The organism is Nonomuraea sp. B5E05 (assembly GCF_039880665.1).
GTDB lineage: Bacteria > Actinomycetota > Actinomycetes > Streptosporangiales > Streptosporangiaceae > Nonomuraea.
This window is the reverse complement of sequence record NZ_JBDPMJ010000006.1, coordinates 283,996-396,833: the sequence shown is the minus strand read 5'-3', so window position 1 is coordinate 396,833 and position 112,838 is coordinate 283,996. Positions and strand designations below refer to the sequence as shown.

General features: G+C 69.3%; 108 protein-coding genes and 2 riboswitches (2 of these 110 only partly in view). Of the genes, 62 read left to right on the top strand and 46 right to left on the bottom strand.

Features of this window, described 5'->3' with window-relative positions:
• A protein-coding gene (locus ABGB01_RS14705) for a helix-turn-helix transcriptional regulator (protein WP_347773826.1) crosses the window boundary here: on the top strand, positions 1-483 show its 3' portion. Its footprint begins 333 nt before the window's first position; only the last 483 of its 816 coding nucleotides appear in the window; its start codon lies beyond the left edge, outside the window; it ends in the stop codon at positions 481-483.
• On the opposite strand, the gene ABGB01_RS14700 is transcribed toward ABGB01_RS14705, so the two are convergent.
• The 3 genes from ABGB01_RS14700 to ABGB01_RS14690 all read right to left on the bottom strand — a co-directional run bounded on the left by ABGB01_RS14700 (position 473) and on the right by ABGB01_RS14690 (position 5,134).
• Positions 473-1,372, bottom strand: coding sequence for an LLM class flavin-dependent oxidoreductase (locus ABGB01_RS14700; protein ID WP_347773825.1), 900 nt, complete (start codon positions 1,370-1,372; stop codon positions 473-475). The genes ABGB01_RS14705 and ABGB01_RS14700 overlap by 11 nt on opposite strands.
• A gap of 135 nt (positions 1,373-1,507) precedes the next feature.
• Positions 1,508-2,677 carry a matE family protein gene (locus ABGB01_RS14695; protein ID WP_347773824.1) on the bottom strand — a complete coding sequence of 390 codons (1,170 nt, stop codon included), beginning with the start codon at positions 2,675-2,677 and terminating at the stop codon, positions 1,508-1,510.
• Between the two features lie 153 nt (positions 2,678-2,830).
• On the bottom strand, positions 2,831-5,134 hold the full coding sequence (locus ABGB01_RS14690) for a LuxR C-terminal-related transcriptional regulator (RefSeq protein ID WP_347773823.1): 2,304 nt from the start codon (positions 5,132-5,134) through the stop codon (positions 2,831-2,833).
• A gap of 417 nt (positions 5,135-5,551) precedes the next feature.
• Between ABGB01_RS14690 and ABGB01_RS14685 the strand changes: the two genes are divergently transcribed.
• Positions 5,552-7,147: a sulfatase gene (locus tag ABGB01_RS14685; protein ID WP_347773822.1), complete on the top strand. Its 1,596-nt coding sequence runs from the start codon at positions 5,552-5,554 to the stop codon at positions 7,145-7,147.
• A 9-nt stretch (positions 7,148-7,156) separates the two neighbouring features.
• Here ABGB01_RS14685 and ABGB01_RS14680 read toward each other — a convergent pair whose 3' ends face one another.
• From ABGB01_RS14680 to ABGB01_RS14630, 11 genes are all read right to left on the bottom strand, one after another.
• On the bottom strand, positions 7,157-7,705 hold the full coding sequence (locus ABGB01_RS14680) for a cysteine dioxygenase family protein (RefSeq protein ID WP_347773821.1): 549 nt from the start codon (positions 7,703-7,705) through the stop codon (positions 7,157-7,159).
• A 53-nt stretch (positions 7,706-7,758) separates the two neighbouring features.
• Positions 7,759-8,934 carry an aminotransferase class I/II-fold pyridoxal phosphate-dependent enzyme gene (locus ABGB01_RS14675; RefSeq protein ID WP_347773820.1) on the bottom strand — a complete coding sequence of 392 codons (1,176 nt, stop codon included), beginning with the start codon at positions 8,932-8,934 and terminating at the stop codon, positions 7,759-7,761.
• A gap of 36 nt (positions 8,935-8,970) precedes the next feature.
• Positions 8,971-10,614 carry a rhodanese-like domain-containing protein gene (locus ABGB01_RS14670; RefSeq protein ID WP_347773819.1) on the bottom strand — a complete coding sequence of 548 codons (1,644 nt, stop codon included), beginning with the start codon at positions 10,612-10,614 and terminating at the stop codon, positions 8,971-8,973.
• A 112-nt stretch (positions 10,615-10,726) separates the two neighbouring features.
• Complete coding sequence (locus ABGB01_RS14665) at positions 10,727-12,103, bottom strand: amidase (RefSeq protein WP_347773818.1); 1,377 nt, start codon at positions 12,101-12,103, stop codon at positions 10,727-10,729.
• Entirely contained in the window at positions 12,104-12,709 is a 606-nt protein-coding gene (locus ABGB01_RS14660; protein ID WP_347773817.1) for an urea carboxylase-associated family protein, read from the bottom strand.
• Positions 12,706-13,740, bottom strand: a complete 1,035-nt coding sequence (locus ABGB01_RS14655) for a M14 family metallopeptidase (protein ID WP_347773816.1) — start codon at positions 13,738-13,740, stop codon at positions 12,706-12,708. The genes ABGB01_RS14660 and ABGB01_RS14655 overlap by 4 nt, the downstream gene beginning before the upstream one ends.
• Complete coding sequence (locus ABGB01_RS14650; RefSeq protein WP_347773815.1) at positions 13,721-14,503, bottom strand: ABC transporter ATP-binding protein; 783 nt, start codon at positions 14,501-14,503, stop codon at positions 13,721-13,723. Before ABGB01_RS14650 ends, ABGB01_RS14655 begins: the two co-directional genes overlap by 20 nt.
• Complete coding sequence (locus ABGB01_RS14645) at positions 14,493-15,272, bottom strand: ATP-binding cassette domain-containing protein (RefSeq protein ID WP_347773836.1); 780 nt, start codon at positions 15,270-15,272, stop codon at positions 14,493-14,495. The genes ABGB01_RS14650 and ABGB01_RS14645 overlap by 11 nt, the downstream gene beginning before the upstream one ends.
• Positions 15,272-16,282: a branched-chain amino acid ABC transporter permease gene (locus ABGB01_RS14640; RefSeq protein WP_347773814.1), complete on the bottom strand. Its 1,011-nt coding sequence runs from the start codon at positions 16,280-16,282 to the stop codon at positions 15,272-15,274. Before ABGB01_RS14640 ends, ABGB01_RS14645 begins: the two co-directional genes overlap by 1 nt.
• Before the next feature lie 44 nt (positions 16,283-16,326).
• A complete protein-coding gene (locus ABGB01_RS14635; RefSeq protein ID WP_347773813.1) occupies positions 16,327-17,202 on the bottom strand; it encodes a branched-chain amino acid ABC transporter permease in 876 nt (291 codons plus the stop codon).
• Positions 17,203-17,241: 39 nt separating this feature from the next.
• Entirely contained in the window at positions 17,242-18,402 is a 1,161-nt protein-coding gene (locus ABGB01_RS14630) for an ABC transporter substrate-binding protein (RefSeq protein ID WP_347773812.1), read from the bottom strand.
• Between the two features lie 230 nt (positions 18,403-18,632).
• On the opposite strand from ABGB01_RS14630, the gene ABGB01_RS14625 reads away from it, so the two are divergent.
• From ABGB01_RS14625 to ABGB01_RS14585, 9 genes are all read left to right on the top strand, one after another.
• The gene (locus tag ABGB01_RS14625; RefSeq protein WP_347773811.1) at positions 18,633-19,742 is read left to right on the top strand and encodes a LacI family DNA-binding transcriptional regulator; all 1,110 of its coding nucleotides are present in this window, start codon (positions 18,633-18,635) and stop codon (positions 19,740-19,742) included.
• A 35-nt stretch (positions 19,743-19,777) separates the two neighbouring features.
• Positions 19,778-20,338: a dihydrofolate reductase family protein gene (locus ABGB01_RS14620; protein ID WP_347773810.1), complete on the top strand. Its 561-nt coding sequence runs from the start codon at positions 19,778-19,780 to the stop codon at positions 20,336-20,338.
• A 103-nt stretch (positions 20,339-20,441) separates the two neighbouring features.
• The gene (locus ABGB01_RS14615) at positions 20,442-21,140 is read left to right on the top strand and encodes a FadR/GntR family transcriptional regulator (protein ID WP_347773809.1); all 699 of its coding nucleotides are present in this window, start codon (positions 20,442-20,444) and stop codon (positions 21,138-21,140) included.
• Positions 21,141-21,182: 42 nt separating this feature from the next.
• Positions 21,183-22,436 carry an ABC transporter substrate-binding protein gene (locus tag ABGB01_RS14610; RefSeq protein ID WP_347773808.1) on the top strand — a complete coding sequence of 418 codons (1,254 nt, stop codon included), beginning with the start codon at positions 21,183-21,185 and terminating at the stop codon, positions 22,434-22,436.
• A 46-nt stretch (positions 22,437-22,482) separates the two neighbouring features.
• A complete protein-coding gene (locus ABGB01_RS14605; protein WP_347773807.1) occupies positions 22,483-23,334 on the top strand; it encodes a sugar ABC transporter permease in 852 nt (283 codons plus the stop codon).
• Positions 23,331-24,140 carry a carbohydrate ABC transporter permease gene (locus ABGB01_RS14600; RefSeq protein WP_347773806.1) on the top strand — a complete coding sequence of 270 codons (810 nt, stop codon included), beginning with the start codon at positions 23,331-23,333 and terminating at the stop codon, positions 24,138-24,140. The genes ABGB01_RS14605 and ABGB01_RS14600 overlap by 4 nt, the downstream gene beginning before the upstream one ends.
• On the top strand, positions 24,140-27,124 hold the full coding sequence (locus tag ABGB01_RS14595) for a glycoside hydrolase family 38 C-terminal domain-containing protein (protein WP_347773805.1): 2,985 nt from the start codon (positions 24,140-24,142) through the stop codon (positions 27,122-27,124). Before ABGB01_RS14600 ends, ABGB01_RS14595 begins: the two co-directional genes overlap by 1 nt.
• Positions 27,121-28,347 (top strand): enolase C-terminal domain-like protein, encoded by a 1,227-nt coding sequence (locus ABGB01_RS14590; protein ID WP_347773804.1) that lies wholly within the window; start codon positions 27,121-27,123, stop codon positions 28,345-28,347. Before ABGB01_RS14595 ends, ABGB01_RS14590 begins: the two co-directional genes overlap by 4 nt.
• Positions 28,348-28,364: 17 nt before the next feature.
• Positions 28,365-29,801: a peptidase S10 gene (locus tag ABGB01_RS14585; protein ID WP_347773803.1), complete on the top strand. Its 1,437-nt coding sequence runs from the start codon at positions 28,365-28,367 to the stop codon at positions 29,799-29,801.
• On the opposite strand, the gene ABGB01_RS14580 is transcribed toward ABGB01_RS14585, so the two are convergent.
• The 6 genes from ABGB01_RS14580 to ABGB01_RS14555 all read right to left on the bottom strand — a co-directional run bounded on the left by ABGB01_RS14580 (position 29,760) and on the right by ABGB01_RS14555 (position 34,571).
• On the bottom strand, positions 29,760-30,593 hold the full coding sequence (locus ABGB01_RS14580) for a hypothetical protein (protein ID WP_347773802.1): 834 nt from the start codon (positions 30,591-30,593) through the stop codon (positions 29,760-29,762). The genes ABGB01_RS14585 and ABGB01_RS14580 overlap by 42 nt on opposite strands.
• Positions 30,594-30,673: 80 nt before the next feature.
• Positions 30,674-31,093, bottom strand: a complete 420-nt coding sequence (locus tag ABGB01_RS14575) for a peptidase inhibitor family I36 protein (RefSeq protein WP_347773801.1) — start codon at positions 31,091-31,093, stop codon at positions 30,674-30,676.
• A 232-nt stretch (positions 31,094-31,325) separates the two neighbouring features.
• Entirely contained in the window at positions 31,326-32,096 is a 771-nt protein-coding gene (locus ABGB01_RS14570) for an SDR family oxidoreductase (protein ID WP_347773800.1), read from the bottom strand.
• Positions 32,093-33,103, bottom strand: a complete 1,011-nt coding sequence (locus ABGB01_RS14565) for a DUF4432 family protein (RefSeq protein ID WP_347773799.1) — start codon at positions 33,101-33,103, stop codon at positions 32,093-32,095. The genes ABGB01_RS14570 and ABGB01_RS14565 overlap by 4 nt, the downstream gene beginning before the upstream one ends.
• Positions 33,100-34,266 carry a DUF4185 domain-containing protein gene (locus ABGB01_RS14560; RefSeq protein WP_347773798.1) on the bottom strand — a complete coding sequence of 389 codons (1,167 nt, stop codon included), beginning with the start codon at positions 34,264-34,266 and terminating at the stop codon, positions 33,100-33,102. Before ABGB01_RS14560 ends, ABGB01_RS14565 begins: the two co-directional genes overlap by 4 nt.
• Before the next feature lie 146 nt (positions 34,267-34,412).
• Complete coding sequence (locus tag ABGB01_RS14555; protein WP_347773797.1) at positions 34,413-34,571, bottom strand: hypothetical protein; 159 nt, start codon at positions 34,569-34,571, stop codon at positions 34,413-34,415.
• Positions 34,572-34,723: 152 nt separating this feature from the next.
• On the opposite strand from ABGB01_RS14555, the gene ABGB01_RS14550 reads away from it, so the two are divergent.
• From ABGB01_RS14550 to ABGB01_RS14535, 4 genes are all read left to right on the top strand, one after another.
• Positions 34,724-36,334: an ATP-binding cassette domain-containing protein gene (locus ABGB01_RS14550; protein ID WP_347773796.1), complete on the top strand. Its 1,611-nt coding sequence runs from the start codon at positions 34,724-34,726 to the stop codon at positions 36,332-36,334.
• A 4-nt stretch (positions 36,335-36,338) separates the two neighbouring features.
• Positions 36,339-37,199 (top strand): hypothetical protein, encoded by an 861-nt coding sequence (locus tag ABGB01_RS14545; protein ID WP_347773795.1) that lies wholly within the window; start codon positions 36,339-36,341, stop codon positions 37,197-37,199.
• Between the two features lie 182 nt (positions 37,200-37,381).
• Positions 37,382-38,842: a sigma-70 family RNA polymerase sigma factor gene (locus tag ABGB01_RS14540; RefSeq protein WP_347773794.1), complete on the top strand. Its 1,461-nt coding sequence runs from the start codon at positions 37,382-37,384 to the stop codon at positions 38,840-38,842.
• A gap of 78 nt (positions 38,843-38,920) precedes the next feature.
• Positions 38,921-40,030, top strand: a complete 1,110-nt coding sequence (locus tag ABGB01_RS14535) for a C40 family peptidase (protein WP_347773793.1) — start codon at positions 38,921-38,923, stop codon at positions 40,028-40,030.
• A 3-nt stretch (positions 40,031-40,033) separates the two neighbouring features.
• Here ABGB01_RS14535 and ABGB01_RS14530 read toward each other — a convergent pair whose 3' ends face one another.
• Positions 40,034-40,531: an inorganic diphosphatase gene (locus tag ABGB01_RS14530; RefSeq protein WP_347773792.1), complete on the bottom strand. Its 498-nt coding sequence runs from the start codon at positions 40,529-40,531 to the stop codon at positions 40,034-40,036.
• 189 nt (positions 40,532-40,720) lie between these two features.
• Here ABGB01_RS14530 and dacB point away from each other — a divergent pair, with 189 nt between their 5' ends.
• From dacB to ABGB01_RS14475, 11 genes are all read left to right on the top strand, one after another.
• Entirely contained in the window at positions 40,721-42,121 is a 1,401-nt protein-coding gene (dacB, locus tag ABGB01_RS14525) for a D-alanyl-D-alanine carboxypeptidase/D-alanyl-D-alanine-endopeptidase (RefSeq protein WP_347773791.1), read from the top strand.
• Between the two features lie 207 nt (positions 42,122-42,328).
• The gene (locus ABGB01_RS14520) at positions 42,329-43,405 is read left to right on the top strand and encodes a zinc-dependent metalloprotease (RefSeq protein WP_347773790.1); all 1,077 of its coding nucleotides are present in this window, start codon (positions 42,329-42,331) and stop codon (positions 43,403-43,405) included.
• A gap of 63 nt (positions 43,406-43,468) precedes the next feature.
• Complete coding sequence (gene tilS / locus ABGB01_RS14515; protein ID WP_347773789.1) at positions 43,469-44,461, top strand: tRNA lysidine(34) synthetase TilS; 993 nt, start codon at positions 43,469-43,471, stop codon at positions 44,459-44,461.
• A 10-nt stretch (positions 44,462-44,471) separates the two neighbouring features.
• Positions 44,472-45,023 (top strand): hypoxanthine phosphoribosyltransferase, encoded by a 552-nt coding sequence (gene hpt / locus ABGB01_RS14510; RefSeq protein ID WP_347623965.1) that lies wholly within the window; start codon positions 44,472-44,474, stop codon positions 45,021-45,023.
• Between the two features lie 247 nt (positions 45,024-45,270).
• A complete protein-coding gene (gene ftsH, locus ABGB01_RS14505; RefSeq protein ID WP_347623964.1) occupies positions 45,271-47,265 on the top strand; it encodes an ATP-dependent zinc metalloprotease FtsH in 1,995 nt (664 codons plus the stop codon).
• Positions 47,262-47,840 carry a GTP cyclohydrolase I FolE gene (gene folE, locus ABGB01_RS14500; protein WP_132597767.1) on the top strand — a complete coding sequence of 193 codons (579 nt, stop codon included), beginning with the start codon at positions 47,262-47,264 and terminating at the stop codon, positions 47,838-47,840. Before ftsH ends, folE begins: the two co-directional genes overlap by 4 nt.
• Before the next feature lie 109 nt (positions 47,841-47,949).
• On the top strand, positions 47,950-48,756 hold the full coding sequence (gene folP, locus ABGB01_RS14495; protein ID WP_347773835.1) for a dihydropteroate synthase: 807 nt from the start codon (positions 47,950-47,952) through the stop codon (positions 48,754-48,756).
• Positions 48,753-49,199, top strand: a complete 447-nt coding sequence (locus tag ABGB01_RS14490; protein ID WP_132332063.1) for a nuclear transport factor 2 family protein — start codon at positions 48,753-48,755, stop codon at positions 49,197-49,199. Before folP ends, ABGB01_RS14490 begins: the two co-directional genes overlap by 4 nt.
• Positions 49,189-49,551, top strand: coding sequence for a dihydroneopterin aldolase (folB, locus tag ABGB01_RS14485; RefSeq protein WP_347773788.1), 363 nt, complete (start codon positions 49,189-49,191; stop codon positions 49,549-49,551). The genes ABGB01_RS14490 and folB overlap by 11 nt, the downstream gene beginning before the upstream one ends.
• The gene (gene folK, locus ABGB01_RS14480) at positions 49,551-50,054 is read left to right on the top strand and encodes a 2-amino-4-hydroxy-6-hydroxymethyldihydropteridine diphosphokinase (protein ID WP_347773787.1); all 504 of its coding nucleotides are present in this window, start codon (positions 49,551-49,553) and stop codon (positions 50,052-50,054) included. Before folB ends, folK begins: the two co-directional genes overlap by 1 nt.
• The gene (locus tag ABGB01_RS14475; protein ID WP_347773786.1) at positions 50,051-50,506 is read left to right on the top strand and encodes a DUF3180 domain-containing protein; all 456 of its coding nucleotides are present in this window, start codon (positions 50,051-50,053) and stop codon (positions 50,504-50,506) included. Before folK ends, ABGB01_RS14475 begins: the two co-directional genes overlap by 4 nt.
• Here ABGB01_RS14475 and ABGB01_RS14470 read toward each other — a convergent pair.
• Genes ABGB01_RS14470 through ABGB01_RS14460 form a run of 3 tightly spaced genes read right to left on the bottom strand, consistent with a single transcriptional unit; the run spans position 50,503 to position 52,953 of the window.
• A complete protein-coding gene (locus ABGB01_RS14470; protein ID WP_347619973.1) occupies positions 50,503-50,688 on the bottom strand; it encodes a hypothetical protein in 186 nt (61 codons plus the stop codon). The genes ABGB01_RS14475 and ABGB01_RS14470 overlap by 4 nt on opposite strands.
• Entirely contained in the window at positions 50,681-51,811 is a 1,131-nt protein-coding gene (locus ABGB01_RS14465; RefSeq protein ID WP_347773785.1) for an acyltransferase, read from the bottom strand. Before ABGB01_RS14465 ends, ABGB01_RS14470 begins: the two co-directional genes overlap by 8 nt.
• Positions 51,808-52,953 (bottom strand): NADH-quinone oxidoreductase subunit D, encoded by a 1,146-nt coding sequence (locus ABGB01_RS14460; protein WP_347773784.1) that lies wholly within the window; start codon positions 52,951-52,953, stop codon positions 51,808-51,810. The genes ABGB01_RS14465 and ABGB01_RS14460 overlap by 4 nt, the downstream gene beginning before the upstream one ends.
• A 124-nt stretch (positions 52,954-53,077) precedes the next feature.
• On the opposite strand from ABGB01_RS14460, the gene ABGB01_RS14455 reads away from it, so the two are divergent.
• Positions 53,078-53,728, top strand: coding sequence for a DoxX family protein (locus tag ABGB01_RS14455; RefSeq protein WP_347773783.1), 651 nt, complete (start codon positions 53,078-53,080; stop codon positions 53,726-53,728).
• A gap of 1 nt (position 53,729) precedes the next feature.
• Here the strand turns inward: ABGB01_RS14455 and ABGB01_RS14450 are convergent, their stop codons facing one another.
• Positions 53,730-55,019 carry an aminotransferase class V-fold PLP-dependent enzyme gene (locus tag ABGB01_RS14450; RefSeq protein ID WP_347773782.1) on the bottom strand — a complete coding sequence of 430 codons (1,290 nt, stop codon included), beginning with the start codon at positions 55,017-55,019 and terminating at the stop codon, positions 53,730-53,732.
• Positions 55,020-55,063: 44 nt separating this feature from the next.
• Positions 55,064-55,179: riboswitch (SAM riboswitch) on the bottom strand.
• A 114-nt stretch (positions 55,180-55,293) separates the two neighbouring features.
• Here ABGB01_RS14450 and ABGB01_RS14445 point away from each other — a divergent pair.
• Positions 55,294-56,079, top strand: a complete 786-nt coding sequence (locus ABGB01_RS14445) for a TerC family protein (protein ID WP_347773781.1) — start codon at positions 55,294-55,296, stop codon at positions 56,077-56,079.
• A complete protein-coding gene (locus ABGB01_RS14440; protein ID WP_347773780.1) occupies positions 56,079-57,272 on the top strand; it encodes a cytochrome P450 in 1,194 nt (397 codons plus the stop codon). The genes ABGB01_RS14445 and ABGB01_RS14440 overlap by 1 nt, the downstream gene beginning before the upstream one ends.
• On the opposite strand, the gene ABGB01_RS14435 is transcribed toward ABGB01_RS14440, so the two are convergent.
• Positions 57,256-58,218: an SAM-dependent methyltransferase gene (locus ABGB01_RS14435; protein ID WP_347773779.1), complete on the bottom strand. Its 963-nt coding sequence runs from the start codon at positions 58,216-58,218 to the stop codon at positions 57,256-57,258. The two genes, ABGB01_RS14440 and ABGB01_RS14435, sit on opposite strands and share 17 nt — an antisense overlap.
• Before the next feature lie 171 nt (positions 58,219-58,389).
• Here ABGB01_RS14435 and ABGB01_RS14430 point away from each other — a divergent pair, with 171 nt between their 5' ends.
• The 7 genes from ABGB01_RS14430 to ABGB01_RS14400 all read left to right on the top strand — a co-directional run bounded on the left by ABGB01_RS14430 (position 58,390) and on the right by ABGB01_RS14400 (position 66,797).
• The gene (locus tag ABGB01_RS14430) at positions 58,390-58,617 is read left to right on the top strand and encodes a chaplin family protein (protein ID WP_132510477.1); all 228 of its coding nucleotides are present in this window, start codon (positions 58,390-58,392) and stop codon (positions 58,615-58,617) included.
• 386 nt (positions 58,618-59,003) lie between these two features.
• The gene (locus ABGB01_RS14425) at positions 59,004-59,894 is read left to right on the top strand and encodes a DUF2520 domain-containing protein (RefSeq protein ID WP_347773778.1); all 891 of its coding nucleotides are present in this window, start codon (positions 59,004-59,006) and stop codon (positions 59,892-59,894) included.
• Positions 59,895-60,195: 301 nt separating this feature from the next.
• Complete coding sequence (gene panC / locus ABGB01_RS14420) at positions 60,196-61,032, top strand: pantoate--beta-alanine ligase (RefSeq protein ID WP_347773777.1); 837 nt, start codon at positions 60,196-60,198, stop codon at positions 61,030-61,032.
• 83 nt (positions 61,033-61,115) lie between these two features.
• Complete coding sequence (locus tag ABGB01_RS14415) at positions 61,116-63,659, top strand: L-aspartate oxidase (RefSeq protein ID WP_347773776.1); 2,544 nt, start codon at positions 61,116-61,118, stop codon at positions 63,657-63,659.
• A 3-nt stretch (positions 63,660-63,662) separates the two neighbouring features.
• On the top strand, positions 63,663-64,445 hold the full coding sequence (locus tag ABGB01_RS14410; RefSeq protein ID WP_132597753.1) for a type III pantothenate kinase: 783 nt from the start codon (positions 63,663-63,665) through the stop codon (positions 64,443-64,445).
• A gap of 49 nt (positions 64,446-64,494) precedes the next feature.
• The gene (lysX, locus tag ABGB01_RS14405; protein ID WP_347773775.1) at positions 64,495-65,976 is read left to right on the top strand and encodes a bifunctional lysylphosphatidylglycerol synthetase/lysine--tRNA ligase LysX; all 1,482 of its coding nucleotides are present in this window, start codon (positions 64,495-64,497) and stop codon (positions 65,974-65,976) included.
• 608 nt (positions 65,977-66,584) lie between these two features.
• Positions 66,585-66,797, top strand: a complete 213-nt coding sequence (locus tag ABGB01_RS14400; RefSeq protein ID WP_347619962.1) for a LuxR C-terminal-related transcriptional regulator — start codon at positions 66,585-66,587, stop codon at positions 66,795-66,797.
• A 50-nt stretch (positions 66,798-66,847) separates the two neighbouring features.
• Here the strand turns inward: ABGB01_RS14400 and ABGB01_RS14395 are convergent, their stop codons facing one another.
• Entirely contained in the window at positions 66,848-67,891 is a 1,044-nt protein-coding gene (locus tag ABGB01_RS14395) for a C40 family peptidase (protein ID WP_347773834.1), read from the bottom strand.
• Between the two features lie 6 nt (positions 67,892-67,897).
• Positions 67,898-68,038, bottom strand: a riboswitch (cyclic di-AMP (ydaO/yuaA leader).
• A 268-nt stretch (positions 68,039-68,306) separates the two neighbouring features.
• Between ABGB01_RS14395 and ABGB01_RS14390 the strand changes: the two genes are divergently transcribed.
• From ABGB01_RS14390 to ABGB01_RS14365, 6 genes are all read left to right on the top strand, one after another.
• Complete coding sequence (locus tag ABGB01_RS14390) at positions 68,307-68,876, top strand: amino-acid N-acetyltransferase (protein WP_347773774.1); 570 nt, start codon at positions 68,307-68,309, stop codon at positions 68,874-68,876.
• 85 nt (positions 68,877-68,961) lie between these two features.
• Positions 68,962-70,473 carry an RDD family protein gene (locus tag ABGB01_RS14385; RefSeq protein ID WP_347773773.1) on the top strand — a complete coding sequence of 504 codons (1,512 nt, stop codon included), beginning with the start codon at positions 68,962-68,964 and terminating at the stop codon, positions 70,471-70,473.
• Between the two features lie 109 nt (positions 70,474-70,582).
• The gene (locus ABGB01_RS14380; RefSeq protein WP_347773772.1) at positions 70,583-71,071 is read left to right on the top strand and encodes an RDD family protein; all 489 of its coding nucleotides are present in this window, start codon (positions 70,583-70,585) and stop codon (positions 71,069-71,071) included.
• Between the two features lie 517 nt (positions 71,072-71,588).
• On the top strand, positions 71,589-71,921 hold the full coding sequence (locus ABGB01_RS14375) for an Lsr2 family protein (RefSeq protein ID WP_132332025.1): 333 nt from the start codon (positions 71,589-71,591) through the stop codon (positions 71,919-71,921).
• A 1,188-nt stretch (positions 71,922-73,109) separates the two neighbouring features.
• Complete coding sequence (locus tag ABGB01_RS14370) at positions 73,110-75,611, top strand: ATP-dependent Clp protease ATP-binding subunit (RefSeq protein ID WP_347619957.1); 2,502 nt, start codon at positions 73,110-73,112, stop codon at positions 75,609-75,611.
• Positions 75,612-76,100: 489 nt separating this feature from the next.
• Positions 76,101-77,042, top strand: coding sequence for a TIM barrel protein (locus tag ABGB01_RS14365; protein WP_347773771.1), 942 nt, complete (start codon positions 76,101-76,103; stop codon positions 77,040-77,042).
• A gap of 45 nt (positions 77,043-77,087) precedes the next feature.
• Here the strand turns inward: ABGB01_RS14365 and ABGB01_RS14360 are convergent, their stop codons facing one another.
• Entirely contained in the window at positions 77,088-77,558 is a 471-nt protein-coding gene (locus ABGB01_RS14360) for a MarR family winged helix-turn-helix transcriptional regulator (RefSeq protein ID WP_347773770.1), read from the bottom strand.
• 60 nt (positions 77,559-77,618) lie between these two features.
• Between ABGB01_RS14360 and ABGB01_RS14355 the strand changes: the two genes are divergently transcribed.
• Both ABGB01_RS14355 and ABGB01_RS14350 read left to right on the top strand, forming a co-directional pair.
• Positions 77,619-77,996 (top strand): cupin, encoded by a 378-nt coding sequence (locus tag ABGB01_RS14355; RefSeq protein ID WP_347619954.1) that lies wholly within the window; start codon positions 77,619-77,621, stop codon positions 77,994-77,996.
• A 14-nt stretch (positions 77,997-78,010) separates the two neighbouring features.
• Positions 78,011-78,427: a cupin gene (locus ABGB01_RS14350; protein ID WP_347773769.1), complete on the top strand. Its 417-nt coding sequence runs from the start codon at positions 78,011-78,013 to the stop codon at positions 78,425-78,427.
• 239 nt (positions 78,428-78,666) lie between these two features.
• Here the strand turns inward: ABGB01_RS14350 and ABGB01_RS14345 are convergent, their stop codons facing one another.
• Positions 78,667-79,542: an A/G-specific adenine glycosylase gene (locus ABGB01_RS14345; protein WP_347773768.1), complete on the bottom strand. Its 876-nt coding sequence runs from the start codon at positions 79,540-79,542 to the stop codon at positions 78,667-78,669.
• A gap of 358 nt (positions 79,543-79,900) precedes the next feature.
• On the opposite strand from ABGB01_RS14345, the gene ABGB01_RS14340 reads away from it, so the two are divergent.
• On the top strand, positions 79,901-80,563 hold the full coding sequence (locus ABGB01_RS14340; RefSeq protein ID WP_347773767.1) for a hypothetical protein: 663 nt from the start codon (positions 79,901-79,903) through the stop codon (positions 80,561-80,563).
• Positions 80,564-80,620: 57 nt separating this feature from the next.
• On the opposite strand, the gene disA is transcribed toward ABGB01_RS14340, so the two are convergent.
• From disA to ABGB01_RS14310, 6 genes are all read right to left on the bottom strand, one after another.
• Positions 80,621-81,694 carry a DNA integrity scanning diadenylate cyclase DisA gene (disA, locus tag ABGB01_RS14335; protein WP_347647990.1) on the bottom strand — a complete coding sequence of 358 codons (1,074 nt, stop codon included), beginning with the start codon at positions 81,692-81,694 and terminating at the stop codon, positions 80,621-80,623.
• A gap of 40 nt (positions 81,695-81,734) precedes the next feature.
• Positions 81,735-83,138: a DNA repair protein RadA gene (gene radA, locus ABGB01_RS14330; protein ID WP_347773766.1), complete on the bottom strand. Its 1,404-nt coding sequence runs from the start codon at positions 83,136-83,138 to the stop codon at positions 81,735-81,737.
• An 81-nt stretch (positions 83,139-83,219) separates the two neighbouring features.
• Positions 83,220-83,525 carry a thioredoxin gene (gene trxA / locus ABGB01_RS14325; RefSeq protein ID WP_347773765.1) on the bottom strand — a complete coding sequence of 102 codons (306 nt, stop codon included), beginning with the start codon at positions 83,523-83,525 and terminating at the stop codon, positions 83,220-83,222.
• Between the two features lie 2 nt (positions 83,526-83,527).
• Positions 83,528-83,896: a MerR family transcriptional regulator gene (locus ABGB01_RS14320; protein ID WP_347619947.1), complete on the bottom strand. Its 369-nt coding sequence runs from the start codon at positions 83,894-83,896 to the stop codon at positions 83,528-83,530.
• A 69-nt stretch (positions 83,897-83,965) separates the two neighbouring features.
• Positions 83,966-85,102 (bottom strand): serine hydrolase domain-containing protein, encoded by a 1,137-nt coding sequence (locus ABGB01_RS14315; RefSeq protein WP_347773764.1) that lies wholly within the window; start codon positions 85,100-85,102, stop codon positions 83,966-83,968.
• Positions 85,103-85,377: 275 nt separating this feature from the next.
• Entirely contained in the window at positions 85,378-86,076 is a 699-nt protein-coding gene (locus ABGB01_RS14310) for a class I SAM-dependent methyltransferase (RefSeq protein ID WP_347773763.1), read from the bottom strand.
• Positions 86,077-86,330: 254 nt separating this feature from the next.
• Between ABGB01_RS14310 and ABGB01_RS14305 the strand changes: the two genes are divergently transcribed.
• The 7 genes from ABGB01_RS14305 (at position 86,331) to ABGB01_RS14275 (ending at position 93,108) form a co-directional block, all read left to right on the top strand.
• Positions 86,331-87,140, top strand: a complete 810-nt coding sequence (locus tag ABGB01_RS14305) for a sugar phosphate isomerase/epimerase (RefSeq protein WP_347773762.1) — start codon at positions 86,331-86,333, stop codon at positions 87,138-87,140.
• Positions 87,137-87,910 (top strand): class I SAM-dependent methyltransferase, encoded by a 774-nt coding sequence (locus tag ABGB01_RS14300; RefSeq protein ID WP_347773761.1) that lies wholly within the window; start codon positions 87,137-87,139, stop codon positions 87,908-87,910. The genes ABGB01_RS14305 and ABGB01_RS14300 overlap by 4 nt, the downstream gene beginning before the upstream one ends.
• The gene (locus ABGB01_RS14295; RefSeq protein WP_347773760.1) at positions 87,907-88,515 is read left to right on the top strand and encodes a TetR family transcriptional regulator; all 609 of its coding nucleotides are present in this window, start codon (positions 87,907-87,909) and stop codon (positions 88,513-88,515) included. Before ABGB01_RS14300 ends, ABGB01_RS14295 begins: the two co-directional genes overlap by 4 nt.
• A gap of 138 nt (positions 88,516-88,653) precedes the next feature.
• Positions 88,654-90,756 carry a (Fe-S)-binding protein gene (locus ABGB01_RS14290; protein WP_347773759.1) on the top strand — a complete coding sequence of 701 codons (2,103 nt, stop codon included), beginning with the start codon at positions 88,654-88,656 and terminating at the stop codon, positions 90,754-90,756.
• A 148-nt stretch (positions 90,757-90,904) separates the two neighbouring features.
• The gene (locus tag ABGB01_RS14285) at positions 90,905-91,714 is read left to right on the top strand and encodes a hypothetical protein (protein WP_347773833.1); all 810 of its coding nucleotides are present in this window, start codon (positions 90,905-90,907) and stop codon (positions 91,712-91,714) included.
• The gene (locus ABGB01_RS14280) at positions 91,711-92,778 is read left to right on the top strand and encodes a glycosyltransferase (RefSeq protein WP_347773758.1); all 1,068 of its coding nucleotides are present in this window, start codon (positions 91,711-91,713) and stop codon (positions 92,776-92,778) included. Before ABGB01_RS14285 ends, ABGB01_RS14280 begins: the two co-directional genes overlap by 4 nt.
• Positions 92,779-92,826: 48 nt before the next feature.
• Positions 92,827-93,108 carry a metal-sensitive transcriptional regulator gene (locus ABGB01_RS14275; RefSeq protein ID WP_132334374.1) on the top strand — a complete coding sequence of 94 codons (282 nt, stop codon included), beginning with the start codon at positions 92,827-92,829 and terminating at the stop codon, positions 93,106-93,108.
• A gap of 158 nt (positions 93,109-93,266) precedes the next feature.
• On the opposite strand, the gene ABGB01_RS14270 is transcribed toward ABGB01_RS14275, so the two are convergent.
• Both ABGB01_RS14270 and ABGB01_RS14265 read right to left on the bottom strand, forming a co-directional pair.
• On the bottom strand, positions 93,267-93,428 hold the full coding sequence (locus tag ABGB01_RS14270) for a hypothetical protein (protein ID WP_165959714.1): 162 nt from the start codon (positions 93,426-93,428) through the stop codon (positions 93,267-93,269).
• A 214-nt stretch (positions 93,429-93,642) separates the two neighbouring features.
• Positions 93,643-94,977, bottom strand: coding sequence for a hypothetical protein (locus tag ABGB01_RS14265; RefSeq protein ID WP_347773757.1), 1,335 nt, complete (start codon positions 94,975-94,977; stop codon positions 93,643-93,645).
• A 75-nt stretch (positions 94,978-95,052) separates the two neighbouring features.
• On the opposite strand from ABGB01_RS14265, the gene ABGB01_RS14260 reads away from it, so the two are divergent.
• Positions 95,053-95,934, top strand: coding sequence for a hypothetical protein (locus ABGB01_RS14260; protein ID WP_347773756.1), 882 nt, complete (start codon positions 95,053-95,055; stop codon positions 95,932-95,934).
• Here ABGB01_RS14260 and ABGB01_RS14255 read toward each other — a convergent pair.
• Positions 95,906-96,427, bottom strand: coding sequence for a gamma carbonic anhydrase family protein (locus tag ABGB01_RS14255; protein ID WP_347619937.1), 522 nt, complete (start codon positions 96,425-96,427; stop codon positions 95,906-95,908). The two genes, ABGB01_RS14260 and ABGB01_RS14255, sit on opposite strands and share 29 nt — an antisense overlap.
• A 150-nt stretch (positions 96,428-96,577) precedes the next feature.
• On the opposite strand from ABGB01_RS14255, the gene ABGB01_RS14250 reads away from it, so the two are divergent.
• Positions 96,578-97,618, top strand: coding sequence for a hypothetical protein (locus ABGB01_RS14250; protein WP_347773755.1), 1,041 nt, complete (start codon positions 96,578-96,580; stop codon positions 97,616-97,618).
• A 178-nt stretch (positions 97,619-97,796) separates the two neighbouring features.
• On the opposite strand, the gene ABGB01_RS14245 is transcribed toward ABGB01_RS14250, so the two are convergent.
• The 3 genes from ABGB01_RS14245 to ABGB01_RS14235 form a co-directional block, all read right to left on the bottom strand.
• A complete protein-coding gene (locus ABGB01_RS14245) occupies positions 97,797-98,039 on the bottom strand; it encodes a hypothetical protein (protein ID WP_347647975.1) in 243 nt (80 codons plus the stop codon).
• 123 nt (positions 98,040-98,162) lie between these two features.
• A complete protein-coding gene (locus ABGB01_RS14240) occupies positions 98,163-98,915 on the bottom strand; it encodes a GntR family transcriptional regulator (RefSeq protein ID WP_347773754.1) in 753 nt (250 codons plus the stop codon).
• Between the two features lie 152 nt (positions 98,916-99,067).
• Positions 99,068-99,610 carry a VanZ family protein gene (locus tag ABGB01_RS14235; protein WP_347773753.1) on the bottom strand — a complete coding sequence of 181 codons (543 nt, stop codon included), beginning with the start codon at positions 99,608-99,610 and terminating at the stop codon, positions 99,068-99,070.
• 101 nt (positions 99,611-99,711) lie between these two features.
• On the opposite strand from ABGB01_RS14235, the gene ABGB01_RS14230 reads away from it, so the two are divergent.
• Genes ABGB01_RS14230 through kynU form a run of 3 tightly spaced genes read left to right on the top strand, consistent with a single transcriptional unit; the run spans position 99,712 to position 103,122 of the window.
• Positions 99,712-101,121, top strand: a complete 1,410-nt coding sequence (locus ABGB01_RS14230; protein WP_347773752.1) for an aldehyde dehydrogenase family protein — start codon at positions 99,712-99,714, stop codon at positions 101,119-101,121.
• Positions 101,114-101,911: a fumarylacetoacetate hydrolase family protein gene (locus ABGB01_RS14225; RefSeq protein WP_347773751.1), complete on the top strand. Its 798-nt coding sequence runs from the start codon at positions 101,114-101,116 to the stop codon at positions 101,909-101,911. The genes ABGB01_RS14230 and ABGB01_RS14225 overlap by 8 nt, the downstream gene beginning before the upstream one ends.
• Complete coding sequence (gene kynU, locus ABGB01_RS14220) at positions 101,908-103,122, top strand: kynureninase (protein WP_347773750.1); 1,215 nt, start codon at positions 101,908-101,910, stop codon at positions 103,120-103,122. The genes ABGB01_RS14225 and kynU overlap by 4 nt, the downstream gene beginning before the upstream one ends.
• Here kynU and ABGB01_RS14215 read toward each other — a convergent pair.
• Positions 103,115-103,489, bottom strand: a complete 375-nt coding sequence (locus ABGB01_RS14215; protein ID WP_347773749.1) for an MmcQ/YjbR family DNA-binding protein — start codon at positions 103,487-103,489, stop codon at positions 103,115-103,117. The two genes, kynU and ABGB01_RS14215, sit on opposite strands and share 8 nt — an antisense overlap.
• Positions 103,486-104,553 (bottom strand): DUF2293 domain-containing protein, encoded by a 1,068-nt coding sequence (locus ABGB01_RS14210; RefSeq protein ID WP_347773748.1) that lies wholly within the window; start codon positions 104,551-104,553, stop codon positions 103,486-103,488. Before ABGB01_RS14210 ends, ABGB01_RS14215 begins: the two co-directional genes overlap by 4 nt.
• Positions 104,554-104,659: 106 nt before the next feature.
• On the opposite strand from ABGB01_RS14210, the gene ABGB01_RS14205 reads away from it, so the two are divergent.
• Complete coding sequence (locus ABGB01_RS14205; RefSeq protein ID WP_347773747.1) at positions 104,660-105,463, top strand: FKBP-type peptidyl-prolyl cis-trans isomerase; 804 nt, start codon at positions 104,660-104,662, stop codon at positions 105,461-105,463.
• Between the two features lie 43 nt (positions 105,464-105,506).
• Here the strand turns inward: ABGB01_RS14205 and ABGB01_RS14200 are convergent, their stop codons facing one another.
• Positions 105,507-106,415 carry a M23 family metallopeptidase gene (locus tag ABGB01_RS14200; RefSeq protein ID WP_347773746.1) on the bottom strand — a complete coding sequence of 303 codons (909 nt, stop codon included), beginning with the start codon at positions 106,413-106,415 and terminating at the stop codon, positions 105,507-105,509.
• Between the two features lie 111 nt (positions 106,416-106,526).
• Here ABGB01_RS14200 and ABGB01_RS14195 point away from each other — a divergent pair, with 111 nt between their 5' ends.
• Positions 106,527-109,226, top strand: coding sequence for a BTAD domain-containing putative transcriptional regulator (locus ABGB01_RS14195; protein ID WP_347773745.1), 2,700 nt, complete (start codon positions 106,527-106,529; stop codon positions 109,224-109,226).
• A gap of 51 nt (positions 109,227-109,277) precedes the next feature.
• Here ABGB01_RS14195 and ABGB01_RS14190 read toward each other — a convergent pair whose 3' ends face one another.
• The gene (locus ABGB01_RS14190; RefSeq protein ID WP_347773744.1) at positions 109,278-110,624 is read right to left on the bottom strand and encodes an NERD domain-containing protein kinase family protein; all 1,347 of its coding nucleotides are present in this window, start codon (positions 110,622-110,624) and stop codon (positions 109,278-109,280) included.
• Positions 110,625-110,685: 61 nt separating this feature from the next.
• On the opposite strand from ABGB01_RS14190, the gene ABGB01_RS14185 reads away from it, so the two are divergent.
• Positions 110,686-111,300 carry a type 1 glutamine amidotransferase family protein gene (locus ABGB01_RS14185; protein WP_347773743.1) on the top strand — a complete coding sequence of 205 codons (615 nt, stop codon included), beginning with the start codon at positions 110,686-110,688 and terminating at the stop codon, positions 111,298-111,300.
• Positions 111,297-111,743: a helix-turn-helix domain-containing protein gene (locus ABGB01_RS14180; RefSeq protein WP_347773742.1), complete on the top strand. Its 447-nt coding sequence runs from the start codon at positions 111,297-111,299 to the stop codon at positions 111,741-111,743. The genes ABGB01_RS14185 and ABGB01_RS14180 overlap by 4 nt, the downstream gene beginning before the upstream one ends.
• A 97-nt stretch (positions 111,744-111,840) precedes the next feature.
• Here ABGB01_RS14180 and ABGB01_RS14175 read toward each other — a convergent pair whose 3' ends face one another.
• Positions 111,841-112,281 (bottom strand): hypothetical protein, encoded by a 441-nt coding sequence (locus ABGB01_RS14175; protein ID WP_347773741.1) that lies wholly within the window; start codon positions 112,279-112,281, stop codon positions 111,841-111,843.
• Between the two features lie 455 nt (positions 112,282-112,736).
• Between ABGB01_RS14175 and ABGB01_RS14170 the strand changes: the two genes are divergently transcribed.
• A protein-coding gene (locus tag ABGB01_RS14170) for a hypothetical protein (protein WP_347773740.1) crosses the window boundary here: on the top strand, positions 112,737-112,838 show its 5' portion. It continues 162 nt past the right edge of the window; the window shows 102 of its 264 coding nt (coding positions 1-102); the start codon lies at positions 112,737-112,739; its stop codon lies beyond the right edge, outside the window.

The following is a 112,838-nucleotide window of genomic DNA, read 5'->3' as shown; positions in this document are numbered from 1 at the left end:
GTCGACCGGCTCTGGGATGTGCTGGCGGGCAACCGCGCCATGTCCGTCCTCATGGAGGGCGTGCCCGAGCACCTGCTGGAGCCGCGGCCGAACGTCTTCCGGCTGACCCTGCACCCAGACGGGCTGGCCTCCCGGCTGGCGAACCTGGGCGAGGTCCGTACGCTCACCCTGCGGCGGCTGCTCCGCCAGGTCGACGCCACCGGTGACGAGACGCTCCGCGCGCTCTACGAGGAGGTGTCCCGCTATCCGGTGACGGCGGAGCCGGAAGGCGCGGAACATCCGCCGAGCCCGATCCAGGTGCCGCTGAGGATCCGCAGCCCGTTCGGCGAGTTGTCGATGTTCAGCACCATGGCCACGTTCGGCGCGCCGGCCGATGTGACGCTGTCGGAGCTGGCCATCGAGCTGTTCTATCCCCTCGACGAGTTCACGGCCAGAACGCTCCGCCTGCTCGCCGAGCCTGCGGCGGGCCCGGCTACCGGTTGACCAGGCCGCGTACCTCCGCCAGCCGGTCCACCTCGGCCCGCCAGTCGTCGCCGGCGACGCCGACGATCGCGTGCCGCGCCCCGGCCTCCCGGTAGGCGGCCAGCCTCTCGGCGGCCTCTTCCGGGTGGCCGGCAAGCGGGAGGTCGATGACCTCCCCGATCGGGCGGCCGTACGCGGAGCTGATGCCCGACGCGATCTCCTCGCGGGACGGCCCGCTGGTCAGGGCACCGGTGGCGCCGATGGCGATCACCGGGGCCGGCCTGCCGTGCTCCGCGGCCAGGGCGGCGAGGCGCTCGGCGCCCTCGGCGACCTGGCGTGGGGAGATCAGGGAGGGAAACCAGCCGTCACCCAGGCGGGCGGCCCGCCGGATGGCCACCCCGGACGCGTTGCCGACCCAGATCGGGGGTGTCGCCGCGGGCGGCGCCAGCTCGACGGGCGGGTTGCCGGGCTGGTCGCGGAGTTCGGTCTTCTGGCCGGACAGCAGGTGGGGGAGGAGTTCCAGTGCCGTGTCGGTACGGGGACCGCGCTCGGCGTACGGGACCCCGGCGGCGGCCCACTGGCCGGGCCCGCCGCCCGAACCGACCCCCAGCACCAGGCGGTCACCGGAGACGTGCTGGAGGGTCGCGATCTGCTTGGCGGCCCAGGCGATGGGACGGAGGGCGGGGACGAGGACGCTGGTGCCGATCCGGACGCGGGTGGTGACGGCGGCCGCGGTGGCCAGGGCGATCGGGGCGTCCAGGGTCGGCCCGCCGTTGGCGAGGTGGTCGCCGTGCCAGACGCCGTCCAGGCCGGCGGCCTCGGCGTGCCGGGCCGCCTCCCGCAGGTCGATGCCGTCCCGCCGCTGCACCGCCACGCTGGGAAGGATGACGCCGATCTCGAAGGTGTTCATCGCCCAAGCGTGCAACCTGAAGCCTGGTTGAGGTCAACCGGGCGCGCGGGCGCTGTGGCGGAGGAAGCCGATCCCCTGGAGGACGATCAGCAGAGCCGAGTTGGCGATCAGCGCCCACCACAGCCCGGCCAGCCCTCACGTCGCGGCCGCCGGCACGGCGGCCATCGTGAGCATCCCGTAGCCGGTCGCCACCGAGCCCAGGCTCCACGACGACCGTTTGAGCCCTGCCAGCCCGAACGCCATGACGGCCTGCGAGCCGTCCACCGCCGCCATGACGACCATGAGCCAGGCCAGCCCCAGCACGGTGGTCCTGACGCCGTCGTCCGAGGTGAACACCGTGACGAGCGGATAGCGGAAGGCGAGCAGGAGACCTCCGCCCGCGGCCACCCCGGTGACGGCCAGCGCGAGGGCCGCCCCGGTGACGCTTCTGACCTCGCGCGCCCCTTGAGCGCGGGCGACCTCGGGAACGGACGCCTGCGCCACCGACAGGGACACGAACATCAGCGGGCCCATCAGGGCGTAGAGGACGGCGTGCGCGGCGGCCTCCCGCGTGCCCGTGCGGACCGCCGCGTACGTGACGACTCCGAGCACCGCGAACTTGATCAGCAGCGTTCCCGACAGGGGAATGCCCACCCGCGCCAGCTTCATGATCTCCGCGGGCCGCGGCCGTCCCGTGCCCACTCTGCCGCCGAGCAGCCGGCGCAGGCGCAGGTTGGACACCGCGAGGGCGGTGGCGCCCGCGACGATCATCGAGCACCCCAGCCCCGGCAGGCCGATCCGGGGGACGAGGATGACGACCAGCACGATCGACACGGCGGCGCCGGCGAGGCTGGCCCAGATCACCTGGCGGCTGTGGCCGAGCGCGATCAGCGCCGCGTTGGCGCCGCCGCCCAGGCCGTACAGCAGCACGTGCACGACCAGCAGGTAGGGGAAGATCCCGAGCTCCGCCAGCACCTCCGGCGGCGCGCCGCCGAGCGAGGCGACGATGGGGACGCAGGCCACGGCTGCGGCGGCGAGCGTGGCGACGCTGAGTGCCGGCCACCGCGCGTCCCGCAGGACGGGGATCGCGCCAGGCGGGTGCTCGCGGTGGGGAGCGACGAACGGCGCCATGCCGCGCAGCGCACCGGTGATCGCGGTGAAGGCGGGGTTGAGCACGGCCGCCGTCACCGCGTACGCGGCCAGCGCGGCGGTCGCGCGCCGCCCGAGCACCGCCGTGGTGACCAGGCCGGCCACCTGGTTGACGGTCATGGACAGGAAGAGCGGGGCCGCCGCCGCGGCGATGGCCCGGTGCTGGAGGAGGGGCATGAAAACAAGATCCCGGGACGCGGAACGGCCCGGGAGAACGTCGCCATTCTACCAGGGGACGCCTGCCCCGCCGGCGCGGATCACGCTCCTCATCCGGCTGCCCGGCGGCGTGCGCGACGAGTGGCCGCGAGGCCGCCCACCGGCATGCTGTCGCTACCGGCGACCTGTGGGGCCCTCGTTACGCGCGGGCGTGTCTCGCTCTTTGGCCCAGAGGGCGATCTGGGTTCGGGAGTTGAAGCCGAGCTTGTTCAGGATGTGCTCGACATGTCCCTCGGCGGTGCGCTGGGCAATCACCAGGGCAGCTGCGATCTCCTTGTTGCTCATCCCCTGCGCGACCAGGCGCGCTATCTCTGCCTCCCTGCGCGTCAGCGGTGACCATGACGCTTCCTCGCCGGGCGGCTCGTTCGCATGGTCGGACTCACCCAAGGCGAAAAAGATCTTCTCGTCGTAGGACAGCCCGGCACCTCGCTTGACGGCCGCTTCGAATGCCGGCTTGCCGAGAGCCTCACGGACACACGACTCGCATTCTTCGTGTCGGCGAAGGAACTGTCTGTACTTGAACGGCACTATATGCACCGTACGCTCGAGGCTCCGCACGATTCCCAGCAGCGTGGCCGCTCGCCGGTGCCGACCCTGATCGGCCGCGATCCAGGCCAGCACCGCGATGTTGAACCTGCTGCCGAGCACGTCGTCGATCGAGTGCTGGAACCGCAGGCTCTCCCGCTCCAGCGCGGTCGCGCGCTCCGCGTCGCCCTGGAGCCAAAGCGGAACGCCGAGCACTGTCATCGCGTACGCCCTGACCCATCTGTCGCCGTGCGCCTCGCATATGGCCACGCACTCCTCGCCGGCGGCGACTGCGGCGGAGATGTCGCCCAGCAGGGCGCGTGCCAGGCAGAGCCGGACCAGCGCCCGAGTCAGGCCCATCGGTTCGCCGGTGGTGCGGTGACGGGCAACCGCCTCCTCGTAATGGGCGACCGCCGACTCACCGTCCCCGCGGTACATGGCGATCGTTCCGCAGTAGAGCGCGGCGTAGGCCAGCACCGCCTCCAGCCCGAGCCGCTCGCCGACTTCCCGGGCCTGCAGGACCATCGACTCGGCGGTGACGAGGTCGGCCTGAGTGTTGGCCAGCCAGGCGTTGACCACCAGGGCCCGGCCTCGAAGCTCGCTCGGCTCGGTGACCGCGGCCAGCCCCTGGTCCAGGCGGTCGCGTCCTTCGCGCAGGTAGTCGCCGGTCTTCCAGTGCTGGACGAGGTCCGTGGCCATGCTCAGGCCGGTTTCTGCCTCCTCCGGCGCGGCGAAGCAGTAATCCAGGGCCTGACGGAGGTTGGCGTGCTCGATCCGCAGCCTGGCGAACCATTCCAGCTGATCCGGGCCGAAGGCCTCGGCGCGCGCCTGTGCCGCCAGGTCGCGGTAGTGGTCGCGGTGCCTGCGCCGCAGTGTGGCCTCCTGGCCGGAGGCGAGCAGTTGCTCGCGGCCGTACTCCCGGATCGTCTCCAGCATCCGGTAGCGCATCCCCGTCGGGCTCTCCTCCCTGACCAGCACCGACTTGTCGACCAGCCCGGTCACCAGGTCGAGGATCTGTTCGCGGGCGATGCCGTCGCCGGAGCACACCGCCTCGGCCGCTTCCAGATCCAGTCCGCCGGTGAACACCGACGCGCGGGCCCAGAGCAGTTGCTCCGGCTCGGTGCACAGGCCGTGGCTCCAGTCGACCAGCGCACGCAACGTCCTCTGCCGGGGCAGCGTCGCCCGCGGCCCGGTGGTGAGCAGCTGGAAGCGGTTCTCCAGCCGGGCCATCAGTTGTTCGGGCGACAGCGCCCTCAGCCGTACGGCCGCCAGCTCGATGGCAAGGGGAAGGCCGTCCAGCCGGCGGCAGATCCCCTCCACCATGGTCCTGTTGTGCTCGGTGACCTCGAAGCCGGGCAGCACAGCCGCGGCCCGCTCGGCGAACAGCTGCACCGCCTCCCCCCGAGTCCAGGCCTGCGACTGCGGATCTTCGGAATCCGGCAAGGACAACGTCGGCACGGCCAGCACGCGTTCGCCGGCGATGCCCAGCGCCTCCCTGCTGGTGGCCAGGATCCGAAGGCCCGGCGCGGACCGCACCAGCGTTGTGGCCAGCACCGCGCACTCCTCCAGCAGGTGCTCGCAGTTGTCCAGGACCACCAGCATCTGCAGGTCCCGCACGTGGTCGACGAGCACCTCCACCGGCGGCAGGGAGGAGCGGTTCTGCACATGCAGAGCGCTGAGCAGGGTCTGGGCGAGCAGCTTCGGATCCTCCAGCGTCGCGAGCTCAACCACCCACACACCGTCACGAAAGGCTCGTTGGAGCTCGGCGGCCACATGGATCGCGAGCCGGGTCTTGCCGACGCCGCCGACGCCGGTGAGGGTCACCACAGGTGCCGTGCTGAACATCCGTTTGGCTTCGGTCACCTCCAGCCGTCGTCCGACGAAACTGGTCACCTGAGCCGGCAGTCGGTCTGGCCTTCGCCGCCTGACACCTTCAGTCGCGCCTGTGTTCATGCGAGCCTCGCGCTGGCCTCGATCTCCAGCAGTCACCATGGCGGGACCGCTACACCCAAGCTACGGGGCCGTCCGACCTGGTGTTACATCGGGTAAGTACACCGCTGCACGGATGCTGAACACCCGCGCGCTTCCGGACACGATGACGGCCGTCGACCGCTTCCATGGCGATCTCCAGCACACCAGGCTGTACGCCATCGGTGCACGGAGCGGGTAAGGAGGGCGAGGATCCGCCGGGACCGTGTCGTACCGCCCTGATTACCGGGAGCTATAGGCGAAACCTATTGATCAGTTGATGAGTCGCACATTAACCTTCGTCGCAACGTCGATCTTCCCAAACTGGTAAAAGAGGCAGTCATGTCCGTGACCGCTGGTATCCGGAGGGCCCTGGCGATGGCGCTGGTCGTCGCCCTCGGGCTCACCATGGTGTCCCAGGCGGGCGCCGGTGCGGTGACCAAGCCCAAACGGCCGAACATCATCTTCTTCCTCGTGGACGACATGTCAGCCGATCTGCTCCAGTACATGGACGCCGTCAGCGGCCTGGCCAAGCAGGGCACGACGTTCACCGACTACTACGTGTCCAACTCGCTCTGCTGCCCGTCGCGGGCCTCCACGTTCACCGGCCAGTTCCCGCACAACACCGGCGTGGAGACGAACAAGGGGTCCGACCGCGGCGGCTATCAGGCGTTCGAGAAGCACGAGAGTCGCACGTACGCCGTCTCGCTGGATCAGGCCGGCTACCGGACGGGCTACCTGGGCAAGTACATCAACGAGTACCCGGTGGGCCCCGACTACAAGGTGCCGGCCGGGTGGGACGAATGGCACGTGGCCGCGGGCGGCGGCTACAACGAGTTCAGGTACGAGCTCACCCGCTACATCAAGGAGGAGACGGCGGGCCCGAAGCCGCTCGACCCCTCCGGCGGCAAATACCTCGTGGACGTGCTCGGGCAGCGGGCGGCCGACTTCATCGTGCGTTCCCGCGAGCACGCTCCAGGCGAGCCGTTCTTCCTCCAGGTCTCGCCGTTCTCGCCGCATTCCAGGGTCGGCTCCAAGCCGGGCGACAAGGAACCCCGCTTCCCGCCGGCGCGTCGTGACCGGCCGAAGACCAAGTGGCCCGCGGGGCAGTTTCCGCACGGCGACTGCGGCGGGCCTGACTGCAACGGCATCGACGTGACCGCGCTGCCCGCCTTCGACGAGGACACCGCCGACAAGCCGTCCTGGGTGCGGCGCGGGAAGATCGGCCCGAAGCTCGTCAAGGAGCTGCGTACGGACTTCCGCGATCGGATCCGCATGGTGCAGTCGGTCGACGACATGGTGGAGCGCGTCATGTCCACCCTGACGGACGAGGAGAAGCGCAACACGTATGTCATCTTCACCAGTGACAACGGCTTCCACCTCGGCCAGCACCGCCTGGTGCGCGGCAAGTCCACCGCCTACGACCATGACGTGCGGGTGCCGCTGCTGGTCAGGCGGCCGGCGGCCGGGCGGCACGGTGACCTCGTGACCGGCGCCATCGCCCAGAACGTGGACCTGTTCGCGACCTTCCTCGACCTGGCGGGTGCCGACCCGGAGGTGCGCGACAGCCGCGACGGCCGCAGCCTGCTGCCCCTCATCCAGGGCCACAAGGTCAAGGGCTGGCGTGACGCGGCGCTGATCGAGCACGTCAAACCGGACCCGAAGGCGCCCGGCGAGCCGGACCCCGACGCCGACAGCCTCAAGGCCGGCAACTCCCAGCCCCCCACCTACACGGCCGTGCGCACCGCGGGCGATCTGTACGTGGAGTACGAGGGCGAGCCGAAGCCCGAGTACTACAACACCGTCACCGACCCCCACCAGGAGAGCAACGACCCGGACAACGCCAGGACTGCCCAGCTTGGCAAGGCCCTCGACGGCCTGGAGGGCTGCGGCAAGCCCGGTTCGGTTGACTGCTGGACGGCCGCTCATCTGAGCTGAAGGGATCTCTCAGCAGTTCATGTATTTCCCGCTCGAGAACTCCCGCATGTCCTGCCCTTCCACGGTCCAGCGCCTGCGGACCAAGCCGGTCAGATCCTTGCCGTACACGTGGATCTCGACGGTCTCGGTGTCGGTCAGGTTGTGCATCGAATGGATGTCGTCGTCGGGAATCAGGACGGAGACGGCGCCGCGGTCGTGCCGGTGGTGTTCGACGGGACGTACGGTGTCGTCGCCGTTCAGCTCGTAGCGCCGTTCCTCGATCCGGTTGGAGATCAGCCCGATGGCTCCCCACGTCTCATGGGTATGAGGAGGAGCGATCTCTCCCGGAGCCCATACGATCGAACTGATCGTGAACGTGGGTGAACGGTGCAGAATGTAACGGCCACGTCCTCCGTGCAGCGCCGACCTCACGGTGAATTCGGCGGGGATGGGGCTCGGCCGGGTGACGAGCTCCGCCAGCAGTTCGCCCACCGTGGTGGCCAGGGCGTCTTCAGGCAGCCGCTCCTTCGCGGTGGTGAGCTCCCGCAGATCATGGATGAACTGGTGCAGAGGCTCCATCGTGTCCTCGTTTCGCGATGTGGTGTTCCGTTGTCGGGCAAGTCCGGTGACGGTCACTTGCGATGACCGGTAAGAGGGGTCGGCATTGCCGCCGTCATGCGGTTGAGCGCTTTTCGCAGGATGCGAGGTGAGGTGGCGAAGTTCAGCCGCGCCCACGAGGTGTAGGGAGTTCCGAAGTCCTGTCCCGCGTGGAGAGCGACATGGGCGGAACGCAACAGGAACTCGTGCGCCGAACTCGCGCCGGCCGGCAACTGGGCGAAGTGCAGCCAGGCGAAGTAGGTGCCTTCGGGCATGTGCGCGCGGACGCTCGGATGGTGCGAGACCCACTGGAAGACCTGCCGGCGGTTGGCCTCGAGCGTCTCCAGCACGTCGCCCAGCCATGCGTCCCCTCCGCTCCAGGCAGCCACCGTCGCTGCCGCGGCGAGTCCTGACACCCGGCCCAGAGTCCTGTCGGGAAACACCTCGAGGAACCGCTGACGCAGAGGTTCGGATCCGAAGTGCATGAGAGCGCATCGGAGACCGCCGATGTTGAAGGCCTTGGTCGCTGACTGCAGGGTTACGGTGGGGGCTTCTGCAACCGTCGCGAACACCGTGTGGCGATGCGGGGCATACACCAGGTCGGCGTGCACCTCATCGGACACCACGACGATCCCGTGTTCGACCGCGATGCCGGACACCCGGCGAAGCTCGGCGTCGGTGAAGACCCGGCCCGTCGGATTGTGAGGATTGCAGAGCAGCATGAGGGTGACGTCGGGGCGGGCGGCCTGCTGTTCGAGCAGATCGAAGTCGATGACGAACCCGTCAGCCTCCTCCGCCAGCGGCACATCGACGACTTTCCGGCCGCTCACCTCGATGCTTCGCATGAAGGGGGGATAGATGGGGCTGAAAATGACAACCCCGTCTCCTGGTTCGCTGAAGGCCATCACCGAGGTCGTCAGGCCCTGCACCAGGTCCGCGAGCACCGCCACCCGGTCGGCGCCGGCCTCCCAGCCGAAGCGATCGCGCATACGAGCCGCGAACGCCTGCGCGACCCCGCGGTGCTCGGCATCAAGCGGGTAGGTGAACTGTCCTGATTGCGCTGCCTCCAGCACGGCGGATCTGACGGCCTCCGCGGGCCGGAAATCCATGTCGGCCAGCCACATCGGCAGCACGTCCGGAGCATAGGCGTGCCACTTCTTGCTGATCTGGGCGCGGAGCTGGATCTCTGGGAGGGCCAGTTCCTCAGCCATGGCCGTCCCCCCATCTGGGAAATCTGCCTGTCACGTTCACGATGAGTGCCTTCCGGCTGACGACTCGGTGGTGGACAGGAGCTCCTCACCGAGGCGTTCCTCCCAATCGAGGTAGCGCACCATGTCCTCGCGGTTGCGCTCGAGCATCTTGGGCCGCCGGGCGACGAGTTCCGCGTCCTCCTTGGCCTCGGCCAGGGACACGTCAGCACCGTCGAGCCCTTCTTCGACCGGGTTGCCGGACGCGATCCATCGGTTGACGCCCCCGTCCAGGACGACGACGTCGTGATAGCCCATGCTCAGCAGCGTCCTGGCCGCGAGCGTGGAACGGAGCTCTCGATCGGAGGCGACGGCCAGGGGCGTGCCGGGAGACACGTACGTCTCGATGCGGCGTTCCAGATCGCCCCGGGGAACCCACACGGAGCCGGGAATGTGGCTCAGGGCGTACTCGCTGCTCCGTCTCACGTCCACCAGCACTCTGCTGCCGGTCAGCAGATCAGCCTGCAGCCGATCCGCAGCGATCGTGCGTATGTCCGGTCCGGGAAGGGAGAGGTCATCGAGGTAGGCATGGGGACTGCCGGCGATGACCGCGCCTCCGCCGCGGGACCACTCCTTGAGGCCGCCGGTGAGCCACGCGACTCGGCGGTATCCGATACGCGACAGCAGTCCTGCCCCGATCCTGGCGCGTGTTTCGTCATTCGAGTAACACACGAGGAGGGCGTCACGGACGCCGATGTGTTCATCCACCGCGTTGGCGAGCTGGCCTGCCGGGCAGGAAAGAGCGTCGGGGACATGGCCCGCGATGTATTCGTCGACCAGGCGTACGTCGATCAGGTAGCGGACGTCGTCGCGCTCTTCGACCTCCGATGCCTCGATGGGGAAGGCCTGGGTGCCGTCGACGAAGTCTTCCGCGAACGCCGCTGCCCGTGCCGGACCGTCCTCGGTGATCGCGGACGCGGTCCAGGGCCTTGCCTCGACGGAGAGTTCACGACCTGACATCACCCAGGCCATCGTTCCGTTGCGCAGCGCGAACACATTGCTGAAGCCGGCCTGCTTCAGCAGGTAGGCGCCGACGATGCTCCGGGTTCGTCCAGCGCAATGGACGACGATGGGGTGGTCCTTTCCCAGCCCGTCGATGCCGGCCTGGTAAAGCGTGGGGACGAGTTCACCGCCTGGAACGTGGAACGCTCCGGGAATGTGGCCCTTGGCGTACTCACTGGCCGTACGGGCGTCGAAGATGAACGTCTCCGTGCGGTCGGCGAGAGCGGCGATCCCATCGGGATCGAGCTGCTCCACCTGGTCGGTGATCGAAAGCTTCTCGCCGAACGTCTTGCCTATGACATTGACACCGTAGACCGGCGCGTTTCCCTCCTTGGACCAGCGGTTCAACCCGCCCTCCAGGACTCTGACGTCTTCATATCCCAGGTCCCGGCAGGTCCGCGCCGCCAGGCCACTTCGATGGCCATCGTTCGAATAGAGGATCAGCGGAACATTCTTCCAGGGAACCAGCTGTCGCAGGCAGATCTCGATGAGGCCACGAGGGAGGGGGCAACTGCCCGGTATCTGGCCGAGCGCATATTCGCCTCGTTCGCGTACGTCCAACAGCGCATGAGCTTTTCCCGCGTCACGCCACCGCTTGATCTCGTCGTACGTGATGAAGGCCGGGCGATCTTCAGAGGTCATGAGGCACCTGTCTTTCACAAGGGAGGAGTTCGAAGGTCATTGTGGGCGTACGCGCCAGAGGGGTTGTACGCCTCTGCAAGGTTGCCCAGGAGGGGAGAGGGCTGCGCGGCGTTCATCTCCCCAGCCCTTCCAACGACGGGCGACGACGATGCCAGTCGGTTGTTCTCTGCAGTGCCCTGGCGATCCTGAGGACGTCCCAATCCCGGCCCGGTGCCGCTGCGATCTGGAGTCCCACCGGCAGGCCGTCGCTCGCCGTTCCGCAGGGAACGGAGATCGCCGGCTGGCCGGTGACGTTGAAGCAGTAGGTGTTCGCCAGCAACGCGGCCTGCATGTCGGCTGCCTGGGCGAGGCCGCACGCTTCAATGCGGGGAGCGGTGATGGGGACCGTCGGACCGATGACGGCGTCGAACCGGCTCTGGCTCCCCAGCATCTTCGCCGCGAGTTCGCTGCGATCGTCCTTGGCCGCGCGGTATCGCCGGACGGACACCGTGAGCCCGGCCTCCAGGCGTGCCCTGACATCGTCCCCATAGTCCTCGCCACGGTCGTGCAGCCAGCGACGATGAACCTGAGCTGCTTCGAACTGAACGATGGTGCCCGTGCTGAGCCGGGCGTCCTCTTCGTGGGGAAGCTCGAAGGGTTCCACCGTCGCGCCCAGCGCTTCGACAGCGTCGAGCGCGCGACGGAAGGCATCGCTGACAGCCGGGGAGGACCGGGACACATGTGACATCACGACGCCCAGGTGTGCTCCGCGCAACGACAGTCGCCAAGGGTCGTCGTGCTCAAGCTCGCCGTGCAGGATCAGACTTCGGAAGACGCGGGCGCAGCCGGCGGCCGTGCGGCTGATCACACCGACGGTGTCGCAGGCGGGACTGAGCGGAAAAACCCCGGCGGCGGGTATCCGGCCCAGGGTCGGCTTGAAGCCTGTGACGCCGGTGAGGGCCGCGGGAACGCGTACGGATCCTCCGGTGTCGGTGCCGAGTGACGCGCCGCAGGAACCGATGGCCACGGACACGGCGCTTCCGCCACTGGATCCGCCACTGATATGGCGGCGGTCCCAGGGATTGCGGGTGGTCTGGGCCTTGTGATTGACGTTGGTGGCGCCGTAGGCGAATTCGTGCATGTTGGTCTTGCCGATGTGCACCGCTCCGGACAGCTCCACGCGGCGCCAGCATTCGGCGTTGTCGGTGGCTTGCTCGTTCAGCCACGACGATCCGGCCGTGGTCCGCAGTCCGGCGACGTCGATGTTGTCCTTGACGCTCACACCGATGCCTGCCAGCGGCCTGAACACGCCTCTTCCGAACTCGTCCGTGACGAGTCGGGAGACGTTGAGCACACGGTCCTCGCTCAGTGACACGAAGGCGCCCAGTGCCGCTTCCCAGCGGTTGATCGCCTCCAGGTAGCCGGCGGCCACCTCACGGGGAGAGATCTCTTTCCTGTAGAGGGCGGTCCTGGTCTCTTCCAGTGTCAGATCGGACGGTGACGTCGACATCTACGTCACCTCGTCGAGAACGGCGGCCGCGATCCCTCGCGGGCTACCACCATTGATCGGCATGATGTCCATGGGACACACGGACAGGAATGCGACGAGATCTCTGTCCGCCCGCAGATCGACATAGGAGCCGGCCGGCGCGGGGGATTCCCGGAACGTTATGTGCCCATCGGGGGCGACGGGAGAGTTCTGAAAGAGGTTGAGCGGGTCAGGCAGCAGCACACCGGGTGTATGTCCTGCCGCGTGCAGAGCCGACCTGAGATTGTCGGCGCAGTTGCGGTGCCCCGGAGCGTTGAGCTGCTGGTAACGCCATCGGTCGCATGGGGGCATGGTCATGTCGTGGATGCCGGGCGACGTGTCGGCGACCATCGTGATCAGCGGAACCCGTCGACAGGTGACGAAGGCACTTCCCACCACTGGCCGGATCGTGCGCAGAGCCGCACGTGAGTGGCTCATGCAAACGTGCTCGGTCCAGTCGTCCGCGGCGAAGAACCACGCGTCGACGACCTGCCCGCCGAGCGAGTTGGTCACACGCAGGGTTTCTCCCGCGGCCACGTGAAGAGTCCCGATCTCGGCCGCTTCGACCTGCTGGCTCTGCCTGCTCATGGCGACGTCCGGGGTGCTGCGGTCAGATCGACGTCGCTCCATTCGGTGGCGACGAATGCCACGCGATCACCGGAGTGCACGACGGGGTCACGTCGGATGCCGATCACCAGCACCGGCGAAGGCATGCTGATCGTTGCCACGATGTCACCGAAGGCGTTGCGGACCTCGCCGAGAGGTTGTCCCGCCGCGGCTACCTCACCGGGCGCGACGAGCGCGTGGAAGAAACCGCCGTCAGTGGTGGTGACGTGTGTACGTCGAGTAGCCCGGCATACGGAGGTCGGCCATTCGAACGGGTTCCCCTTCGCGGTGCCGATTGCCGTGGCGAGGCGGACGAGACCCGCGACGGCCCTGTCCACGGCCTCGCGGTCGAGCCGGCCTCCTGCGCCTGCCTCCAGCATGAAAGCCCGCTTGCCCAGCTCCATCATCTGATAGTCCAGCGCTCCGGCTATGTGACCGGGCAGTTCGCCTGGACCCGAGACGTCCATACGGCAGGCGACCCGTGGATCGAGCAAGGAGATCATGGACAGAAGGTCGTGCTCGTGGGCTTCTCGCGGATGCAACTTGTAGACGGCGTAGTTGCAGGCATCGAGGAAGGGGCCCATGGTGTGGATGTTGACCACAACGTCGGCCAGCGGTGCGAACTCCTCGTAAAGGCGATGGGCGAGCCGCTGCGTGCCGAGGAAGTCGGCCCTTCCGGGGAAGCTCTGATCGAGATCTACGCCGTCGAAGGGGGAATGCTTGCGCCGGTAGTCGAAGGCCAGGGGGTTGGCGACGGGCGTCACAATGACGTTGCCGTAGAGGGGAAGCGACGAGATGGCACGGAAGAACTCCGTTGCGACGATCGCCGCCTGCGACTCGTCACCGTGGACGGCCGCATTGACCCACAGGCAAGGGCCACTGCCTTTTCCGCGGGCAATCATGTAGGGAATGCCGATCGTATTGCCGCTGGCCAATCGGCCGGCCTCGACCAGGCCCCGGCCGGTGTCGCCGACGATCGTACGGCTCAGGTGGTCAGTTACCGTCGTCGTCATGACGTCTCCTGTCGGATTCATGTCCGGGGGCGGGGGCGTCAGGCCTGCCTCCGAGAAAGACGTTCTTCATCTCCGGATCACCGAGGACCTCCTCGGCCGGCCCGTGCCGATGGATACGGCCGTCGACCATGACGACGGCGACGTCCGAGGCCGCGAGACCTTCGATCACGTTCTGCTCCACCATGACGACGGACACGCCGTGGGCGGCGATCTCCTTCAGTTCGTCGAAGATCTGGCACCGCGCCTTGGGGGAGAGCCCGAGCGATGGTTCGTCGATGAGCAGCACTCTGGGGCGCGCCATCATCGCCATGGCGATCTCCAGGAGCTGCTGTTGCCCGCCGCTGAGGTTTCCGGCCGGACGCGTCCGCTGGGCGGCAAGGGCGGGGAACTGGTCCAGCGATTCGGCGACCGCGACCGCACGACTGCCGCGTGGCAGCGTGTAAACCCCCAGCTGCAGATTTTCCTGCACGGTCATGCGCGGGAAGTTGCAGCGTCCCTGAGGGACCAGGCTGATGCCGGCCTGCATGCGGCTCCAGGCGGGCAACGTGGTGATGTCACGATCGCCGATGCGGATGGACCCCTTGCACCACTTGGTCAACCCGTAGATGCCTTTGAGCAGGGACGACTTTCCTGCCCCGTTGGGGCCCACGATCGTCGTGAGGCATCCACTGGCGAACCCGTAGGTCAGATCGTTGACGATGGGCACGCCCGACAGATATCCGGCGGAAAACGCCGAGACGCTCAGATGCCGATCAGCCGGCATGACCGTCCCCCTTTCTTCCGAGGAAGGCTTCGTACACGGCCGGGTCGTCCCAGATGACCGAGGGCGGTCCCGCGGCGAGCTTCCTGCCCGCGTCCAGCACCACGACTTCGGAGCAGCAGGAGGTGATGAACTCGACGTTGTGCTCGATGATGAGAAACGTCTGGCCCTCGTTGTTGGCCTGCAGAACGGCATCGTGGATCAGGTCGATGATCCGGGGATTCACCCCCGCCAACGGTTCGTCGAGCAGGGCGATCCGTGGCTGGGTCACGAGTGCCGCAGCCAGGGCGAGCAGCTTCTTCTGGCCGTAGGACAGAATGCCGGCGGGCGCTGAACGAAGCCGCTCGAGCCCGAACTTGACCAGCCAGGACGTCGCTCGACTCATGTCCGACGAACGCCTACGAGAGCTTCCTGAACGTCCTGTCCTGTTCAGTCCGCGCAGCGAAAGACTCAGATGATCGTCCAAGGTGAGCTGGTCGTACAGTTTCACGGTCTGGAACGTTCGCACCAGGCCGGCCCTGGCGATGACGTGGGGCGCCTTGCCGAAGATGGACTCCCCATCCAGCAGGATCCGTCCGCGGTCGGGTTGCACGAAGCCGGTCACGCAGTCGAGAGCCGTCGACTTACCCGATCCGTTCGGGCCGATGAGGCCGAGTACGCTACCCGTGCTGAGGGTGAAATCGACATCCGACAGTGCCGCAACGCCCATGAACGACTTTCCCAGGCCGGTGACCTGCAGGGCTGGAGGGGCCGTACCCCCGGGGGCGGTCATCACGAGCGGCCACCTTTCATGGCGCGCAGATGTCTGTTCATCGCCCGTGCTCGGAGGAATCCTCCGACACCTTGCGGAACGAAAAGCAGTCCGAGAACCAGCAGTGCGCCGTAAACGATGAGGCGGGCCTCGTCCGCCATGCGCAGCACCTCAGGAAGCACGGCGAAGAGCACGGCACTGTAAGCGACCGGCCAGAAGGTTCCCGCACCTCCGAGGATCACGATGATGAGCATCACCTGCATGAGGTAGAAGTCGAAGATGGACGGGTCGATGGTGGTCAGCCGGAAGGCGTGGAGCGCTCCTGCCAGCCCGGTGACGAACGCGCAGAAGGTGAAGACGGCGAGCTTGTACGTGTTCGTCGCGTAGCCCTGCGCCTTGGCCAGCGGCTCGTTGTCGCGGATGGCGATCATCACGCTGCCCGCGGCCGATTTCACCAGGCGTTGCATGGCCCACAACGCGAGCACGGTGAAGCCGGCCAGCAGGTAGTAGTAGCTTCTCGGCGTGTCCGCCGCCAGCTCGACGGAGCCCAGCGACAATGACGGGGCGGGCAGCCCGAACATGCCTTGCCTTCCGCCGGTCACGCTGGTCCACTCCGCGGCGACGATCGCACAGAGCAAGGTGAAGCTCAGCGTGATGATGGCGAACGCGCCCTCCGACAAGCGCACGGTGACGGCTCCGACAGCCGCGGCGACCAGGGCGGCCACTCCACCGCCGGCGAGAAAGGCCGCGGGTTGCCACAGGTCGGTGTGGGTCACCAGCCAGCTGGTGGCATATCCTCCGATGCCGACGAAGGCGACCTGGGCGAAGGAGAGCATTCCCACGTAGCCGTACAGCAGGTTGAAGGCCGTTCCCAGCACCATGAACGTCAGCGCGAGGTTGGCGACGTCGATGAAGTAGTCGTCGGTCACCACGGCAGGTGCCAGCGCGATGGCGGCGATTGTGGGAAGCAGCGGATCGAGGTGCCGGCCTCCCAGCCATCTGGTCAGATGAGACGAGGGCTTGCCCGACATCGCGTCACCTGTTTCAGCTGGATCATGCACTTTCAGGTCCGCCGTCATACTCGTACCTCTGTCGAGAACAGGCCCTGCGGCCTCACCAACATAATTGCGATCATGAACAGGAAGACACTGACACTTTGGGTCATGGCGGATCCGTAACCTCCGGCGAAGCTCTCGAGCATGCCGACGAGATAGGAGACGATCACTGCACCGGGCACGCTGCCCAGGCCGCCGATGACGACGATGGCGAACACCTTGAAGACGATCGTGATCCCCATTTGCGGGCTCACCGTGAAGACCGGCGTCAACGTCGCACCGGCGATGCCGGCCAGGCCGACACCGAGAGCCATCGCCAGCCGGCCGATCCGCTCCGGAGAGATTCCCACGACCAGCGCCGCCGTGGGGTTCTGGGAGACGCCGCGCATGGCCCGGCCCACCTGCGTCCGGCTGAGCAGCAGGTAGAGCACCCCGAGCGTGACGACCGCCACGACGACGATGAAGGCGCGTCCGATCGGGATGATCACGTCTCCCAGCACGAGGTGACCTTGCGGCCTGCTGTCCTCGGGCAACTGCCGTGGCCCTGCGCCCCAGAGCATGATCGCCCCGTTCTGGATGATCATGGCCAGGCCCAGGGTCAGCAGCATGGTCCTGGAGAATGCTCCGTCGGCAGGAAGGCGGCGGAGCAGACCTTCCTGCATGACGATTCCTATGAGCGCCATGGTCGCCGCGGTGAGCAGGATGCCCACCCAATAGCCGGTGAGCGGGATGAAGAAGTAGGCGGCGAACGCCCCCAGCATGTACAACGCCCCATGGGCGAAGTTCACAACATTGAGAACACCGAAGATGACGGCCAAGCCTGCGGCGAGCAGCGCATAGCTGGACCCCAGCACCACGCCATTGGCGATCAGTTCCCAGGTGTACGTCGCGTCCACGCGATGACCTCCAGTCGTCAGTCTGCCGACGGGGACGGATCAGGTGACGACATCCGACACGATGACGGTCTTGCCATTTCTGATCTGCATGATGAATGCCTTGTCGTGGGCCTGGTGGTTGGCATCGAACTTCAGCGTGCCTCCGGTAAGAGAGGCGAGGTCGGTGCTCACCAGTGCTTTCTGAATGGCCTTCGGTTCGGCGCTCTTCGCTCGGCGAATGGCATCCGCGATCACCATGACGGCGCTGTAGCCCTCGAATGATTCATAGGTGGGCGGGGTTTTGTAGGCGCTCTCATAGGCTTTGGCGAACTTCGCGTTCGCCGGCGTCCGGATCAGAGAACTGTAGGGGTAGACGCTGGACGATCCGGCGAACTGCCCGTCCTTGAGGATTTCGAGGTTCTGGCCCTCGAGTTCGACGCGGCCCGTCACCGGCAGCCCCAGTTTGGCGCTGGCGGCCTGGCGCAGGTACGAAAGATGATCGGCGCCTGTGATGTACAGGGCGACCGACTGAGTGCCGTTGTTGCGATATTTGCTGATCTGCGGTGAGAAGTCAGAGGTCCCCTGGGCCACGAAGTCGACCGCCGTCACCTTGATGCCCTTGTCGGCGAGCGCCTTTTCCAGGGCTGCGGCGCCTGTCCGGCCGTACGTGCTGTCCTCGGCAAGGATGGCCACCTCGCGCGCATCGCCTGCTGTTTGCAGGTATGTGGACAGGGCGACGGCGAGCGTCGCGTCAGAGGGATTGATCCGGAACGTGAAGTCGTTGCCTCCCTTGCCGGCTCCCGTGGTGATGTCGGGCGACGTGGACGTCGAGACCACCAGTGGCACCTGATATCGCTTGGCCAGCGGCATCGCGGCAAGGGTGACCCCGCTGCACAGAGCGCCGATCACTGCGGACACCTGCTGCTGGGTGATGAGTTTGGTGACGGATCCAACGCCATCGGTCGGGTTGCAGGCATTGTCCTGGGCGGCGAGTGCGAGTTTTCGGCTCCCCAGGAGACCACCGTCTTTGTTGACCTGATCGATGGCCAGCTGTACGCCGTTGCGTTCGTTTTCTCCAAGCGCGGCGGCTGATCCTGACAGGGGGGTTGAGAGGCCGATCTTGATGGGGTCGGAGCCTGTGCTCGGATCGTCGGCCGAGTTTGCACAACCCACGGCCGTGAGAGTGAGAGCAACGGCTGCTACGAGTGTTTTGCTACGCATCTTCTGTGCCTCTTAGCTGATCAGACGCTGAGCGCGACGCGTCCGTTTCATGACCTGGCTGGGTGATGCCCGGTCTGGCGTGAAGTAGCCGACTCAAGGGTTGATGCTCGAACATCTACCTACAGTCGACTGCATGTAGCTACAATCGACTGCATGTACGCTGCCTGTCAAGTGCTTCATTTGGATGATTTCCTGCGACTCCACACCTTCACATGGGGAGGCAACAGTCGATGAACGAGCCGTCAGGCCGTGGATCGAAGCCGCCGACGCACAAGCTGATCGCGGAGGTGGCCGGAGTGCATCCTTCGACGGTGTCGAGGATTCTCCGACGGGCACCTGGACCCCGCAGGGCGGATTTCGCAGAGACCGAAGAGCGGGTGCGGGAGGTCGCCAAACGTCTCGGCTATCGCCCCGACCTCACGGCGGCGAGCCTTCGAACCAGACGCAGCATGGTTCTGGGGGTCCTGCTGCCGAAGCTGCACGACGTCGTGCTCGCCACGATTCTCAGCGGTATCGACACCGCGGCCTTCGGCCTCGGCTACCAGACCATCGTCACCAACACCCTGGGCGCGCCGGAACGGCGCCGGGAGCGGGTCGAGATGCTTCTCAGCCGCAGGGTCGACGGCCTGGTGATCGGCGACCCCACCCTCGATGAGAAGATCTACGAAGAGTTGTCCCGATCCAGGACCCTGCATGTCCTGGTCAACCACCGTGCCGAAGGGCACGTCTCGGTGACCGGAAACGACGTGCTGGGAGGACGGTTGGTGGGCGAGCACCTCCTGCAAGCAGGTCATCGCGAGATCGGCATCATCGCCGGGCCGCGTTACCCCACTGCTCTCGATCGGGTCCGAGGATGCGTGGAGGTGTACGAGCGAGCCGGCATCGCCGTCGGCCGAGCGCAGATCGTCCACACGGATTTCGACCCCCAGGGGGGACGGCGAGCTGCGCAGGAGCTGCTCACGTTGCCGCGCCGCCCAACGGCGATCTTCGCGGTCAATGACTCCGCGGCCATAGGGGCGATGGGGGCACTCAGGGACAACGGGCTGGTCGTGGGGCGCGACATGGCACTGGTCGGCTACAACGACATCGCGATCGCGCAGGATCTTCCGATCCCGTTGTCGAGCGTCCACACGCCCTTGCGGGAGATGGGGGAGACAGCGGCACGAGCACTGATCGACATGCTCGAGGGGCGGACGAGTGGGTCGGTCGCACTTCAGCCCCGGTTGGTGGTGCGTGATTCGAGCTCCTCGGTCGCACCTGTCACGGCCCCTGTGACGGCGCCGCGGACCCGCGGCGAGCCAGGCGCGAACGATGGCTGGGCCGCCGCCCCGCTGAAATGAGATGAGTTTCGCCGGCTCCGGAGGTCTCTACAGGCATGCGAAAAGTCATCTACTGCATGATGGTGTCGCTCGACGGCTACGTTGAGGCGCCCGGCGGCGACATCGGCTGGACCGCCCCCGACGACGAGGTGCACGCGTTCTGCAACGACATGGCGCGCGGCATGGGGGGCGCCCTCTACGGCAGGCGCATGTACGAGAACATGTCCGCCTTCTGGCCCACGGCCGACCGGCGTCCGGACGCCCCGCCGGTCGTCACGGACTTCGCGCGGGTCTGGCGGGCCATGCCGAAACACGTCTTCTCCAGGACGCTCACCGAGGTGGGCTGGAACAGCACGCTCATGACCGGCGATCTCGAGGAGGAGGTCACGAGGCTGAAGCGGCAGGACGGCGGCGACCTGGAGGTGGGCGGGGCGACACTGGCGCACAGCCTGGTGCGGCTCGGCCTGGTCGACGAGTTCCAGCTGCTCATGCACCCGGTCGTGCTGGGCCAGGGCCGGCGGTTCTTCCCGGAACTCGCCGCCTCGGTCAGAACCCGCCTGGTCGAGAGCAGGGTGTTCGACTCCGGCGTCGTCTACCTCCGCCACCAGGTGATGTGACCCTTGCAGGCCGGCCTCCGATCCCTTGGGAAGGTGCATCCTTTGCCGTGAGTTTTGCTCGGCGCATAGACGCCGATGGGAATAAGTGATTAGATCACTTGATATGTCCGAGGTAACGCGGCCCACGCTTTCCGACGCTCTCACCGAGCGCATGCTGGAGCTCATCCGCAAGGGCGGGCACCGGCCAGGCGACAGGCTGCCCTCGACCAGGGAGCTCTCCCAGCGTTTCGCCGTCACCACCCCGACGTTGCGCGAGGCGCTGCGCAGGCTCGAGGCCACCGGCGCCATCGAGCTGCGGCACGGCTCCGGCATCTACGTCGGTGCCGCCATCGAGCGGCTGGTCCTGCCCAACCCCAACATGCGTGAGGTGCACGCCGCCCAGCTCGTCGAGCTGCTCGGGGCGCGGATCGTCATCGAGCCGCCGCTGGCCGCGATGGCCGCGCAACACGCGGAGGGCGAGGAGCTGGCCGCGCTCAAGGGCGTGCTCGACAGGGCGGGCAAGCACCTGCGCGGCGACGACGCCGAGCTGCACGAGGCGAACATGTCCTTCCACCGGGCGACCGCGCGGATGGCGGGCAACAGCGTGCTCCACGAGGTCGTCGATTCGCTGCTCCTCGTCCATGGGCCGGAGCAGCGGGAGATCCTGCAGATCTTCGACGACCGGCGGCGTGACTACGACGAGCACCTGGCGATCCTGGAGGCCATCGAGGCGCGCGACGCGGCTCAGGCCGAGGACCGCATGCGGGCCCATCTGGTCGAGGTCAGGACGGTCATAGAGCACAGGTTGCACCCCCCGGGTTGAACCCCCCGGTTGAACCCCCGATGGAAACAAGGAGGCCGGCCCATGTTCCGGTCACGTGTGGTCACGCTCGGCGTGGCGGCGCTCGTCCTGACCGCCTGCGGTGGCAACGGCGCCGACGCGCCGCAGGAGAAGAAGACCGAGCTGACGCTGTACAACGACAAGGGCGCCTGGACGAAGTACTTCGACGAGATGAGTGCTCTGTCCAAGCAGAGCGTCGGCCTGAGCATCAAGCCGACGGGATACACCGACTCGGCCCAGTACCAGGCGTTCATCAAGGCGTCGTTCCGCACCGACGTCAAGCCTGACCTGTTCACCTGGCAGACCGGGGGAATGCTGGAGCAGATCGTCAAGCAGAAGCAGGTGGCCGACACCTCGGCCATCTGGCAGGAGGCGATCAAGAACGGCGACCTGTCGAAAGACCTCATGCCCTACTACACGATCGGCGGCAAGCAGTACTGCGTGCCGATGAACGTCGCCTACTGGGGCATGTTCTACAACAAGAAGATCTTCGACAAGCACGGCCTGAAGCCCCCGGAGACCTGGGACGACCTCATCAAGACCGCCGACACGCTGAAGCAGAACGGCGTGAAGGCCTTCTACCACACCAGCGTGCTGTTCTCGTTCGTCTGGTTCGAGCAGCTCCTGGCCGGCACCGACCCCGACCTGTACGACCGCCTGTCCACCGGCGAGGCGAAGTACACCGACCCGGGCGTCGTCCAGGTCATGGAGAAGTGGAAGCAGCTGATCGACGCCGGCTACTTCATCAACCCGGGCGACAAGACCGACCCCGCCGACGTGCTGAAGAACGGCAAGGCCGCGATGGTGTCGCTCGGCACCTGGTTCAACACCAGCATGACCCAGCGCGACCTCAAGGCCGGCGAGGACTACGACTTCTTCGTCATTCCCAACGTCAACCCCGCACTGCCCAAGACCTCGATGATCTTCGAGAGCGGCCCGCTGTGCTCGCTCACGAAGGCGGCCGACCCCGACGCCAGCACGAAGTACCTCAAGTGGTGGACGACCGCCGAGGCCCAGGAGAAGTGGGCGACGAGCCGTGGTGACGTGAGCGCCAACCCGAAGGTGAAGATCGAGGACAAGGCGCTCGGCGCCGTCACCAAGGACGCGGGCGGCGGGAAATACCGCCTGGTCAACCGCTACTTCGAGGCCACGCCGCCGCCCGTGCTGACGGCCGCGCTCGACGGGTTCAGCAAGTTCGTCACCCAGCCTGGCTCGTACAAGGAGGTCCTGGAGACCATCCAGCAGGCCGCCGACGAGTACTGGAGCACGCACCAGTGAGCGAGGGAGCATCCGGGCGACCGAGCCTGCCTCACGGAGTGAGGCCATGAGCACGCGTGCTCCCTTGCTCGGCCGCTTCAAGCACGGTTACGTCGCGCCGGCCGCTCTCCTGGTCGCGGGGCTGCTCTACGCGCCGTTCGTGTGGACGGCCTACCTGAGCCTGACCCGCTACGACGGCCTTGAGCCGCCGGCGTGGATCGGGCTGCGCAACTTCACCAAGCTGTTCGACGACCCGGCGCTGCTCACCTCGACCCGCAACACGCTGATCTGGGTGGTCGGCACGATGGTGCTGCCGGTCGGCCTCGGGCTGCTGGTGGCGGTGTTGTCGTACGACCTCAAGGGCGGCGCCTGGTACCGCCTGCCGTTCATGTTGCCGTACGCGCTGAGCGGCGCCGGCCTCGCCATGGTGTGGAGCCCGATCCTGTCCCACGGCGGGATCGCCAACCTGATGCTCGGCGTGGACACCGCGTTCCTCCAGGACGCGCCCACCAACACCGTCGCCATGCTGCTGGTCTGGACGTGGCAGCAGCTCGGGGTCAACACGCTGCTGTTCGTGGTGGGCCTGCAGTCGATCCCCAAGGAGCCCATCGAGGCCGCCCGGCTCGACGGCGCCTCGGGGTGGCGGCTGTTCAGGCACGTCATCTGGCCGCTGATGAGGCCGCTGACGGCCGTCGTGGTGGGGCTCGCGCTGGTGGCCGGGCTGAAAACGTTCGACATCGTGTGGGTGCTGACGCAGGGCGGGCCCGGCCGCAACTCGGAAACCCTCGCGGTGACGATGTACAAGGAGACGTTCGTGGCCAGCGACTACGGCTACGGGTCGGCGGTCGCGGTGGTGTTGACCGTGGTCACGGGGCTGGCGTCGTACCTCTATCTCAAGAGGCAGGTGACCGCCACATGATCAGGCGTGCCGTGCTCGTCGTGCTCGGGCTGGTCTGGCTCGGGCCGACGTACCTGCTGCTGGTCAACGCCGCGCGCCCGGCCGGCTCGTACGATCCGGGCAGCGCGTGGGTGCCGTCCGGCGACTTCGCGCTGTTCGAGAACTTCGCGCGGGCGCTCGACAGCGCCGACCTGACCCAGAGCCTGGCCAGTACCGCGCTCTACAGTTTCGTCTCGCCGCTGCTCGGCGTGCTCGTGGGCGCGCTGGCCGGCTACACGATCGTGGTGCTGCGGCTGAGGTACGGGTTCTGGTGGTTCCTGCTGATCTTCGGTGGCACGATCTTCCCCTCGCAGATGTTGCTCGTGCCGCTCTTCGTCGGCTACAGCGACGCCGGCCTGTACGACTCCAGGCTCGGCATGATCCTCATCTACACGGCGATCAACGTGCCGCTGGCCGCGTTCGTGCTGCGCAACTTCTACTCCGGCGTGGCGTTCTCGATCTTCGAGGCCGCGCGGATGGACGGCGCCTCCACGTGGCGGATCTTCTGGCGCATCTACCTGCCGATCTCGGCCAGCGCGCTGACCGCCGTGTTCATCCTCGAGTTCACCTTCATCTGGAACGACCTCATCTTCGGCCTGACCCTGACGCAGACCGAGGAGGTGCGGCCCGTGATGACCGCCATCGCCGGCCTCATGACCGACGTGTACGCCGGGACCCCGGTGCCCGTCGGCCTGGCGGCGGGCCTCGTGGTCTCGTTGCCGACGGTCGTGTTGTTCCTCGCCACCCAGCGCCTCTTCGCCAGGGGCCTGTCTCTAGGGAGTGTTTGATGACGAGCCGGTTGCTCCAGCGGAGCCTGGGCAGTCCCGACTATGACGGGATCAGGCAGGCGCTGCGCGACGACACCTCGACACCGGTGATCAGCGTGCGCGGGCTGGAGGTACGGGTCTCGGTGTTGCCGCTGTTCACCCACGACGGCCGCCAGGCGGTCAGGGTGTCCAGCACCCGGCCGCTGACGCACACGCTGGTGGATGTGGACAGCGGGTCGGGCAGCGACGTGACGCTGCTGGTGCCGGAGGTGGACGCGCCCCGCGAGCTGACGCTGGAGTGCCGCGACGACGCGGGTGTGGTCGGCTCGGCCCGGATCACGGTGACGCCGCAGCGCAAGTGGAGCGTGTTCGTCGTGCACCACTCGCACCTGGACATCGGCTACACCGACCCGCAGGGCACGGTGCTCCGCCACCACCTCGACTACCTGGACGCGGCGCTGCGGCTGGCCGAGGAGACCTCGTCCTGGCCGGACGACGCCAAGTTCCGGTGGAGCGTCGAGTCGTCGATGCCGGCGCTGAAGTGGCTCGACGCGCGGCCGCCCGAGATGGTCGAGGCGTTCGCCGCGCGGGCCCGCGAGGGCGTCATCGAGGTGACGGCGCTGCCGTTCCAGCTGCACACCGAGGCCTGCTCGACCGAGGAGCTGCACCGCCAGCTCCGCTTCACCTCCCAGCTCAAGGACCGGTACGGCTTCGCCACCACGTCCGCGATGCACACCGACGTGCCGGGCGCGGTCGTCGGCCTGGTCGACGCGCTCAGCGCGCACGGCGTGCGCTACCTGGCCGCGGCCCACAACTGGGCCGGCCGTTCGGTGCCCTACCTGCACGGCGGCGACAAGCTGACGAGGCCGTTCCGGTGGCGGGCGCCGAGCGGCAACGAGGTCATCGTGTGGTTCACGGACACGCCGCACGGCATGGCGTACATGGAGGGCAACACGGTCGGGCTGACCGACTCCTTCGAGCTGGCCGACGACCTGCTGCCGCGCTACCTGTCGGCGCTGGCCACGCGGGGCTACCCGTACGGGCCGGGCACGTTCGGGTGGCAGGGGCCGGACGCGCCCAAGGAGCCGTACGAGCTGGACGTGCTGCACCTGCGGGTGCAGGGGGCGCACGCCGACAACGCGGGCCCGTCGATCGTGCCGGCGTCGATCGCCCGCAGGTGGAACGAGCAGTGGGCCTACCCGCGCCTGCGCTCGGCCGCCAACAAGGACTTCTTCGAGCACGTCGAGGAGCGCTACCTCGACCGGCTCTCCGTGCACGAGGGCGACTGGACCGACTGGTGGGCCGACGGGCTCGGCTCGGGCGCGCGCCCGCTCGGCTACGTGCGCAGGGCCCAGTCGGCGCTGCGGGTGGCCGAGACGCTGCACACGCTGGCCGGCGAGGACGCCACCGAGCAGATCGACGCGGCCTACGACAAGGTGGCGCTGTTCAACGAGCACACGTGGGGCGCGGCCAACCCGTGGGAGGACGCCGAGGAAGCGGGCGACTCGGGCGGCCTGCAGTGGACGCGCAAGTCGTCGGGCGCCTACCAGGCCCAGGACGACGCGTCCGACCTGCTGCACGCCGCGACCCGCAGGTTCGCCGCCGCGCTGACGGGGGCCGGAGGGGAGCCGGGGACGGGCGGCGCGCTGGCCGCGTTCGCCGTCTTCAACCCCGGCACGCGGGCGCGCACCGACGTCGTGCGCGCGTTCCTGCCGAGGGACGTCGTGGGCGTGGACGTGCCGATCGCGCTGGTGGACGCGCGGAGCGGGCGGACGCTGCCGCACCACGAGGAGCTGGTCGACCCGGTGGACTGGCCGACCCGGCCGATCGGGCGGCACGTGCACGCGGTCGTCGAGGACATCCCGGGGTACGGCTACGCCCGCCTCGACGTCGTGCCCGGCGAGACCCAGGCCCCCGAGCCGGTCGAGCTGGACCTGGACGGGGTGATCGAGAACGAGTTCTACCGCGTGGCGTACGACGTGCGCGAGGGCTACGTCAGCTCGATCTTCGACAAGCGGGCGGGCCGCGAGCTGGTCAACGGCGAGGCCGCGGCCGGCTTCGGCCAGTACGTCTACGACCAGTACGCCACCGCCCCGCATTTCAACCACATGTCGGGACACGTGGGGGCGCATGACCGCACCCTTCTCGGCGACCGCGCCATCGGCAGGAACGCCGTCATCACCAAGGTCCAGCGCACCGCCGTGGGCGAGAAGCTCGTCGTGGAGCTGCGGGCCAAGGGCGTCGACTGGCTGCGCACCACGATCGAGCTGCACAACGGCGTGCCCAGGGTCGACCTGACCTACCAGCTCGCCAAGCAGGGCACCCCCTCGAAGGAGGCGGTCTTCCTGGCCTTCCCGTTCGCCGCGGGCCAGGCCACGGCCTGGGAGCTGACCGGCGGCGTCGGCGGCCCCGACGTGCCACGGGTGCCGGGCTCGGCCGAGTACATGTTGCCGATCCGGCACTGGATCGCGTTCGAGGACCCCGAACTGACCATCGCCTGGGCCACGCTGGAAGCGCCGCTGGTGCAGCTCGGCACCATCCACATGCCGTACGCGCCGTTCCCGCCGACCCTCGACCAGGAGGACGGCACGGTCTACTCGTGGGCGCTCAACAACATCTGGGACACGAACTTCCCCGCCCAGCAGCAGGGCGAGACCACGTTCCGCTACGCGGTCACCAGCGAGGCCGGAACGGGAGGCAGGCGGCTCGGGGCGGCGGTCGCCTCCGGGCTGACCGAGCCGTTCGTCGGCGCGCTCATCGGCGACGGCCCCGCCGCCACCGAGACGTACGTCTCCGTCGACCACCCCGACGTGCTGGTCACGTCGCTCGGGCGGTCGGGTGACGAGCGCGTGGTGCGGCTCCAGTCGCTGGCCGCCGAGCCGGTCGAGGCGACGGTCACGCTGCCGGGCCTGCGCTCGGCCCGCGGGCTGGACGTGGTGGACGAGTCGGTCAAGGTACGGCTGCCCGCCTGCGGGGTCGCCGTCGTCTGGGGGACGTGCGCGTGAAGATCGTTGACATCAGGGCCACGACGGTCGCGGTCCCGCTCGAAGCGCCGCTGCGGCACAGCAACGGCGCGCACTGGGGGCGGTTCGTCCGCACGATCGTCGAGGTCGAGGCCGACAACGGGCTGATCGGCCTGGGGGAGATGGGCGGCGGAGGCGAGAGCGCGGAGTCGGCCTTCCGCGCGCTCGTGCCGTACCTGAAGGATCATGACCCCTTCCAGCTGGAGGCGCTGCGCTTCAAGATCGCCAACCCGACGGCCTCGCTCTACAACAACAGGACCCAGCTGCTGGCCGCCATCGAGTTCGCCTGCGTCGACCTCATCGGGCAGCACCTCGGCGTGCCCGCCAGCGACCTGCTGGGCGGGCGCGTCCGCGACGCCGTCCCGTTCGCCTCCTACCTGTTCTTCAGGTACGCCGCCGAGGGCCACGCCGAGATCCGCACGCCCGACCAGCTCGTCGCGCACACCGCGGAGCTCAAGGCGGCGCACGGGTTCACCGTGCACAAGCTCAAGGGCGGCGTGTTCCCGCCGGACTACGAGCTGGAGTGTTACCGGGCGCTGGCCGAGGCGTTCCCCGGCGACCGGCTCAGGTACGACCCGAACGCCGTGTTGTCGGTGGCGGAGGGCCTGCGCTTCGGCCGGGCCATCGAAGGGCTCAACAACGACTACCTGGAGGACCCGGTCTGGGGGCTCGAAGGGCTCAGGGCCGTGCGCGAGCAGGTCAGGGTGCCGCTGGCGACCAACACGGTCGTGGTCAACTTCGAGCAGCTCGCCTCCAACGTGCTGCGCAGGGCCGCCGACGTGGTGCTGCTCGACACGACCTTCTGGGGCGGCATCCGGCCGTGCGTGAAGGCGGCAGGGGTGTGCGAGACGTTCCAGATCGGGGTGGCCGTGCACTCGTCGGGCGAGCTCGGCATCCAGCTCGCGACCATGCTCCACCTCGGCGCGGTGCTCCCGAACCTCACCTACTCCGCCGACGCGCACTACCACCAGCTGCGCGACGACGTGATCGAGGGCGGCAAGATGGCGTACTCGGAGGGCGCCATCGCCGTGCCCGACGGCCCGGGGCTGGGCGTGCGGCTCGACAGGGAGCGGGTGGCGGAATACGCCGAGCTCTACCGCGAGATGGGCGGCTACCCGTACGACCGCGACCCCGGCCGGCCCGGCTGGTACGCCACCGTGCCCAACGCGCGCTTCGCCGACCCCACCGTCGCGTCCGTGGAGTAGCACCATAATGATGCGGTATGTCTGAACCCTCGCGGCCCGCCCCGCCCGCCGACAACCTGGTCACCACCTCCCACACCCTGCCGTCGGGGGAACGGTACACCGCCACCGCCGGCACGATCGTGTTGCGCGAGGAGGTCTACACCGACGGCGCCTTCGACGGCCTGCGCCCCAAGGCCGAGATGTTCGTCACCGCGTACACGCTGGACGGCGCCGACCCGCTGACCCGGCCGGTGACGTTCGCCTTCAACGGCGGCCCCGGCTCGTCGAGCGTGTGGCTGCACCTGGGCGTGCTCGGGCCGCGCCGGGTCGTCATGGGGGACGCGGGCGCGCTCCTGCCTCCTCCGTACGGCCTGGCCGACAACGAGGAGAGCCTGCTGGCGGTGAGCGACCTGGTCTTCATCGACCCGGTCTCCACCGGCTACTCGCGGGCGGCCGAGGGGGAGAAGGCGGAGCCGTACCACGGGTTCACCGGCGACCTGGAGTCGGTCGGCGAGCTCATCAGGCTGTGGACGACCAGGAACGCGCGGTGGATGTCGCCGAAGTTCCTGGCGGGCGAGTCGTACGGCACGGTCAGGGCCGCCGGGCTGGCCGAGCACCTGCAGTCGCGTTACGGCATGTACGTCAACGGCGTGATGCTGATCTCGTCGGTGCTCGACTTCATCACCGGCGAGTTCAACGAGGGCAACGACCTGGCCCACGCCCTCTACCTGCCGACCTACGCGGCCATCGCGCACTACCACGGGCTGCACGGCGACAGGCCGCTGGCCGACGTGCTGCGCGAGGCCGAGGAGTTCGCCGAGCGCGACTACCCGTGGGCGCTGGCCCGCGGCAACCGGCTCACTACCGATGAGCGCGCGTCCGCCGTGGCCAGGATCGCCGCGCTGACCGGGCTCAGCGAGGACTACGTCGACCGGGTGAACCTGCGGATCGAGCACATCCGGTTCTTCACCGAGCTGCTGCGCCCGCGCCGCCGCGTCGTCGGCCGCCTCGACGGGCGCTTCACCGGCTGGGACCCCGACGCGGGGCGCGAGCGCTTCTTCGCCGACCCCAGCATCAACGCGATCATGGGGCCGTACAGCGCGGGGCTCAACCACTACCTGCGCACGGAGCTCGGCTACGCCAACGACCTGCCGTACGAGGTGCTCACCTCGCGGGTCTACCCGTGGTCGTTCAAGGAGTTCGAGGGCGCGCACGTCAGCGTCACCGACAAGCTGGCCGCCGCCATGCGCGCCAACCCGCACCTGCGCGTGCACGTGGCCAGCGGCTACCACGACGGCGCGACCCCCTACTACGCCGCCGAGCACGCCCTCGCCCACCTGCCGGTGCCCGCGGAGCTGGCCGCCAACGTCGAGTTCAAGTACTACGAGGCCGGCCACATGATGTACGTCCACGAGCCCAGCAGGCTGCGCCAGTCAGCCGACCTCGCCGCTTTTGTGCTGGGCCAGCAGGCTTGACGCCCGTTTCAGCCGCTGCTTGAGGTTGGCGCGGAGCGCGGCGAACCGCCCGGGATTGTCGGCGATGACTTCCTGCTGCAGTTCGGCGTCGGCTCCGTACCAGGCCAGCACGAGGCCCGACGACCACTTGCACCGGGTGTCGGCGGTCGCCGTCTGCTTCTCCTCCTCGCTGACCTCCGGATCGTCCAGGTTCCAGCGGCTGTCGGCGATGGCCGCCTCCGGCGACGGGTAGGAGTGGCCGGCCTGGCTCATGCACGACTGCCAGCGCCTGACCGCCTCCTTCACCGAGGGGTCCTTGGCCGCCTGCTCCAGCGTGAGCGAGTCCTGCAGCGACAACCACGGCCAGTCCGCCTTGCGTGCCCCCTTGTCCAGGGCCTGCGTCGCGCGGTCCAGGCAGCCGCGGTCGGCGGCGGTGCCGTACAGGCGGTGGCGGACGGGCTTGGGCAGCTTGGCGGCCCACGCGCCGGTCGTGTCGGGAGAGGGCGGCCTGGCCAGGTGGTAGCCGTACTGCTTGGCCGCCTCGATGTCCGAGACACCGTAGCGGCGGGAGTTGCCGGGATCGACCGCGGCGATCGTGTCGGCGTCCTCGGCGGGTGGGGTGACGGTGTCGCCCCGCTCGCGCATGCACTGGACGACGAGATGGTTGTGGGCATTGCCCAGAACGGCCCGTTGCTTGGGAGTGGTCTTGTAGGCGTCGAACGGCAGCACCAGCTGCGTCATCGCGGCGGCGTCCTTGCCGGGCGCCGCAGGCTCGGCGGGCTCGTCGGCGGCACAGGCCGCGGCCGACGCCACCAGCAGCAGCGTGCTCGCGAGGAGCCCCCGGCGACCGGTTTCCGGCGGCCAAGCCCGGAAACCGGCACTCCCGTCATTTCTCAGCGGCACCAGATGTCGATCGCGCTGGTGCGGTTGTTGCCGATGGCGTTGTTCGACAGGTAGCCGTCGTTCGAGTTGTGCGTGAACGTGCTGTGCGCGCCGGTGTAGCCGGGGTGCTGCCACAGGGTGGCGCTGCAACCGACCCGGTTCCTGACCGAGCTGGTCTCGTTGTCCATGCTGTGCCAGGTGTTGCTGAAGTCCCAGTTCAGCCAGTTGTTGTCGGCAAGGTTGGAGTCGTCCTGGACGAAGTCGCGCCAGTGGTCGATCTGGCCGCGGTTGTAGTCGAAGCCCGCGTACAGGCAGACACGACCGCCGTAGCAGGTCGAGCGGGGGCTCGCCACCGCGGTGGCCGCGGGGGCGGCCACGGTGAACATCGCGGCCACGGCGACGATGCCGGCGGCCTTCTTGGATAGCCTCACAGGTCTCTCCTCGATCGGTGAGTCGTTTTCGACCTCGGTAACTTAGCGTGCCGAATCGAACACGAGTCGTGGTGACTCGCCGATCCCGTAAGGGCTGCGCGCCCGTGCAAGGTCGCGTGCCCTGGCCCGCCGACTCACTCGTATCAGTCCTGTGACTTGGCCTTTCGTCGCGTTGACGGAACTGTTGCCGGCTCTGGTGGGCCGGTGGAGGAACCCGTGGTCTCCGCTCGACCTACTCCGGAAGCGCTGCCGGGTTCTGGGCCAGCAGCCCGCCGTCCACGCGGTGCTCGGCCCCGGTGATGAACGACGCGCGCGGGCCCGCCAGGAACGCCACCATCTCCGCCACCTCATCGGGCTTGGCCACGCGGCCCAGCGGGTGGGAGCGGCCCCACTGCGCCACCTGCTCCTCCTGCGACAGCTCGCCGCGCCACAGGTCGGCCGCCCAGCGCAACATCGGCGTGTCGACCGAGCCGGGGCAGACCACGTTCACCCTGATCCCGTCGGCCGCGTGGTCGAGCGCCATGGCCCTGGTCAGGCCGTTGAGCGCGGCCTTGCTCGCGGTGTAGGCGGCCACCTGGGCCTGCGAGGAGAACGCCTGGACCGACGACATGATCACGATCGAGCCGCCGCCGCGGGCCCGCAGCCTCGGCACCGCCGCTTTGCACGCGAGATAGACGCCCTTGAGGTTGATGTCGAGCACCTCGTCCCAGACCTCTTCAGGGGTGTCCTCGACCGTGCCGTAGCGCTGCACGCCCGCGCAGGTCACCACGATGTCGAGCCCGCCGAACCTGGCCACGGCCAGGTCCACGAGGTCGCGCATGGCGCCGGCGCTGCGGACGTCGGCGATCCGGCCGACGACGTGCTCGCTGTCGAGTTCGGCGCTCTGGTCGGTGCCGCAGAAGACCACGGACGCCCCGCCGTCGGCCAGCCGGTCGACCACCGCCCGGCCGATGCCCATCGACCCGCCCGTCACCAGCGCGACTTTCCCGCCGAACTCGCTCATGCCAGCACCTCCGCGCGCAACCGCAGTTCCTTCGTCTCGTGGGGGTTCAGGGTGAGGGCCGTGCCGTTGGCGACGGCGGCGGCCAGGCCGTCGGTGGGCATGCTGGAGAAGGGCTCGAGTCCGACCGTGTAGGCCCGCCCCCACCAGGGGTAGCCGGTGGACGCACCGAGCTCCTGCCACATCCACAGGTACGGCAGGAGCGTCGCATCCCACTCCACCCGCATACCGATATCCCCAGAAATCTCGTACCATCCCTCGTCGAAGCCGGTCAGATACACGATGTCGCTCGGCGCACCGCGCTCCGGCACCACGCTCAGATCCGTCTCGCCGCCCTCGTCCGCCGGCACGACCGGCCACTGCCAGGGCCCGCCCGCCCGGACCCGCCGCCCGCCGGGGCCGATCGCGCTCTCGTGCGGGATCACGGTGACGCCCTCGGGAAGCCTGATCCTGGCGCCCGGTCGCAGGAACGGCAGGCCGTACACGATGTGCTGGCCCCACATGGCGTGCAGCGGGAGGTCCGACTCGTTGGTGGCCCGCCCCTCGATCTCCAGCGCCACCGTGCCCGACCGCAGCCGGAAGACCTTCTCCACCGCGTACGGCAGCCGCCGCGTGCGCACGTGCAACCGCACCGCGACCTCCTCCTCGGAGTCGGCCACGACCTCGCATTCGCACGGCAACCCCGAGACCTCGCCGTGCTGGGCCAGCCGCGCGCCCCGGTATTCGCTCGGCGCGCCGCCGCTGGGGAAGACCTCCTGCCAGCCGCCCTCGTAGTGGTCGACGAACTGGGCGACGTCGTCGGCCGCTCCCTGGAGGTGGTCGCGCGGGTTGCGCAGGCCCTGCGGGGTGAGCCAGACGAAGTCGGTGTCGGTGGGCTTGTGCAGGAACTCGACCACGTCGCCGCCCTTGTCCGGCACGACCGTCACGCGCAGCCGTTCGTTCTCCAGCACGACCGCCCGCAGCCCGTCGATGGTGACGTGCCGCAGGCGGGCCGCCCAGTTACGCCTCACTCGAACGTCACATCCAGGAATCGGGGCCGGTAGATCGACACGTCACGGTAGTGGTCGGTGTTCACGAAGCTGTTGACGTTGTACGAGATCACGAGCCCGTCACCCTCGACGTCGGGATGGGCGTGGGCGTTGTAGGTGAAGACGTCGCCCTTGGTCTCGGGGGTCGTGTAGACGTGCTGCTTGCCGGTGAACGGTCCGGCCGGTGAGCAGGAGGAGTAGGCGACGATGTTCGGGTTGAGCGCCTCGGTGGTGTCATGAGTGATCAGGACATATCCCGATCCGACCTTGCTGACGCTGTACTCGTTCGCCACCCCGCTCATCACCCGCGCCGAGTCGGCCTCGTCGGGTGACCAGGTGCCGTCGGCCCTGAGATATTCCCAGCGGCCCAGCAGGCTCTGCCCCTTGACCCTGGCGACGTGCATGTACTTCGGCGACCCGAGATCCTCCACGCCGTAGACGTAGGTGTATCCGCCGTCCTTCAGGGTCGCCGAAGCCCACGAGACGCCGTGCCCCGAGGGCAGGTCGTGCACGCTGATCGGCTCGTCGAGCCGCCCGGGGGCGAACCTGGCGACGACGTTGCGGTGCCAGCGCCAGTCCCACGCGCCGTCGCCGAACCGCTCGTACTCCTGGTAGGTGACCTCCACGACGCCGCCGGCCAGCGTCGCGTCGCCGGCCCAGAACCAGTGGTCCTCGTCGCGCGGCGGCATCACCGCGGTCGGCTTCTCGGCGGTGCCGTCGTAGATCGTGGACAGCCTGCCGTCGCGCTCGACGGCGAACGTGTTGTTCAGGAAGACGGTCGTGCCGCCCTCCTCGACCACGGGCGGTCGCGAGCCGTCGGCGTTGACCTGGCCGAGGAAGGTGTCGGAGAAGATCCACAGCTCCTTGCCGCCGGGCAGTCTGAGCGAATAGGTGCCGTCGGCGCCCGTCCAGTCGTCCAGGCGGCTGTTGTCGTTGCCGTAGGTGGTGAACAACGTGGTCAGGCGGGCGTTCGTGGTGGCGCCCGCGACGGTCGGGGCGCACTCGGAGGCGGCGGTGGCCGGCTGCTCATGTGGTGCGGCGGAGGGCGCGGGTTTGGGAGGCGCGGCCCAGACCGGCTGCGGCACGGCCGTCAGGCCGGCCAACGCGATGGCGAGGGGTGCGAGGGCAGAGCGGAATCGCGTCATCACTGGTCCTAGGGGAGGAGGCTCCCTACAGTTCTAGTCATTAGATCACTTGCTGTCCAGAGTCCTGCGGGATTCGCCGGAACCTGGACCTCCCGCCACTAGAGTGACGCTGCGTACACCCCCCAGCCGAACGGATGGTGAAGATGTCACCACGCGTGCCGCTCACCCGCAGCGGCCTGCTCAAGATCAGCGCGGGCGTCGCCGCCACGGCCGTGGCGGGCGCCGCGCACGGGCAGCCGCGTCCAGCGGGCGCGCACCGAGGCGGGCAGGTCGCTCGACTTCCGTGAGCCGGAGGGCTTGGCCATCCAGCTCACCTCCGGCGGTCCTCGCCTGTGCCTGGGGCTCGCCTCGGGCGTACCGAAGGCCCGCAAGGCCAGCATCTTCTACCAGACCGAGCTTGTCCGAGCGGCCGGAAAAGGGGATGCTCCCTCACGAACGGGCCCGGTAGCCTGCGCGCATGGGCCACGTCGAAGTAGGACATCTGACATACGTGCTGCCCGACGGGCGGCCCCTGCTCAACGACGTGTCCTTCCGGATCGGCGAAGGCGTGAAGGCGGCGCTGGTCGGGCCCAACGGCGCGGGCAAGACCACGCTCATGCGGCTGATCGCCGGCGACCTCCAGCCGGTCGAGGGCACCGTGGCCGGCTCGGGCGGGCTGGGCGTGATGCGCCAGTTCATCGGCAGCGTGCGCGACGGCAGCGACGTGCGCGCCCTGCTGCTGGGCGTCGCGCCCCCCGCCGTGCGGCAGGCGGCCGAGCGGCTCGACGAGGCCGAGCTGGCGATGATGGAGCGCGACGACGAGAAGACGCAGATGCGTTACGCGCAGGCCATCAGCGACTACACCGACGCCGGCGGCTACGACATCGAGGTGCTCTGGGACACCTGTACGGTGGCCGCGCTCGGCGTGCCGTACGAACGGGTGAAATATCGCGACGTGGCCACCTTGTCGGGCGGCGAGCAGAAGCGGCTGGTCCTGGAGGCGCTGCTGCGCGGCCCCGACCAGACCCTGCTGCTCGACGAGCCCGACAACTACCTCGACGTGCCCGGCAAGGAATGGCTGGAGCAGCAGCTCAAGGAGACGCCGAAGACGGTGTTGCTGGTCAGCCACGACCGCCAGCTGCTGGCCAACGCGGCCGACCGGATCGTCACCGTCGAGTCGGGCGGCATCTGGATCCACGGCGGCGGGTTCGCCACCTACGCCGAGGCGCGCAGGGCCCGCAACGAGCGGCTCGACGAGCTGCGCAGGCGCTGGGACGAAGAGCACGCCAAGCTCAAGGCCCTGGTCACCATGTTGAAGAACAAAGCGCGCTACAACGACGGCATGGCCCCCGCCTACCACGCCGCCCAGACGCGGCTGCGCAAGTTCGAGGAGGCGGGGCCGCCGGAGGTGGCGCCGGGCGAGCAGAACATCAAGATGCGCCTGCGGGGCGGCCGCACGGGCAAGCGGGCGGTCATCTGCGAAGGGCTGGAGCTCAGCGGGCTGATGCGCCCGTTCGACCTGGAGGTCTGGTACGCCGAGCGCGTCGCTGTGCTCGGCTCCAACGGCTCGGGCAAGTCCCACTTCCTGCGCCTGCTGGCGGGCGAGCAGGTCCGCCACGAGGGCGTGGCCAGGCTGGGCGCCCGCGTCGTGCCCGGCCACTTCGCCCAGACGCATGCCCGGCCCGAGCTGCTCGGCCGCACCCCTGTCGACATCGTCATGACCGAGCACGCCCGGCTGAAGAACGAAGCCATGAAGGCACTGGCCCGCTACGAACTGGCGGGCAGGGTCGCGGAGCAGCGCTTCGAATCGCTCTCGGGCGGGCAGCAGGCCCGCCTGCAGATCCTGCTGCTGGAGCTGTCGGGGGCCACGCTGCTGCTGCTGGACGAGCCGACCGACAACCTCGACCTCGCCAGCGCCGAGGCGCTGCAGGCGGGGCTGGAGGCGTTCGACGGCACGGTGCTGGCGGTGACCCACGACCGCTGGTTCGCCGCCGACTTCGACCGCTTCCTGGTCTTCGGCTCCGACGGCACGGTCTACGAGTCGCCCGAGCCGGTCTGGGACGAGTCCAGGGTCGTACGTCCGCGTTAAAGACTTGGTACGGCAGGCGCGTGTCCTCTGCCACCCGTGCCCATGCACGGGTTATCACGGCAAAGTGATCCCGCGTAGCCGAACCGTCAGCCTCCTCGCACTCGGGGCGATCTGCCTCACCGGGTGCGCGAGCGAGGAACAACCCGTACAAGAGCTCAAGCCGCTCGCTCTCAAGGAGCAGGTCTCCAATATCGTCAAATCCGCCGACGGATATGCCGTCAACTGGGCCGGCGTGCTCAGCAACACCAACCCATGGCATTTCGGCGAGCACGTGGTGGCCACGATCGTCGGGCACGACATGAAGGGCGCCGAGGTGGTCAGGATGGACCAGCCGCTCGACGCCGTGCCGCCGGGCGGGTCGCTGGCCTTCACCGGCCAGGCCACCGCCACCGAGAAGCCGGCCAAGGTGACGATCCAGTACCGTCCCGCGCAGTGGCGGCTGGCGGCGCGCATCCCGTCGGCGTTCCGGGAGTTTCCCATCACCCGGACCCAGACATTGCGCCAGAAAGACGGCTCATACCTTATTACCGGGTATGTGGACAATCCTTATCGGACGGCGGCGAGCAGCCTCGTCGTCAACGCGCTGCTGCGCGACAAATCAGGCAAACTTCTGGCCGGCGGCAGCACGTTCGTTGATGACGTGAAAGCGGGCCGCCCGCCGCGCTTCATCCTCACGGTGTCGGGGGTGCCCGCGCGCGCCAAGGTGGCCAAGACCCAGATCGTGGCGCGGACCTGGGGATCGACCGGTCGCCCTTACGAGGATCTGGCGCTCGGCGGCGCCCTGCCGGTGCACACGGTCAAGCCGACGACCGAGCCGTTCGCGGTGGACCGGAGCACCGAGATCGTCTCCAAGTACAAGCAATGATTTTCTGCTGCAAAGCTCGATAAATCAGGTCGCACAGGTCGCACAGGTCGTAGTGGGTGCAAAGGAGGCACAGAGGGCCATCACGAATATTCATCAGGAACCCGAACATGCGGCCCGACAAGCCGAGCCAACGGCGCGGAAATGGTGGAACTACTAGTTACCGATCCATTACCTTCGGTCACATGGATGACCGCGTTCTGGTCGAAGCCCTTCGCGCCCGCGACGCCGACGCCGTGGCCGCTCTCTACGACGCCTATGCGGAGAGCATTTACCGCTACTGCTGGTCCCTCCTCATGAGTGGCGACGGCGCTCAGGTGGCTCTCCGCGACACGCTGATCGCGGCCGAGGCGCACGCGGACGCGCTGGCCGACCCGGGGAGGCTGCGTACCTGGCTGTACGCGCTGGCCCGCGCCGAGTGCCTGCGCCGCAGGGCCTGCGCCCCGCCCGGCCCCGCGCAGGCGCTGGCCGAGGCGCCGCCGCTGGACGACCCGGCCGACGCCGACCTGCGGGTCATGGCGTGGAACGCGGTTCACGGCCTGCCCGTGGCCGACCGCGAGGCGCTGGAGCTGGCCTACCGGCACGAGTTGCCCGCCGCCGACCTCGCCCAGGTCCTCGCGCTCCCGCCGCGCCAGGTGGAGCAGGTCATGGGGCAGGCCCGCGAGCGCCTGGGCGGCGCGCTCACGGCCGAGATCCTGGCCGGGAAGGGCCCGTACGACTGCCCGGCGCGCGCCCGCATCCTCGCCGGCTTCTCCGGCCGGCTGACCCAGGAGATGCGCGAGCACCTGATCAGGCACCTGTCGCACTGCGAGACCTGCGCGCCCCACCGCGCCCGCGAGGTGTCGGTCACCAAGGTCTACGCGCTGCTGCCGACCGTGGCGCTGCCGGAGGCGCTGCGGGTCAGGGTGCTGAGCTGCTTCGGCGACCCGGAGCTGCTGCCCTACCGGCGCTACGTCGCCAGGCGGACGAGTGGCCTGGGAGCCGCCGGGTTTCCCGTTCCCACGGACAAGGGCGCTGGAAGGTGGCCTCAGGCGCTGGCAGGCGCGCTGGCGGCGGTCGCGGCCGTGGTGGCGATAGCGGTGATCTTCCAGCAGATCGGCAGGGACAACGGCGGCCTGTCGGGCGTCGCGACGGCGGCGTTCCCCCCGACGGGCGAGCCGCCCGGCATCAGGCTGCCCTGGCAGGGCGAGCCGAAGAACCAGCCGGTGACCGTGATGCCCATCGTCGACGCCACGACCATGCGCCCGCTCGGCGTCACGGAGTCGCCCGATTTCCCGCCGCCCCTGGTCATCCCCTCGCCCGTGCCCCTGATGCCCTCGCCGACCGGCGCCCCGCCGCCGTCGCCCGCCCCGCGGCCCAGCGGGCAGGGCCGGCCGCCGGGCCTCCCTCCGACGCACGTACGGCCGGTGGAGCCGTCCCTGGCGGAGCCCCCTCCCGTCAGACCCTCGCGGCCGCGGCACACGTTCAGGCCCACCGGCGGGCCGCCCCGGACCTTCACCCCAACCCGCACCCCCATCCCCATCCCGACCATGACGCCGACCCCGACCGTCACGGTGACGCCCACCCCGACCACTACCAAGCCGACGCAAACGGCCACCCCACCGCACACCGAGGAACCTTCGCCAACGCCTACGGAAAGCGGCTGACCTGCGTAAACCCCTGTTACGCACGTGAATTGCCGGGGACTGTGTGCATAGAGTGACCATCTGTTTCCAGGGGGACCTATGCGCGCATTCCGGGCTGGGCTGCTCGCAGGCTGCCTGCTGGTCGGCATGTGCCCGCCGGTCATGGCGGAGCCCGTCCCCTCCTCGCGTGACGTCAAGAAGGCCCGCCAGACCGTACGCGAGCGGTCGAAGCGGCTTGGGGAGAACAGCGCCAAGCTGGCCACCGCCCAGTCACGGCTCGACCGGCTGGCGGCCGAGGTCGAGCGGCTGGTGGAGGCGTACAACGGGGAGCTCGTCCAGCTCAGGCACGCCGAGCAGGCCAACGAGCAGGCCAAGGCGCGCCTCGCGGCGGCCGACGCCGAGGTCGAGCTGGCCCGGCGCGACGTCGCCCTGCTCGCGGCGGAGACCTACGGCGGCGTGGCGATGAGGGAGCCGTTCCTCGGCATCCTCATCGACCGGGGCGAAACAAGCGGCCTGCTGCACCGGGCCGGCGTGCTCGAACACATGAGCAGCGAGCGGGCCGCGATCCTCGCCAGGATGCGCGACGCCCAGGAGGTCGCGACCATCCTGCGCATCGAGGCCGCCAACGCCTACGCCGCCCACAGGGCCGCCACCGAACGCGCCAGACTCGCCAAGATCGCCGCCAAGGAGGCCGTGGCCAGGCAGCTGCGTGAAACGAAGGCGCTGCGGGCCCGCGAGGAGCATCTCCAGCGCAAGGTCGACGCGGCCCGCACCCGCGCCCAGCTGCTGGCCCGCCGCAAGGCCGCGGCCGCGTCGGTCGCCGGACTCGTCTCCCGCGGCTCAGCCCTGGGGAACGTCGCGGCCAACTGGGCGCTCACCCAGCTCGGCAAGCCGTACGTGTGGGCGGCCGACGGCCCCGACACCTACGACTGCTCCGGGCTCACGATGCGCGCCTGGGAGAAGGTCGGCGTGCGGCTCGACCACTGGACCGGCACCCAGTGGACGTCGGGCCCGCACGTGCCGCTCGACCAGCTGCACCGCGGCGACCTGGTGTTCTTCGGCCACATCAGCGACGACCCCGGCACCATCCACCACGTGGGGATCTACGTCGGCCGGGGCCAGATGGTGCACGCGCCGCAGACCGGCGACGTCGTACGGGTCGCCTCGATCTACCGCGGGGACCTGGTGGGCGCCACCAGGCCCCGCTGACGGTCAGTGACCGTGTTGTCCCTCGTCCTTGGCCCGGCGGAAGGAGCGCTCGATCTCGGCCTCCGCCTCGATGCGGCCCACCCAGTTGGCGCCCTCGACCGACTTGCCCGGCTCGAGGTCCTTGTAGACCTCGAAGAAGTGCTGGATCTCCAGCCGGTCGAACTCCGACACGTGATGGATGTCCTGGATGTGGTGCATACGGGGGTCGGTCGAGGGGACGCAGAGGACCTTGTCGTCGCCGCCCTTCTCGTCGGTCATCCTGAACATGCCCACCGCCCGGCACGTGATGTAGCAGCCGGGGAACGTCGGCTCCTGCAGCAGCACCAGCGCGTCCAGCGGGTCGCCGTCCTCACCGAGGGTGTTCTCGATGAAGCCGTAGTCGGCGGGGTACTGCGTGGAGGTGAACAGGAGCCGATCGAGCCTGATCTTCCCGGTTTCGTGGTCCACCTCGTACTTGTTCCGTTGCCCCTTGGGAATCTCTACGACAACGTCGAACTCCACCGCGGTCCTCTCTCATGGGTCGAGAGCACCTCGCCAGGCGTTCGGGAACGCGATCACCCGCCTCCCCGGGGCCCGGTCCGGGCTTCTCTCCCCCGCTCAGCCCCCGGGCACCCCCGGCTGGGCGTTAATGTCTCGTAGGCGAACACTGGAGAGAGGGCGGGCGACGTGGCGCGGCACGACAGGTGGGTGATGCTGACCACCCTCGTCGTGCTCCAGGCTCTGACCATCGTCATCGGCGTTTACGCGATGACCACCGGCTTCAGCCTCAGCGCGTTGACGGGGCAGTCTCCACCGGCCGGGCCGACGAAGTCACCGCAGGAAGAGTCTCCCCCCGCCCCCGTGGTCACCGCGGGACCTGTGCTGGCCCAGCTTCCGGCGAAGCCCGGAGACGGACCTCTCCCGACTAAGAGTACTTTGACGCGGCAGCTCACCCGCGCGCTGGGTGACCGGGCCCTGGGTGACAGGGTCGGCGCCGTCGTGCTCGACGCGGTCACCGGCCAGCAGATCTTCGCCTCCAACGCCGACGCCGCCTTCGTGCCCGCCTCCACGACGAAGATCGCCGTCTGCGCCGCCGCGCTCGCCTCTCTGGGGCCCGACACCCGCCTGTCCACCAAGGTCGTCCAGGGCGCCGAACCCGGCACCGCCATCCTCGTGGGCGGCGGCGACCCGCTGCTCGCCGGCCCTTCCGCCAAGCCCGGCTACCCGAAGCAGGCCTCACTCCGCACGCTGGCCGCCCGCACCGCCGCCACGCTCAAGTCACGAAACATCAAGAAAGTCACCCTCTCGTACGACACATCCCTCTTCGTCGGCTCAACCAAGGCCGACGGCTGGAAGCCGAGCTACATCCCCGACGGCAACGTCGCCACCGTCCACGCCCTCGCCATCGACGAAGGCCGCCGGCACCCCCGCTACAACGCCCCCAGAGTCGACGACCCGCCCCGATACGCCGCCGCGGCCTTCGCCAGGCTCCTCAAGAAGGAGGGCATCGCGGTGTCGAAATCCCTGCGCCAGGCCAAGGCCCCCGCCGGCGCCACCGAGCTCGGCCGGGTCGACTCCGCCCCCGTCTACGCCCTCGTGGAGCACACCCTGACCGAGAGCGACAACGACATGGCCGAGGCGCTGATGAGGCACGTCGCACTCAAGGAAGGACAACAGGCGTCGTTCGAAGGAGGCGCCAAAGGCGTGATCGCCGTACTCCAGCGGCTCGGGGCCGCCCAAGGCGTCGCCGCGCTCTCCGACGGCAGTGGCCTGTCCATCCGCAACCGCATAAGCCCCCACGCCCTGGCCAAGATCATCGCCATGGCCGGCTCCGCGAACCACCCCGACCTGCACGCCATCGCCTCCGGCATGCCGATCGCCGGATTCTCCGGCACCCTCGGCAACGGCCGCCGCTTCACCGCCGCCGACAGCAAGGGCCAGGTCGGCCTCGTACGCGCCAAGACCGGCACCCTCAACAACGTCAACACCCTGGCAGGACTGGCCACCACGAAGGACGGCCGACTGGTCACATTCGCCTTCATGGCCGACCACGTCCCCGTCACCGCCGAACCCGTACTCGACCGCCTCGCCGCCATCGTCGCCCGTAATTAGTTGTGTTGATGGCGCCTATTGATGGCGATCCTGCGGATCGGGGCTCGGTCGCTTGGGTCCGGTGTCTTCCCTCGTCGTTCGGTCGCTGCGCTTCCTCTCTCCTCAGTCCAGACACCGGCGCTCCCTCGCGGGCTTATGGCGATCCTGCGGATCGGGGCTCGGCCGGGACCTTCGCGGGTACGACGAGAAGCACGTACGGTGGACGTTATGCAGGTGATCGACTGGGATCTGGCCGTCACGACCGGCACGCGCCTGGTGCGCCCCGGTCCTCAGGTGAGCCGGGAGGAGGCCAGGCAGGCCGTCGCCGAGCTCCGCACCCTGTCACGTGAGGCCGAGGGCCACGTGCGCGAGTTCACGAAAATTCACACCGACACCGCGCCGCAGCCCGCGACCATCGTCGACCGGCCGGGATGGATCAAGGCCAACGTCGAGGGCTTCCGCGTGGTGCTCGAACCCTTGACCCAGCGCATGAGCGGCGGCGACAACCCGCCACCCGCCATCGTCACGGCCGTGGGCTCCCGCATCACGGGCGTCGAGGTCGGCGCCGTCCTGGCGTTCCTGGCCTCGCGCGTGCTGGGCCAGTACGAGCTCTTCCTCCCACCCGACCCGACCGGCGAGGAGCCGACGGGCCGCCTGACCCTCGTCGCGCCCAACATCGTCCACGCCGAGCGCGAGATGGGCGTCGATCCGCACGACTTCCGCCTCTGGGTCTGCCTCCACGAGGAGACCCACCGCGTGCAGTTCACGGGCGTGCCGTGGTTGCGCGAATACGTACGGTCGCAGATGACCGAGTTCCTGCTCGCGTCCGACCTTGACCTGCCCACCCTGCTCGAACGCCTGCGCAACGCCGCCGACACGGTGGCCGACGTGGTGCGCGGCGGCGAGGGCAACCTCATCGACGCCATCCAGTCGCCCGGCCAGAAGGAGATCCTCGACCGCCTGACGGCCGTGATGACCCTGGTCGAAGGGCACGGCGACTACGTGATGGACGCCGTCGGCCCCTCGGTGGTGCCGTCGGTCGCCGACATCCGCGCCAAGTTCGCCCAGCGCCGCGAGGGCGGCTCCCGCCTCGACCGTACGGTCCGGCGCCTGCTGGGGATCGAGGTCAAGATGAAGCAGTACGCGGAGGGTTCGGCCTTCGTCCGCACCGTGGTCGACCGGGTCGGCATGGACGGCTTCAACAAGATCTGGACCTCGCCCGAGACGCTGCCGACGACACCGGAGATCTCCGACCCCGACGCCTGGGTCGCCCGCGTCACAGGCACCCCTGCCCTCCCCGCCTGACCGACCCACGTCACTCGCCTTCCCGCCGAACGCGCCGCCGGTGGGAGCCGGGAGAATGGCCTCGTGGGGCCACATCCAGCAGTAGCCGACGTGCGCAGGGCCGTGCGCGAAGCGCTGGCCGACGCCGAGGAGGGCACGCTGGTCCTGGCGGCGTGCAGCGGCGGAGCCGACTCCCTTGCCCTGTCGGCCGCCCTGGCGTTCGTGGCCCCCAGGATGGGCCTGCGGGCGGGCGTGTTGTCCGTGGACCACCGGCTCCAGCCGGGCTCGGCCGACCGCGCCGAGGCGGTGGCGGGGCTGGCCAGGGGGATGGGGCTCGATCCGGTGGAGGTGCTCACGGTGACGGTGGGCACGGCGGGCGGCCCCGAGGCGGCGGCCAGGGAGGCGCGATACGCCGCGCTGTCCGAGGCGGCCGACCGGCTTCAGGCGCCGGCGGTCCTGCTCGGCCACACGAGGGACGACCAGGCGGAGACGGTCCTGCTCGGCCTGGCGAGGGGGAGCGGCCTGCGTTCGCTGTCCGGCATGGCGGCCAGGAGCGGCCGCTGGCTCCGCCCGTTCCTCCACCTCCCGCGGGCGACCACGGTCGCCGCCTGCAAGGCGCTGCGCCTGTCGCCGTGGGACGACCCGCACAACGTGGATCCCCGCTACACGAGGGTCCGCGTCAGGAGGCACGTGCTGCCGGTGCTGGAGAAGGAGCTCGGCCCGGGGGTCGCGGAGGCGCTCGCGAGGACCGCGGGGATGGCGCGCGAGGACGCTGACGCCCTGGACCAGTGGGCGGAGTCGGCGTACCGAAATTGCGCTCTAAGCGATATCGGAGAGTCGGTCACGCTGTCCACGGCGGAGTTGGAGAAGCTGCCCGACGCCGTCAGGCGGAGGGTGCTGCGCCGTGCGGCCATCGCGGCGGGAGCACCGCCGGGAGCCCTGTCGGCCGCCCACGTGCTGGCCGTGGACCGGCTGGTCACGCGCTGGCACGGGCAGAAGGCGGTGGACCTGCCCGGGGGTCGGTCGGCCGTGCGGCGGTATGGCACCCTGATACTCGCCATCAGTCCCATCCCGTAAGGAACCACAGGTGGACGCTGCCGACATGGGCAATGACCTGGAGAAGGTCCTCATCTCCGAGGACGACCTCCAGGCCAGGATCAAAGAGCTCGCCGGCCGGATCGACGACGACTATGCGGGCAAGGAAGTCCTGCTCGTGGGCGTGCTCAAAGGCGCGGTCATGGTGATGGCCGACCTGGCGAGGGCTCTGCACGTGCCCGTGCAGATGGACTGGATGGCGGTGTCGTCCTACGGCGCCGGCACCAGGTCGTCCGGCGTCGTACGCGTGCTGAAAGACCTCGACACCGACATCCTCGACCGCCATGTGCTGATCGTCGAGGACATCATCGACTCCGGTCTGACCTTGCACTGGCTGCTGGAAAACCTGAAATCGCGCAATCCGGCCTCGCTGGAGATCTGCGCCGCGCTGCGCAAACCCGACGCGGTGAAGGTGCCTATCGAGGTGAAATACGTTGGTTTCGACATTCCCAGCGAGTTCGTCATCGGTTACGGGCTCGACTACGCGGAGCGATACCGCAATCTGCCGTTCATCGGCACGCTCGCTCCGCACGTTTACACCTAGCAATCCGGCAGTGTTCCCGGCGGGCCGGGAACACTGCGCAACGTGACGTACGTTGATAGGGCAAGACCGGTGTAGCGGGCGGGTCCCTCCGTGCGCTGTGCCGGTGTACCTTCGGACTTCTGGAGGGTGACCCCGTGTCGCCCTTCGGGTAGTCAGAAGTCGCGGTGTCGGATGCCGCGGCCCCGGGGCGACCCGGGTTCAAGGCCATGGTCAGGAAGGGACGGGCCCGCAAGGGGTTCCGCATCGGATGGATCTCAAGCGATTTACACGTGGGCCACTGCTGTGGATCCTGGGCATCGTCGTGCTGCTCCTGCTCGTCACCCAGCTCTGGAGCGGTGGCGGCAATTACAAGCCGGCCGACACGTCCTTGGTTCTCCAGCAGATTCGCGCCGGAAACGTCAGCAACGCCAAGATCATCGATAAGGACAACCGGATCGAGGTGACGCTGACCAACCCCGTGGTGGTGAAGGCCGGCGACGCCCCGACGAAGCTGATCCAGTCGGACTGGGTCACCGGTTACGGCAGCAAGTTGACCGACGAGCTCCAGGCTCAGGTCGACGCGGGCAAGACCAAGAGCTTCGCCACCGAGGTGCCGCAGGAAAACTTCCTGGTGAGCCTTCTGGTGAGCTTCCTGCCGATCGTCATCATCGTGCTGATCTTCCTGTTCATCATGAACCAGATGCAGGGCGGCGGCTCCCGGGTGATGAACTTCGGCAAGTCGAAGGCCAAGCTGATCACCAAAGACACCCCCAAGACGACCTTCTCCGACGTCGCAGGCGCTGACGAGGCCATCGAGGAGCTCCAGGAGATCAAGGAGTTCCTGCAGGCCCCGGCCAAGTTCCAGGCGATCGGCGCCAAGATCCCCAAAGGCGTGCTGCTCTACGGCCCGCCCGGCACCGGTAAGACGCTGCTGGCCCGCGCGGTCGCGGGCGAGGCGGGCGTGCCGTTCTACTCCATCTCGGGTTCCGACTTCGTCGAGATGTTCGTCGGTGTCGGCGCCTCGCGTGTGCGTGACCTGTTCGAGCAGGCCAAGGCCAACGCCCCGGCGATCATCTTCATCGACGAGATCGACGCGGTCGGCCGCCACCGAGGCGCCGGCCTGGGCGGCGGTCACGACGAGCGCGAGCAGACGCTCAACCAGCTGCTCGTCGAGATGGACGGCTTCGACGTCAAGGGCGGCGTGATCCTCATCGCGGCCACCAACCGGCCCGACATCCTCGACCCGGCGCTGCTGCGTCCCGGCCGTTTCGACCGGCAGGTCACCGTCGACCGGCCCGACCTCGAGGGCCGCAAGGGCATCCTCAAGGTGCACGGGCGGGGCAAGCCGTTCTCCCCCGACGTCGACCTCGACGTCATCGCGCGCCGCACCCCCGGGTTCACCGGCGCCGACCTGGCCAACGTGATCAACGAGGCGGCCCTGCTCACCGCGCGGGCCGACCAGAAGCTGATCACGATGGAGCTCCTCGAGGAGTCGATCGACCGCGTCATGGCAGGGCCCGAGCGCAAGACGCGGGTCATGTCCGACAAGGAAAAGAAGATGATCGCCTACCACGAGGGCGGTCATGCGCTGGTGGCGCACGCGTTGCCCAATTCCGACCCGGTGCACAAGATCACGATCTTGTCCCGCGGCCGCGCGCTCGGCTACACGATGACGCTGCCGATGGAGGACAAGTTCCTGGCCACCAGGTCGGAGATGATGGACCAGCTCGCGATGTTGCTCGGCGGCCGCGCGGCGGAGGAGCTCGTGTTCCACGAGCCCACCACCGGCGCCTCCAACGACATCGAGAAGGCCACGGCCGTCGCCCGCCGCATGGTGACCGAATACGGCATGAGCGAGCAGCTCGGCGCCCGCAAGTTCGGCAGCGGCCAGGCCGAGGTCTTCCTCGGGCGCGAGATGGGTCACGAGCGCGACTATTCCGAGAAGATCGCCTCCACGATCGACGAGGAGGTCCGCCGGATGATCGAGACGGCGCACGACCAGGCCTGGGACATCCTGGTCGAATACCGCGACGTGCTCGACAACCTCGTGCTCGAGCTCATGGAGAAGGAGACCCTCTCCCGCGAGCAGGTGCTCCAGATCTTCAGCCCGGTGGTCATCAGGGAGCACCGCCCGTCCTACGCGGGCTATGGCAAGCGGCTGCCCTCCGACCGCCCGCCGATCCTGACCCCGAAGGAGCAGTCGGCCAACGGCTCGCTCGGCGCGGGCCACCAGGACGCCCTTCCGTCCGGAGACAGTGCGTGACTCAGCACGACATCGACCAGGGGCGGATCGAGAAGGCCGTTCGTGAGATCCTCTACGCCATCGGCGAAGATCCCGACCGCGACGGCCTGCTCGACACGCCCGCCCGGGTCGCTCGCGCCATGGCCGAGCAATATTCCGGGCTCGGCCAGACGCCTGAAGACGTGCTGACCAAGGTTTTCGACGTCGACCACGACGAGATGGTGCTCGTCAGGGACATCGAGGTCTACTCGACCTGCGAGCACCACCTGGTCCCGTTCCACGGGGTGGCCCACGTGGGCTACATCCCCAACCAGCGCGGCGAGGTGACGGGCCTGTCCAAGCTGGCCCGCCTGGTCGACGTGTTCGCCCGCCGCCCTCAGGTGCAGGAGCGCATGACCTCGCAGATCGCCGACGCGCTCATGCGGGTGCTGGAGCCGCGCGGCGTCATCGTGGTGGTCGAGGCCGAGCATCTGTGCATGACGATGCGGGGGGTGCGCAAGCCCGGCGCCAAGACCGTGACCTCAGCGGTTCGCGGTGACTTCCGCACCAGCGACAAGACCCGATCCGAGGCGATGGCGCTGATCCTGGGCCGCTGACGACTGAACGGGGTACCCACGATGTCATCAGGTGTCCGCAAGCGCCTAGGCTTGGCCCATGACTAGCGTGCCCATGAACGTGCCAGGAGGTGCGGATCGGTGCCTCGTCATGGGCGTGGTCAATGTGACGCCCGATTCGTTCTCCGACGGCGGCCGGTGGTTCAACGAGGACGTCGCGATCCAGCACGGCCTCGACCTGGTCCGTGAGGGCGCCGACATCGTGGATGTGGGCGGCGAGTCCACCCGTCCCGGCGCCGCCAGGGTGTCGCTGCAGGAAGAGCTGGCCCGGGTCGTCCCGGTGATCAGGGCGCTCGACGCGGAGGGCGTGCGGGTCAGCGTCGACACGATGCGAGCGGAGGTCGCGAGGGCCGCGGTCGAGGCGGGCGCGCGGCTCGTCAACGACGTGAGCGGCGGGCTGGCCGACCCCGACATGCCACGCGCGGTCGCCGCGACCGGCGTCCCCTACGTCGTGATGCACTGGCGCGGCCACAGCCACGACATGGACAGCCGCGCCGTCTACACCGACGTGGTCACCGAGGTGCGCGAAGAGCTGAGCAAGCGGGTCGATCTGGTGCTGGCGGAGGGCGTCACGGAGGAGCAGATCGTGATCGACCCAGGGCTCGGCTTCGCGAAGAACGCCGACCACAACTGGGCGCTGCTGGCCGGCATCCCGAATCTCGCCGAACTGGGTTTCCCGCTGCTGGTGGGGGCTTCGCGCAAGCGGTTCCTCGGCCGGCTGCTGGCAGACCCCGACGGCACACCCCGGCCGTTCAGCCGCAGCGACGACGCCACGCTGGCGGTGACCGCGCTGGCCGCCCACGCGGGCGCCTGGTGCGTGCGCGTGCACGAGGTAGGTCCCAATGCCGATGCCGTGCGCGTGGCCGCCGCATGGAAGAGAGCCGGAGCCAACACATGAGCGTCGACACCGCCGCTATCGAGACGGTGAACCAGGAGTTCTACACCGCGATCGAGAACGCCGATCTCGACAAGATGACCGAGATCTGGGCGGAAGACTCCGGTGACGAGCAGGTGAGCTGCGTGCACCCGGGCTGGACCCTGCTGACGGGCCGCTCGGAGGTGTTGCGGTCCTGGGCGTTGATCATGGCCAACACCACCTACATCCAGTTCGTGCTGACCGACGTCAACACGACCGTGCTGGGTGACGTGGCCGTGCTCACCTGCGTCGAGAACATTCTCACCGCCGGCGAGGAGGGTGAGTCCAGCTTCGCCGCGGGCAAGGTGGTGGCCAGCAACGTCTACCTCCGCACCCCGCAGGGGTGGCGGTTGTGGATGCACCACGGCTCGCCGGTGCTCCAGAGCGACGACGACGAGGAGGAGGACGGCGAGCTTGAGCGCTGATCGCATCGCTCTCAAGGGTCTGCGGGCCTGGGGGAGACACGGCGTGCTCGCTGCCGAGCGGGAGCTCGGGCAGGAGTTCGTGATCGACGCGACGCTGTTCCTCGACACCGCTCCGGCGGCGGCCGGCGACGACCTCACCAAGACCGTCCACTACGGCGAGCTGGCCGAGGCCCTCGTCAGGGTCGTGGAGGGGGAGCCGGTCGAGCTGATCGAGACGCTCGCACAGCGGCTGGCCGACGTGTGCCTGTCCAGCGAGCTGGTGCGCAAGGCCGAGGTGAGCGTGCACAAGCCGGCGGCGCCCATCCCGCTGCCGTTCGACGACGTGGTCGTGACGATCGAGCGGAGCCGCTGATGAAGGCCGTCATCGCCCTGGGCAGCAACCTGGGACCTCGCTTCCAGACGTTGCAGGGTGCCGTCGACACCCTGTTCGACGCCCCTGGGCTGGAGTTCGTCCAGGCGTCTCCCGTCTACGAGACCGACCCGGTCGGCGGCCCGTCCGGGCAGCGCCCCTACCTCAACGCGATCGTGGTAGCCGAGACCACGCTGGAGCCGGCGCGGCTGCTGGAGCGGGCGCTCAATGTCGAGGACGCCTTCGGCAGGGTCCGCGAGGAGCGGTGGGGGCCGCGCACGCTCGACGTCGACCTGATCGTGGTGGGCGAGTCCGTCAGCGACGATCCCGAGCTGACGCTGCCGCATCCGCTCGCTCATGAGCGCGCGTTCGTGCTGGTGCCGTGGTTGAAAACCGACCCCGAGGCGGTGCTGCCCGGGCGCGGCCGGGTGGCCGACCTGCTGGAGGGGCTCGACCGGCAGGGCGTACGCCTGCGCGAGGATCTGAAGCTGCAGAGGCCGGATTGAGGCCCACACGCCCCGGCCATCTGGTCGGCATCCTCGTCGTCGTCGCGCTGCTCACCTGGGTGGTGATCCGGCCCGTCTACTCCGACCTGCCGCTCATGCCGTGGACCGCGATCCCCACGGTGACGTTGCTGGCCATCGGCGAGGGCTACACCGCGTGGCTGACCAAGGCCCGGATCGAGCGGAAACCCGGCACGAAGCCGGTGGAGCCGATGGCGGTGGCCCGGCTGGCCGCGCTGGCGAAGGCGTCGGCGTACGCGGGGGCGGTGTTCGGGGGGATCTTCGCCGGGTTCGGGCTGCACACGGTGCAACTCCTCGACCGGGAGACGCCGAGGGGCGAGTTCCTCGTCGCCACGGGGTCGTTGGTGTCGTGCGTCGTGCTCGTCTGCGCCGCCCTCTACCTGGAGCACGCCTGCCGCATCCCCAAGGAGCCCGAGGAGCAGAAGCGCGACTAGTGCTCGCCCGGCAGGTCTTCGGTGCTGCGCCGGGCACCCGCGCGGACCCGGTCGTGCCACATCTCCCGGTGCAGGACACGGAGCGCGCGGCGGATCACGTCGCTCGGCCGCTCACCTTCCCGCAGCGCGGCACGGATGATCCGCTCGTCCTCGGCGGTGGCGTGGAAGCCGATGTCAGCCATGTTCCGAGCCTAGGGAGCGGCTGACGTCCTCGCCCTGCTTTTGGCGCACAGGCGTGCGGCGGCGCCGGCCGAAGAGGTAGATGACCGGGGCGGTGCAGATCAGCGGGCCGATGACGGCGATGGGGCGCTCCAGCCACCATTTCAGGTCGGGCGGCATCTGCGTGCCCATGGTGCCGAACCACCACCACGACAACCCCAGCGCGATGGCCATGCCGGTGGTGTGGAAGAGGAACAGCGGCAGCGAGTAGCGGTTGATGAAGTCGTTCACCCGGCGCCAGCCCGGCCGCACGAGTACGCGCTCCATGGACGGCCGCAGCACCTCCACGAGCCCGATCTGGAAGAGCAGCAGGGCCACGATCACGAACGTGGGCGGCGCCATGTTCGACCACTTGTCGCCGGGCACGCCCACCATCGACCCGGGATAGATGCCCGAGTAGACCAGCCCGAACAGGGCGAACAGCCCGGTCCACAGCAGCCCCTTGTCGTAGCGCCGGGGCAGCGCCACGACCCGGTCGTAGAAGAAGCCGGCCTGGTGCGCGAGCCCCCAGACGATGAGCATGTTGAGCCAGCCCGCCGGGTCGACGCCGTAGCTGAAGCGCACCACGTCGATCACCAGGGCCGCGCCGCCGAGCCAGATCAGGGCGAGCACGTCGTAGCGGCTGTGCAGCCAGAGCGCCACCGGCAGCAGCGCGATCAGCACCAGGTAGACGCCGAGGAACCACAGCGGGCTGAGCACCAGCAGCACGACCCGCCACATCCAGTCGACGTCGAACGCCCACGTGACGGTGGCTCCGATGAGGACCCACACGCCGGACAGGAACAGCGCGGGTAAGGCCAGCGCGCGGATGCGCCGCAGGACGAACGAGCCGATGCCGACGCCCCGGGCCTTGGCCCGGTTCCAGGACAGCAGGTGCACGTGACCGCCGACGTAGAAGAACAGCGGCAGCACCTGCAGCAGCCAGGTGAGGATCCACAGGCCTGAGGTGAAGCCCAGCGGGCTGGTGGGCTCGGGGCCGTGCGGCTTCCATTCGAGAATGGTGAACGCCCAGTGCCACACCACCACGACGATCAGGCTCAGGGCGCGCAGCCAGTCGACGTACTTGTCGCGTTCTTGTGCCGTCACTTGTCGATGTCACCCACGACGAAGAACATCGAGCCGAGGATGGCGACCATGTCGGCCACCAGGTGGCCGGGCAACATCTCGCGCAGCACCTGGACGTTGTTGTAGGAGGCGGAGCGCAGCTTGAGCCGCCACGGCGTCTTGTCGCCCCTGGAGACGAGGTAGTAGCCGTTGATGCCGAGCGGGTTCTCGGTCCACGCGTACGTGTGACCCTCCGGAACCTTGAGCACCTTGGGCAGCCGCTGGTTGATCGGCCCGGGGGGCAGTGCGCGCAGCCGCTCGGCGCAGGTGTCGGCCAGGTCGAGCGAGACCTTGAGCTGCTCGAGCAGGACCTCGAAGCGGGCGTGGCAGTCGCCGGCGCTCCTGGTGACCACCTTGGCGGGCAGCTCGGGATAGGCGAGGTAGGGGTCGTCGCGGCGCAGGTCGAAGTCGACGCCGGAGGCGCGGGCGATGGGGCCGCTGACGCCGTACTGCATGATCTGGTCGTGGGTCAGCACGCCGACGCCCGTGGTGCGGGCCAGGAAGATGTCGTTGTGCAGGATGAGGTTCTCGATGTCGGGCACGCGGCGGCGGGTCTGCTCGACGGCCGCCGACACGCGGTCGAGCCAGCCGAGTGGCAGGTCCTCCTTGAGCCCGCCGACCCGGTTGAACATGTAGTGCATGCGCCCGCCGGAGATCTCCTCCATGACGGCCTGGATGCGCTCGCGCTCGTCGAAGGCGTAGAACAGCGGGGTGATCGCGCCCAGTTCCAGGGGGTAGGAGCCGAGGAACATCAGGTGGTTGAGCACCCGGTTGAGTTCGGCGAGCAGCGTACGCGCCCACACGGCCCGGACCGGCGGCTCCATGCCGAGCAGGCGTTCGGCGGCGAGCACCACGCCCAGCTCGTTGGCGAACCCTGACAGCCAGTCGTGCCGGTTGGCGAGCATGATGATCTGCCGATAGTCGCGGACTTCGAACAACTTCTCCGCGCCGCGGTGCATGTAGCCGATGATCGGCTCGGCGGTGGCGATGCGCTCGCCGTCGAGCGTCAGCCGGAGCCTGAGCACGCCGTGGGTCGACGGGTGCTGCGGGCCGATGTTGAGGATCATGTCCTCGGTGGCCAGTTCTTTCGCGCCCGCACCGATTCCGACCACACGTTCCGTCATACGGCCATGCTGCCACCGTCGTGGGTGTCGATCCAGCGCGGGGCGGACGGTCAAAGCTTGGTATGAAAATGCATCCCGAAGTCGGACATGGGGAGGAATACCTGGAATGGGGGGAGAAATCACCATGAAAAGGGTATTGTTCGACGTCGCGGCCTTGATCGCGCGCGTGGTGGCGGGCGTGATCTTCCTGGCTCATGGATGGCAGAAGTGGCAGGGCGGCCTGGGCGCCACCGCGCAGGGCTTCAGGGAGTCGGGGATCCCGCTGCCCGAGCTGGCCGCCTCCTACGCGACCGTCGTGGAGACCGTCGGCGGCATCTTCCTCATCCTTGGCCTGCTGGTCAGGCCGGTGGCGTTGCTGCTGCTGATCAACATGCTGGGCGCCATCTTCTTCGTGCACTGGGGGCTCACTCCGTTGTCTTCCGACAACGGCTGGGAGCTGCCGGCCGCCCTGGGCACGCTGAGCCTGCTGTTCCTCGTGCTGGGCGGCGGCAGGTTCGGCCTGGACGGCATCGTCCGCACGATGTCGCGTAAGCGTGCCGAACGCCGTGCGGCCGAGGCGGAACTCGCCGCCCACGCGCCCGCCACGGGTGGCACGACCACGACCGGTGCGGGGGGTCCGACGACGCCCGAGCCGGCGCAGCAGGAGCCGCCCCAGGTGCCCCGGCAGTCGAGCGCGCCGAAGGACAGCAAGCTCAGCGACAAGGACATGCGGGACATCGACGCCCTGGTCGGCGACGAGCCGCCACCGCGCCGCGGCGAACCGCCGAAAGGCTGACTCAGCGGGAGGTGAGGTCGCGCAGCGCCTCGATCAGCCGGTCCACGTGCTCCTGGGTGGTGCCGATGCCGATCGAGGCGCGCACCGCTGATGCCGTGCCGTCCTCGCAACCGCCGCCCGCGTGCACGTCCACCAGGTGACGGACGAACGGGTGCGCGCAGAACTTCCCGTCGCGCACCCCGATGCCGTATTCGCCGGACAGCACCTCGGCCACCTCGCGAGCCGGGCGGCCGTCGACGGTGAACGACACGATGCCCACGCGCGGGTGCTCCTCCCCCCACAGGGACAGCTCGCGTACGCCTTCGATCGAGGCGAGACCGGCCCGCAGCCGGGCGATCAGCCGCTCCTCCTCGCGCACCAGCGGGGTCCACCCGGTGGCGGTGAGCGCGTCGCAGGCCGCGGCCAGCGCGATGGCGCCGAGCACGTTCGGCGTGCCCGCCTCGTGCCGCGGCTCCGGGTCGTCGTGCCACTCGACGCCGCCGGCCACCGACCGCACCGCGCCCCCGCCCTTCAGGTACGGCTCCGCCTCGGCAAGCCAGTCACGCCGCCCGATCAGCACGCCGGCCCCGAAGGGCGCATAGAGCTTGTGCCCGGAGAAGGCCACGTAGTCGAGGTCGAGCGCGGTGAGGTTGAGCCGCCGGTGCGGTACGAGCTGCGCGGCGTCCACCAGGATCCTGGCGCCGTGCCGGTGCGCGATGTGGGCCAGCGCGGCGATGGGCCACAACTCGCCGGTGACGTTGGAGGCGGCGGTGACCACGAGCAGCTTGGGCCCGTCGATCGCGGCCAGCGCGTCGTCGGCGGCACGCACGGCCTGGCCGGGGAAGGCGGGCGGCGCCAGCCGTACGGACCGGGGCCAGGGGAGGAGGGAGGCGTGGTGCTCGGTGTCGAAGACCACGGTGGTCGTGCCCTCGGGCAGACAGCGGGCGAGCAGGTTGGTGGCGTCGGTGGTGTTGCGGGTGAAGATCACGGCGTCGTCCGGCCGGGCGCCGGCGAACGCGCTGACGGTGTGGCGGGCCTGCTCGTAGCGGGCGGTGGTGAGCTGGGAGGCGTAGCCCGCGCCGCGGTGCACGCTGGAGTAGGCCGGGAGCGCGGCGGCGACGGCCGCGCTGACCGGCGCGAGACAGGGGGCGCTGGCGGCGTAGTCGAGGTTGGCGTAGCTCAGCAGCCTGCCGCCCTTGACCGGCACCTTGAGGTCGGCGCCGAGCACGGCGGGGACGCGCCGTTCCTCGGTGGTGGCGGGGGCCTCGTCCGCTCGGACGTGGGCGGACGTGAAGATCGTCAGCGTGGACACGGCAATCCTCCTCGGGGTCGTCGGACCCCTGGAGCAGCCAGCGGAGCCCGCGCTTGCCCGCCACACCTCGTGGCGGACCAGGTCTTCACCCGGGGCACCCCGCCGCGGACGCGAGGGTTGCCGGCCAGCTAGCCGGGGCTTGTCGCTGGCACTCATGACCTACGTCAAGGACTATAACCCGTACCCGGGCATGGATCGCAAGCGGGCGAACTTATGGGGCATCCGAGTCGTTGCTACCGGGAGACCCACCGTCACATGCCTTGGAGGTGCGTAAATGCTGGAATGGGTGGCCGACCCGCAAATCTGGATCGGCTTTCTCACCCTTGTCGCCCTGGAGATCGTGCTGGGGATCGACAACATCATTTTCATCTCCATCCTGGCGGGCAAGCTGCCCCCGGAGCAGCGTGACCGGGCCCGCGTGCTCGGCCTGGCCGCGGCGCTGATCAGCCGCCTGCTCCTGCTGCTCGGACTGTCGTGGGTGGTACGCCTGACCGATCCGCTGTTCGCGGTCTTCGGCCACGACATCTCGGGACGCGATCTGATCTTGCTGCTCGGCGGCCTGTTCCTGCTGGCCAAGAGCGTCACGGAGATCGGCCACAGCATGGAGGGGCCGCACGGCAAGGACGGCAAGAAGGCCGCGGCGGCCTCCTTCACGTCCGTGATCGTGCAGATCATGGTGCTCGACGTCGTCTTCTCGCTGGACTCCGTGATCACTGCCGTCGGCATGGTCGACGAGCTCGGCGTGATGGTCGCGGCGGTCGTGGTGGCGGTGCTGGTGATGTTGTTCGCCTCAGGGCCGATCAGCAGGTTCGTCGACCGGCATCCGACCATCAAGATGCTGGCGCTGGCGTTCCTCGTGCTGATCGGGGTGATGCTCGTCGCCGAGGGCCTCGGCCAGCACATCCCCAAGGGCTACATCTACTTCGCGATGGCGTTCTCGGTGATCGTGGAGCTGCTGAACATCCGCATGCGCGGCAGGCACGCCAGGCAGCGGGCGCTGGAGGAGGAGACGGAAGAGACCACTCCCGCGACGGAGGATTCCGCTTCTAAGATGAAATGATGCGCTTTGATCCCTGGAATCCGGATTTCGTGGCTCACCCGTACGGCGTCTACGAAGAGCTGCGGCGCGAGGCTCCGATCAGCTACTTCGAACCGACGAACCAGTGGCTGGTCTCGCGCCACGCGGACGTCAACGCGCTGCTCAGAGACCGCCGCCTGGGCCGGTCCTACCTGCACGTGGCCACGCACGAGCAGTTCGGCAGGCCGCCGGAGCCGGAGTTCCAGGAGCCGTTCTGGAGGGTGATCAGGGCGGGCATGCTCGACGTGGAGCCGCCGGTGCACACGAGGCTGCGCCGGCTGGTCTCCAAGGCGTTCACGCCGCGCATGGTCGAGTCGCTGCGCCCCCGGGTCCGCTCCATCGCCCGGGAGCTGGTGGACACGTACGTCGCCAAGGGCGGCGGCGACCTGATCGCCGAGGTCGCCGAGCCGCTGCCGGTCACCGTGATCGCCGAGATGCTCGGCATCCCCGGCCAGGACCGCCACCTGCTGCGACCGTGGTCGGCCGACATCTGCGGCATGTACGAGCTCAACCCCGCCCCCGATGCCCAGCACACCGCGGTCCGCGCGGCGGAGGAGTTCGCCGGCTACCTCAGGGCCCTGGCCGCCGAGCGCCGGCCGCGCCCCGGCGACGACCTGATCAGCGCGCTCACCCAGATCGCCGAGCTGACCGAGGACGAACTGGTCGGCACGTGTGTCCTGCTGCTCAACGCCGGCCACGAAGCCACCGTGAACGTGACGGGCAACGGCTGGTGGTCGCTGTTCAGAAACCCCGCCGAGCTCGTACGGCTGCGCGAGGACCGCTCGCTGCTGCCCACGGCCGTGGAGGAGCTGATGCGCTGGGACACGCCGCTGCAGATGTTCGAGCGCTGGGTGCTGGAGGACATCGAGGTGCACGGCGTGGAGATCCCGCGTGGCGCGGAGGTGGCGTTGTTGTTCGGGTCGGCCAACCGGGACCAGACGGTGTTCGACGACCCTGACAGGCTCGACGTCGGCCGTGCCGACAACCCGCACATCTCCTTCGGCGCCGGGATCCACTTCTGCCTGGGGGCGCCGCTGGCCAGGATCGAGCTCATGGAGTCGTTCGGGGCGCTCCTGGATCGCGCGGCCACGCTGGAGCTGCGGCGGGAGCCCGAGTGGAAGCCCGGCTACGTCATCCGCGGCCTGCGGTCCCTGGAGCTCACCGCGACTGGCTGAGCCAGCCGAAGCCGCCGAGGCCCGACGGGTCGATCAGCTCGCCCTCCTCGGAGGCTCTGGCCAGGGCGCGCAGGTAGCCACGCGGATCGACGTGGGCCAGGTCGGCGGGCGGCCTGGCTCCGGTGATGCCGAGGGCCTTGAGGGCGTCACGCTGTGTGGACAAGGTTGTGGATATCGCACCGGCCGCACGGCCGGCCTCCGCGCACGCGTCGAGCGCGACATGTGCCGTGATGTCGCAGGTGCCGTCGGGGACGGGGGTCACGACCGCGCCGTCGCGGTATCCGGTCAGGGTGCCACAGGGCGGACGGTTATCCACAGGATGTGCATAATCGATGGCGATCGCTCTGCCTTTGACGAGGCGTGCCAGGACCGACGCCCAGGCTCTGTCACGGGGGCAGCCGATCTCCGCGCGCGCCCCCACCCGGCGCAACGGCCACCATCGTTCGAGCCATTCGAGGTCTGCCGGGCCGGGCGGGCCGCCGAGCCGCTCCTCTCCGGTGCGGACGTCGACCATGAGCAGCCGAGGGCCCTGGGGGGTCTGCTCCACCACGTCGAGCGGGACGTTGTCGAGCCATTCGTTGGCGATGGCCAGCCCGGTGACGGCGGCGGGCAGGTCGGGGCGCCAGCGGATCCGCTCGGGCACGCCCTCGGGCCGGGGGCAGAGGTCGACGGCGGTGATACGCAGCCGGTCGCGCAGGCCGGGCTCCGCGGCGGCCAGAATCTGGGTGACCAGCGTGCCCTCGCCCGCGCCGATGTCGACCAGATCGAGTGCGCCGGGGGTGCCGAGCTCGGCGTCCACCTCGTCGAGCAGCGCCAGCACCGCGTCGGCGAAAGCGGCCGAGGCGCTGACCGAGGTGCGGAAGTGGCCTGAAGGGCGTTCGCGGAGGTAGAAGCCCTCCTCGCCGTAAAGCGCGCGCTCCGTCGCGGCGCGCCATGTGAGCCACATGTCTGGACTATCTCATGACTTTCGCCGGGCACAGTACGTTATGGAAAGACTACTGAGTGTCCTTGGCTTGGGGTACGGTTGACGCATTGTCGCCAAGGGATCACTTTCCGTTCCCTCGGTCGAGCACGTCCTGCGGCCCTCAAGGCGGCCGCGCAATCGAGAGGAGCCCTCATGCTGAAGAAGGCCATGGTCGTCGCCGGAGCCGTCGCGATGTTGTCCCTCGCCGCCCCCGCGCACGCCGACATCACCAGTGGTGCGGGCGGCATCGCCTCGGGCAACCAGCTGCACCTGCCCATCGCCATCCCGGTCAACGTCTGCGGCAACGCGGTGGCCGTCATCGGCGGGGCCCTCGCCGGTTGCAAGGGCGGCGCCTTCGCCCACGTGCCCAGCCACCACTGAGTGAGGCGAGCCCGGGCCGGCGCAGGCCGGCCCGGGTCCGTCCGGGCCGGTCAGTCGGCGGTCGGCCGGCCCGGTGCACCTCCAAGGGGTTCGCATCTTTCGCGGGCGTCGGGTCCAGGGGACTCGGCGCCCGCTGCCATGCGATGGACCCCTCTCCTCATCTCTTCCGACAGGGGGTGCGTTTTTTGTATGCCCTTGTCGCTTTTGTCGTTAACTCAACGCGCGGCAAAGGCACGGTCACATGCTCGGCTCCACGAGGCCGTTACCCTGGTCGGCAACGCCATCACGAAGAAGAGGCCCGCATCAGCGAGCTGCCGTCCCTGGTCGAGACCCGTGAGCGGCAGTGCGCAGCGGCCTTCTCGTTCGCAGTCGACAGGGGTGAGGTCATGGACGCGGGTGATCGCCCGGCACGGCTGACCGTCGGCGTGCTCGGAGCGGGCAAGGTCGGCTCGGCCCTCGGGGCCGCGCTGGCGCAGGCGGGTCATCGGGTGGTGGCCGCCAGCGGGGTGTCCGACAATTCGCAACGGTGGGCCGCCGACCGGCTCGGCGTCACGCCGACCCGGCCCGACGAGGTCGTGGCCGCGGCCCAGCTGATCCTGCTCACCGTGCCGGACGACGCGCTGCCCGACCTGGTCAACGGGCTGGCGTCCACGGGGGCCGACCTGCACGGCAAGCTGCTGGTGCACACCAGCGGGGCGTACGGGCTGTCGGTGCTCGACCCGGCGGCCGAGGCCGGCGCGCTGCCGCTCGCGCTGCACCCGGTGATGACGTTCACCGGCCGCGACGAAGACCTCAACAAGCTCACCGGCATCTCCTACGGCGTGACCGCGCCCGACGTGCTGCGTCCCATCGCCGAGGCCCTGGTGATCGAGATGGGCGGTGAGCCGGTCTGGATCGCCGACGCCGACCGCCCGCTCTACCACGCGGCGCTGGCGGGAGCGGCCAACCACATGGTCACGCTCATCGCCGAGTCGTCCGACCTGCTCGTACGCATCGGCGTCGACCACCCCGGACGGATGCTGGGGCCGCTGCTCGGCGCCGCGCTCGACAACGTGCTGCGGCTCGGCATCGCCGGGCTCACCGGGCCCGTGGTGCGCGGCGACGCCGGCACCGTGCGCAAGCACGTCGACGCGCTGATCCTGGCCGCTCCCGAGGCGGCCGACGCCTACATCGCGCTGGCCAGGCTCACGGCCGACCGGGCGCTCGCCGCGGGGCTGCTCAAACCCGAGGAGGCGGAGCGGCTCCTCGACGCGCTGGGGGGCAATATATGGACTTAACGCGCCACGAGGTGGGGGCATCAAGGGCGACCGAGTCCGCCTCCACGGTGTGGAGGCCATAAGCACGAGGGAGCGCCGTCGCGTGGAGGAGTGGCGGGAGCGTAGCGACCAGAGCGGGGGAAGGTGGCGGCATCAAGGGCGACCGAGTCCGCCTCCACGGTGTGGAGGCCATAAGCACGAGGGAGCGCCGTCGCGTGGAGGAGTGGCGGGAGCGTAGCGACCAGAGCGGGGGAAGGTGGCGGCATCAACGGCGACCGAGTCCGCCTCCACGGAGTGGAGGCCATAAGCACGAAGGGTCATTATGGAGCTGATCGTCGCCAGAAACCGGGAAGACCTGGTCAAGGCGCGTGGTGGTGGCGAGGTGGCCCTGGTGCCGACCATGGGCGCGCTGCACGAGGGGCATAAGGCGCTGATCAGGCAGGCCCGCGCTCGTGCCGATCACGTCGTGGTCAGCATTTTCGTCAATCCTCTGCAATTTTCCCCTGATGAGGATTTTTCGCGTTATCCCCGTACATTCGAGGCGGATCTCGACGCGTGCCGTGCCGAGGGGGTCGACGTCGTCTTCCACCCCGCCGTCGAGGACATGTACGCGCCCGACCGCCAGGTGAGCGTCTCCGCCGGCCGGATGGGCGCGCTCGTCGAGGGCGCGGCCCGGCCCGGTCACTTCGACGGGGTGCTCACCGTGGTGCTCAAGCTGTTCAACGTGGTCCGGCCGGACCGGGCGGTGTTCGGGCAGAAGGACGCCCAGCAACTCGCCCTCATCCGCCGCATGGTCGCCGATCTCGACCTGCCGATCGAGATCCTCGACGTGCCCACCGTGCGCGAGGCCGACGGCCTGGCCCTGTCCAGCCGCAACCGGTTCCTGTCCGACGATGACCGGCGGGTGGCGCTGGCGCTCTCGCGCGCGCTGCGGGCCGGCGCGGCCGAGCTCACGCCGTCCAGGATCCGCGCGGCGGCGCGGGAGGTGCTCGACACGGCGGGGCCCGGCCTTCACGTCGACTACCTGGTCCTCGCCGATCCGGCCACCTTCGCCGAGGTGGACGACTCGTACGAGGGCATGGCCGTGCTCGCGGTGGCCGCCAGGGTCGGGACGACGCGCCTGATCGACAACGTCAGCGTGACGTTGACCCGCGCCTGAGCCCGCGGGCACCCCGGGGCGAGCACATCAGGAGCGAGGGGTTATCGTCATAATGACGAAATCGTCTCAGCGAGGAGACCCCCATGAGTGCACCGGCGATCCCCCTACGTTTGACCGCCCCCGCGCCGGGCTGGACCGTCGAGGCCGACGTGGTCGTCGTGGGCTCGGGCATCGCGGGCCTGACCGCCGCCCTGCGCTACGTCGAGCTGGAGCCGGCGGCCAAGGTCCTGGTCGTGACCAAGGACGTGCTGTCGGCCGGCTCGACCCGCTGGGCCCAGGGCGGCATCGCGGCCGTGCTCGACCCGCTCGACACCCCGGACGAGCACCTGAGCGACACGCTGCTCGCCGGGGTGGGGTTGTGCGACGTGGCGGCCGTGCGCACGCTGGTGACGGAAGGGCCGGACGCGCTGCGGCGGCTCATGGCCCGCGGCGCGCGGTTCGACCGGACCTCCGGCGGCGAGCTCCAGCTCACCAGGGAGGGCGGCCACCGCCGGCGCCGGATCGTGCACGCGGGCGGCGACGCCACCGGCGCGGAGGTGCAGCGGGCGCTCGTCGAGGCGGTCCGCGCGGGATCGATCGAGGTGATCGAGCACGCCCTGGTGCTCGACCTGCTGAAGGACGCCGAGGGCCGGGCCAGGGGCGTGACGCTGCACGTCATGGGCGAGGGCGCGCGCGACGGGGTGGGCGCGGTGCGCGCCAAAGCCGTGGTGCTGGCGACCGGCGGCATGGGCCAGGTCTACGCCGCCACGACCAACCCCGCCGTCTCCACCGGCGACGGGGTGGCGCTGGCGTTGCGGGCCGGGGCCGTGGTGCGCGACCTCGAGTTCGTGCAGTTCCACCCGACCGTCCTCTGGCTCGGCCCCGCATCGACCGGGCAGCAGCCGCTGATCTCCGAGGCGGTCAGGGGCGAGGGCGCGTTCCTGGTCGACCACGAGGGCGAACGGTTCATGCACGGCGAGCACGAACTGGCCGACCTGGCGCCGCGCGACGTCGTGGCCAAGGCGATCATGCGGAGGATACGCGAGACCGGGCGTGAGCACGTCTACCTCGACGGCCGTCACTTCGGCCGCGACACGTGGCAGGCCCGCTTCCCCACGATCTACGCCGTCTGCCGCGAGCACGGCATCGACCCGGCCGCCGAGCTGGTCCCCGTCGCTCCCGCCGCCCACTACGCCAGCGGCGGCGTCCGTACGGACCTGCGCGGGCGCACCTCCATCGAAGGTTTGTACGCGTGCGGTGAGGTGGCCTGCACGGGCGTGCACGGCGCGAACCGGCTCGCCTCCAACTCCCTGCTCGAAGGCCTCGTCTTCGCCGAGCGCATCGCCGAGGACATCCACCGCGTACGCCCCGAGCCGGGGGAGCCGGTGGACGGAGAGGCGGCCTCCGGGCTGGTGGACCCGCGGACGCGCCCCAGGATCCAGGGCCACATGAGCATGGGGGCGAGCGTCCTGCGCAGCCGCGAGTCACTGCTCGTCACGGCTAAGGCGCTGCGGGACGCCCGCTGGACACCCGTCGCGGTGCCCGCGTGCACCGAGTCCTGGGAGGCCACCAACCTGCTCACCGTCGCCACCGTGCTCACCGGCGCGGCGACGGCCAGGCTCGAGACCCGTGGCTCGCACTGGCGCGAGGACCACGGCGCCCGCGACGACGACGGATGGCTGGGTCACCTGGACGTGACCCTGACGGAGGAGGGCCCGCGCATGACGTACACGCCTCATGGGGACGCGAGTTCACGGCGGATCGATGACCGGGAGGACGCGGCGCGGGAGCTGGCCGCGGCCGGGCTCGATCCGGCCGCCGTGGACGCGCTGATCGACCGGGCGCTGGAGGAGGACCTGCGGGAGGAGGGCGACGTGACGAGCCTGGCCACCATCCCGGCCGACCGGCACGCGGTCGCCGACGTGGTGGCCCGCAAGGACGGCATCGTCGCCGGGCTGGCCGTGGCCGAGGCGGTGTTCGTCCGGCTGGGGGCGAACCGCTCGGAGCGCGGGGCCAAGGACGGCGATCGGGTGCGGGCGGGCGACGTGCTGATGACCGTCGAAGGGCCGGTCAGGGCGCTGCTGACGGCCGAGCGCACCGCGCTCAACCTGCTCACGCACCTGTCCGGGGTGGCCACGCTGACCGGCAGGTGGGTCGAGGTGATCAGCGGTACGGCGGCGCGCGTGCGCGACAGCCGCAAGACGCTGCCGGGGCTGCGGGCGCTGGAGAAGTACGCCGTGCGCTGCGGCGGCGGCGTGAACCACCGGATGTCGTTGTCGGACGCCGCCCTGATCAAGGACAACCACGTGGTGGCGGCGGGGGGCGTGGCCGAGGCGTTCAGGGCGGTGCGGGAGCGCTTTCCCGACCTGCCGATCGAGGTGGAGGTCGACCGGCTGGACCAGTTGGAGGCCGTGCTGGACGAGGGCGCCGAGGAGATCCTGCTGGACAACTTCACGATCGAGGACACCGCGAGTGCCGTACAAATCGTGAAAAAGCGGGTGGGAAACAGGGTTGCCCTTGAGGCTAGCGGGGGATTGACCTTGGAATCGGCTCGTGATGTGGCCGACACTGGCGTGGACTACCTTGCGGTGGGAGCGCTTACGCACTCGGCGCCGGCCCTGGACATCGCACTGGATCTGCGGGGGTAATTGATGCTGCTCACGATCGACGTCGGCAACACGCACACGGTGCTGGGGCTGTTCGAGGGCGAGGACGTCATCGAGCACTGGCGGCTGGCCACCGACGCCCGCCGCACCGCCGACGAGATCGCGGTCGTGCTGCAGGGTCTGCTGACGCAGTCGCCGCTGCTCAAAGGGGCCGACATCGACGGCATCGCCATCTGCTCCACCGTGCCGAGCGTGCTCAACGAGATGCGCGAGATGTGCCGCCGCTACTACGGCGACGTGACCGCGGTGATCGTGGAGCCGGGCATCCGCACCGGCGTCCCCGTACGCATGGACAACCCCAAGGAGGTCGGCAGCGACCGCATCGTCAACGCGCTGGCGGCCATCGACCAGTACGGCGGCCCGTGCGTCATCGTCGACTTCGGCACCGCGACCTCGTTCGACGCGGTGTCGGCCAAGGGCGAATACGTCGGCGCGGTCACCGCGCCCGGCATCGAGATCTCGGTCGACGCGCTGGCCGCCGCGGGGGCACAACTGCACAAGGTCGAGCTCGTACGCCCCCGCTCGGTGATCGCGAAGAACACCGTCGAGGCCCTGCAGGCGGGCATCATCTACGGCTTCGCCGGCCAGGTCGACGGCATCGTGGAGCGCATCGCCGCGGAGCTGGCCGACGACCCCGACGAGGTGACGGTCGTGGCCACCGGCGGGCACGCGGGGCTGGTGGTGGGCGAGTCGCGCTCGATCGACGTGCACGAGCCGTGGCTGACCCTCATCGGGCTGCGGCTGATCTATCACCGCAACGTGGCGTGAGACCTGGACGAGTCACTGCGGTTCGCCGGATCCCCTACCCTTTGTTGTTGTGAGCGACGAACTTCCCGAGCAGATGCGCATCCGGAGGGAGAAGCTCGACCGCCTTCGCAGCGAGGGCGTCGACCCTTACCCGGTGCTTTTCCCACGAACGGCCACCAACGCCGAGGTCAGGGAGAAATACCAGGGCCTGGAGCCCGACACCGCCACCGGTGACACGGTCTCGGTCGCGGGCCGCGTCATGCTCAACCGCGTGGGCGGCAAGCTCTGCTTCGCCACGCTCCGCGACGGCGGCGCCGACCTGCAGGTCATGATCTCGCTCGACAAGGTGGGCGAGGAGTCGCTGGCCCGCTGGAAGCACGACGTCGACCTGGGCGACCACGTGGGCGTGACCGGCGAGGTCATCACCTCGCGCAGGGGCGAGCTGTCCGTCCTGGCCGACAGCTGGCAGATCACCAGCAAGTGCCTGCGCCCGCTGCCGGAGAAGCACGTCGGCCTCACCGACCCGGAGGCGCGGGTCCGCCAGCGCTACGTCGACCTGATCGTCAACGACGAGTCGAGGAAGATGGCCAGGGTCCGCAGCGCCACCGTGCGCGCGGTGCGCGACTTCTGGCACGAGGAGGGCTACCTCGAGGTCGAGACGCCGATGTTGCAGCCGATCCACGGCGGCGCCACGGCCCGGCCGTTCAAGACCCACATCAACGCTTACGACATGGAGCTCTATCTCCGCATCGCGATCGAGCTCTATCTCAAGCGGCTCGTGGTCGGCGGCATCGAGAAGGTCTTCGAGATCAACCGCAACTTCCGTAACGAGGGCGCCGACTCGACGCACAACCCCGAGTTCACCATGGTCGAGGCCTACGGCACCTACCTCGACTACAACGGCATCGCCGACCTGACGCAGCGGATGTACCAGAAGGCCGTCGTGGCCGCCCTGGACACCTCGGTGGTGGTGCACGACGGCGTCGAGGTCGACCTGGGCATCCCCGAGTGGCCGCGCGTCACCCTCTACGGCGCGGTGTCCGAGGCCGTCGGCGAGCAGATCACGACCTCGACCTCGCTCGAAGAGCTGCGCAAGATCGCCGACCGGCGAGAGATCCCCTGGGACCCGAAGTGGGGCGCGGGCAAGCTCGTGCAGGAGCTCTTCGAGGCGCTCGTCGAGCACACGATCATCCAGCCCACGTTCGTCATGGACTACCCGCTGGAGACCTCGCCGCTGGCCCGGCAGCACCGCGACGACCCGCTGGTGACGGAGAAGTGGGACCTCATCGGGTTCGGCACCGAGCTGGGCACCGGCTACTCCGAGCTCAACGACCCCATCGAGCAGCGCCGCCGCCTGGTCGAGCAGTCCTTGCTGGCCGCGGGCGGCGACCCGGAGGCCATGCAGCTCGACGAGGACTTCCTGCAGTCGCTCGAATACGCGATGCCACCGACGGGCGGCATGGGCGCCGGCATCGACCGGATGATCATGGCTTTCACCGGTAAGAACATCCGCGAGACCATCCTGTTCCCCCTGGTCAAGCCCACTCACTGAGGCCACGTTGCATCCCGCCGCACCGGTTGCGGCGGGATGCCCCGCGAGCGGGCGAGCCGGGCAGGCGCTCGGTCGTGCCGGGAAAGCGGTGACGGACGATCGGCCGTCCTGCCCCGGGATCAGGGCCGGGCTTGTCAGCATCGGGTCAAGACCGCGGGCGAGTGGCGCGCGGGTGTGCGGAGATTCGTGGGGGACGGCTGGCAGCGCTGGGTCCGCCATGACGGTGCCGCCCGCCCAGGTCCGGAAATAAGGTGACTCCTGGCTTGCCGCGTGCCGCCGCCCGTGGTGAAGAGCGGCTGCGCGTTCCCGCCCGTACGTATGGATCACGCAGTAAATAGCGCTCGGATGGATCAAAAACCGGGACGTCGGCCGGACCGATCGGCGCCGGGTCGGGCCTGACCGAGAGGGCGCGCGGACCGTATGTCGAGCGGCGAAGGCCGCCGGCGGACGAGACTCGGCAACATACGGCGGATCATGTCAATAGTGCTGGTCAAGAGCGGCGATTGTCATGCTTGACGACCTTTCCATGATGCGTTTACCGTCTGCGAGGAGCGGCTGTGGCCTGGCTAAGAGGGGTCCAGGCCTGCTGTTGGGGGGGAGGGCTCCCGATGGAAGTGCTCACTGAAGGCGTTGAGCTGAGCCATGCGGATCTGGCGTTACTGGCGGAACTCGCCAGAGGAGTCACGGTCGATCGGGTGGGCAGGCGACTGGACATCAGCGGCCGCACCGTACGCCGGAGGCTGCGCGGCATCTGCGACCGAATCGGCGTCGCCACCGCGATCGAGGCCGTGGCGTGGGCGGCACGCCGCCAGCTGATCTAGCGGCGCCCGCTCACTGCGCCTTCACGTCGCTCGCCTCTCGGCTCAGAGCTTCAATCGGCGATGCGCACCGCGCCCGCGAACGGCCGCCGTTCGATCGACGCGATCCGCACCACATCACCCGTCCGAGGGGCGTGCACCATCATGCCGCCGCCGAGATAGATGCCCACGTGGTGCAGGTCGCTGTAGAAGAACACCAGGTCGCCTGGACGCATCTCGTCGCGTGAGATGTGCCGCCCGGCCGTCCACTGGTTGCCCGTGTAGTGCGGCAGCGAGATGCCCACCCGCTGGTAGGCCGCCATCACCAGGCCGGAGCAGTCGTAGGAGCCGGGGCCCTCGGCTCCCCAGACGTACGGCTTGAGCTGCTGCGTGAGCGCCCACCGTGCCGCCTGCGCGGCCTTTCCGCTGCCCGCGATCGGCAGATTGACGCGGGTGGCGCGGGTGCCGGGACGGCCGGCCTCGCCCAGCGCCCGCCTGAACAGGTTGCTCTCGACCTTGGCGACCAGCTTGCTGATCTTGTCACGCTTGGTGTCGAGGTCCTTGACGATCTTCTCGACCTCGCTGATGCGCGACCTGGCGCTCGCCCTGGCGCGCTCGGCGGCCTTCCTGGCCTTGGTGAGCTGGTTGAGCTCCTCGCCCTGCCGCTGCTCGATCGCGAACGTGGTCGCGGCGCGGTCGAGGAAGTTGCCGGGGTCCTGGGAGGAGGTGAACGCCAGCGCCCGGCTCAGCCCGCCCGTGATGTAGGCGTTCTGGGCGAGCAGGACGGCCTTGGCGCGCTTGGCCGCCAGATCCGTCTCGCTGGCCGTCAGCGTCTTCTGCGCGGCCTCGGCGGCCTTCTTGGCCGTCTTCAGCTTCTCCCGCTGCCCGTTGTACTGCTCGGTCAGCGTCTCGATCTCGACGTGCATCTTCTCGACCCGCGCGGCGAGGTCTTTGAGCGAGGGCTTGGGGTCGGCGGACGCCGGAACGGTGGGAACCGAGAGCAGCAGCGCGGCGGCTGTGAAACTCGCCACACCGAGACGGCGGCGCAACGGGGCGCGTTCCGGAGGGCGGGCGTGCTTGCCCGCCGACGTCCTCCCACGGTTGAGTGTGCGCTTCACCAACCAGGCTCCTCTCATAGACGCCTACCGGGTTAGCTGACGGGTTCGGGCCGGAGCAGCCCTACCGAAAAACTCGGATTCACCCCGTGATGGCGGTCGCCACCGGCGGGTCCCCGGCTTCCCTGAGGAATTGAGCGTGCTTCCCCGCGCGCGACACGCGGGGATCATCGTCGCTGGACACTAATGCACTCCGGGTTCCTGCTCAACCAGAACTGCCAACTCTGTAGAGGTTTCACAACCGAAGGGTCACAAGGTGATCTCGGTGCCACTCGGGCAGGAGTGACTGTATGTGGCGCTTCCTCCCGAACGACCGCCCGGCGCGACGCCGTGCACGCCCGGCCACGAGATGTAACAGGATGGGCGGAGACATGTGAGTTAGGTCCGAGCCGTAATGACATCTGTACTCTGGAGAGCCATGGAGCAGGTGGCCGAACTGACTGTGCCCGAGACCGCGGTGGTGGTCCGGCGTGCGCGCACGCCTGACGTGCGGGGGGTCAGGCGCCTGGTCGACGCCTATGCGGGCGCGGGCTCGCGGCTCCTGAAAAAGGCCACGGTGACGCTGTACGAAGACGTACAGGAGTTCTGGGTGGCCGAGCGTGGCGGGCAGATCGTCGGCTGTGGCGCGCTCCACGTGCTCTGGGAGGACCTCGCAGAGGTCCGCACGGTGGCCGTCGATCCCGAATGCCGCGGCACGGGAGTCGGCCACCGGATCGTCTCAGCGCTGATCCAGCAAGCCAAAGATCTTGGTCTGCAACGTGTATTCTGTCTTACTTTTGAGGTCGACTTCTTCGCGAGGCACGGTTTTCGCCGCATCCAGGGCACGCCGGTCTCCCCCGAGGTCTACGCCGAGCTGCTGGCCTCGTATGACGAGGGTGTAGCGGAGTTCCTCGACCTGGAACACGTCAAGCCGAACACCCTGGGCAACACCCGCATGCTGCTCCATCTGACGTCGGGTGACGCGGACCTTGACCACATGGAAAGGTGATTGTTGATACCTATGTCGATACGTTGGGCAGCACAGGCATGTGTCCTGACACGTGCCACGCGCGCACTCGAAGCGAGGTGACACGGTGAGCACCGGACAGCCGCCGTACCCACAGGACGAATCCGGCGAGAACGCTGCGCCTCCCCACTACGGCCAGCAGGCTCCGGGCCGCCACCCCGGCGAGCCCGACCCCGACGTCACTGTGGTCGGCTACCGGGCGGACGACGCCTACGGGCAACAGCCCCCCTATGGTCAGCAGCAGGGCTACGGCCAGCAACCCCCATACGGTCAGCAGCAGGGCTACGGCCAGCAGCAGTACGGCCAGCAGCAGGGCTACGGCCAGCAACCCCAATACGGCCAGCAGCCCCAGTCTCAGCCCGACTACGGCCAGCAGCAGTATGGCCAGCAGCAGGGCTACGGCCAGCAACCCCAGCAGGGCCAGCAGTACGACCAGCAGTATGGTCAGCAGCAGGGCTACGGCCAGCAGCCCCAGTCCCAGCCCGACTACGGCCAGCAGCAGGGTTACGGGCAGCAGCAGTCCGGCTACGACCAGCAGTATGGTCAGCAGCAGGGCTACGGCCAGCAGCCCCAGTCCCAGCCCGACTACGGCCAGCAGCAGGGTTACGGGCAGCAGCAGTCCGGCTACGACCAGCAGTACGGTCAGCAGCAGGGCTACGGCCAGCAGCCCCAGTCGGGCCAGCAGTACGACCAGCAACAGGGCTATGGTCAGCAACCCCAGTCGGGCCAGCAGTACGACCAGCAACAGGGCTATGGTCAGCAACCCCAGTCGGGTCAGCAGTACGACCAGCAACAGGGCTATGGTCAGCAACCCCAGTCGGGTCAGCAGTACGACCAGCAGTATGGTCAGCAGCCGCAGTCCCAGCCCGGCTACGGTCAGCAGCAGTACGGCCAGCAGGGCTACGGGCAGCCACAGCAGTCCCAGCCCGGTTACGCCCAGCCCGGCTACGGCCAGCAGTACGGCGACCAGCAGTACGGCCAGCAGGGCTACGGGCAGCAGCCGCAGCAGGCCGGCTACGGTCAGGCTCCCTACGGCCAGCCGGGCTACGGCCCGGTCGGCGTGCAGCCGCCTGGGGCTCCCGCCCCGCTGGCGGAGTGGTGGCAGCGTCTGGTGGCGCGACTCATCGACGGCGTCCTTTTCGGCGTCGTGATGGTCGTGTTGACCATCGTGTTCACGGCGCTGCTCCTGGCCAGCTACGACTCGACCAGCGGCGCCACCTCGGGGATGTTCAGCTCGTTCGCGCTCAACATCGTGCTGGCCATCGTCCTCACCGCCGTCTACGTCGGTTACGACTTCCTCATGCACAAGATGAAGGGCCAGACGGTCGGCAAGATGATCATGGGGATCAAGGTCGTGCCGGTGGGTCAGATGATGCCCCCCGGCGGCCTGCCCGGCGACGCCGCCATCAAGCGGGCCGGCGTGACCTGGGGCGCCTACATCCTCTACTTCCTGCCGTTCGGCACCATGCTGGCGGGCCTCATCTGCGCCCTGAACGGTGCTTCGATGCTCTGGGACAAGCCGCTGCAGCAGACGTTCGCGGACAAGTTCGCGAACACCGTGGTGGTCAAGATCAAGTAATCGGCACAACCACGAAACAGGGGCCGGCTTCCCGCCGGCCTCTGTTTTGTATGTGAGGGTAGGTGCGGAATGTAGGGCTCTCTGCCGTCGATGTCGCGAGGTGAGGGTTATGGCCGGGACGTCGCCGTGGACGGACGCGGTGCCCGCGGAATGGTGGGAACGGCTGGCTGCCCGGCTCATTGAAGCGCTCGTCTTCGGCATCGTTTATTACATTCTGTTCATTGCGCTGTGGGCGGTCTTCCGGACTGTCGGCATGATGGAGGTGTTCGACGGCCGGCTGCCCGGAGTGTTCGCGTGGGCGGCCGCCGGGCTGGGTTATACGGGCTACGACTGGTGGGCGCATTGGCGGCACGGGCGTACGTTCGGCCAGGCGATCATGCGGATCCGCCTGGTGCCGCGGGATGTCCCGGCCCGTGCTCTGCTCAAACGCTCCCTGGTCTATCCGGGACCTGTCATGCTCATGGGCATTCCGGTGGCCAATCTGGTGGCCGGAATGCTGCTGTTCGGTGTCGGTATGCTCATCCTGATCGACAAGCCGCTGGAGCGCGGGCCGCATGACAGGCTGGCTGGAACACGCGTGGTTAAAGATCTTCGCTGAGCCATCCGCACCTGCACGGATGTCTTTTCGCAAAATTTTCCCATGATCCGGTAAGGAGCCTGGAGAGACTGGCATTAGGCTATGGGGCGTCCGGGTTGCCGGATGTTGGTGTCCCTGCGACACGTAGGGCATCTGTGTGCCGCTATGGTCGGGTGCGGGCGGTTGTCGCCTTGCGCACCATGAGGGGCCCGCAGCGCTCCCTCCGGGAGGCGCTCCGCGCGCTTAAAGCGCCCCGAAACCCCGTCAGCCGTGGAGGCGAGGACGAATGGAAGCCCTTACAGACGTATTGTCAGCGCTCATCCCCCCGGTGGTGGTGGGCGGCGCCTTCATCTTTGGCGTCGTGAAGTTGGTCCGGTCGGAGGCCCTTGGCGACCGGCGAAACCGTGAGGATCAGGCCGAGGGCCAGAACTGATCGGCTAGTCAGCCGAATCCCCGTAGCGCTGAATTGTCTCCACGCCTTTCCGGGTATATGTTTGGGCTGGCGAATGAAACAATGCTCCGCGAAAGGATTGCGTAGATGGCCAAGCAGATCCAGGAGATTCTCATCGATGACCTCGATGGGGGCGAGGCCAATGAGACGGTCAGCTTCGCTATTGACGGCTCCTCCTATGAGATTGACCTCAGCGACCTTAACGCGAAGAAGCTGAGGGACGCGCTCACGCCTTTCGTGCAGCATGCGCGCAGGGCCGGTGCCGTCACCACGCGTCGGCGTGGCCGCGGCGGCAACCGCGCGATGAGCCGCGAGAAGAGCTCGGAGATCCGGCAGTGGGCCAAGGCCCACGGCCTGCCCGTCAGCGAGCGAGGCCGCATCGCCTCCACCGTCGTCGAGAAGTACGAGCAGGCTCACTAGGAGAGCCCGCTGTTCGACCATGCGCTTATGCCGTTCGCCTAGGACCCCGGCGACCGCCATAAGCGCATGATCGTGTCCAGGCCGTTTCGAATGGCGGGACGGCCCGGATGATGATCGACTGACCCGTCCATATGCGGGCGTTTTGGTCGCGTGTTCGGTCCGGCTCTCGGCCCCGTTTCCGCGATGAGACGCCCGCATATGTGACGGCGTCGCGCCCGGCGTGTCCGAATGCGCCGCGTGGCCATACCCCATTCAACGTACGCTTCTCGCCGCGAGGCGCCCGGATTGCCCGCGGGCCACGTCATTCGCCTACCGTCACGGACAAGCGTCGCGCTCATGGAACGCGCCATGACGGAAATCCGGGCGCCTAAAGGGCGGCGGCGATCTTCACGCGCTGTAGCCTTAACCGCGATCTCGACTCGCGCTCGGCGCCGGAAACCCCGTATGGCACGGAGGTGTGGGCATCCGCGCAAAACGCCGGCGTGCACGTTGCGTGGCCTCTGGCCATATGCCGCTTCCTGGAGATGCGCGGAGTGCTCATGCTCGGCGGCATAACCCGTAAGCATGAGCACGCCTCGCACAATCCGCTCCCGCGAGCATGTGCGCACAATGCCGGGCCATCACGAAGTGTGGTGGGCGCGCGGAATGCCGCCGGTCCGCGACGGCGAGGATGAGCGCGAATGGCATGCGCGCCGGTGCAGTGTCTCATGATGCGAGATGAGATCGGTAACCGAGCTGACCGGATGACGTATTACTCTGTGTGCGGCGTGAGGTGTGCCCCGTTGTGCTCAGGGCGTAGCACGGGCGGTTGGCCAAGCATTGCGTCGGGACATAGGATGATTGCGTAACAGATACGTACGCGGCATCTGAGATGCGCAGGTGAGTGGCGCCCCGGTCGGCTTCACCCCTGACGTTCGATGGCCGATCGTGGTGGTCCGGATACGGTGCGGCGGCAGAATTCCAGCCGCTTCCGCGAAGCGTCCTAAACATCGTTCGCTTGCGGCGTATCGGGAACACGTCACCCCCGAACGGTAGTTGGATGGAGGGTGAACGCCCTGCTCCCGGGGAACGTGTCTGCTATAGAGCGTGTCAGCGGCAGTGGGCACGGTTCGCCGAGCCAGGGCTAGCATGCGGGATGACGGGACCGGATTTACCGGCCTGACTGACCGCTCTGTGAGGAGCGACGAGATGTTCGAGAGGTTCACCGACCGAGCGAGGCGTGTTGTCGTCCTGGCCCAAGAAGAGGCCAGGATGCTCAACCACAACTACATCGGCACTGAGCACATTCTTCTTGGTTTGATCCACGAAGGTGAGGGCGTAGCCGCCAAGGCTCTGGAGAGCCTCGGCATCAGCCTTGAGGGTGTGCGCCAGCAGGTCGAGGAGATCATCGGCCAGGGCCAGTCGGCTCCGTCGGGGCACATTCCGTTCACCCCGCGGGCCAAGAAGGTCCTCGAGCTGTCGCTCCGTGAGGCTTTGCAACTGGGTCACAACTACATCGGCACCGAGCACATCCTGCTCGGGCTCATCCGTGAGGGTGAAGGTGTGGCCGCCCAGGTGCTGGTCAAGCTTGGAGCTGATCTCAACCGTGTCAGGCAGCAGGTCATCCAGTTGCTCCACGGTTACCAGGGCAAGGAGCCGGCCGCCGCGGGTGGCCCGCAGGAGTCGGCCCCGTCGACCTCCCTGGTGCTCGACCAGTTCGGCCGCAACCTGACCCAGGCGGCCCGCGAGGGCAAGCTGGATCCGGTCATCGGCCGCGAGAAGGAGATCGAGCGGGTCATGCAGGTCCTCTCCAGGAGGACCAAGAACAACCCCGTTCTCATCGGCGAGCCCGGCGTCGGCAAGACCGCCGTCGTCGAAGGCCTGTCGCAGAAGATCGTCAGGGGCGAGGTGCCCGAGACGCTGAAGGACAAGCAGCTCTACACGCTTGACCTCGGCGCCCTGGTCGCCGGCTCCCGCTACCGCGGCGACTTCGAAGAGCGCCTGAAGAAGGTGCTCAAGGAGATCCGCACCCGCGGCGACATCATCCTGTTCATCGACGAGCTGCACACGCTCGTGGGCGCAGGCGCCGCCGAGGGCGCGATCGACGCCGCCAGCATTCTCAAGCCCATGCTGGCCCGCGGCGAGCTGCAGACGATCGGCGCGACGACGCTCGACGAATACCGCAAATACCTCGAGAAGGACGCGGCGCTGGAGCGCCGGTTCCAGCCGATCCAGGTGGCCGAGCCCTCGCTCAGCCACACGATCGAGATCCTCAAGGGTCTGCGCGACCGCTACGAGGCGCACCACCGCGTGTCCATCACCGACGACGCGCTGGTGGCCGCCGCGCAGCTGGCCGACCGCTACATCAGCGACCGCTACCTTCCCGACAAGGCGATCGACCTCATCGACGAGGCCGGCTCCAGGATGCGCATCCGCAGGATGACCGCGCCGCCGGACCTCCGCGAATACGACGAGAAGATCGCCAACGTCCGCCGCGACAAGGAGTCCGCGATCGACGCGCAGGACTTCGAGAAGGCCGCTGCCCTCCGTGACCAGGAGAAGCAGCTCCAGCTCAAGCGCGAGCGGCGGGAGAAGGAGTGGAAGGCCGGCGACATGGATGTCGTGGCCGAGGTCACCCAGGAGCTCATCGCCGAGGTCCTGGCGACCGCCACCGGCATCCCGGTCTTCAAGCTGACCGAGGAGGAGTCCCAGCGCCTGCTCCGCATGGAGGACGAGCTCCACAAGCGGATCATCGGCCAGGACGACGCCATCAAGGGCCTGTCGCGCTCCATCCGGCGCACCCGTGCCGGCCTGAAGGACCCGCGGCGCCCCGGCGGCTCGTTCATCTTCGCCGGCCCCTCGGGCGTCGGTAAGACCGAGCTGTCCAAGGCTCTGGCGGAGTTCCTCTTCGGCGACGAAGACGCTCTGATCAGCCTGGACATGTCGGAGTTCATGGAGAAGCACACCGTCTCCAGGCTCTTCGGCTCGCCTCCCGGCTACGTCGGCTACGAAGAAGGCGGCCAGCTCACCGAGAAGGTGCGGCGCAAGCCGTTCTCCGTGGTCCTGTTCGACGAGATCGAAAAGGCCCACCCCGACATCTTCAACTCGCTGCTGCAGATCCTGGAAGACGGTCGCCTGACCGACGCCCAGGGCCGCGTGGTCGACTTCAAGAACACGGTCATCATCATGACCACCAACCTCGGCACCCGTGACATCTCCAAGGGCATCGGGGTCGGGTTCGCGAAGTCCAACGACGCCGACTCCAACTACGACCGGATGAAGGCCAAGGTGCAGGAAGAGCTCAAGCAGCACTTCCGGCCCGAGTTCCTCAACCGCGTCGACGACATCGTGGTCTTCCACCAGCTGACGCCCAACGAGATCATCAAGATCGTGGATCTGATGCTCAACCAGGTCGACGCCAGGCTGAAGGACCGCGACATGGGGCTCGACGTCTCGCCCGAGGCCAAGCAGCTGCTGGCCGACCGCGGCTACGACCCGGTCATGGGTGCCCGTCCGCTGCGGCGTACGATCCAGCGCGAGCTGGAAGACTCCCTGTCGGAGAAGATCCTTTACGGCGAGCTCCGTCCGGGGCAGGTCGTCAAGGTGACCATCGAAGGCGAGGGCGACGACGCCACGTTCGTCTTCAAGGGCGAGTCCGCCTCCAAGGTGCCCGACTCGGCCGCCGCGATCGCAGCGCCGATCCAGCGCTGACGTCCGGTTCTTTCGAAAGCCCCCGCGTGGAGCGTCATCCACGCGGGGGCTTTCGCGTGCGCGCCCGCCCTCGGCGCTGAGGCGCTGTCTGAGAGCTTGCCGGGGTGCTCCCGGTCATTGCTGCCGTGGTCCGGGTGGTCGCCGCTCAGCGGCATGATGAACCGTCCGGAGTGGCCCCGGCCGGCCCTGCGAATGGTCTCGAGATCGTCAATCCGGCCCGGCGTGACAGACCACGGATCTAGCATGACGTACCCCCGTGAGATCGGCCGGATGCGGTCGTTGCCCGATCGTTCAGGAGTTCGGGTGTTTCACCACGCGAAGTAGTACTACACTGTGTAGAGCTTCGCCTTGGTGATGACTGCTCCCCCGGGAGTAGGACGAAGTCAACTCAGGGCGGACGCGCTCGCCACCCGTCGGCAGGCATGCTCACAGGGTTCGCACGTCCAAGGCGGGCGACGGGAAGACACAACGCAAGCCTGGAGGAAACCGATGCGCCTGCGTCACGATGACGGAACGCTCGTTCACCTCGCCTACAACGCAGGCGTCCACCCCGCTGAGGACCTGGAGAACCTGATCGCCCACCTGACCCGTTACGCCGTGCCCGTGCGCAAGCGGCTGGGGGTCGAGCGGATGGGCATCGGGTTGTGGTTGTCGCCGGCCGTCGCCGACCACCTCACGGCCGACCGCATCGAGCTCGTACGCCTGCGCCGCTCCCTGGAGGAGCGCGGCCTGGAAGTCGTGAGCCTCAACGGCACCGGTGGACGCAACCAGGACGTGCCCGGGCCCGACTGGGCCAAGCCCGAGCGCTACCGCTACACGATGGCGCTGGCCAAGATCCTGGCGTTCCTGCTCCCCGACGACGTACGTTTCGGCAGCATCTCGACGATACCGATCGGGTGGCGCCGCGACTGGCCCGCCGACCTGCACTCCATCGCCACCCGCCGGCTCGAACGGCTGGCGCGCGAGCTGCGCGGCATCTACAGCGTGACCGGCAAGACGATCAGGGTCGGGTTCGAGCCGTGGCCCGGGTGCGTGCTGGAGACGACCGAGCAGGCGCTGGCACGGGTGTGTGGCATCGACTCCGAGCACCTGGGCGTGTGCCTGGACGCCTGCCACCTGGCCGGCGGCGCCGAGGAGGCCGGTGTGGCGCTCAAGGGGCTGGCCGAGGCTGGTGCGCCGGTGGTCAAGCTGGGGCACGTGCACAGCCACACGGGGGAGACGCCGAGCAGCACGGGCGCCGTGCTGCACGACACGCTGACGGCGATGTTGTCGGGGGTGGTCAGCGGGAGCGCGCACATTGAGGTGGAGACGCACAACCTGATGGTGCCCGGGCGGGCCAAGGGGCCTGGGGCGCTGGTGTCGCTGCTCGCCGATGAGCTGGCCTGGGCCCGTACGAATCTCACCAGCCTGGGCCTGCAACTGGCCGCCTAGGGAGCCGCGAGTGCCCGGACCGTCCGGCCTGGCGGGGGCGTTCGGTCAGAGGGAGCCGAACCAGCCGGGGGTGTCCAGGCGCCAGAGGCCGTCCGGGGTGACCTTCCGCAGGTCTGCCTCGAGGGCGTGCAGCCGGTCCTCGCCGAGTTCGTGGGCCCAGCGGGCGCGGAGGTCGTCGAAGATGCGGGCCGAGCGGTCGAGTGCGTCCATCCCGTACGCCGTGAGCCGGGCGATCTTGCGCCGGGTGTCGTGGGAATCCGTGGTGCGTTCGACGTAACCGAGGCGTTCGAGGGTGTCGATGGTCTTGCCCGCGGCCTGTTTGGAGACGCCGAGCATGCGGCCCAGCTCGACGGCGGTGGTGCCGCGCGGGCCGATCGCCTGCATGACGAACCCGTGCATGGGCCGCAGGTCCGGGTGACCTTGGCGGGCCAGTTCGGCGTGCAGCTCGTCGATCAGCATCCTGAAGGCGAGCAGCAGGCGGAGCGGTAGTTCGAAGCCGGGGGCGTCGCTTGACATGATAGACAACCTGATTGACTATATGGACAACGTAGTTGCCTATCTTAGGAGCTTCAGGACGTGACTGTCATTCGTGACGCCGAGGCGCGGCGGTCGGAAACCCCTGGCGGGGTCATGACGACGTTCGCCTCGCCGACGCAGGGAGGGGCTTCGCGGGCCCTGTGGCGGGTGGACGCCGAACCGGGCGCGCGCGGGCCCGTGCATGACTTCGACAGCGAGCAGGTGTGGAGCTGGACGGCCGGAGCGGCCGTCGTCGAACTGGGCGGTGACCGGTTCGAGGTCGCGGCGGGCGACACCGTCGTCATCCCCGCGCACACGGTGAGGCGCGTGCTCGCCGACCCCGGCAGCGGCTACACCGCCGTCGTGACGGCCCCGGCGGGCGCCAGGGCTCTTGCCGAGAACGGAGCCGACTACGGCGTCCCGCCGTGGATCGTTTGAGGAGGGTGATTCCCATGGCCATGGTCCTGTCCACTGAATCCCGCAAGATCGAGACGCCCAACGGCGTCATGACCACACTCGCCTCCCCCTCCCAGGGAGGGGCCGAGCAGGTCGTGTGGCGGGTGGAGGCCCGGCCCGGCATGGTGGGGCCGGTGCACGCGTTCGACGCCGAACTGGTGTGGACGTGGCTCGCCGGCGCGGCCGTCGTCGAGCTCGGAGGCGAGCGGTTCGAGGTCGGCGTGGGGGACACCATGGTGCTGCCCGCCGACGTGAGCAGGCAGATGTTCGCCGACCCCGAGCACGGGTTCGTCTCGATCGTCGCCGCGCCTTCCGGCGCCCACGTCTACAACCCTGACGGCGTGTCGGCCTCGGACGCCTGCGACCTGGCCCCCAAGGGCACGGAACGCACCGTCCCGCCCTGGGCCCGGTAACCCCCGGCGGCGCTACGTCCAGCGGCCGCGCCGCCGCCGTCCGGTCCGCCGTGCCACCACACGGCCGGTGAGCCACCGCGGGGCCGGCGGTGCCGTACGGTGCGTGGTGCCGCCTCCCGTTCCGGGGGGCGCGGTGCCGGTCAGGGCTTGCGGTGTCGCTCAGAGCGAAGGTTGCGGGGAAGCCGGCGGTCAAGGGGGTCGCAGGGTGCGGCTCGAAAGGCCGGTCCCGGGCCGGGCGGTCAGGAGTGGGGGAGGCGGTAGGTGCCGTCGTCGAGGGGTTCGGCGAGGCCGTCGGCGACCAGGCCGTCCAGGGCGCGTTCGCGCTGCACCGCGTCGTCCCACACGGCGTCGAGGGCCGCCTTGGGAACCGGCCCGTGGGCGGCCCTGAGCACGTCGAGGAGGCGGCCGCGGCACTGGCGGTCGGTGCCCGCATACGTCTGGCCCTTACGAGCGGGGCCGGCGTGCGGCGGTTTGCCGGCCAGCCGCCAGGCGCACAGGTGGGTGATCGGGCAGTCGGCGCAGCGCGGGGCGCGGGCCGTGCAGACCAGCGCGCCGAGCTCCATCACCGCCACGCCCCAGCGGGGCGCGTCCAGCTCGGGCAGGAGCGCCTCCGCAAGCCGCCGCTCGGCCGCGGAGGTGGCCGTGGGCGGATATTCCTCGGCACGCACCGCACGCGCGAACACCCTGCGCACGTTGGTGTCGAGCACGGGGTGGCGGCCGCCGTAGGCGAAGCTGGCGACCGCGGCGGCGGTGTATTCGCCGATGCCGGGCAGGGACAGCAGGGTCGCGTGGTCGGACGGCACCTCGCCGCCGTGTTCCTCGGCGACGGCCCTGGCACACGCATGGAGCCGCAGCGCCCTGCGCGGATAGCCGAGCCGGCCCCAATGGCGTACGGCTTCGCCGGGTTGCTCGGCGGCCAGTGCCTTGGGAGTGGGCCAGCGGGCCATCCACTCGCGCCAGACGGGCAGGACGCGGGCGACCGGGGTCTGCTGGAGCATGATCTCGCTGACGAGCACGCCCCACGGCGTCGCGTCGACCGCACGCCAGGGGAGGTCTCGGGCGTTGTCGGCGTACCAGTCGAGAACGGGGGCGTGCAGGAGGTTCGGCTCAACCACGCGGTCAAGCGTATGCCGAGTTCGCAGCCTTCGGCGTGTCGTCACTCTTCGTGGCTGGACAATTACCATGCTGAGCGTTGTGGCTCCTCCGCTCCCTGAAGGGAGAGGCCTCCTGCTGAGCCGCTTCCGCGGCCTGGCGAAGGGCGAGCCCTCACACACTGCTCGAGCGCGCGGCCCGCTCGCTGGTGGGGCGCAACGGAGAAGTGAGCGACCGACCTGCGCACACCCACCTCCGGACTCTCACGACCGGCAAAGCAATGACACAGGAACCGACCAGATCGGAAGGGAGGGAGCGCGGGGTCCTCCACCTGGTGAAGCAGGTGGGGAGCACCGCGCGAACCCGATGGACCCGGATTCGATGCGCGGCGACGGCGGTGACGTCTACTGGCGGCGTCGGATGAGCGTGCTGGTGGCGGTTCTCGTCGTGGTGGCCGTGGTGGCGTGGGCGTGCTCGAGCGGTGGCAGCGGACCGGGCCGTACGTCCAGCGCGCAGTCGTCATCGAGCCCCACGCCCAGCGTGGATCCGCTGCTCGCCGGGCTGCGTACGCTGGCTCTGGGCACGGCCAGCCCGTCGCCGACTCCGACGGCCACCCCCACACCGACTCCCGCCGCCGGGGAGAGGAGGCCCGGCCAGCCCTGCGTCGAGGACGATCTGGTGCTGAGCCTCCAGAGCGGCAAGGAGCAGATCTACGCGGGCGACGCCCGGCCCACCTTCCTGGTCACGCTGGTCAACACCGGACCCGTGATGTGCACGGCCGACGTGGGGCCGCGGGCCATGGAGATCCGCATCACCTCGGGGGCGGACCGGATCTGGTCGAACGCCGACTGCGTCAACGGGCAGGGCACGGAGATCGAGCAGCTCCAGCGGGGGGTGCCTTACGTGCGGTCGCTGGAATGGGACCGCCGCCGCTCCCGTGCCGACTGCCCGGCCACACCGGCGGCCGCGCTGCCGGGGACGTATGTGGCCACCGTGCGCATGGGCAAGCTCCGCAGCAGCAAGGGGGTCTTCCACCTTCGTTAGAAGCCCCGCCGCCGGGAGCGCCGGCCATGCGTCGCTGAGCCTCCCCGGCGCCGGCCGTCAGACGTAGCGTTCGAGAATGGAGGACTCGGCGAGCCGGGACAGGCCCTCGCGTACGCTGCGCGCCCTCGACTCCCCGACGCCGCCCACCGCCTGAAGGTCGTCGATGCTGGCGGCCAGGAGCTTCTGCAACCCGCCGAAGTGGTTGACCAGGCGGTCGACCACGGTGGCCGGCAGGCGGGGCACCTTGGCGAGCAGGCGGAAACCTCTGGGGCTCACCGGGGTTTCGAGCATGTCGGTGCCGTTGTGGCCGAGCACCTGGGCGACCACCGCGAGGTCGAGCAGCTCGTTGCCCGACAGCTTGTCGAGGTCGTGCAGGGCCTCGATCAGGCGGCGCTGGCGGCGGCCGGCGGGAGCCGGGAGATAGTCGCGGATGACCAGCTCGCGCTCGGAGTCGACACCGGCCACGAGCTCGTCGAGCTGCAGGGACAGCAGCCGGCCGTCGGTGCCCAGCTCGACGACGTAGCCCTTGATCTCGTCGGAGATGCGCCGGACCATCTCGAGTCGCTGGGCGACGGCGGCGACGTCGCGGACCGTGACCAGGTCTTCGATCTCCAGGGCCGACAGGGTGCCGGAGACCTCGTCGAGACGGTGTTTGTAACGTTCGAGGGTGGCCAGGGCCTGGTTGGCCTTGGACAGGATGGCCGCCGACTCCTCCAGGACGTAGCGGATGCCGTCGAGGTAAAGGGCGATGATGCGCATCGACTTGCTGATGGCGATGATGGGCAGGCCGGTCTGCCGGGCGACGCGCTGGGCGGTGCGGTGGCGGGTGCCGGACTCGTCGGTGGGGATGGCGGGGTCGGGCACGAGGTGGACGGCGGCACGCACGATCTTGTGGTCGCTCACGACGATGGCGCCGTCCATCTTGGCCAGCTCGCGCAGCCTGGTGGCCGAGAAGTCGACGTCGAGCTCGAACCCGCCGCTGCAGACCTCTTCGACGACCCGGTTGTAGCCGAGCACGATCAGCCCGCCGGTCTGCCCGCGCAGGATCCGCTCCAGGCCGTCGCGCAGCGGAGTGCCTGGGGCCACAGCTGCCAGGGCTTCGCGACGACGGTCGTCAAGACTCCTATCCACCTGACCCCCGTGTCGATCGGTCACGCCCAGCTTAGCCGCGCTATGTGACGTGTGTGAGTGCGTCCCAGACGTTCTCCGCCTGGACGACCTCGAAACCGGGTGCGAACGCCACCGGCCCCACGGGCACCAGAGCACGCTGCCCATTACGCCGGCGGCCGCCCTCTTCGAGGGAGCCGGCGGGCACGAGGGCGCGCTTGAACCCCATCCTGGCCGCCTCGGACAGCCGCCTGCGGACGTCTTTGACCGGACGCAGCTCGCCCGCCAGGCCCACCTCGCCGAGCGCCACGAGGCCGGCCGGCAGCGGCTTGTCTCCTGCGGCGCTGGCGACGGCGAGCATGATCGACAGGTCGACGGCGGGGTCGGCCAGCTTGATGCCCCCCACGGTGGCCGTGAACACGTCGCATCCGCCGAGGCGGGCGTTGAGCCGGCGCTCGAGCACGGCGAGGATCATCTGCACGCGGTAGGTGTCGAGCCCCGACGACGTGCGCCTGGGCTGCTGGGCGTCGGTGCGGGCGACCAGGGCCTGCACCTCGGCGGGCAGCGGGCGGGTGCCCTCGACCGTGACGGTGACGCAGGTGCCGGGCACCGGCTCGCTGCGCCTGGAGACGAACAGGCCGCTCGGGTCGGTGATGCCCTCGATGCCCCGCTCGTGCAGGTCGAAGCAGCCGACCTCGTCGGTGGGGCCGAACCGGTTTTTGATCGCGCGCACCATGCGGAGCCTGGAGTGGCGGTCGCCCTCGAAGTTGAGCACGACGTCGACCAGGTGCTCCAGCGTGCGCGGGCCGGCGATCGAGCCCTCCTTGGTGACGTGGCCGACGAGCACCGTGGCCATGTTGCGCTCCTTGGCCAGGCGCACGAGATTGGCCGCCACCTCGCGGACCTGTGTGACCCCGCCGGGCACGCCCGTGGCCTGCGCGGAGCCGACGGTCTGCACCGAGTCGACCACCAACATGGTGGGCTGGACCTTCTCCACGTGGGCGACCAGCGCCGACAACTCCGTCTCGGCCGCGAGGTAGAGGCGATCCTGGATGGCGCCGATGCGGTCGGCACGCAGGCGCACCTGGGCGGCCGACTCCTCGCCCGTCACATAGAGGACCGTCTCGCGCTCGGCGATGCGGGCCGCGGCCTCCAGCAGGAGCGTGGACTTGCCGATGCCCGGCTCACCGGCCAGCAGCACGACCGCGCCCGGCACCAGGCCGCCACCGAGCACCCGGTCGAGCTCGGCGACGCCGGTCGTGCGGGCCGCCGCCACCTCGGCCTTGACCTGGCCGATCGGCAGGGCGGGCGCGGTGGTGGCGCCGGCCTGGACGACGCTGACGCCGCGGGCGCCCTCTTCGTCGACCGTGCCCCACGCCTGGCACTCGCCGCACCGGCCGACCCATTTCGTGGTGCGCCAGCCGCACTCGGCACAGCGGTATCCGGGTTTCGAGGCAGTCTTGGCCATGCGGAGCAGGCTAGCGGCAGGGGCCGACAATCTTCGAGCCCCGGCGGCGTCCTGCCGCGCGCCCACCACGAAGGGATCGGTTCACGCCAGGCCGAGCTCCGCGACCAGCATGCGCTTCGGCTTGGCGCCCACGATCTGCTTGACCGGCTCGCCGTTCTCGAACAACAACATCGTCGGCACCGCCATCACGCCGTAACGGGCCATGATCTCGGGGTGCGCGTCGGTGTCGAGCTTGCCGATCGTCAGCCCGTGCTCGGCCTCGATCTGCTCCAGTACGGGGCCCACCATCCGGCACGGCCCGCACCATTCGGCCCAGAACTCCACCAGGACCGGCTTGTCGTTCTTGAGCACCTGCTCCTCGTAGTTTTCGGTGGTCAATGTGATCATGTTCAACCCTTCACGAAGCAACCCGGACAGGACTGCGCGAGCTGGGCGGCCACCTCGGCGCGGCGGGCGAGGAGGGCGCGGATCTCCTCGTCGATCTCCTTGAGCTTGCGCTCGTAGACCTCGACCGACTCGGCGCACGAGCCGCCCGTGCTGTGCCCCCGACGCAGGCAGTCGAGGAACGGCCGGGTGTCCTCCAGCGTGAAGCCCACGCTGAGCAGCGCCCTGATCTCGGCGACCAGCCTGACGTCCTCCTCGCCGTAGTCGCGGTAGCCGTTGGCCGCGCGACGGGCGCTGAGCAGGCCGTGCTGCTCGTAGTAGCGGAGCGAGCGCGGGCTCACTCCTGTGCGTTCCGCCAGCTCTCCGATGCGCATACGACCACGGTAAACATTGACACCGACGTCAAGGTCAAGCCCTTAGGCGCAGGTCCGACTCACCGGGGGTCACTTGGCGGGGCACAGGACGGCTTCGGCCGCCTTCTTGATCAGCGGGTCGATCGCGGGATCGCCGTGGTCGGCGCTCAACGTGTTCGACAGGACGAACTGCACGCGGCTGTCGCGCGAGCTGTAGGTCATGGATCTGAAGCCGAACGAGCCGCCCGTCATGACACCGTATCCGTCCTCGCGCTCGCAAACGGGCGGCTCGGGGGCCGGCTGGCCGGGGTCGCGGGGCGGCCGGCCGGCGTTCAGCGCCTCTTTCAGTTCTTTCGACAGGAGCTTCTCGCCCGCACGTGCCCGGGCGAAGGAGCTCAGGTCGTCCGTGGTGGAGATGACGCCTCCGGCGGCCCAGAGGTAGCTCGAGTTGAGCCGGTCGACGTCGACCGGCTTGCCCTGCTCGCCGGGGTGGTAGCCATGCCCGTGCGGGCCTTTGATGAGCCCGGGGAACTTGTCCGGCAGGTAGGTGCGCTCCATGCCGACGGGGTCGAATATGCGCCGCTCGAGTTCGGCGGCCAGGCTGCGCTCCGTGAGCTCCTCGACGATCAGTCCGAGGAGGAAGTAGTTGGTGTTGGAGTAGGAGTAGCTCTGCCCCGGCTCTCCGGTGCGGGGCATCGTCCGGGTCAACCCGATCATCTCCAGCGGAGAGTAGTTCGTGGTGAAGTCGAATGGGTCGAGCACCCCCGGCTCGAAATAGTTGGGGATGCCGGAGGTGTGATGGATCATCTGCTCCACGGTGATCTCATCGGCCCGGTCCACAAGATCTTTTTCGACCATGACGGGCAGCAGGTCGCCGAGCTTGTCGTCCAGGGCCAGCCTGCCCTCCCCGACCAGTTGCATGATGACGATCTGGATCATGGGCTTGGTCTGGGATCCGGCCCGGAAGCGGGCATCGGCCGGGATTCTGCCGCCTTCGCCGTCGAGCAGGCGGGTGCCGGCCGTTCCCGTGTCGACCTTCTCGCCGTCGACGTAGAGCGCTCCGATCGTGCCCAGGATCTCGGGGCTTCTGGCCAGTTCCGAGAGGGCCTTCTGCACGTCGCCCAGATCAGGCTTGGCCGCGTCGGCCTCGGTGGCGTGTGCGGGCGTGCCGAGTGCCAGCATCACGCATGCCAGGCCGGCCAGGCCGGCCTTTCTCGCACGATTCATGGGAGAGTCCTCTCTACGTTGACGTGCTGAGCCAGGAGAGGGCCTCCGCATCAGGCTCACGAAGCTCCCCCGCCTACGACGACCATGACTAGGCCTTGACCGGTTTCCTGGTCGTTTCCGGCCGGATCGAACCGGCTCGTCAGCTCGTCGTCCCGGTCGCGAGGCCGGGGACAGGGGAAGCCGAGCCCTCGCATTGAGGAGGCTTCGGACGCGGTGAAGTGCCTGGAAGCGCAGCCGTCAGGGACTCGTCGCCGTACGGGACGCGCCGGTCGGTTCTAGAAGTGACGCCAGCGCAGCACGTTCGGATAGGGGATCTCCAGGCCAGGGGTCTCGGCGATGGCCTGCTCGGCCACGCCGGGCGCGAACTCGATGCGCAGCACCGCCTCCAGGTCCGCCCGGCGCTCGAAGGCCATCCTGAGGTCGAGCGGCCGCCGTTGCCAGCCGTGCCGGACCCAGAACGCCTCGACGTCGCGGGGCGAGTAGGTGGGTACGGTGTGCGAGAACCAGCGGCCGAACGACCCCCGCGTCGCGTCGAGGTCCAGCACGAAGGCCGCGCCGCCGCGGCGTACCACCCTGGACAGCTCGCGCAGCCCCGGCTCGCAGCCGGGGCCGAAGAAGTACGCCCAGCGCGCCATCGCCACGTCCACGCTCGCGTCGGGCAGCGGCAGGTCCTGGGCGGCGGCGGCGTGCACGGTCACGTTGGGGAGGCCGGCGCAGCGGCGGCGGGCCAGCGCGGCCAGGTCTCCGTGCGGCTCGACGCCGATGACGCCGGACGCCGACGAGGCCAGGACCGGCAGGTGGTAGCCGGTGCCGCAGCCGATGTCGAGCACGGTCGCGCCGTCCCAGGGGCGCAGCTCGCGCATGGCCGCGTCGGCCGCGCTCTCGGGGTCGACGGCGCGGTTCTCCAGCTCGTAGACCTGCGGCGCGTTCCAGATGTTCGGGCTCGGGATCGCGCCTTTCGCTATCCGTGGCATGGTCCAACGCTAGGCGCACGCGCAACCTGCGGTGCGTGCCGCCGGGCGCGGCCCCGCCAGAGGCGTCTCCGAACCGCCGGATCGGCCCGCCATGAGGGGTTTCGATACCCGCTGGTCCGGCCCGCCATGAGGGGTTCCGCGACCCGCTGGATCGCCTGGCCCCAGGAGGTTTCGCGACCGCTGGACGCGGCTCGACACGGGCTCGTCCCGTCGGCGCGCGCGCCAGATCGGCGTGACCGGCTTAGGCTGGCAACGTGGCTGATGTCATCCGCGTGCCCAATGCGAAGATCGCATTGTCCACTGCTTCGGTATATCCGGAACGCACTCCAGACGCGTTCGAGCTGGCCGCGCGCCTGGGTTACGACGGCGTAGAGGTCATGGTCGGCGCCGACCCCGTGAGCCAGGACATCGACGTGATCGAGCGGCTCTCCGAGCACTACGAGCTGCCCGTCCTGGCCATCCACGCCCCCTGCCTGCTGGTCACGCAGCGGGTGTGGGGGCGCGACCCCTGGGCCAAGCTGGTCAAGGCCCAGAAGGCCGCCGAACGCCTGGGCGCCTCGACGGTCGTGGTCCATCCGCCGTTCCGATGGCAGCGCGACTACGCGCGCGACTTCGAGAACGGCCTGGCCAGGATGCGCGAGGAGACCGACGTCACCTTCGCGGTGGAGAACATGTTCCCGTTGCGCGCCAGGGGCAACGACGTGGTGCCCTACTCTCCCGACTGGAATCCGATCGACTACGCCTTCCCTCAGGTCACGCTCGACCTGTCGCACACGGCCGTGTCGGGTTCCGACGCCATGGAGATGGCCGTCAAGCTCGGCGACCGGCTCGCCCACCTGCACCTGGCCGACGGCGTCGGGATGACCAACAAGGACGAGCACCTGGTGCCGGGCAGGGGCAACCAGCCGTGCGCGCAGGTCCTCGAGCGCCTGGCGGGCAACGGCTACTCGGGGCTGGTCGTGCTCGAGATCAACACGCGCAAGGCGGCCAGCCGCACCGAGCGCATCGACGATCTCGCGGAGGCGCTGGCCTTCGCCCGGCTGCACCTGGCGGCCTCCACGTGAACACCGGGCCGATCAAGGATCTGGGCAGGGTGTTCGACCGGGTGGCCGACGCGTACGACGCGGGCAGGCCGTGCTATCCCGACGAGCTCTACCGCGCGCTCACCGAGGTGTCCGGCGTCGATCTCGACGGCGCCACCACGGTCGACGTGGGCGCGGGCACCGGCATCATGACGCGGGCGCTCAGGACGCGCGGCGCGCAGGTCATCGCGATCGACCCGGGCGCGGAGATGCTGGCCAGGCTGGTGTCGCGGACGAGCGGCGAGGAGGGTGCGCCCGTCACGGCCCTGCTGGCCGACGGCAACCGCCTGCCGCTGGCCGACGGCGTGGCCGACCTGGTCACGTTCGCCCAGTCGTGGCACTGGCTCGACCCGGTGGCGTCGATCGCCGAGGCGAGGCGGGTGCTGCGGCCCGGGGGTACGATCGCGGGCTGCTGGAACTTCGCCCACGCCGCGCAGGCCGAGTGGCTGGCCGCGTACGAAGCGCGGCTGGCGGAGGAGGTGCCCGCCTATTGGGGGCCGGCGGTCGAGCGGTGGTCGGCGCCGCCCATCGCCTCGGCCTTCGAGGTGATCGAGGAGCGGTGGATCCCGTGGACGAGGCTGGTCGGCGTCGAGGACTTCCTGCTCGGCCTGCGCTCCCACTCCTACATGGCCGCGCTGTCGCCGCGGCGGGCCGATGAGCTGGTCGAGAGGCAGCGGGCCGAGTTGCGCGAGGTGTTCCCCGAGGGTGTGCTGTCGGTGCCGATGCGGGTCTACCTGGCGGTGGGCCGGTGACGCGAGGGAACGCCTCGGAGGAGTCGGCGGCCAGGCGCCGTCCTGGACGCAGGCCGGGCTCGGCCGACACGCGGGGCGAGATCCTGGCGGCGGCGCGGAAGGTGTTCGCGGAGAAGGGGTTCGACAAGGCGACCGTGCGCGGCATCGCCAGGGAGGCGAAGGTCGACCCCGCTCTGGTGCACCACTATTTCGACACCAAGGAGGGCATGTTCGCGGCGGCCATGCAGTTGCCGATCACGCCGGAGATCGTCGTCCCCGTGCTGGTCGCCGGGCCGCGCGAGGAGCTCGGTGAGCGGCTCGTCCGGATGATCCTCGAGGTCACTGCCAAGCCGGAGACGCGCGAGCCGATGGTGGCGCTCATGCGCTCGGCCATGACCAACGAGCGTGCGGTCGTGATGTTCCGTGAATTCATCTCGAACGCGCTGCTCTACCAGGTGGCCGACCGGCTGCGGGTGCCGCATCTGCGGATAGAGGCGGCGTTCGCCCAGATGTTCGGCGTGATCATGGGGCGCTATGTGATCGGGCTGGAGCCGCTGGCGAGCGCGAGCCATGACGAGCTCGTCGAGCTGCTCGCGCCGACGATCCAGAGGTACTTCACAGAATAGAGCATTGTTCTGTCGGTGGCGGTGACCATAGGGTATGTCGCGTACCACGGCCATGTTACCCGTGGGTAGGATCGCAGTGGAGGGCTGCGAAGCGGGTGACCGTACGCTGACAGCCAACGTCGTCTGTGGGAGGACCCCGTGCTCTGGGTAGCCATCATCGGGCTTGTCATGACCGTCCTGGCGCTGGCCGTCGCCGGCCGCCGGGTGCTGTTCCTGTACAAGCTCGCGACAGTGGGGCCGCCTGCGCCCGAGCGCGTCGAGTACGCCAGGACACACGTGGCCGACGAGGTCAAGGCGCAGCTCGTCGAGGTGTTCGGGCAGAAGAAACTGCTCAAGTGGACCGCGTCGGGCGTCGCGCACTTCTTCGTCATGTGGGCGTTCTTCATCCTGCTGACCGTCTACGTCGAGGCGTACGGCGCGATCATCCAGGGGGCGATCACCGGCACGCCCGACTTCCACATCCCGCTCATCGGCACCTGGGGCGTGCTCGGCTTCGTGCAGGACTTCATCGCGGTGGCCTGCCTGCTCGGCCTGGTCGCCTTCGCGGTCATCAGGGTCAGGAACTCTCCCAAGGCGCTCGGCCGCGACTCCCGCTTCTCCGGCTCCCACCTCGGCGGCGCGTGGCTCGTCCTGTTCATGATCTTCAACATCATCTGGACGCTCTTCCTGGCCCGCGGCGCGGCCGCCGCCAACGGCAACTTCCCCTACTCCTCGGGGGCGTTCGTCTCGCTCGCGCTCGGCGACGTGCTGCCGGCGAGCACCCTGCTGGAGGAGATCGCGCTGCTCCTGCACATCGGCTTCATGCTGGTGTTCCTGGTCATCGTGGTGAACTCCAAGCACCTGCACATCTTCACCGCGCCGCTCAACGTGCTCTTCTCCCGCCGCCCCGACGGCATGGGTGCGGCGGTCGAGATGCGCGTCGACGGCAAGCCGGTCGACTTCGAGGACGAGGACCTCGACCCCGAGCGGCTCGGCCGCGGCAAGATCGCCGACACCACGTGGAAGGGTTTCCTCGACTTCTACTCCTGTACGGAGTGCGGCCGTTGCCAGTCGCAGTGCCCGGCCTGGAACACCGACAAGCCGCTGTCGCCGAAGATGCTGATCCTCGACCAGCGTGACCACGCCTTCGCGGTGGCCCCCTACCTGATGGCGGCGGAGGCCGAGCAGCACAAGGACACCGACGTGCTCGCGCTGCTGGAAAAGCCGCTGGTGGGCGAGGAGGGCGTGATCCACCCCGACGTGCTCTGGTCGTGCACCAACTGCGGCGCCTGCGTCGAGCAGTGCCCCGTGGACATCGAGCACATCGACCACATCCTCGACATGCGCCGCTACCAGGTGATGGTGGAGTCGTCGTTCCCGTCCGAGGCGGGAGTGATGGTGAAAAACCTGGAGAACAAGGGCAACCCGTGGGGCATGTCCGAGATGAAGCGGGCCGACTGGATCGAGGAGCTCGATTTCGAGGTCGAGGTGGTCGAGGACAAGATGCCCGCCGACGCCGAATATCTGTTCTGGGTGGGCTGCGCGGGCGCGCTCGAAGACCGGGCCAAGAAGACCACCAGGGCCGTGGCGGAGCTGCTGCACATCGCGGGCGTGAAGTTCGCGGTGCTCGGCCCGATGGAGGCGTGCACCGGCGACCCCGCCCGGCGCCTCGGCATGGAATATCTGTTCAACATGCTCGCTCAGCAGAACATCGAGACGCTCAACGAGGCGGGCGTGAAGAAGATCGTGGCGACCTGCCCCCACTGCTTCAACACCCTGGCCAACGAATATCCGCAACTGGGCGGCACGTACGAAGTCGTGCACCACACGCAGTTGCTGGCGAAGCTGGTGGACGAGGGCCTGCTCACCCCGGTCACGCCGATCGAGGAGAAGATCACCTATCACGACCCCTGCTTCCTCGGCCGCCACAACAAGGTCTATTCCCAGCCCCGCGACATCATGGCGAAGGTGCCGGGCGTCAAGACCCAGGAGATGCACCGTCACAAGGACCGCGGCTTCTGCTGCGGCGCCGGCGGCGCCCGCATGTGGATGGAGGAGCGCATCGGCAAGCGCATCAACACCGAGCGCGTCGACGAGGCTCTGACCACCGATCCCGACACCGTCTCGACGGCCTGCCCGTTCTGCATGGTGATGCTCGGCGACGCCATCAGCGAGAAGAAGAACAGTGGTGAAGCCAAGGAGTCGCTCGAAGTCGTGGACGTGGCACAGCTGTTGATCAAATCGGTCAAAGGCACTTCCTGACCGCCCCAAGTCGGACTCCTCCACAAGGCTTGTGGAGGAGTTCTGCACGTCAATAGGGGTGAGGACAGCAAATCTGGCATCCACATAACGGGAAAATCACGGTAACCTCAACGTCGCATGGCTCTATTCGACGGGGAGGGGGCTCGTGATGGGCGTCGTGGTGACGGACGCCGAAGTCACTCTGGCCGACGTCCTCTCCCTCCGGCTCGCCATCGACGAACCACTGAAAGACGGCACCGAACTGGTGTTGAGGCACCGCACCACGGGGGTCGAACGCGACGTGCTGCTCGGCACGCCAGGCGCGCGGGCACGCGAGGCCACGCTCGCGGTCTCGCTCGCGCCGCTGGAGCTCAGCGCCGGACGCTGGGACGCCTATCTGCGCTGTGACGGCAAGCGGGTCAGGCTCCGCAGCGTCGATCCCGGCTTCTCGCTCGACCATCTCGACGCGTACGCGCTGTGCAGGCGCTCCCTCGCCTACCGCTCCTACCGCACCCGCAACGGCTACCTGGCGCTGAAGATCTCCGAAGCGGAGCCCGTGGCCGAGGTGCGGGCCATCTGGTTCAGGGAGGGCCGCTTCGAGGTGATGGGCCTGCTGGCCTACACCGGGCTGGAGGACGACGACTGCCGCCACGAGGCCATGCTGACCCTCGATCGCCGGCATACGAGCGCCCGGGTGTCGGCCACGGCCACCGTGCAGGGCGTGCGCTTCCACGCGGCCGTCTCGCTCGTCGACGTCCTGGCGGCCGACCACGACGAGGGTGCGAGCTCCGCGAACGGCACCTGGGAGCCGGCGCTCGAGGTGGAGGGCGTGGCCACACCGATGAAGCTGGGCGCGCGGCTCGACGACGTCGACGGCAAACGACGCCGGCTGCACTATCCGTCGGCCACGGTCGACGGCGTGCCGATCAGACCCTGCTACACCTCCGACGACGAGTTGCGCATCGAGGTGGGCGGATGAAGGTCAGCCTGGTCCTCACGTCCGCCTACGGCATGCGCGGCGACGTGCGCGCCACGCTCAACCTCGCCACCGCCCTCGCCGAGCGCCACGACGTCGAGGTGATCAGCGTCAGGCGGCACAAGGAGAAACCGTTCTTCGCCGTCGGTCCCGGCGTGTCCATGCGCAGCGTGATCGACGCCAGGCCGGGGGTAAGGCACCTGCTGCCGCACGGGCAGGTGCGCACCGAGGTGGCGCTCTGGCGGGTGCTGCGCAACCTCAAGACCGACGTGTTGATCGCCACCAGGCCGGGGCTCAGCATCCAGGCGGCCAGGCACGCGCCGCGCGAGATCGTCAAGATCGCCAGGGAGTGGGGCCGGCCGGCCGTGCCGGGTCCCGTCAAACGCTTCTACCCGCGCCTGAACGCCGTCGTGACGGCCACGGACTCCGCCCAGGAGGAATGGGCCAGGCTCCTGCCCGGCGGGCCTCCTGTGCACGCCCTGCTGGACGCGCTGCCCGCGGGGCCGTGGCCGCGCTCGCGGATGGACAACAGGATCGTCGCGGCCGGCGGGCGCCTGGTGGCGGTCAAGGCGTACGACCGGCTGATCAGGGCCTTCGCCGTCATCGTGGACAAGCGGCCCGACTGGGCGCTGCGGCTCTACGGCGGCGGCCCCGAGGAGCGGCGGCTGCGCTCGCTCGTCAGCGAGCTCGGCCTGCACAACCACGTCTACTTCATGGGCACGACGTCCGACCTGGCCGGCGAGTTCGCCAAGGCGTCGATCGTGGCCAGCGCCTCGCGGGGCGACGACCTCGGCATGACGGTGCTGGAGGCCATGGGCTGCGGGGTGCCCGTGGTGGCGCTCGAAGGGGCCAGGGGGGCGAAGGAGTTCGTCGCGACGGGCTACAACGGGGTGCTGGTGCCCGACGTCGAGGCCGACCCGCAGCCGTTCGCGGTGGCGCTGCTGGCGCTGATCGACGACGAGCGCAGGCGGCGCTCCCTCGCCGCGGGCGCGCTCGACACCGCGGTACGCCATGCGGCCGACGAGGTCGCCGACCAGTGGGAGAAACTGATCGCCGGCCTCCGGTGAAGCCTTCTTGCAGGGCCCACCGATACGGGTTACGGGTACCGTAGAAGCATGCATGGGTACAGCGGAGACAAGCAGGCCTATCTGACGCGACTCAGGCGGATCGAAGGGCAGATCCGGGGCCTGCAGCGCATGGTGGACGACGATGCCTACTGCATCGACGTGCTCACGCAGGTCTCCGCGGCCACGCGGGCGCTGCAGGCGGTGGCGCTGGGGCTGCTGGAGGAGCACATCTCGCACTGCGTGGCCGACGCGATCAACAACGGTGGCCCCGAGGCCGAGGCGAAGGTGAAGGAGGCCTCGGCGGCGATCGCCCGCCTGGTCCGTTCGTAGGGGACGGACGAAGGCTAGTCCGTACGTAATGAGACATCGTCCGTACGTAGGAGCCGGGGTGGCGGGATGACTAGTTATGTGAAACCCCGGAAACCTTCGTCCCCGACTCTTGGGAGTCAGGAGCCCGGTTCCCGGGGCCAGAAATTTACTGATCTTTACTAGTGGCTCGCTGAAGTCCGCAATCCGAGCGCGTCGTCGAGTTCGTCCAAGGTCAGCCGCCGTTCACTGACTGCCACGGCGGTGAGCACCTCGGCGTAGAGCGCAATCTCGTCCAACGCGACACGGTCGTGGACCCGAGAGTCCAGGTCGTTGTGCCCCACCGCGTCGTCCTTTCCTTCCGCAGCCCACACCCTCTTCGAGGTTACGGCGAAGACCCTTCAGGCGACATGGCCCATCGGGGTCATTCCTTTCCGCGTCGCGGGCCCCCAGGAGGATCATTTCCCCAAGCAGAGATCACAATTCAGCGAATTTCCTGTTCGCTCAAGTGTCAGAACGATATAGGCGGAGTTAGGGTGAAATATCGGTATTAGTGCTTTACGTGTGACCTGTGTGGCGATCGTCGCGTTCGTGAATGATCTTACGCACGAGTGCCGCCTGCCCCGCCAGCCCCCGCTCCGGCACCCTGGCCCCCGTCAACCGGCCCCACGCCAGCCCCATGGCGTACGCGGCCCCGAGCACCGCCGCCGTGCTCCCGCGGTCGGGCGGCGCGATCTCCAGCACCGGCGCGGGAACGGTCGACACCCCGCCAGGCAGCCCCCGCACGGGGAAGCCGTCGGGCTCGGTCCGCTCCCCGGCCGAGGTGCCGGTGAGCCCGGCCTGCCGCAGCGCCTCGTACGCCCTCCTGAGCCGGTGGTCCAGAAGCGCGGGCAGCACGCTCTTGGAGTCGGACAGATCGGCGAGGAGCACGGCCGCGGCCGCCGGCGGCTCGGGCGTGAAGCGCAGCGCGTCCACGAGGTCGTAGACCGCGTGCGCGAAGTGCGCCGCAGGGTCGCTCTCCGCGAACGTCGCCCGGCACAACCGCGCAGGGCAGCGCCGCAGCCACGCCTGGCGCAGGGTCTCTTCGTCCACGTGGGCGTCGTCGATCCCGGAATGGCGCAGCATGGGCTCGACCATCGTGAGCAGGGCGAGCGCCCTGGGCCTGAACCGGGTGTCGGAGAGCAGGATCTGGGCCGTGTCGGCCATCACGGCCGCCAGCCTGAGCGCCGCCCTCGGCTTCCCCGCCCGCAGCCGCTCGGCCACGAGCGTGGCGAGGTCGAGCAGCGGCGGCGCGGGCAGCCAGCGCACCCACTCGTCACCGGGCAGCGGACGGCGCAGATATTCGCCGAACACGGTGATCAGCCGCTCGTTGCCGTCGAACGCCGGCGCGTACGCGCACCACATGATCGTGCCCCAGACGGCGGCGACGGTGCTCGGCACGTCGGAGGCGAAGATGTCGTCGAAGGCCGTCAGCGGGTAGTCGAGCTCCGACTTGAGCCCGCTCGCCCGCAGCAGCACCCTCACCCGTTCCGTGAGGCTCTCGGCCACGTCGGGGCCGATGAACGCCTGGGTCGAGCCCGGCTCGGCGTGGAAGTCGGAGCCCTGAGGGATCACCTCGTCGGGCAGCACCGCCGCGGGATGGTGCACCTGGCGCGCCCGCGTGCCCCGCGGCGGCGGCGCCAGGAGCCAGCGGCCGTCGGCGGGATCGTGCAGGTGCCAGCGGGCATGGGCGCCGAAGAGCCACCTGTCGCCATCGGGGGTCACGAGGATCCTGGCGGCCAGGACGTGGGCGCGGTCGGGTGGCGAAAGAGCCTGCCAGCGCCGGTCTGCGACCATGGCCCGGATCTCGGCCTCCGCGGAGGTGAACACATCCCAAGGTCGCACGGCCGTCATCGTACTTGCCGTACCCGGATCATCCATCGGCTTTTCACGGCAGAATGTTCCACTATGAGGGCGAAGGTAGCAGGCGTGCTGGCGGTCGTAAGCGTGCTCTCCGGCTGCGGCACGGGCACGTCGGCGCCACCGTCGCCGACCGGGCCCGGCGTGCTCACTCTGGAGAACGCCACGCCGCCGGCGAAGGGCGGCGAGGTGGGCGAGGCCACGACGGAGTTCGACGACGCCGCCGACCTGTCGATGTGGACCAAGCTGAGCGAGACCGAGAAGGACATCGACCGGATCGCCAAGCTCGACGTCGACAAGACCGCCAAGGGCGCACTCTACATGGAGCCCAAGACCTCGGCCTGGTTCGACGGCTTCCGCGGCCCCTTCGTCTATCAGGAGCTGGCCGGCGACATCGTCATGCACGCCCGGGTCAAGGTCGAGGGCAAGGACGACGACCAGCCGAAGCGGAAGTTCTCGCTCGGCGGCCTGATGGCCCGCCAGCCCGGCTCGTACGCCAAGCCCAACTGGGTCTCGATCACCACCGGCACCGTCGAGAAGCCCGGCCAGGTCGAGGTGAAGTACACCAAGGACGGCAGCTCCAAGCCGCAGGAGCTGGCCGTCAAGGAGGGCTGGGTGGAGCTCGTGCTGGCCCGGGTGGGCCGCGTCTTCGTCGCCCTCTACAAGGAGGAGAAGGGCACGTGGAAGGTGGGGCAGCGCTGGCCGTCCACCCTCCCCGACGTGCTGCAGTGGGGCATCACCGGCTACACCGACTGGGACAGCTACAGTACGCTGAAGAAGGACGCCGACAAGGGCAACGCCAAGCAGATCACGGGCCAGCCCGACCTCAAGCTGACCGTCGACTATGTGCGTTTCCTGCGGCCGGAGCTGCCCGACTACGCCGACCCGCTCAACAACGCGTCGGTGACGGACGAGGTGCTGATCAAAGCGATGACGCCCGCCGGTGCCTGAGTGCCTTGGCCGCGTAGTTGTCCGGCGTGCGGGCGAAGGAGTCGCGGTCGCCGTCGGTGAGCTCGCGCACGATCTTCCCGGGAACGCCGGCGACCAGCACACCCGACGGGATCTTCTTGCCGGGCCCGACGAGCGCTCCCGCGGCCACCAGGGTGCCCGCCCCGACGCGGGCGCCGCCCAGCACGATCGCGCCGATGCCGATCAGGGCGCCCGACTCGATGTGGGCGCCGTGCACCATGGCCTTGTGGCCCAGGCTGACCCGGTCTTCGAGGATCGCCGGCTCACCCGGGTCGGCGTGCAGGCAGCACAGATCCTGTACGTTGCACTTTTCGCCGATCTCGATCCGCTCGTCGTCCCCTCGGAGAACGGAGCCGTACCAGATGCTGGACGCCCGGCCCACCCGCACGCTGCCGACCACCACGGCACCAGGCGCGATGTACGCCTCGGGATGAATGTCCGGAGCTGCCCCGTTGTCCAACGCTGCTATGTACATCCGTCACATCGTAATTCCTGGTCCGGGTATGGCGTTCGGGTTGCGGACGTGGGCAGATGGCAGGAAAGTCGTTTCCTGACGTCTCGTCGTCAGACCCTTACAACCCGCAGTTTTCCCCCGCCTCACGCAAACCACCCTTAGGTAACCCCCATGACAAATCAGCACGAGAGCCTCCCCGATCTGATGCAAGAGGACACCTTCGAAGTCGTGATGCGCGGTTACAACCGCCGTCAGGTCCACGACTACATGATCCGCGTCCGCAACCAGGTACGTGATCTTGAAGAGCGGCTGGCACGAGCGATCGATCAGGCAGAGCAGGGCCGCATCGAGCTGGCAGAGGCCAGGCGGCGCATGGTTGAGACGCCGCAGAGTTATGAGGATCTCAGCCCTCGCCTTGCGCAGATCCTGCGGCTCGGCGAGGAGGAGGCCGCGGCGAAGCGCGAAGACGCCGAGGCCGAGGCCGCCAGCGTGCGGGACACGGCCAAGACGGAGGCCGAGCACCTGGTGACGACGTCCCGCGAGACGGCCGACAAGATCCTCTCCTCCGCCCAGGCGGAGGCCGAGCGCCGGGTGAACGAGGCGACGCAGTCGGCGGAGCGGATGCTGGCCCAGGCGGGCGCCGACGCGGAGGAGCAGCTCACCGCTGCCCGCACCGAGGCGGAAGAGGCGCTCAAGGAGGCGAAGGCCGAGTCGGAGCGGGTGCTCGCGGCGGCCCAGGCGCAGTCGGAGCAGAAGCTGCAGAACGCCAACGCGAAGGCCGAGCAGCTGGTGACGAGCGCGCGCGACGAGGCCGAGTCGATGCTGGAGTCGGCCAGGCAGCGCACCGCCGCGCTGGACGAGCAGGCGGGCCGCCGGGTCGAATACCTGACCAACACGCACACCGAGGTCGTGCGGCGGCTGACCGAGGTCAGCACCGTGCTCGGCGACCTCATGCGCAACGAGTCGGGCGCCGGGCCGCTGATCCCCGAAGCCGCCATGCCGGCCGCGCCGGCCGCGCCGGCGGCGCCGTCGCAGGGCGCGACGCCCGCGCCGCCGACGGGCGAGACGCCCGCACCCGCGCCCGAGCCTGCCGCGCCGCAGGAGGACGTGCGGGTCATCGTCGACGAGGACGACTCGGACAAGACCCGGAAGGTCAAGGTCTCCGACGACACCGAGGTCAACGTCATCCGCCTCTCCGAGGCGAACAAGTAGGTCCTTCCCTCGCCGGGTCGGGAGGACGATGGTGCGGAGCGGAAGCCCCCGCCCCCGATAGGGTCGGAGGCTTCCGCGCTCGTGGCCCCTCCATGCGTGGTGGCCCGGTGCCGGGGCCGCCGAGACGCTGGACCCGGCACCGGGCTGCTCGTGTGTCGCCGGCCGCTGCCGGCCGGCGTCAGGGAGGTGCGGGGCCGGCCCGCCACGAGTGCCGCTCGCCGGCCCTTCTCTCCTGGTCCCGGAGCTGGTCGCGCAGGCCGTCCGGGTCGTCGGCGTCGATGGTCATCGCGCATCCGGCCTCGCGCTGCGCCGCGCTGATCGGATGGTGTCGCGTGGCCCACCAGCGGCCCGCATCGCTCCGCCAGATGGTCCAGTGAGGGAACTCCCGGGCTATTTCCGCAAGATGCCGATCAAAGGACATCTCCGTCCACCTTCCCGGGCTCCCAGGCGAGGTTCCATCTCCTTAGAAGATGCGCCACCTCTCTAGAGAATTCTATGATCGTGACGGTCAGGTCAACCTTCCCGCTTGACAGATCGCCTTGACCTAGGCGTCGAAGTCGTACTGAAGTACGTACGCGGCGGAGTCCAGCACCATCTCGTTGACCTCGACGGGCAGCCCTCCCGACGTGTACGCGGTCCGGGCGATCACGATCACGGGTGTGCCTCCGGGCAGCTCCAGCAGGGCGCTCTCGCGCGGTGCCGGCATGCGGGCGCGCACCTCCTCGGTGAAGTGGGCCGGTGGCACGCCGAGGTCGCCCAGCCTGGCGTAGGCCCCGCCGGGACCGGTGTCGGGGAAGGTGATCGCGCTGCCCTCCACCAGGTGGGCGGGGAAGAATGAGGTGGACAGCTGCACGGGTCTGTCGTCGACGGAGTAGCGCCGCCTGCGCACCCAGACCTCCCGGCTGTCGAGGACGCCCGCCACCTCGTCGGACGCCCGCTCCAGCACCACCTCCACCCGGTCGACCTCGAAGGGACGGCCGCGCGCGTCGGCGTCCCAGATGGCCCGTCCGTGCCCCCATTGCTCGCGTGACAGGCGGCGTGAGCCGTGCCTGCGGATCGGTTTGAACAGCCGCACGTAAACCCCCGAACCTCGTTTGGGCACTGCCAACCCTTCATTGATCAGTACGGCAAGCGCTTGCCTGGCGGTTGCCCGTGCGATTGCGTATTCGGCCATCAGCGCGTTCTCGCCCGGTAGGCGGTCCCCGTCGCGCAGTTCGCCGGACAGGATCCGGGCGCGGAGGCCGTCGGCGATGCGGCGATAGATAGGGGGCTCGTGGGGTACCGGGGATTCAGACACGTATGATCACCCTCTGTCACCAACCAGGTAGTGGCGTCTCCAGAGAACTTGCCCCGTCTTGTCCACGATCGCACAGATACACAGGTTGGTCGCGGGCTTCTTTTGAGCGGATCGTGCCCGTGTGGTGAATTCCGCGATGTTTTAGCGGACCGTTACCGCGATACGGTCACGCCCGGTATCCGATCGGCCCACCAGCGGCGAGTAACCATAGCGAAGATCACGGCGCCCGCCGTGTTGAGAATGACGTCGTCCACAGAGGAGAAACGGCCCAGCCGCAGGGCGTACTGGAGCACCTCGACCAGGACCGAAAAGGCCGCCGCGACGGCCGCAACACGGACGGTCGAGGACATCGCCCGGCTGCGCACCGGCAGCAGCGCGCCGAGCGCCGCGAACACCAGGAGGTTGCCCCCGACCTGGACCAACACCGCCTCCCACGGCGCTGCGGCCAGGTCGGCGAGGTCGGTGAACGGGACGAGACCGACACCTGTCCGACCGGTGGACGGGGTGAGGATCATCCAGATCCACGGCGTGGTCCCGACCACGATGCCGACGTCGGCGATCGAGGTGCGCAGGGCCGCGGGACGCCCGGCATGGGTGCGGTGCCGGGAGAGGAGCAAGATTGCTAGCAAGGCCAGGGGGAGCGCAAACGTACCAGCAATAATGACTGGTCCCCACAATTCCCACGTCCGCGCCATCCGACCATGATGGCGAGTGATCAGGGGTTACCGGAAGATGTCCATCCGGACAGGGTCAGCCACCAGACCGCGATCTATACAGGGAGATAGAGGAGAGTGTTGTGCTGACCCATTTCATCGGTGGCCTGCCGGTGGCCGCGGGCCATCCGTTCCCCATCCATGATCCGGTGACGGGCGCTGTGGTGCGGCAGGCGCACGAGGCCGACCCCGAGGTGGTCGACCGGGCGGTCCGGGCGGCCAGGGAGGCGGCGCGCGGCTGGGCGGCGATGCCCGTCGGCGAGCGCGCCGGGTGGATGCGCCGCCTGGCCGAGGGCATCGAGTCCCGCTTCGACGACCTGGTGGCGGCCGAGATCGCCGACACGGGCAAACCGTTCGACCAGACCCGCACGCTCGACATCCCGCGCGGCGTCGCGAACTTCCGCGCCTTCGCCGAGATCGCCGCCCAGCGCCCCGACGACGCCTTCCACCTGCCCGGCGTGCTCAGCTACACCGTGCGCAGGCCGCTCGGGGTCGTCGCGGTGATCGTGCCGTGGAACCTGCCGTTCCTGCTGATGACCTGGAAGCTGGCCCCGGCGCTCGTCGCGGGCAACACGGTGGTGGTCAAGCCCTCGGAGAGCACGCCGGGCTCGGCCGCGGTGTTCGCCGAGATCTGCGCGGAAGCCGGGCTGCCCCCGGGCGTGGTCAACATCATCTTCGGGTACGGCGCATCGGGCCAGCTCCTGGTCGAGCACCCCGACGTCGACGGCGTGACGTTCACCGGCTCGACCAGGACGGCCAGCACGATCATGAGAACGGTGGCCGACCGGGTCAAGCCGATCTCGTTCGAGCTGGGCGGCAAGAACGCCGGGCTGGTCTTCGACGACTGCGATCTCGACCGGGCGGTCGACGGCGCCGTCCAGTCGGTTTTCACCAACGGCGGCCAGGTCTGCCTGTGCACCGAGCGGCTCTATGTGCAGCGCTCGATCTTCGAGGAGTTCTGTGCCCGGCTGGCGAGCCGGGCACAGGAGGTCGAGCCGCAGCCGATGATCTCGCTGGAGCACCGCGAGAGGGTGCTCTCCTACTACGCCCTGGCCCGCTCGGAGGGGGCCAAGGTGCTCACCGGGGGCGGCGTCCCCGCCTTCAATGACCACCGCGATTCCGGATATTTCGTGGAACCAACGGTGGTGACAGGCTTATCGGAATGGTCGAGGTTCAATAGGGAAGAGATCTTTGGGCCGGTCTGCCACGTAGCGCCCTTCGACAGCGAGACCGAGGCGATCGACCTGGCCAACAACAGCGACTACGGCCTGGCGGCCACGCTCTGGACCACCGGGCTCGACCGGGCCCACCGGGTGGCGCAGCGCCTGGAGGCCGGGCTCGTCTGGGTCAACACCTGGTATCTGCGCGACCTGCGGACCCCGTTCGGCGGCGTGAAGCTGTCGGGCATCGGCAGGGAGGGCGGCATACAGTCGCTGGACTTCTACTCTGAACCCACCACTGTCACCATCAAACTGGAGCAACCCGATGCATGACGAATGGTCCCAGGCCGTGGACGCGCGAACCCAGGCCGCCGACCGGCTGCTGGAGGCCGCGCGTACGGGAAAGCCGTGCCCACCCATCAGGGACCTGGTCAGCACACCCGCAGACGGCTACGCCGTACAGGAGATCAACACCCGGCGGGCGATCGGCGAGGGGCGGCGGCCGGCGGGCAGGAAGGTCGGCGTGACCAACAGGGCGCTGCAGCAGCGCCTCGGCATCGACCAGCCCGACTTCGGCATGCTCTTCGCGGACACGTCCTACGGCGACGGGCAGCCCATCCCCGTGGACAGGTTCCTGCAGCCGCGCGCCGAGGCCGAGGTCGCGCTGGTGCTCGGCCGTGACCTGAGCGGCGGGCCGTTCACGGTGGCCGACGTGATCAGGGCGGTGGAGTTCGCGCTGCCCGCGATCGAGATCGCCGACTCGCGCATCGCCGACTGGGACATCACGCTGGCCGACACGGTCGCCGACAACGCCTCCGCGGGGGCGTACGTGCTGGGCGGCACGCCCGTGCCGCTGACAGGGCTCGACCTGCGCTCGGCCGCGATGACGATGACCCGGGGCGGTGAAAAGGTCTCGACCGGCTCCGGCGCCGAGTGCCTGGGCCACCCGCTCAACGCGGCCGTCTGGCTGGCCACGCGGCTCGGCCGCACCGAATACGCGCTGCGCGCCGGTGACGTCGTGCTGACCGGCGCGCTCGGCCCCGTGGTGCCCGTCGAGGCCGGAGACGAGTTCGAGGCCCGCATCGACGGGCTCGGCTCCGTACGCGCGGTGTTCCCGGCGTGAGCACGCGCGACCGGGGCGTCACCCGCGAGCGGTGCCTCGCCCTCGACGCGGGCGACCCGCTGCGGCGCTTCAAGGACGAGTTCGTGTTGCCGGAGGGCGTCGTCTACCTCGTCGGCAACTCGCTGGGCGCGCTGCCCCGGCGTGCCGTCGAGCGGGTGCGCCGGGCGGTCGAGGACGAGTGGGGCGGGCAACTCGTCGGCGGCTGGAACCACGCCGGGTGGTTCGGGCAGCCGCTGGCGGCCGGTGACCGGCTGGCCCCGCTGATCGGCGCCGGCCCCGGGCAGGTCGTGGTGGGCAACACCACCTCCATCGCGGTCTTCCAGGCGGTGGCGGCCGCGCTGCGGTTGCGCCCCGGCCGCCGGGTGATCGTCTCCGACGTACGGAACTTCCCCACCGACCACTACATGGTGCAGGGGCTGGCCGGCCTGCTCGGCGGCTACGAGGTGCGCGACGTCGCGGAGGGGCGCTTCGACGACGCGGCCGTGGTGCTGATGGCGGAGGTCGACTACGCCACCGGCGCCCGCCACGACGTGCCCGCGATCACCGCAGAGGTGCAGGCGGCGGGGGCGCTCATGGTCTGGGACGTGTGCCACAGCGTGGGCGCCATGGAGGTGGACGTCTCGGCGGCCGACTTCGCGCTCGGGTGCACGTACAAGTATCTGAACGCCGGGCCCGGCGCGCCGGCCTTCCTCTACGTCAACCCGCGCCACCACGCCGCCGCCGAGAACGTGTTGTCCGGCTGGAACGGCCACGCCGAGCCGTTCGCGTTCGAGCCCGGCTACCGGCCGGCCGAGGGCGTCAGGCGGTTCGCGGTGGGCACCCCGCACGTATTGTCGTTCGCCGCGCTCGACGCCGCGCTCGACGTGTGGGAGGAGGTGCCGATGGCGCAGGTGCGGGCCAAGAGCATGGAGCTGACCTCGCTCTTCGTCGACCTCGTGGGCGACGCGCTGGAGCTCGCCTCGCCGGCGGACCCCGCCGCGCGCGGCAGCCAGGTGAGCTTCCGCCACCCCGACGGCTATCCGGTGATGCGCGCGCTGATCGACCGCGGCGTGCACGGCGACTTCCGCGCGCCCGACATCCTCAGGTTCGGCTTCGCGCCGCTCTACGTCGGCTACGCCGACGTCTACGACGCCGCCGCCACCCTGCTGGAGGTGCTGGACAAGGAGCTGTGGCGGGACGAGAGGTATGCCAGGCGGCTGGCCGTCACCTAGCCGCGTCCAGCAGCTTGATCGCGCGTTTGGGGGCGATCGCGCGGTAGCTCTCCTCGACCCAGTCGAGCAGCACCTCGGTCTCGGGCAGCTCCGACAGGAACGGCACGGTCACCCAGCCCGCCTTGCCGAGTCCGTAGCCGCTGGGCCGCGCCCCCTCGACGGTCAGCGCGTGGCCGTGCGCCTCCGACAGCAGCTTCACGCCGAACGTCGGATCCCACTTCTCGGTCTGCTCCTCCAGGCCGAGGAAGAGGAACACCTTCTTGTTCACCTTGACCACCGTCTCGCCCCACGGGTGGGCCTCGTGGCTCTCGGGCAGCCCGAGGGCGAACGCGCGCAGCTCCTCGCGTACGTCGTGCCAGTCGCTCATGCCCGCACGTTACCCCGGAACTCGTCGAGCTTGTGTTCGATGCGCTCGCGGATCAGGTCGCGGGCCTCCATCCGCGGCACGCCCGACATCAGCAGCCTGTCGTAGTCGGTGTCGAGATGCCGGATGGAGGCGATCACAGCGAGCGTGATGGCGTTCTCGTCGAGCGCCCTGGCCGCCGCCGACCTGCCCACCCGGCCGCTGCCGCGCTGGCCCGCGTGCTCGGCGATCTCCCGCGCCCGCGGCTCGGGGCAGCCGGGGAACAACCGGGCGATCTCGGCCGCCATCCTGGTCTGGTACTCGACGTCCTGCTCCGCCCGGCGTACGCGGTCACGCTCCCTGCGGCGCAGGCGCACCTCCTCGTCGGCCAGACAGCGCTCCTCGGCGGCGGCCAGCGCGGCCTCCTCCACCAGCAGGCCCATGCGCTGGTAGACCTTGCGCCGCCGGTTGTACCGGACGACCACCGCGGACAGGCCGCTCTCCTTCTTGGCCCGCCTGCTGAGCGCCGCGTCGCCCGCCGGCAGGAAGGTCAGGTGGTCGAGGTCCGCGCAGGTCAGGCAGTGCGGCCGGTCGTCCTCCATGATCAGGTAGGGGCCGGTGTCGCCGCAGGCCGCGCACGTCCAGGCGTCGAGCGGGGCCACCGCCACCAGGTCGGGCGGCCTGCTCTGCGCCTCGGTGAGCCGCCGCACCCGGGCCTCGCTGAGATCGGGCGAGAGCCAGTGCACGCGGAACGCCTCCTGCCCGTCTCCAGACGTGAAGCGCAGCTCGCGGCGGTCGCGGGTGCCGGCCACGTAGGGCGTGTCGACCGGTCGCAACCCCTTGGCCAGGGCCCACTCCCGCAGCAGGGCGGCCGCGGTGAGCAGGCGGTCCTCGCCGACGTCGGACAGCTCGGCCAGCGTGGCCGCCCTGCCCTGCCGCCAGACGTCGACGTGCCTGGTGTGCAACCAGCGCAGGCCCGTCACCACGTCGATGAACGTCACGTATTTCCTGGCGGTCAGCGCGATCTCGGCCGCGTCGGCGACCCTGCGCGCCAGCTTCGGCCTGCTCGCCCCATCGGTTCGACTCACGTCCCCCAGTGTCCCGCGCCCTTTGTCGTGAGATGGCGAGAGCAGCGGCATTCCTTTTCGCCATAGCGGCAAGTAACTCCTTCGGACCTGGCCCTGGAGGAGAATCGTGCGTCTGATCTGGCCTGCCCTGTTCATGCTGGCCACCTCGTGTGGCGCGGCTGAGGAGGGCGCGCAGCCCGTCGTCTCGGGCGCGTTCGGCAGCAAACCGGTCGTCGCCATCCCCAAGGGAAACCCGGGCCACACGCCGCGCATCGCGGTGTTGTCCGTGGGCAGCGGCCGGCGTACGGTCCCCGGCGACGTGGTGCTCGCCGACGTCGACATCCGGCGCTGGTCCGGCAACCAGCCCTACCTCAGCACCCACGACGGGCACCAGCCCACGACGGTGGTCTTCGACGGCAGGCAGGTGTCGGAGACGTGGCGGCAGTCGCTCATCGGCCGTCCGGCGGGCAGCAGGGTCATGCTGATCAGCCCGGCGGCGGACGCCCTCGGCCCCCAGGTGCCGCTGACCGGCCTGGCCCCGGCGGACACGCTGGTGCTGGTCTTCGACATCCTGGGCGGCTACCCGCCCGACGCCCGGCTCGTCGGGCGTCCCCTGCCGGTCGTTCCCGCCGACCTGACGCCGGCCGCGCAGCCGCGCGTCCTCATCGACGGCTCCGGGCCGCAGGTCGTGTCCGGCGCGAAGATCGTGGTCCAGTACGTGGCCGCCTCCTGGCCGTCACGCACGGTCGTGGACTCGTCGTACCGGAGGGGCGGGCCCAGCGCGTTCACCCTGGAGGAGGGCTCCGTGCCCGCGGGCTGGACGGCCGCCCTGGACGGCGTGCGCGTCGGCAGCCGGGTGGCCGTGCCCTCCCCGGGGCCCGCGCCGATGCTCTACGTCGTCGACGTCCTCGACACGATCACGCAGGCGTAGGCCGGGCGGCGCGCCACCACCCGGCCCGGTCCTCGTCGCCGCTCTAGTCGCAGTGCTCCCAGGGGCTGTTGTACGCGGTGCCCCCGGCCGAGCCGCCCCACTTGACGCAGGTGCTGGGCGCGGACGCGGTCACCGGTCCCGCGTAGTAGGAGAAGTTGCCCGAGTCGGTCTTCCTCGCACTGCCCTGCACTTCCAGGTAGGCGCTGGTCGCGGTGGCGGTGCCGAGCGACTTCGCCTTCAGCGTGACGACGCAGTTGCTGCGGTTGCCGCTGTTGTAGAGCAGGTAGACGGTGCCGTTGCTCCCGAGCGCGGCCGAGTCGATCACGTTGAAGCCCGTGCCGCAGACCTCCTGCGGGCTGTACGGGTTGCTGGAGCCGCCGCAGTTCTTGGAGGTCAGCGTCTGCTGCGGGTAGCCGAAGGTCGTCCCGTTGAAAACGGCCCGCTGGATGTTGGACGGATAGCTGCTTCCCTGACGTACCTCGTAGTGGAGGTGAGGGCTGATGTTGTTGCCCGGCTTGCTGGTGTTGCCGACCGTGCCGATCTTCTGGCCCTGCGAGACGGACTGTCCCTGGCTGACCGAGCGGACGTTCAGATGGGCGTAGTACGTGGACCAGCCCGACCCGTGGTCGATCTTGACCAGGTTGCCGTAGCCGTTCGTCGAGCCCTGGTGCGCCGAGATCACCACGGTGCCGGCCGCGGCGGCCACCACGGTGTCGCCGAGGTCGGCGTCCGCGGTGCTGCCGCGGTTGAAGTCGATCTCGTACGACCTGTGCGCACTGCTGGCGCTGGAGTTGCCCGTCCAGGACTGGCCGCAGGGGAACGGCAGCTGGAAGTTGGTCGCGAGGATCTGCGCCTGCTCCGACTCCGGCGCCGGGTCGGCCGCGGCGGTTGTCGTCGTTCCGAGGCTGAATAAGAGTGCGACGCCCGCGACCATTGCTCCGCTGAGCTTCATGGGGTGATCCTTTCCCGTGGGATCTCTGAGACAAGGGTCTGCATAAGCCGCACATAAATCGTCCAGAACCAATACAAAAGCTGTCAGGCCTCTGTAGAGGAGCTGATGCGGATGTCGATCACTTTCCACGTGCTCGGGCCGCTCGAAGTCCGGTCCGCCGGACGTACCGTACGGATCTCCGGCAGGAAACCCCGGCTGCTGCTGGCCACGCTGCTGCTGGACGCGGGCCGGGTGGTCGGCGCCGACCAGCTCGTCGAGGTGCTCTGGCCGCATCGCCCGCCGCGTTCCGCGCAGGCCAACGTGCGCACGTATGTGAGCGTTCTCAGGTCGGAGCTGGGCCAGGGGCACTTACGCGCCGACGGCTCCGGCTACGCGATCGACGTGGCCGACGGCGCGCTCGACCTGCTGCTCTTCGAGGACCTGGTGGACCGGGGCGAGTACGCGGAGGCGCTCGCGCTCTGGCGCGGCGCGCCGCTGTGCGACCTGCCGGGCAGCCCGGTCTGGGACCGCCGTCTCGAACGCCTCCATCAGGGGCGCCTGCGGGCCGCGGAAGCGCTGATCGACCGGCGTCTCGAGCAGGGCGACCACGACGGCGCGATCTCCGAGCTGCGCGGGCTGCTGGCCGAGCACCCCTACCGGGAGGACCTGTGGGGGCGCCTGGTGCTGACCCTGCACAGGGGCGGCAGGAAGGCCGAGGCCCTGCGTGCCTACGCCACGGTCAGGGGCAGGCTGGTGGACGAGCTCGGCGTCGAGCCGGGTGCGGAGCTGCGCGGGGCGTACGAACTGATCCTGGCGGACGACGCGCTGCCCGCCGCCCCCCGGCAGCTTCCACCTGATCTGCCCGACTTCACCGGCCGGGCCGGCGCCCTGGCCGAGCTCGCGGAGCCGTTCTCCGTCGCGGTGATCTCGGGGCCGCCCGGTGCGGGCAAGTCGGCGCTGGCCGTGCACGTCGCGCACGGGCTGTGCGCGTCCTTCCCCGACGGGCAGCTCTACCTGGAGCTGGACGGCAGGGAGCCGGGCGACCTGCTGGCCGAGGCGCTCAGAGCGCTCGGCGTGGAGGCGGCGCCGCCCACGGTGCGCGAGCGCTCGGCGCTGTTCAGGTCGCTGCTGGCCGAGCGGCCGATGCTGGTGGTGCTGGACGACGCCCGCGACGCCGGCCAGGTGCGGCCGCTGCTGCCCGGCAACGGCAGCGCGGTCATCGTCACGAGCAGGCGCCGGATCACCGAGCTGCCGGGCGCGGTACGGATCCAGCTCGGCCGGCTCGGCCCGCGGGAGGCGCTGTCGCTGCTCGGCAACATCGTGGGCGAGGACCGCGTGGCCCGCGAGCTGGAGGCCGCGCAGGCGATCGTGGCCGCGTGCGGGCGGCTGCCGCTGGCGGTCAGGAACGCCGGCGCGCGGCTGGCCGGCCGGCCCGGCTGGTCGCTGGCGGTGCTCAGGCAGCGCCTGGAGGACGACTGCCTCGGCGAGCTGGGAGACGTGCGGGCCACCCTGGACCACGGCTACGCGCGCCTGACCGACGAGGCCGCCCGCATCCTCGGCACGCTGGGCAGGCTCGGCGCGCCCGCCCAGCCGGGGTGGGTGATCGACGCCGCGCTCGGCAGGCACGGCGCGCACGACGTCACCGACCTGCTGGTGGACGTCAACCTGCTCGACCTGGTCGGCACCGATCCGGTGGGTCAGCCGCGCTACCGGGTGCCCGACCTCATCGGCCGGCACGCGCTCGAACGCGGCCCCGCGCTGTCCGGCGGGCCGGGAGAACGGGACGGGCTCGACGCCGTGGCCAGGGTGCTGGCCGCGTGGACGGCGACCACCGAGCACGCCATGGCGCGGCTGCCGACCACCGTGTTCAGCCTCACCGCCGCCAGGGCGCCGCGCTGGCGGCTGCCGGAACGCACGCTCGAACGGCTGACCGCCGACCCGGTCGCCTGGTTCGAGGCCGAGCACGAGGCGCTGGCGGGCGCGGTGGACGTGGCGGCCGAGCTGGGGCTGGCCGAGTCGGCGTGGGGGCTGGCCGCGGCCATGGTCCCCTGCCTCGACCTGCGCTGCGACCTCGGCACATGGCGGCGTACCCACGCCTCCGCGCTGGCCGCCGCGCGCGCCGCCGGCGACACGTACGGTGAGGCCGCCATGCTGAGGGGCCTGGCCCAGGTCAGCCTCTACCAGGACCGGTACGAGGAATCCGCGGAGGGCTTCACCCGATCACTCCAGATATTTCACGACTTGGGCGACAGCCGGGCCGAAGCCACCTCCATCTGCGGCCTCGGCGCGGTGAGCCAGTTCCGCGGCCGGTACGCCCGCTCCCTCGGACACTTCCGGCACGCCCTGGCCATCTTCCTGGCCACCGGCGACAAACAGGGCGAAGCGTACGCCCGCCAGGCCATCGGCCGGGTCTGCCTCAAGTCCGGCGACCTGGCGCAGGCGTCGCAATCGCTGGCCCAGGCCATGCGGCTGGCCCAGGAACTCGGGGACGCCCACCGGGAAGGCTGCGTGTGCGTCCAGATGGGGCACCTGCACCACGCGATGTCGTTCCACCGGCACGCGCTGGAGATCTTCGAATCGCTGGGGGACCGGCACTGCGGGGCGTACGCGCTGCAGAGCCTGGCCGGGCTGCAGGCCGAACGCGGGGACCTGGCGCGGGCCTCCACCGGGCTCGAACGCTCGCTGGAGATCTTCCAGGAGCTCGGCGACCGCAGCGGGGAGGCCTCGACCACCGAGCTGCTCGGAGAGCTGCACCGTTCGGCCGGGCGTACCGGGCTGGCGCTCGACTACCTCCGGCACGCCAAGGCGCTCCGCCGCAACCTGCCCGCCTGAGCCGGGTCGCTCCGCCGCAACCGTGCTCTTCGACGGGACGCAGGCCGATGGTCATGAACGGGACACTATGCGACGTACGAGCCGTCTGAGCCGCGACTCCTGGAGCGGCGACGCCGTCAGGGCGTCGAGCGCCTCGGCGGCGGACGGCCGCTTGGCGGGGGAGTGGTCGAGCATCCTGCGCACCACCTCGGGCACGTCGGGCCCGTGGGCGTCGGCGCTCGTCGGGAGCTGGCCGGTGAGGAGCTGGTAGGCGATGGCTCCGGCGGCGTAGACGTCGGAGGCGGTCGTCATCCGGTCGGGGCGTTCCTGGCACTCCGGAGCCGTGTAGTGGGCGTCGAGCACGTTGCCCAGCTCGTGGGCCACGGTGTAGTCGCGCGGCCCTGGCTTGGCGTAGTCGAACCCGGTCAGCACCGCGTGCCCGTCGTCGGTGACCAGCACGGAGGCGGGCGTCAGCGCCCGGTGGACGACGCCGTTGGCGTGCGCGTGCGCCAGCCCGCTCAGCAGATCCCTGATCACGCCGAGCCGGGCGCCCCGGCCCAGCGACAGGTGCAGGGCCTCGCCGTGCACGTCGTCGAGCACCAGCACGAACCGGCTCTCGTCGTCGATGGCGAAGAAGTCGCGCGGGCGCACCATGCACGGGTGGGGCGGGATGCGGGCCAGGGTCTGGTAGGCGTTGGCGATGCGCTGCCGCTCGGCCGCCCGCGCCTCGTGGTCGGCCAGCGGATCGGCCTGGTAGACGCGGAGCAGCACGGTCTCGCTGCCGGGCAGTGTCACGTTGAACGCCCGATATTCGGTGACCTTGGCGTCGCCGCCGAGTTGCTCCTCGACCTCCCAGTTGCCGTACCTGGGCGGCGCGGTGCTGCGGCGCACGGTCTGGTTGAGCGCGTCGAGGATCGCCGTCATGTACGGCCTCGCGTCGGGGCTGCACCCGCGCCTGACCCGCGAGACGTCGCTCAACGTGGCCAGCAGCCCTGGCAGGTCGGTGACGTTGACCGCGTCGCGCCCCGCGGGATCGACCAGCTCGGCGTCGGGCGAGGTGAGCACGACCAGGCAGTCGACGTAGACCCGCTCCAGCTGCGTGGCCTGCGCCACCAGCAGCCCTTTCAGCGCCTTCGCGGTGCCGCGCAGCTTGGCCACGGGGGAGCCGAACGCCTCCCTGCGCGGCGGGAACCAGCGGGTGCCGGACACCTCGATGCGCCCCCGGGTGCCCTTGACGTCGACGACCACGAGCGAGTGGCCGGTCAGCACGATCAGATCGACCTCGAAGACGTCGTGGCCGCGCGGGAGCTCGACGTTGTGCAGCAGCAACCAGTCGGCGGGCGCGTGATCTCGCAGGTAGGTGATCACCCGCCGTTCGGCGTCGTTGACTGGACGTCCCCCGCCGACGATCTCTGCCATGCGGACCATACTCCCACGGGAACTCCTTGACAGCATGTTGTCCTCATGGCAGCATGCTGTCATGAAGCACATCCACCACGCCGTGTACGACACCTTCGCCGACTGGGAGACCGGGCACGCCACCGCCCACCTGCGCAGCGGGCGGTTCCACCGCGAGCCCGGCGGCTACGAGATCGTCACGGTGGGCCCGTCCGCCGAGCCCGTGGCCAGCATGGGCGGGCTGCGCGTCACACCCGACCTCGCGCTCGACCGGCTCACCCCCGAGGACAGCGCGCTGCTCATCCTGCCCGGCGCGGATCTGTGGGACTCCGGCGACGTGCTGGCGCCGTTCGCGCGCAAGGCCAGGGAGTTCCTGGACGCGGGCGTGCCGGTCGCCGCCATCTGCGGCGCCACGGCCGGGCTCGCCCGCGAAGGGCTGCTGGACGACCGCGACCACACCAGCGCCGTAGTGCACTACCTGCAGGCCCAGCAGGGCTACGCGGGCGCCGAGCACTACCTCGACCGTGACGCGGTGCTCGACGGCGACCTCATCACGGCCGGTCCGACGGAGCCGGTGGCGTTCGCCAGGGAGATCTTCCGGCGGCTCGACATCTACCGGCCCGAGGTGCTCGACGCGTGGTTCCGGTTGTTCGCCAGGAGTGACGCTTCGGCCTTCGAGGTGTTGATGGCGGCATGACCGAATCGGCTGACCTGCTCTCGGGCCTGGCGCTGGGGGCGTTCCGGCTCAACGGCCAGTTCCTCCAGGTGGCCGAGGGGCTCGCCAAGCCGGCGGGGATGACGGCGGCGTGGTGGCAGGTGCTGGGAGCCGTGCTGCGCGAGCCGCTGCCCGTCGCCGGGATCGCCCGGGTCATGGGGATGAGCAGGCAGGGCGTGCAGCGCATCGCCGACCTGCTGGTGGAGCGAGGGCTGGCCGAATACCGGCCCAACCCCGCGCATCGCCGGGCCAAGCTGCTCCAGCCGACGGCGGCGGGCCGCGAGTCCGTCGCCAGGATCAACCCCGCGCACCAAGAGCTCGCCGACCGCCTCGTGGCCGAACTGGGCGTGGAAACCGCCCACGAATGCCTGGCGGCCCTGCGCCGGCTCTCCTCCGCCCTCCACCACCTCAACGAACACCCCTGACGCACCCCCTTCGTGATGCGGCCTCGAGGGCCGGTTCCCCTCACCGGCCCGGAGAGCGGCCGCGACGGGTCGTCCGGGCGGGCGGCCGGCGTCCTCGTCACGCCGCCGGAGCCGGCGTCACCCGCAGTTTCCAGCGCGGTTTGAACACCGACAACACCGTCGACGCGACGAGCATGACGATCTGCGCGCCCAGCGCGGTCGTCTGGCTCCACTGGTCCGAGGCGACGGCCGCCGCGCCCCCTTCGGTGGCGGCCGCCATTCCCTCCGGATCGAAGAGGAACATGCCCACGCAGATCACGGCCACCAGCAGCCCGAGCTTGACCGTCACCCAGTAATAGCGAAACAGCCCCCAATGACTGGTCAGGCCCAGCGTGATGCCGGTGACCAATGCGGTGAGGCTGAGCGGTATGCCGCCCGCGAAGACCAGGTTCGGCATCAGCCGGTAGGCGGCGTGCGCCAACCCCGGATCATTTGTCAGCGACGCCGCGGTATTCAGCACCACCAGGCCCCACACCTCACCGAGCAGCGCGACCGACACGATGATGTGGATGACCAGGACCGTCTTGCGGATAGGTGGCCGCATCGATCTCACCTGCCTCGGGGATTCGGTAACTCGATGACCATCGTCGCCGCTTCGCCGGCGCCGCACGTCCGTCAGGAGAGGGCGATCGCGGTACGCCGAGCGGCGTACCGCGATTCTCAAGTTTCGGGTGATCGTTGATTAAAAGGAAGTGAATGGAAGGGCCATAGGCCGCGCGGGCAGCCAAAACAAATATCCATGCCCGATCTGCCGGCGGCGTATATATGCGGCGCGTCGGCGAAGAGCGGGAAAATCCGACGCCAAGAAACCGAGGTTTCCCCTTGACCTCCGGGAGAGCAATCCGGGTTGCGGTTTCCGCTGCCTGCCGCGATTGTTATGGGCGGCACCTCACAGCCCTGCGAAAACGACTATGGCGCCGGAAATTCCGCGCCTATCCATGGAGGAAACCAAACATGATCCGTCGCATTCTGGCAGGGGCAGCAATCGCGGCCGCCGCACTCGGCTTCTCCGCCGCCGGAGCATCCGCCGACGTTCCCAACCCCCATAATGAGGGG

Bases quoted from the DNA above. Each gene is read 5' to 3' on its own strand.
- ABGB01_RS14700 (WP_347773825.1), bottom strand. From the start codon at position 1,372: ATGAACACCTTCGAGATCGGCGTCATCCTTCCCAGCGTGGCGGTGCAG.
- ABGB01_RS14695 (WP_347773824.1), bottom strand. From the start codon at position 2,677: ATGCCCCTCCTCCAGCACCGGGCCATCGCCGCGGCGGCGGCCCCGCTC.
- ABGB01_RS14685 (WP_347773822.1), top strand. From the start codon at position 5,552: ATGTCCGTGACCGCTGGTATCCGGAGGGCCCTGGCGATGGCGCTGGTC.
- ABGB01_RS14680 (WP_347773821.1), bottom strand. From the start codon at position 7,705: ATGGAGCCTCTGCACCAGTTCATCCATGATCTGCGGGAGCTCACCACC.
- ABGB01_RS14675 (WP_347773820.1), bottom strand. From the start codon at position 8,934: ATGGCTGAGGAACTGGCCCTCCCAGAGATCCAGCTCCGCGCCCAGATC.
- ABGB01_RS14670 (WP_347773819.1), bottom strand. From the start codon at position 10,614: ATGACCTCTGAAGATCGCCCGGCCTTCATCACGTACGACGAGATCAAG.
- ABGB01_RS14665 (WP_347773818.1), bottom strand. From the start codon at position 12,103: ATGTCGACGTCACCGTCCGATCTGACACTGGAAGAGACCAGGACCGCC.
- ABGB01_RS14660 (WP_347773817.1), bottom strand. From the start codon at position 12,709: ATGAGCAGGCAGAGCCAGCAGGTCGAAGCGGCCGAGATCGGGACTCTT.
- ABGB01_RS14655 (WP_347773816.1), bottom strand. From the start codon at position 13,740: ATGACGACGACGGTAACTGACCACCTGAGCCGTACGATCGTCGGCGAC.
- ABGB01_RS14650 (WP_347773815.1), bottom strand. From the start codon at position 14,503: ATGCCGGCTGATCGGCATCTGAGCGTCTCGGCGTTTTCCGCCGGATAT.
- ABGB01_RS14645 (WP_347773836.1), bottom strand. From the start codon at position 15,272: ATGACCGCCCCCGGGGGTACGGCCCCTCCAGCCCTGCAGGTCACCGGC.
- ABGB01_RS14640 (WP_347773814.1), bottom strand. From the start codon at position 16,282: ATGTCGGGCAAGCCCTCGTCTCATCTGACCAGATGGCTGGGAGGCCGG.
- ABGB01_RS14630 (WP_347773812.1), bottom strand. From the start codon at position 18,402: ATGCGTAGCAAAACACTCGTAGCAGCCGTTGCTCTCACTCTCACGGCC.
- ABGB01_RS14625 (WP_347773811.1), top strand. From the start codon at position 18,633: ATGAACGAGCCGTCAGGCCGTGGATCGAAGCCGCCGACGCACAAGCTG.
- ABGB01_RS14620 (WP_347773810.1), top strand. From the start codon at position 19,778: ATGCGAAAAGTCATCTACTGCATGATGGTGTCGCTCGACGGCTACGTT.
- ABGB01_RS14615 (WP_347773809.1), top strand. From the start codon at position 20,442: ATGTCCGAGGTAACGCGGCCCACGCTTTCCGACGCTCTCACCGAGCGC.
- ABGB01_RS14610 (WP_347773808.1), top strand. From the start codon at position 21,183: ATGTTCCGGTCACGTGTGGTCACGCTCGGCGTGGCGGCGCTCGTCCTG.
- ABGB01_RS14605 (WP_347773807.1), top strand. From the start codon at position 22,483: ATGAGCACGCGTGCTCCCTTGCTCGGCCGCTTCAAGCACGGTTACGTC.
- ABGB01_RS14600 (WP_347773806.1), top strand. From the start codon at position 23,331: ATGATCAGGCGTGCCGTGCTCGTCGTGCTCGGGCTGGTCTGGCTCGGG.
- ABGB01_RS14595 (WP_347773805.1), top strand. From the start codon at position 24,140: ATGACGAGCCGGTTGCTCCAGCGGAGCCTGGGCAGTCCCGACTATGAC.
- ABGB01_RS14585 (WP_347773803.1), top strand. From the start codon at position 28,365: ATGTCTGAACCCTCGCGGCCCGCCCCGCCCGCCGACAACCTGGTCACC.
- ABGB01_RS14570 (WP_347773800.1), bottom strand. From the start codon at position 32,096: ATGAGCGAGTTCGGCGGGAAAGTCGCGCTGGTGACGGGCGGGTCGATG.
- ABGB01_RS14560 (WP_347773798.1), bottom strand. From the start codon at position 34,266: ATGACGCGATTCCGCTCTGCCCTCGCACCCCTCGCCATCGCGTTGGCC.
- ABGB01_RS14555 (WP_347773797.1), bottom strand. From the start codon at position 34,571: ATGGCCAAGCCCTCCGGCTCACGGAAGTCGAGCGACCTGCCCGCCTCG.
- ABGB01_RS14550 (WP_347773796.1), top strand. From the start codon at position 34,724: ATGGGCCACGTCGAAGTAGGACATCTGACATACGTGCTGCCCGACGGG.
- ABGB01_RS14540 (WP_347773794.1), top strand. From the start codon at position 37,382: ATGGATGACCGCGTTCTGGTCGAAGCCCTTCGCGCCCGCGACGCCGAC.
- ABGB01_RS14535 (WP_347773793.1), top strand. From the start codon at position 38,921: ATGCGCGCATTCCGGGCTGGGCTGCTCGCAGGCTGCCTGCTGGTCGGC.
- dacB (WP_347773791.1), top strand. From the start codon at position 40,721: ATGCTGACCACCCTCGTCGTGCTCCAGGCTCTGACCATCGTCATCGGC.
- ABGB01_RS14520 (WP_347773790.1), top strand. From the start codon at position 42,329: ATGCAGGTGATCGACTGGGATCTGGCCGTCACGACCGGCACGCGCCTG.
- ftsH (WP_347623964.1), top strand. From the start codon at position 45,271: ATGGATCTCAAGCGATTTACACGTGGGCCACTGCTGTGGATCCTGGGC.
- folP (WP_347773835.1), top strand. From the start codon at position 47,950: ATGGGCGTGGTCAATGTGACGCCCGATTCGTTCTCCGACGGCGGCCGG.
- ABGB01_RS14490 (WP_132332063.1), top strand. From the start codon at position 48,753: ATGAGCGTCGACACCGCCGCTATCGAGACGGTGAACCAGGAGTTCTAC.
- folK (WP_347773787.1), top strand. From the start codon at position 49,551: ATGAAGGCCGTCATCGCCCTGGGCAGCAACCTGGGACCTCGCTTCCAG.
- ABGB01_RS14470 (WP_347619973.1), bottom strand. From the start codon at position 50,688: ATGGCTGACATCGGCTTCCACGCCACCGCCGAGGACGAGCGGATCATC.
- ABGB01_RS14460 (WP_347773784.1), bottom strand. From the start codon at position 52,953: ATGACGGAACGTGTGGTCGGAATCGGTGCGGGCGCGAAAGAACTGGCC.
- ABGB01_RS14455 (WP_347773783.1), top strand. From the start codon at position 53,078: ATGAAAAGGGTATTGTTCGACGTCGCGGCCTTGATCGCGCGCGTGGTG.
- ABGB01_RS14445 (WP_347773781.1), top strand. From the start codon at position 55,294: ATGCTGGAATGGGTGGCCGACCCGCAAATCTGGATCGGCTTTCTCACC.
- ABGB01_RS14440 (WP_347773780.1), top strand. From the start codon at position 56,079: ATGCGCTTTGATCCCTGGAATCCGGATTTCGTGGCTCACCCGTACGGC.
- ABGB01_RS14435 (WP_347773779.1), bottom strand. From the start codon at position 58,218: ATGTGGCTCACATGGCGCGCCGCGACGGAGCGCGCGCTTTACGGCGAG.
- ABGB01_RS14430 (WP_132510477.1), top strand. From the start codon at position 58,390: ATGCTGAAGAAGGCCATGGTCGTCGCCGGAGCCGTCGCGATGTTGTCC.
- ABGB01_RS14425 (WP_347773778.1), top strand. From the start codon at position 59,004: ATGGACGCGGGTGATCGCCCGGCACGGCTGACCGTCGGCGTGCTCGGA.
- panC (WP_347773777.1), top strand. From the start codon at position 60,196: ATGGAGCTGATCGTCGCCAGAAACCGGGAAGACCTGGTCAAGGCGCGT.
- ABGB01_RS14415 (WP_347773776.1), top strand. From the start codon at position 61,116: ATGAGTGCACCGGCGATCCCCCTACGTTTGACCGCCCCCGCGCCGGGC.
- ABGB01_RS14410 (WP_132597753.1), top strand. From the start codon at position 63,663: ATGCTGCTCACGATCGACGTCGGCAACACGCACACGGTGCTGGGGCTG.
- ABGB01_RS14400 (WP_347619962.1), top strand. From the start codon at position 66,585: ATGGAAGTGCTCACTGAAGGCGTTGAGCTGAGCCATGCGGATCTGGCG.
- ABGB01_RS14390 (WP_347773774.1), top strand. From the start codon at position 68,307: ATGGAGCAGGTGGCCGAACTGACTGTGCCCGAGACCGCGGTGGTGGTC.
- ABGB01_RS14380 (WP_347773772.1), top strand. From the start codon at position 70,583: ATGGCCGGGACGTCGCCGTGGACGGACGCGGTGCCCGCGGAATGGTGG.
- ABGB01_RS14375 (WP_132332025.1), top strand. From the start codon at position 71,589: ATGGCCAAGCAGATCCAGGAGATTCTCATCGATGACCTCGATGGGGGC.
- ABGB01_RS14370 (WP_347619957.1), top strand. From the start codon at position 73,110: ATGTTCGAGAGGTTCACCGACCGAGCGAGGCGTGTTGTCGTCCTGGCC.
- ABGB01_RS14365 (WP_347773771.1), top strand. From the start codon at position 76,101: ATGCGCCTGCGTCACGATGACGGAACGCTCGTTCACCTCGCCTACAAC.
- ABGB01_RS14360 (WP_347773770.1), bottom strand. From the start codon at position 77,558: ATGTCAAGCGACGCCCCCGGCTTCGAACTACCGCTCCGCCTGCTGCTC.
- ABGB01_RS14350 (WP_347773769.1), top strand. From the start codon at position 78,011: ATGGCCATGGTCCTGTCCACTGAATCCCGCAAGATCGAGACGCCCAAC.
- ABGB01_RS14340 (WP_347773767.1), top strand. From the start codon at position 79,901: ATGCGCGGCGACGGCGGTGACGTCTACTGGCGGCGTCGGATGAGCGTG.
- radA (WP_347773766.1), bottom strand. From the start codon at position 83,138: ATGGCCAAGACTGCCTCGAAACCCGGATACCGCTGTGCCGAGTGCGGC.
- trxA (WP_347773765.1), bottom strand. From the start codon at position 83,525: ATGATCACATTGACCACCGAAAACTACGAGGAGCAGGTGCTCAAGAAC.
- ABGB01_RS14320 (WP_347619947.1), bottom strand. From the start codon at position 83,896: ATGCGCATCGGAGAGCTGGCGGAACGCACAGGAGTGAGCCCGCGCTCG.
- ABGB01_RS14315 (WP_347773764.1), bottom strand. From the start codon at position 85,102: ATGAATCGTGCGAGAAAGGCCGGCCTGGCCGGCCTGGCATGCGTGATG.
- ABGB01_RS14310 (WP_347773763.1), bottom strand. From the start codon at position 86,076: ATGCCACGGATAGCGAAAGGCGCGATCCCGAGCCCGAACATCTGGAAC.
- ABGB01_RS14285 (WP_347773833.1), top strand. From the start codon at position 90,905: ATGGGCGTCGTGGTGACGGACGCCGAAGTCACTCTGGCCGACGTCCTC.
- ABGB01_RS14280 (WP_347773758.1), top strand. From the start codon at position 91,711: ATGAAGGTCAGCCTGGTCCTCACGTCCGCCTACGGCATGCGCGGCGAC.
- ABGB01_RS14275 (WP_132334374.1), top strand. From the start codon at position 92,827: ATGCATGGGTACAGCGGAGACAAGCAGGCCTATCTGACGCGACTCAGG.
- ABGB01_RS14265 (WP_347773757.1), bottom strand. From the start codon at position 94,977: ATGACGGCCGTGCGACCTTGGGATGTGTTCACCTCCGCGGAGGCCGAG.
- ABGB01_RS14255 (WP_347619937.1), bottom strand. From the start codon at position 96,427: ATGTACATAGCAGCGTTGGACAACGGGGCAGCTCCGGACATTCATCCC.
- ABGB01_RS14250 (WP_347773755.1), top strand. From the start codon at position 96,578: ATGACAAATCAGCACGAGAGCCTCCCCGATCTGATGCAAGAGGACACC.
- ABGB01_RS14245 (WP_347647975.1), bottom strand. From the start codon at position 98,039: ATGTCCTTTGATCGGCATCTTGCGGAAATAGCCCGGGAGTTCCCTCAC.
- ABGB01_RS14235 (WP_347773753.1), bottom strand. From the start codon at position 99,610: ATGGCGCGGACGTGGGAATTGTGGGGACCAGTCATTATTGCTGGTACG.
- ABGB01_RS14225 (WP_347773751.1), top strand. From the start codon at position 101,114: ATGCATGACGAATGGTCCCAGGCCGTGGACGCGCGAACCCAGGCCGCC.
- ABGB01_RS14215 (WP_347773749.1), bottom strand. From the start codon at position 103,489: ATGAGCGACTGGCACGACGTACGCGAGGAGCTGCGCGCGTTCGCCCTC.
- ABGB01_RS14200 (WP_347773746.1), bottom strand. From the start codon at position 106,415: ATGAAGCTCAGCGGAGCAATGGTCGCGGGCGTCGCACTCTTATTCAGC.
- ABGB01_RS14195 (WP_347773745.1), top strand. From the start codon at position 106,527: ATGTCGATCACTTTCCACGTGCTCGGGCCGCTCGAAGTCCGGTCCGCC.
- ABGB01_RS14190 (WP_347773744.1), bottom strand. From the start codon at position 110,624: ATGGCAGAGATCGTCGGCGGGGGACGTCCAGTCAACGACGCCGAACGG.
- ABGB01_RS14185 (WP_347773743.1), top strand. From the start codon at position 110,686: ATGAAGCACATCCACCACGCCGTGTACGACACCTTCGCCGACTGGGAG.
- ABGB01_RS14180 (WP_347773742.1), top strand. From the start codon at position 111,297: ATGACCGAATCGGCTGACCTGCTCTCGGGCCTGGCGCTGGGGGCGTTC.